At 68.9% G+C, this 113,241-nt stretch carries 105 protein-coding genes, 1 tRNA gene and 1 riboswitch (2 of these 107 cut by a window edge); of the genes, 43 read left to right on the top strand and 63 right to left on the bottom strand.

Translation table 11 applies throughout. From position 1 onward, the window contains the following. The 6 genes from WFH44_RS06565 to mtrA form a co-directional block, all read right to left on the bottom strand. A protein-coding gene (locus tag WFH44_RS06565; RefSeq protein WP_336712650.1) for a winged helix-turn-helix domain-containing protein crosses the window boundary here: on the bottom strand, window positions 1-394 show its 5' end (the start). 821 nt of this gene lie to the left of the window's left edge; 394 of the gene's 1,215 nt are visible here — the first part of the coding sequence; it begins with the start codon at window positions 392-394; the stop codon falls past the left edge of the window. A gap of 34 nt (window positions 395-428) precedes the next feature. After that, window positions 429-1,160, bottom strand: coding sequence for a ribosome hibernation-promoting factor, HPF/YfiA family (gene hpf / locus WFH44_RS06560; protein WP_336712648.1), 732 nt, complete (start codon window positions 1,158-1,160; stop codon window positions 429-431). A 199-nt stretch (window positions 1,161-1,359) separates the two neighbouring features. Further along, complete coding sequence (locus WFH44_RS06555; protein ID WP_336712646.1) at window positions 1,360-2,202, bottom strand: ComF family protein; 843 nt, start codon at window positions 2,200-2,202, stop codon at window positions 1,360-1,362. A 70-nt stretch (window positions 2,203-2,272) separates the two neighbouring features. After that, a complete protein-coding gene (locus tag WFH44_RS06550; protein ID WP_336712644.1) occupies window positions 2,273-4,003 on the bottom strand; it encodes an LpqB family beta-propeller domain-containing protein in 1,731 nt (576 codons plus the stop codon). Then, window positions 3,984-5,678 carry an MtrAB system histidine kinase MtrB gene (gene mtrB, locus WFH44_RS06545; RefSeq protein ID WP_336712642.1) on the bottom strand — a complete coding sequence of 565 codons (1,695 nt, stop codon included), beginning with the start codon at window positions 5,676-5,678 and terminating at the stop codon, window positions 3,984-3,986. The genes WFH44_RS06550 and mtrB overlap by 20 nt, the downstream gene beginning before the upstream one ends. Beyond that, window positions 5,679-6,356: an MtrAB system response regulator MtrA gene (mtrA, locus tag WFH44_RS06540; RefSeq protein ID WP_262105501.1), complete on the bottom strand. Its 678-nt coding sequence runs from the start codon at window positions 6,354-6,356 to the stop codon at window positions 5,679-5,681. Window positions 6,357-6,609: 253 nt separating this feature from the next. Between mtrA and WFH44_RS06535 the strand changes: the two genes are divergently transcribed. Genes WFH44_RS06535 through WFH44_RS06510 form a run of 6 tightly spaced genes read left to right on the top strand, consistent with a single transcriptional unit; the run spans window position 6,610 to window position 13,037 of the window. Next, entirely contained in the window at window positions 6,610-8,079 is a 1,470-nt protein-coding gene (locus tag WFH44_RS06535; protein ID WP_336712640.1) for a glycerophosphoryl diester phosphodiesterase membrane domain-containing protein, read from the top strand. Further along, complete coding sequence (locus tag WFH44_RS06530) at window positions 8,076-8,720, top strand: DUF4129 domain-containing protein (protein ID WP_336712639.1); 645 nt, start codon at window positions 8,076-8,078, stop codon at window positions 8,718-8,720. The genes WFH44_RS06535 and WFH44_RS06530 overlap by 4 nt, the downstream gene beginning before the upstream one ends. A gap of 5 nt (window positions 8,721-8,725) precedes the next feature. Further along, complete coding sequence (locus tag WFH44_RS06525; protein WP_336712933.1) at window positions 8,726-9,934, top strand: DUF4350 domain-containing protein; 1,209 nt, start codon at window positions 8,726-8,728, stop codon at window positions 9,932-9,934. Then, complete coding sequence (locus tag WFH44_RS06520; RefSeq protein ID WP_336712637.1) at window positions 9,931-11,007, top strand: AAA family ATPase; 1,077 nt, start codon at window positions 9,931-9,933, stop codon at window positions 11,005-11,007. Before WFH44_RS06525 ends, WFH44_RS06520 begins: the two co-directional genes overlap by 4 nt. A 13-nt stretch (window positions 11,008-11,020) precedes the next feature. Then, window positions 11,021-12,313 (top strand): DUF58 domain-containing protein, encoded by a 1,293-nt coding sequence (locus tag WFH44_RS06515; protein WP_336712635.1) that lies wholly within the window; start codon window positions 11,021-11,023, stop codon window positions 12,311-12,313. A gap of 16 nt (window positions 12,314-12,329) precedes the next feature. Further along, window positions 12,330-13,037, top strand: a complete 708-nt coding sequence (locus WFH44_RS06510; RefSeq protein WP_336712633.1) for a DUF4166 domain-containing protein — start codon at window positions 12,330-12,332, stop codon at window positions 13,035-13,037. Here WFH44_RS06510 and WFH44_RS06505 read toward each other — a convergent pair. Genes WFH44_RS06505 through WFH44_RS06485 form a run of 5 tightly spaced genes read right to left on the bottom strand, consistent with a single transcriptional unit; the run spans window position 13,012 to window position 17,903 of the window. After that, window positions 13,012-14,091, bottom strand: a complete 1,080-nt coding sequence (locus WFH44_RS06505) for a hypothetical protein (RefSeq protein ID WP_336712631.1) — start codon at window positions 14,089-14,091, stop codon at window positions 13,012-13,014. The two genes, WFH44_RS06510 and WFH44_RS06505, sit on opposite strands and share 26 nt — an antisense overlap. After that, window positions 14,088-14,489, bottom strand: a complete 402-nt coding sequence (locus WFH44_RS06500) for a chorismate mutase (RefSeq protein ID WP_336712629.1) — start codon at window positions 14,487-14,489, stop codon at window positions 14,088-14,090. Before WFH44_RS06500 ends, WFH44_RS06505 begins: the two co-directional genes overlap by 4 nt. A gap of 9 nt (window positions 14,490-14,498) precedes the next feature. Then, window positions 14,499-15,440, bottom strand: coding sequence for a CPBP family intramembrane glutamic endopeptidase (locus WFH44_RS06495; protein ID WP_336712627.1), 942 nt, complete (start codon window positions 15,438-15,440; stop codon window positions 14,499-14,501). A gap of 48 nt (window positions 15,441-15,488) precedes the next feature. Then, window positions 15,489-16,625 (bottom strand): tRNA 2-thiouridine(34) synthase MnmA, encoded by a 1,137-nt coding sequence (gene mnmA / locus WFH44_RS06490; RefSeq protein WP_336712625.1) that lies wholly within the window; start codon window positions 16,623-16,625, stop codon window positions 15,489-15,491. 54 nt (window positions 16,626-16,679) lie between these two features. Continuing rightward, a complete protein-coding gene (locus tag WFH44_RS06485) occupies window positions 16,680-17,903 on the bottom strand; it encodes a cysteine desulfurase family protein (RefSeq protein WP_336712623.1) in 1,224 nt (407 codons plus the stop codon). Window positions 17,904-18,083: 180 nt separating this feature from the next. Between WFH44_RS06485 and WFH44_RS06480 the strand changes: the two genes are divergently transcribed. The 6 genes from WFH44_RS06480 (at window position 18,084) to WFH44_RS06455 (ending at window position 23,242) form a co-directional block, all read left to right on the top strand. Next, window positions 18,084-19,310: an NAD(P)/FAD-dependent oxidoreductase gene (locus tag WFH44_RS06480; protein WP_336712621.1), complete on the top strand. Its 1,227-nt coding sequence runs from the start codon at window positions 18,084-18,086 to the stop codon at window positions 19,308-19,310. Continuing rightward, the gene (gene folP, locus WFH44_RS06475) at window positions 19,307-20,239 is read left to right on the top strand and encodes a dihydropteroate synthase (protein ID WP_336712619.1); all 933 of its coding nucleotides are present in this window, start codon (window positions 19,307-19,309) and stop codon (window positions 20,237-20,239) included. Before WFH44_RS06480 ends, folP begins: the two co-directional genes overlap by 4 nt. Before the next feature lie 15 nt (window positions 20,240-20,254). Beyond that, window positions 20,255-21,058 (top strand): pyrimidine reductase family protein, encoded by an 804-nt coding sequence (locus WFH44_RS06470; RefSeq protein ID WP_336712617.1) that lies wholly within the window; start codon window positions 20,255-20,257, stop codon window positions 21,056-21,058. A gap of 30 nt (window positions 21,059-21,088) precedes the next feature. Next, entirely contained in the window at window positions 21,089-22,024 is a 936-nt protein-coding gene (locus tag WFH44_RS06465) for a J domain-containing protein (protein ID WP_336712616.1), read from the top strand. Between the two features lie 87 nt (window positions 22,025-22,111). Beyond that, on the top strand, window positions 22,112-22,579 hold the full coding sequence (locus tag WFH44_RS06460; protein WP_336712614.1) for a tRNA (cytidine(34)-2'-O)-methyltransferase: 468 nt from the start codon (window positions 22,112-22,114) through the stop codon (window positions 22,577-22,579). Between the two features lie 57 nt (window positions 22,580-22,636). Next, window positions 22,637-23,242 carry an anti-sigma factor gene (locus WFH44_RS06455; RefSeq protein WP_336712612.1) on the top strand — a complete coding sequence of 202 codons (606 nt, stop codon included), beginning with the start codon at window positions 22,637-22,639 and terminating at the stop codon, window positions 23,240-23,242. 91 nt (window positions 23,243-23,333) lie between these two features. Here WFH44_RS06455 and WFH44_RS06450 read toward each other — a convergent pair whose 3' ends face one another. The 4 genes from WFH44_RS06450 to WFH44_RS06435 all read right to left on the bottom strand — a co-directional run bounded on the left by WFH44_RS06450 (window position 23,334) and on the right by WFH44_RS06435 (window position 27,598). Continuing rightward, window positions 23,334-24,095: a PIG-L deacetylase family protein gene (locus WFH44_RS06450; protein ID WP_336712610.1), complete on the bottom strand. Its 762-nt coding sequence runs from the start codon at window positions 24,093-24,095 to the stop codon at window positions 23,334-23,336. Window positions 24,096-24,103: 8 nt separating this feature from the next. Then, a complete protein-coding gene (locus WFH44_RS06445; RefSeq protein ID WP_336712609.1) occupies window positions 24,104-25,051 on the bottom strand; it encodes an electron transfer flavoprotein subunit alpha/FixB family protein in 948 nt (315 codons plus the stop codon). 31 nt (window positions 25,052-25,082) lie between these two features. After that, window positions 25,083-25,889, bottom strand: a complete 807-nt coding sequence (locus WFH44_RS06440; protein ID WP_336712608.1) for an electron transfer flavoprotein subunit beta/FixA family protein — start codon at window positions 25,887-25,889, stop codon at window positions 25,083-25,085. 155 nt (window positions 25,890-26,044) lie between these two features. Beyond that, window positions 26,045-27,598 carry a S1C family serine protease gene (locus WFH44_RS06435; protein ID WP_336712606.1) on the bottom strand — a complete coding sequence of 518 codons (1,554 nt, stop codon included), beginning with the start codon at window positions 27,596-27,598 and terminating at the stop codon, window positions 26,045-26,047. A gap of 273 nt (window positions 27,599-27,871) precedes the next feature. Here WFH44_RS06435 and WFH44_RS06430 point away from each other — a divergent pair, with 273 nt between their 5' ends. Further along, window positions 27,872-29,932, top strand: a complete 2,061-nt coding sequence (locus WFH44_RS06430; protein WP_336712604.1) for a TPM domain-containing protein — start codon at window positions 27,872-27,874, stop codon at window positions 29,930-29,932. A 68-nt stretch (window positions 29,933-30,000) separates the two neighbouring features. Then, a complete protein-coding gene (locus WFH44_RS06425) occupies window positions 30,001-30,741 on the top strand; it encodes a PspA/IM30 family protein (protein WP_336712602.1) in 741 nt (246 codons plus the stop codon). A 91-nt stretch (window positions 30,742-30,832) separates the two neighbouring features. Here the strand turns inward: WFH44_RS06425 and WFH44_RS06420 are convergent, their stop codons facing one another. The 4 genes from WFH44_RS06420 to WFH44_RS06405 all read right to left on the bottom strand — a co-directional run bounded on the left by WFH44_RS06420 (window position 30,833) and on the right by WFH44_RS06405 (window position 35,877). Beyond that, entirely contained in the window at window positions 30,833-31,387 is a 555-nt protein-coding gene (locus tag WFH44_RS06420) for a DUF6328 family protein (protein WP_336712600.1), read from the bottom strand. Window positions 31,388-31,473: 86 nt separating this feature from the next. After that, window positions 31,474-31,547 (bottom strand) — tRNA-Met (locus WFH44_RS06415). A 49-nt stretch (window positions 31,548-31,596) separates the two neighbouring features. Continuing rightward, complete coding sequence (locus tag WFH44_RS06410) at window positions 31,597-34,593, bottom strand: UPF0182 family membrane protein (RefSeq protein ID WP_442892877.1); 2,997 nt, start codon at window positions 34,591-34,593, stop codon at window positions 31,597-31,599. Between the two features lie 180 nt (window positions 34,594-34,773). Beyond that, window positions 34,774-35,877 (bottom strand): YlbL family protein, encoded by a 1,104-nt coding sequence (locus WFH44_RS06405; protein WP_336712598.1) that lies wholly within the window; start codon window positions 35,875-35,877, stop codon window positions 34,774-34,776. Between the two features lie 287 nt (window positions 35,878-36,164). On the opposite strand from WFH44_RS06405, the gene WFH44_RS06400 reads away from it, so the two are divergent. Continuing rightward, on the top strand, window positions 36,165-37,589 hold the full coding sequence (locus WFH44_RS06400) for a zinc-dependent metalloprotease (RefSeq protein WP_336712596.1): 1,425 nt from the start codon (window positions 36,165-36,167) through the stop codon (window positions 37,587-37,589). On the opposite strand, the gene WFH44_RS06395 is transcribed toward WFH44_RS06400, so the two are convergent. Then, entirely contained in the window at window positions 37,586-38,212 is a 627-nt protein-coding gene (locus WFH44_RS06395) for a M48 metallopeptidase family protein (protein WP_336712595.1), read from the bottom strand. The two genes, WFH44_RS06400 and WFH44_RS06395, sit on opposite strands and share 4 nt — an antisense overlap. A 103-nt stretch (window positions 38,213-38,315) precedes the next feature. Between WFH44_RS06395 and WFH44_RS06390 the strand changes: the two genes are divergently transcribed. Continuing rightward, window positions 38,316-39,425 carry a TOMM precursor leader peptide-binding protein gene (locus WFH44_RS06390; protein ID WP_336712593.1) on the top strand — a complete coding sequence of 370 codons (1,110 nt, stop codon included), beginning with the start codon at window positions 38,316-38,318 and terminating at the stop codon, window positions 39,423-39,425. Here WFH44_RS06390 and WFH44_RS06385 read toward each other — a convergent pair. Together WFH44_RS06385 and nudC are read right to left on the bottom strand one after the other, a co-directional pair. Further along, the gene (locus WFH44_RS06385; RefSeq protein WP_336712931.1) at window positions 39,422-41,530 is read right to left on the bottom strand and encodes an ATP-dependent DNA helicase UvrD2; all 2,109 of its coding nucleotides are present in this window, start codon (window positions 41,528-41,530) and stop codon (window positions 39,422-39,424) included. The two genes, WFH44_RS06390 and WFH44_RS06385, sit on opposite strands and share 4 nt — an antisense overlap. Before the next feature lie 17 nt (window positions 41,531-41,547). Further along, window positions 41,548-42,498: an NAD(+) diphosphatase gene (gene nudC, locus WFH44_RS06380; RefSeq protein ID WP_336712591.1), complete on the bottom strand. Its 951-nt coding sequence runs from the start codon at window positions 42,496-42,498 to the stop codon at window positions 41,548-41,550. Between the two features lie 168 nt (window positions 42,499-42,666). Between nudC and WFH44_RS06375 the strand changes: the two genes are divergently transcribed. Next, a complete protein-coding gene (locus WFH44_RS06375) occupies window positions 42,667-44,172 on the top strand; it encodes a phosphotransferase (protein WP_336712589.1) in 1,506 nt (501 codons plus the stop codon). Here the strand turns inward: WFH44_RS06375 and WFH44_RS06370 are convergent, their stop codons facing one another. From WFH44_RS06370 to WFH44_RS06360, 3 genes are read right to left on the bottom strand one after another with little or no spacing between them, the layout of a single operon-like run. Continuing rightward, window positions 44,173-47,544, bottom strand: a complete 3,372-nt coding sequence (locus WFH44_RS06370) for an ATP-dependent helicase (RefSeq protein WP_336712587.1) — start codon at window positions 47,542-47,544, stop codon at window positions 44,173-44,175. Then, window positions 47,541-50,777 carry an ATP-dependent helicase gene (locus tag WFH44_RS06365; protein WP_336712585.1) on the bottom strand — a complete coding sequence of 1,079 codons (3,237 nt, stop codon included), beginning with the start codon at window positions 50,775-50,777 and terminating at the stop codon, window positions 47,541-47,543. Before WFH44_RS06365 ends, WFH44_RS06370 begins: the two co-directional genes overlap by 4 nt. Further along, window positions 50,774-51,148, bottom strand: a complete 375-nt coding sequence (locus WFH44_RS06360; protein ID WP_336712583.1) for an MGMT family protein — start codon at window positions 51,146-51,148, stop codon at window positions 50,774-50,776. The genes WFH44_RS06365 and WFH44_RS06360 overlap by 4 nt, the downstream gene beginning before the upstream one ends. A 117-nt stretch (window positions 51,149-51,265) precedes the next feature. Here WFH44_RS06360 and WFH44_RS06355 point away from each other — a divergent pair, with 117 nt between their 5' ends. The 4 genes from WFH44_RS06355 (at window position 51,266) to WFH44_RS06340 (ending at window position 54,802) form a co-directional block, all read left to right on the top strand. Further along, entirely contained in the window at window positions 51,266-51,985 is a 720-nt protein-coding gene (locus tag WFH44_RS06355) for a 3'-5' exonuclease (RefSeq protein ID WP_336712581.1), read from the top strand. A 103-nt stretch (window positions 51,986-52,088) separates the two neighbouring features. Further along, complete coding sequence (locus WFH44_RS06350) at window positions 52,089-53,081, top strand: methionine ABC transporter ATP-binding protein (RefSeq protein ID WP_336712579.1); 993 nt, start codon at window positions 52,089-52,091, stop codon at window positions 53,079-53,081. Continuing rightward, window positions 53,078-53,818, top strand: coding sequence for a methionine ABC transporter permease (locus tag WFH44_RS06345; protein ID WP_336712577.1), 741 nt, complete (start codon window positions 53,078-53,080; stop codon window positions 53,816-53,818). Before WFH44_RS06350 ends, WFH44_RS06345 begins: the two co-directional genes overlap by 4 nt. Window positions 53,819-53,968: 150 nt before the next feature. After that, window positions 53,969-54,802: a MetQ/NlpA family ABC transporter substrate-binding protein gene (locus tag WFH44_RS06340; RefSeq protein ID WP_336712575.1), complete on the top strand. Its 834-nt coding sequence runs from the start codon at window positions 53,969-53,971 to the stop codon at window positions 54,800-54,802. A gap of 125 nt (window positions 54,803-54,927) precedes the next feature. Here WFH44_RS06340 and WFH44_RS06335 read toward each other — a convergent pair whose 3' ends face one another. The 9 genes from WFH44_RS06335 to hemE form a co-directional block, all read right to left on the bottom strand. Beyond that, window positions 54,928-56,076, bottom strand: a complete 1,149-nt coding sequence (locus WFH44_RS06335) for an AI-2E family transporter (RefSeq protein ID WP_336712573.1) — start codon at window positions 56,074-56,076, stop codon at window positions 54,928-54,930. A 23-nt stretch (window positions 56,077-56,099) separates the two neighbouring features. Then, window positions 56,100-57,425: a glutamate-1-semialdehyde 2,1-aminomutase gene (gene hemL / locus WFH44_RS06330; protein WP_336712571.1), complete on the bottom strand. Its 1,326-nt coding sequence runs from the start codon at window positions 57,423-57,425 to the stop codon at window positions 56,100-56,102. 3 nt (window positions 57,426-57,428) lie between these two features. Further along, window positions 57,429-58,412 carry a porphobilinogen synthase gene (hemB, locus tag WFH44_RS06325; RefSeq protein WP_336712569.1) on the bottom strand — a complete coding sequence of 328 codons (984 nt, stop codon included), beginning with the start codon at window positions 58,410-58,412 and terminating at the stop codon, window positions 57,429-57,431. Between the two features lie 9 nt (window positions 58,413-58,421). Then, window positions 58,422-59,333: a uroporphyrinogen-III synthase gene (locus WFH44_RS06320; RefSeq protein WP_336712568.1), complete on the bottom strand. Its 912-nt coding sequence runs from the start codon at window positions 59,331-59,333 to the stop codon at window positions 58,422-58,424. Window positions 59,334-59,335: 2 nt separating this feature from the next. Further along, on the bottom strand, window positions 59,336-60,301 hold the full coding sequence (gene hemC / locus WFH44_RS06315; protein WP_336712930.1) for a hydroxymethylbilane synthase: 966 nt from the start codon (window positions 60,299-60,301) through the stop codon (window positions 59,336-59,338). A 2-nt stretch (window positions 60,302-60,303) separates the two neighbouring features. Continuing rightward, the gene (locus tag WFH44_RS06310; RefSeq protein WP_336712929.1) at window positions 60,304-61,437 is read right to left on the bottom strand and encodes a ferrochelatase; all 1,134 of its coding nucleotides are present in this window, start codon (window positions 61,435-61,437) and stop codon (window positions 60,304-60,306) included. Window positions 61,438-61,490: 53 nt separating this feature from the next. Continuing rightward, entirely contained in the window at window positions 61,491-62,198 is a 708-nt protein-coding gene (gene hemQ, locus WFH44_RS06305; protein WP_336712566.1) for a hydrogen peroxide-dependent heme synthase, read from the bottom strand. Between the two features lie 69 nt (window positions 62,199-62,267). After that, window positions 62,268-63,719 (bottom strand): protoporphyrinogen oxidase, encoded by a 1,452-nt coding sequence (gene hemG / locus WFH44_RS06300; protein WP_336712564.1) that lies wholly within the window; start codon window positions 63,717-63,719, stop codon window positions 62,268-62,270. Window positions 63,720-63,721: 2 nt separating this feature from the next. Next, the gene (gene hemE / locus WFH44_RS06295) at window positions 63,722-64,783 is read right to left on the bottom strand and encodes a uroporphyrinogen decarboxylase (protein ID WP_336712563.1); all 1,062 of its coding nucleotides are present in this window, start codon (window positions 64,781-64,783) and stop codon (window positions 63,722-63,724) included. A gap of 183 nt (window positions 64,784-64,966) precedes the next feature. Between hemE and WFH44_RS06290 the strand changes: the two genes are divergently transcribed. Further along, on the top strand, window positions 64,967-66,295 hold the full coding sequence (locus WFH44_RS06290; RefSeq protein WP_336712561.1) for a glutamyl-tRNA reductase: 1,329 nt from the start codon (window positions 64,967-64,969) through the stop codon (window positions 66,293-66,295). A 77-nt stretch (window positions 66,296-66,372) separates the two neighbouring features. On the opposite strand, the gene moeB is transcribed toward WFH44_RS06290, so the two are convergent. Then, window positions 66,373-67,557, bottom strand: coding sequence for a molybdopterin-synthase adenylyltransferase MoeB (gene moeB / locus WFH44_RS06285; protein ID WP_336712559.1), 1,185 nt, complete (start codon window positions 67,555-67,557; stop codon window positions 66,373-66,375). A gap of 140 nt (window positions 67,558-67,697) precedes the next feature. On the opposite strand from moeB, the gene WFH44_RS06280 reads away from it, so the two are divergent. Genes WFH44_RS06280 through WFH44_RS06270 form a run of 3 tightly spaced genes read left to right on the top strand, consistent with a single transcriptional unit; the run spans window position 67,698 to window position 68,918 of the window. Beyond that, entirely contained in the window at window positions 67,698-68,318 is a 621-nt protein-coding gene (locus tag WFH44_RS06280; RefSeq protein WP_336712557.1) for a TetR/AcrR family transcriptional regulator, read from the top strand. A 54-nt stretch (window positions 68,319-68,372) separates the two neighbouring features. Further along, window positions 68,373-68,597: a DUF3107 domain-containing protein gene (locus WFH44_RS06275; protein WP_264795107.1), complete on the top strand. Its 225-nt coding sequence runs from the start codon at window positions 68,373-68,375 to the stop codon at window positions 68,595-68,597. A gap of 18 nt (window positions 68,598-68,615) precedes the next feature. Beyond that, complete coding sequence (locus WFH44_RS06270) at window positions 68,616-68,918, top strand: hypothetical protein (protein WP_336712556.1); 303 nt, start codon at window positions 68,616-68,618, stop codon at window positions 68,916-68,918. Window positions 68,919-68,999: 81 nt separating this feature from the next. On the opposite strand, the gene WFH44_RS06265 is transcribed toward WFH44_RS06270, so the two are convergent. From WFH44_RS06265 to thiO, 4 genes are all read right to left on the bottom strand, one after another. Then, window positions 69,000-69,674, bottom strand: coding sequence for a 4a-hydroxytetrahydrobiopterin dehydratase (locus WFH44_RS06265; RefSeq protein WP_336712554.1), 675 nt, complete (start codon window positions 69,672-69,674; stop codon window positions 69,000-69,002). Between the two features lie 28 nt (window positions 69,675-69,702). After that, the gene (locus WFH44_RS06260) at window positions 69,703-70,470 is read right to left on the bottom strand and encodes a thiazole synthase (RefSeq protein WP_336712553.1); all 768 of its coding nucleotides are present in this window, start codon (window positions 70,468-70,470) and stop codon (window positions 69,703-69,705) included. A 2-nt stretch (window positions 70,471-70,472) separates the two neighbouring features. Then, on the bottom strand, window positions 70,473-70,709 hold the full coding sequence (thiS, locus tag WFH44_RS06255) for a sulfur carrier protein ThiS (protein WP_336712551.1): 237 nt from the start codon (window positions 70,707-70,709) through the stop codon (window positions 70,473-70,475). Beyond that, the gene (thiO, locus tag WFH44_RS06250; RefSeq protein WP_336712549.1) at window positions 70,706-71,863 is read right to left on the bottom strand and encodes a glycine oxidase ThiO; all 1,158 of its coding nucleotides are present in this window, start codon (window positions 71,861-71,863) and stop codon (window positions 70,706-70,708) included. Before thiO ends, thiS begins: the two co-directional genes overlap by 4 nt. Then, a riboswitch (TPP riboswitch) is annotated at window positions 71,861-71,994 on the bottom strand. (Overlaps the previous gene by 3 nt.) Before the next feature lie 84 nt (window positions 71,995-72,078). On the opposite strand from thiO, the gene thiE reads away from it, so the two are divergent. Beyond that, window positions 72,079-72,732 carry a thiamine phosphate synthase gene (gene thiE / locus WFH44_RS06245; protein WP_336712548.1) on the top strand — a complete coding sequence of 218 codons (654 nt, stop codon included), beginning with the start codon at window positions 72,079-72,081 and terminating at the stop codon, window positions 72,730-72,732. On the opposite strand, the gene WFH44_RS06240 is transcribed toward thiE, so the two are convergent. Then, entirely contained in the window at window positions 72,733-73,431 is a 699-nt protein-coding gene (locus tag WFH44_RS06240; RefSeq protein ID WP_336712546.1) for a ferritin-like fold-containing protein, read from the bottom strand. Window positions 73,432-73,483: 52 nt separating this feature from the next. On the opposite strand from WFH44_RS06240, the gene WFH44_RS06235 reads away from it, so the two are divergent. The 3 genes from WFH44_RS06235 to WFH44_RS06225 all read left to right on the top strand — a co-directional run bounded on the left by WFH44_RS06235 (window position 73,484) and on the right by WFH44_RS06225 (window position 78,113). Further along, complete coding sequence (locus tag WFH44_RS06235; protein WP_336712544.1) at window positions 73,484-75,055, top strand: RNB domain-containing ribonuclease; 1,572 nt, start codon at window positions 73,484-73,486, stop codon at window positions 75,053-75,055. 359 nt (window positions 75,056-75,414) lie between these two features. Next, window positions 75,415-77,139 carry a DEAD/DEAH box helicase gene (locus WFH44_RS06230; RefSeq protein WP_336712542.1) on the top strand — a complete coding sequence of 575 codons (1,725 nt, stop codon included), beginning with the start codon at window positions 75,415-75,417 and terminating at the stop codon, window positions 77,137-77,139. A 23-nt stretch (window positions 77,140-77,162) separates the two neighbouring features. Beyond that, window positions 77,163-78,113: a DNA-methyltransferase gene (locus WFH44_RS06225; protein ID WP_336712541.1), complete on the top strand. Its 951-nt coding sequence runs from the start codon at window positions 77,163-77,165 to the stop codon at window positions 78,111-78,113. Between the two features lie 127 nt (window positions 78,114-78,240). Here the strand turns inward: WFH44_RS06225 and WFH44_RS06220 are convergent, their stop codons facing one another. From WFH44_RS06220 to WFH44_RS06210, 3 genes are all read right to left on the bottom strand, one after another. Then, window positions 78,241-78,372, bottom strand: coding sequence for a putative transporter small subunit (locus WFH44_RS06220; RefSeq protein WP_336712539.1), 132 nt, complete (start codon window positions 78,370-78,372; stop codon window positions 78,241-78,243). Window positions 78,373-78,381: 9 nt separating this feature from the next. Then, window positions 78,382-80,070: a sodium:solute symporter family protein gene (locus WFH44_RS06215; RefSeq protein ID WP_336712538.1), complete on the bottom strand. Its 1,689-nt coding sequence runs from the start codon at window positions 80,068-80,070 to the stop codon at window positions 78,382-78,384. Between the two features lie 385 nt (window positions 80,071-80,455). Further along, complete coding sequence (locus WFH44_RS06210) at window positions 80,456-81,313, bottom strand: PHP domain-containing protein (protein ID WP_336712536.1); 858 nt, start codon at window positions 81,311-81,313, stop codon at window positions 80,456-80,458. Between the two features lie 95 nt (window positions 81,314-81,408). Between WFH44_RS06210 and WFH44_RS06205 the strand changes: the two genes are divergently transcribed. After that, complete coding sequence (locus WFH44_RS06205) at window positions 81,409-82,980, top strand: aminopeptidase P family protein (RefSeq protein WP_336712534.1); 1,572 nt, start codon at window positions 81,409-81,411, stop codon at window positions 82,978-82,980. 199 nt (window positions 82,981-83,179) lie between these two features. Here the strand turns inward: WFH44_RS06205 and WFH44_RS06200 are convergent, their stop codons facing one another. Then, the gene (locus WFH44_RS06200; RefSeq protein WP_336712532.1) at window positions 83,180-83,971 is read right to left on the bottom strand and encodes a general stress protein; all 792 of its coding nucleotides are present in this window, start codon (window positions 83,969-83,971) and stop codon (window positions 83,180-83,182) included. Between the two features lie 118 nt (window positions 83,972-84,089). Here WFH44_RS06200 and WFH44_RS06195 point away from each other — a divergent pair, with 118 nt between their 5' ends. Genes WFH44_RS06195 through WFH44_RS06185 form a run of 3 tightly spaced genes read left to right on the top strand, consistent with a single transcriptional unit; the run spans window position 84,090 to window position 87,096 of the window. Then, window positions 84,090-85,370, top strand: a complete 1,281-nt coding sequence (locus tag WFH44_RS06195) for a magnesium transporter MgtE N-terminal domain-containing protein (protein WP_336712530.1) — start codon at window positions 84,090-84,092, stop codon at window positions 85,368-85,370. Then, window positions 85,363-85,956 (top strand): DUF1003 domain-containing protein, encoded by a 594-nt coding sequence (locus WFH44_RS06190; protein WP_336712528.1) that lies wholly within the window; start codon window positions 85,363-85,365, stop codon window positions 85,954-85,956. Before WFH44_RS06195 ends, WFH44_RS06190 begins: the two co-directional genes overlap by 8 nt. A gap of 3 nt (window positions 85,957-85,959) precedes the next feature. Next, complete coding sequence (locus WFH44_RS06185) at window positions 85,960-87,096, top strand: Mrp/NBP35 family ATP-binding protein (RefSeq protein WP_336712527.1); 1,137 nt, start codon at window positions 85,960-85,962, stop codon at window positions 87,094-87,096. A 45-nt stretch (window positions 87,097-87,141) separates the two neighbouring features. Here the strand turns inward: WFH44_RS06185 and WFH44_RS06180 are convergent, their stop codons facing one another. Genes WFH44_RS06180 through sigE form a run of 3 tightly spaced genes read right to left on the bottom strand, consistent with a single transcriptional unit; the run spans window position 87,142 to window position 89,206 of the window. Continuing rightward, window positions 87,142-87,546: a sec-independent translocase gene (locus WFH44_RS06180; RefSeq protein WP_336712526.1), complete on the bottom strand. Its 405-nt coding sequence runs from the start codon at window positions 87,544-87,546 to the stop codon at window positions 87,142-87,144. Window positions 87,547-87,579: 33 nt separating this feature from the next. Continuing rightward, window positions 87,580-88,590: an anti-sigma factor family protein gene (locus tag WFH44_RS06175; protein WP_336712524.1), complete on the bottom strand. Its 1,011-nt coding sequence runs from the start codon at window positions 88,588-88,590 to the stop codon at window positions 87,580-87,582. 7 nt (window positions 88,591-88,597) lie between these two features. Continuing rightward, window positions 88,598-89,206, bottom strand: coding sequence for an RNA polymerase sigma factor SigE (sigE, locus tag WFH44_RS06170; RefSeq protein WP_336712523.1), 609 nt, complete (start codon window positions 89,204-89,206; stop codon window positions 88,598-88,600). A gap of 224 nt (window positions 89,207-89,430) precedes the next feature. Here sigE and WFH44_RS06165 point away from each other — a divergent pair, with 224 nt between their 5' ends. Continuing rightward, on the top strand, window positions 89,431-90,063 hold the full coding sequence (locus WFH44_RS06165) for an O-methyltransferase (protein ID WP_336712521.1): 633 nt from the start codon (window positions 89,431-89,433) through the stop codon (window positions 90,061-90,063). Here WFH44_RS06165 and WFH44_RS06160 read toward each other — a convergent pair. The 5 genes from WFH44_RS06160 to WFH44_RS06140 form a co-directional block, all read right to left on the bottom strand. Beyond that, window positions 90,053-91,648 carry a leucyl aminopeptidase family protein gene (locus WFH44_RS06160; RefSeq protein WP_336712520.1) on the bottom strand — a complete coding sequence of 532 codons (1,596 nt, stop codon included), beginning with the start codon at window positions 91,646-91,648 and terminating at the stop codon, window positions 90,053-90,055. The genes WFH44_RS06165 and WFH44_RS06160 overlap by 11 nt on opposite strands. 13 nt (window positions 91,649-91,661) lie before the next feature. Continuing rightward, window positions 91,662-91,841 (bottom strand): DUF3117 domain-containing protein, encoded by a 180-nt coding sequence (locus WFH44_RS06155; protein ID WP_336712518.1) that lies wholly within the window; start codon window positions 91,839-91,841, stop codon window positions 91,662-91,664. A gap of 165 nt (window positions 91,842-92,006) precedes the next feature. After that, complete coding sequence (locus tag WFH44_RS06150) at window positions 92,007-93,233, bottom strand: hypothetical protein (RefSeq protein ID WP_336712516.1); 1,227 nt, start codon at window positions 93,231-93,233, stop codon at window positions 92,007-92,009. Between the two features lie 5 nt (window positions 93,234-93,238). After that, a complete protein-coding gene (locus WFH44_RS06145) occupies window positions 93,239-93,613 on the bottom strand; it encodes a DivIVA domain-containing protein (RefSeq protein WP_336712515.1) in 375 nt (124 codons plus the stop codon). 144 nt (window positions 93,614-93,757) lie between these two features. Next, window positions 93,758-94,564, bottom strand: a complete 807-nt coding sequence (locus WFH44_RS06140; protein ID WP_336712513.1) for a TIGR00730 family Rossman fold protein — start codon at window positions 94,562-94,564, stop codon at window positions 93,758-93,760. 155 nt (window positions 94,565-94,719) lie between these two features. On the opposite strand from WFH44_RS06140, the gene WFH44_RS06135 reads away from it, so the two are divergent. From WFH44_RS06135 to WFH44_RS06120, 4 genes are all read left to right on the top strand, one after another. Continuing rightward, a complete protein-coding gene (locus tag WFH44_RS06135) occupies window positions 94,720-95,535 on the top strand; it encodes an amino acid ABC transporter ATP-binding protein (RefSeq protein WP_442892876.1) in 816 nt (271 codons plus the stop codon). Window positions 95,536-95,590: 55 nt separating this feature from the next. Beyond that, window positions 95,591-96,445 carry a glutamate ABC transporter substrate-binding protein gene (locus tag WFH44_RS06130; protein ID WP_336712512.1) on the top strand — a complete coding sequence of 285 codons (855 nt, stop codon included), beginning with the start codon at window positions 95,591-95,593 and terminating at the stop codon, window positions 96,443-96,445. Between the two features lie 70 nt (window positions 96,446-96,515). Beyond that, entirely contained in the window at window positions 96,516-97,211 is a 696-nt protein-coding gene (locus WFH44_RS06125; RefSeq protein ID WP_336712511.1) for an amino acid ABC transporter permease, read from the top strand. Then, window positions 97,208-98,074, top strand: coding sequence for an amino acid ABC transporter permease (locus WFH44_RS06120; RefSeq protein ID WP_336712509.1), 867 nt, complete (start codon window positions 97,208-97,210; stop codon window positions 98,072-98,074). The genes WFH44_RS06125 and WFH44_RS06120 overlap by 4 nt, the downstream gene beginning before the upstream one ends. Before the next feature lie 78 nt (window positions 98,075-98,152). Here the strand turns inward: WFH44_RS06120 and dapE are convergent, their stop codons facing one another. Next, complete coding sequence (gene dapE, locus WFH44_RS06115; protein ID WP_336712507.1) at window positions 98,153-99,241, bottom strand: succinyl-diaminopimelate desuccinylase; 1,089 nt, start codon at window positions 99,239-99,241, stop codon at window positions 98,153-98,155. Between the two features lie 54 nt (window positions 99,242-99,295). On the opposite strand from dapE, the gene dapD reads away from it, so the two are divergent. Next, on the top strand, window positions 99,296-100,258 hold the full coding sequence (gene dapD, locus WFH44_RS06110) for a 2,3,4,5-tetrahydropyridine-2,6-dicarboxylate N-succinyltransferase (protein ID WP_336712505.1): 963 nt from the start codon (window positions 99,296-99,298) through the stop codon (window positions 100,256-100,258). An 18-nt stretch (window positions 100,259-100,276) separates the two neighbouring features. Beyond that, window positions 100,277-101,137 (top strand): hypothetical protein, encoded by an 861-nt coding sequence (locus tag WFH44_RS06105; protein ID WP_336712503.1) that lies wholly within the window; start codon window positions 100,277-100,279, stop codon window positions 101,135-101,137. A 13-nt stretch (window positions 101,138-101,150) separates the two neighbouring features. On the opposite strand, the gene WFH44_RS06100 is transcribed toward WFH44_RS06105, so the two are convergent. Continuing rightward, entirely contained in the window at window positions 101,151-101,762 is a 612-nt protein-coding gene (locus WFH44_RS06100) for a hypothetical protein (protein WP_336712502.1), read from the bottom strand. Window positions 101,763-101,868: 106 nt separating this feature from the next. Here WFH44_RS06100 and galE point away from each other — a divergent pair, with 106 nt between their 5' ends. Next, entirely contained in the window at window positions 101,869-102,885 is a 1,017-nt protein-coding gene (gene galE / locus WFH44_RS06095; RefSeq protein ID WP_336712500.1) for a UDP-glucose 4-epimerase GalE, read from the top strand. 87 nt (window positions 102,886-102,972) lie between these two features. Here galE and WFH44_RS06090 read toward each other — a convergent pair whose 3' ends face one another. The 3 genes from WFH44_RS06090 to fdxA form a co-directional block, all read right to left on the bottom strand. Next, the gene (locus tag WFH44_RS06090; RefSeq protein WP_336712499.1) at window positions 102,973-104,256 is read right to left on the bottom strand and encodes a citrate synthase; all 1,284 of its coding nucleotides are present in this window, start codon (window positions 104,254-104,256) and stop codon (window positions 102,973-102,975) included. A 141-nt stretch (window positions 104,257-104,397) separates the two neighbouring features. After that, window positions 104,398-105,522: a succinyldiaminopimelate transaminase gene (gene dapC, locus WFH44_RS06085; RefSeq protein WP_336712498.1), complete on the bottom strand. Its 1,125-nt coding sequence runs from the start codon at window positions 105,520-105,522 to the stop codon at window positions 104,398-104,400. A gap of 4 nt (window positions 105,523-105,526) precedes the next feature. Beyond that, on the bottom strand, window positions 105,527-105,850 hold the full coding sequence (fdxA, locus tag WFH44_RS06080; RefSeq protein ID WP_336712496.1) for a ferredoxin: 324 nt from the start codon (window positions 105,848-105,850) through the stop codon (window positions 105,527-105,529). Between the two features lie 88 nt (window positions 105,851-105,938). Between fdxA and WFH44_RS06075 the strand changes: the two genes are divergently transcribed. Together WFH44_RS06075 and WFH44_RS06070 are read left to right on the top strand one after the other, a co-directional pair. Then, window positions 105,939-106,172: a putative acetyltransferase gene (locus WFH44_RS06075; protein ID WP_336712495.1), complete on the top strand. Its 234-nt coding sequence runs from the start codon at window positions 105,939-105,941 to the stop codon at window positions 106,170-106,172. 42 nt (window positions 106,173-106,214) lie between these two features. Further along, entirely contained in the window at window positions 106,215-106,709 is a 495-nt protein-coding gene (locus WFH44_RS06070) for an ArsR/SmtB family transcription factor (RefSeq protein WP_336712493.1), read from the top strand. A gap of 12 nt (window positions 106,710-106,721) precedes the next feature. On the opposite strand, the gene WFH44_RS06065 is transcribed toward WFH44_RS06070, so the two are convergent. From WFH44_RS06065 to WFH44_RS06040, 6 genes are all read right to left on the bottom strand, one after another. Beyond that, window positions 106,722-107,258 carry a hypothetical protein gene (locus WFH44_RS06065; RefSeq protein WP_336712492.1) on the bottom strand — a complete coding sequence of 179 codons (537 nt, stop codon included), beginning with the start codon at window positions 107,256-107,258 and terminating at the stop codon, window positions 106,722-106,724. Window positions 107,259-107,267: 9 nt separating this feature from the next. Next, a complete protein-coding gene (gene typA, locus WFH44_RS06060) occupies window positions 107,268-109,190 on the bottom strand; it encodes a translational GTPase TypA (protein WP_336712490.1) in 1,923 nt (640 codons plus the stop codon). A 182-nt stretch (window positions 109,191-109,372) separates the two neighbouring features. Continuing rightward, window positions 109,373-111,064 carry an ABC transporter ATP-binding protein gene (locus tag WFH44_RS06055; protein WP_336712488.1) on the bottom strand — a complete coding sequence of 564 codons (1,692 nt, stop codon included), beginning with the start codon at window positions 111,062-111,064 and terminating at the stop codon, window positions 109,373-109,375. Next, window positions 111,061-112,017: an ABC transporter permease gene (locus WFH44_RS06050; protein ID WP_336712486.1), complete on the bottom strand. Its 957-nt coding sequence runs from the start codon at window positions 112,015-112,017 to the stop codon at window positions 111,061-111,063. Before WFH44_RS06050 ends, WFH44_RS06055 begins: the two co-directional genes overlap by 4 nt. After that, window positions 112,010-112,936 (bottom strand): ABC transporter permease, encoded by a 927-nt coding sequence (locus tag WFH44_RS06045; protein WP_336712485.1) that lies wholly within the window; start codon window positions 112,934-112,936, stop codon window positions 112,010-112,012. The genes WFH44_RS06050 and WFH44_RS06045 overlap by 8 nt, the downstream gene beginning before the upstream one ends. 135 nt (window positions 112,937-113,071) lie before the next feature. After that, a protein-coding gene (locus tag WFH44_RS06040) for a peptide ABC transporter substrate-binding protein (RefSeq protein ID WP_336712484.1) crosses the window boundary here: on the bottom strand, window positions 113,072-113,241 show its 3' end. The gene runs 1,459 nt beyond the window's last position; the window shows 170 of its 1,629 coding nt (coding positions 1,460-1,629); the start codon falls outside the window, past its right edge; the stop codon is at window positions 113,072-113,074.

Raw genomic sequence — 113,241 nt, 5'->3', positions numbered from 1 at the left:
GGACTCCAAGGATCCGCTCCTCCAGATCCCGGCGCACGTTTGCGTCCAGCCCGTGGCTGCCGATCCACCGGCGCTTCTGCCATACCTTCAAGTCCGCGAAGAGCGCGGGCCGGATGTAGCTGGCTTCGTGCGCCCAATACTCCACGATCCTGCGCGGAGCCCGGCCCGAAAAGCGCTGGAGGATTCCGACGTCGTAATTGCCTAACCGCGAAAAAATCGGCAGGTAATGAGCCCTGGCCAGGACGTTGACGGAATCAATCTGCAGCAGCTGCAGCCGGTCAAAGGTCCGGCCCACCTGCCTTGCCGTGGCAATGCCGGTGGGCCGTTCCTGATGAAGCAGTTGTGCGGCGAGGGCTATTCGCCGTGCCTGCGAAAGCGGTATGCGGGCGGCCATCTACCCATCGTAGGCAGTCGCGCCGCGTGTGGGGCTAGACGCCGGCTTCCTGCGCGGTGCGGTAGGCAAGGAGCTCTTCCTTGGCAGTGGCCGTTTCTTCGGTGCTATCGGCGTCGAGGGTGATCACGCCGTAGGTCCAGCCGCGCCGCCGGTAGACGACGCTGGGGGCATTCGTGGAAGAGTCGATGAAGACGTAGAAGTCGTGCCCGACGAGCTCCATGTTGTCGACGGCATCGTCGAGGGTCATCGGCTGGGCGGGAAAGACCTTGCGGCGGATCAGCACCGGGGAGTCCCCTGCGGGTACATCGTTTTCGATTTCGTAGCCTGTGGTCTCCTGGGCTGAAGCGGACGGGGTGGCTCCGCTCCGGGCTCCTTCGGTTTCCACATGCAGGGGAACGGAGGTGCTGGCCGGTTCCAGTGTTGCGGTGGCCTCATGGACGCCCTTGGGGTTGTGGCGGCCATGGTGGACCTTCCGGCGATCCCGGGCGCGGCGCAGACGTTCCATGAGTTTGCCGTAGGCGAGATCGAATGCCGCGAACTTGTCTGCGGCGGAGGCTTCGGCACGGACCACGGGGCCGCGCCCCATGACGGTGAGTTCAACGGTCATGGAACTGTCAGCCTGGCGGGCGTTGACTGCCTTGGTAATTTTCGCGTCGAGGCGCTGGACTTTGTCGCCGAGCTGCTCGATCTTGGATACCTTCTCCTCGGCGTATTCGCGGAACCTGTCTGAGACTGCCAGGTTGCGACCGTTGATGTTGAATTCCATGGTGCCCTCCATGTTGCTAGATGACACAACAGCGGCTGAAAGAGATTGATCCTCCCAGCCGCTGAAGACGGGTCTTGCTCGAGCCCATACTTCACGTTAGTCCACGGTCATGCTTTATTCACCCCCTCGCCGGAAAATTTGCCCCGTCCGTTTGCCTCCGGGGAAGCAGACCGCGGTATAGGGCATTCGTACAGCGGGATTACGCCCTCGGCTGAGGCTGAGGCGCGGCAGACGCGGCTCCGGCGGGCGCCGTAGTGGCAGCAAGAACGACGCCGGCCTCGACTCGTGCGCCCGCCGCCGCGAGGACCCGCGTCAGTTCCGCAAGCGTCGCCCCGGTGGTCAGGACATCGTCGACGACGATGCATGCGCTACCGGCTACGGTCCCCTCCGCGCCGCGCCTGAGCCGCATCGAGTGGGCGACGTTGCGGCGCCGGCCGCTGCGTCCCAGGGATTTCTGCGAGGAGGCGCCAAGCAAGCCGCGCAGCTGCCCCCGCCAGGGCGTCCGGACAGCGGCCAGCCGCCGCACCTCCATCCCCGGCGGCAATAATCGCTGGCGCTGCAGACGCCGCAACAGCAGGTCCAGCGGGTCGTAGCCCCTGCGGCGCCGCGAAGCCGCCCGGGTAGGCACCGGGACCAGGAGGATAGGCCGGCCCGCCGCGGGCGCCGCCGCGGTCCGGATCGCCGCGGCCAGCGCAGGTGCCAGCACCGCTGCCAGGTCCGTGCGGCCGTGGTTCTTGAAGGCCAGCACCGCCTGCGACAGCTCGCGCCTGTACCGGCCCGCCGCCACGACGGGCAGGACCTCCTCGAGGCTGCCCCCGATCAGCGGAAGCGATTCCGCGCCCGCCTCTGCACGGTAGGGCCGCACCGTTGCCGCACGGAGGGCCGTTCGGCAGCGCGGGCACAGGACGTGGTCCTCGGCTCCGCAGCCAACGCAGTCGCTGGGCAGGACCAGATGGCTGAACTCCGCGAACCAGCCGCGGAGGGTGCGGACCACCGGCCCGAAGTACAGTGCGTCGAGCCAAGCAACGGTCCGCGTCCACATGCAGCCACACTTGCAGCGCCTGCGGCCTCCCCGCAATCGGGGCGGGGCAGGATGTGGACAACTCCGGAGCCTAGCCGGGGAAGGTCGGGTCCTCCACCACCGGCTGCGACTGCGGGGCCCAGCTGTTGCCGACCCTGATGTAGAGCGTGCGCGGCGTCTGGGCGTACACGTCCTGGTCGCCGTTGCCCGCGCTGATGTGCAGCATGCCGTCCAGCGGTGCCATCCGGTGCGACGTTCCATTGAACTGGAGGATCTCGGCGGTCACCGGCTCCCTGTCGGAGGCCTCCATCACGATCACGGTGGATTCCCCGGCCCAGACGCCCGAGTCGACCGGAACCGAGGGGTGCAGCGCGACCGGGGTGTTGATACTGCGCGGCTGGCCGTTCTGGTCTCGGACGACGCCGGCGATATAGGCCCTGGAGGTATCCCCCGTCCGCGCAATGATGAGCGCGCGGGCGCCCTCCCGGGAGATCCTCAACTCGGTCACGGTGCGTTCGGACAGCCACTCCGCGCTGATGTTGATGCGGGACGCGTCCTCGTCCGCCGAGGCTGCGTAGACTGCCCCGCTGCCGTCGCCGGCCGCCGTCCACGCCCAGCCGAAGGGGTCCATGCTCGGGTGCGTCAACGCGGAGCCTGACGCGGCTTGCCGCACCTGCCGGTCGGCACCGATGACGTACATGCGGTTGCGGTCTCCGTTGAGGAAGGCGAACCGCTGCTGATCCAGCGACATTGCCGGGGCATGCGGAGAGAACTGGGCGACGGACGGCAGGCCCTTCGGCTCGACGGGGCGGGAGCCTTCGTAGAAGACCAGTTCATCATCCAGCACGGCCACCTGCGTGCTGCCCACGGCGGGGCCTGCAACCGCGGGCTTGAACGCCGGATCCGGCGCCGGACCCAGGTCCACTTCCCGCTGGTCGACGGTCATGTTGACCGTGCTGACGGTGTTGAGCTCCCCAAGGGTCAGCTCCAGCTGCTGCTGCATCTGCTGCCGCCGCAGGAACGTCGTCCCGGCCAGGACCTCCGAGGAAAGGTCCACCGTCGCGGCACCGCTCTCCACCGGTACTGCCCGCCTGACCAAGGTCGATCCCTCAGGGAACGCACTGATGACCGCGCCGTTCAGGAACGGCGCCGGGCCCTCCAGCAAGGCCGAGACGATCGCCGCGGAGACGCCCTGCCGGCTGGCGAACCAGCGGACATCGGGCACCGCATAGGTGTAGGTGGCGTCGTAGAAATAGAGATCGTGCGGGGAAAACAGGGTCTGGAAGTCCACCGCGGAAATCATCGTTCCGTCGGGGATCTCCGAAATCCGCCACTGGCCGTCCACCTCGGTGAGCACCACCGGAATGGATTCGGTGGCTCCGGCTTCTGCCTCCTGGCGCACGCCGAACTCGTCGATCACGGCGGCAACTTCCAGCTGCAGCACAAACTCCGTCTCCGACGGTGAGCCGACGACATTGACCTCGTTGCGGTAGACGACCGTGCGTTCCACCGGCTGCCACTCCCCCGCCAGCGACGGCGCCAGGAACTCCCGCGCGATCCGGTAGTCATCCTGCGTGGCAGGGCTCGCCAGGAGGAACCCGTTGACGACCTCCTTCGGGGAGGCACCCGGTGCCGGACCCGGCGGATTGAAGGTGTAGGCCGGCGCCTCCGTTTCCTCCTGCTCCGCCTGGCTGGTGCCGACGGGTCCTGAGAGCGGAATCGAGGAGCACCCGGTCAGCGCCACAATCGCCAGGACAAGTACGACGACGGCGCGCATCAACGTGCCCGGCCGCGGCTGGCCTTCAACTTTGGTCGGCGCCACTCGGTTCCTCCTTTTTCGTTCGCACGGGTTCCGGGGCCGCTTCCGGTTCATCCGCCGTGGCGGACATTCGCGGCGGCAGGGGCAGGGGCGAGTTGGTCAGGGCGGAATCCCGCCGTCGGGGCAACGTCAGGCGGAAACATGAACCCGCGCCCGGCTCCCCCCAGGCCTGGAGCCAGCCGTCGTGCAGCCGGGCGTCCTCGGTGGCGATGGACAGGCCGAGCCCGCTGCCGCCCGTGGTGCGGGCCCGCGCCGGATCGGCGCGCCAGAACCGGTCGAACACCCGGGAGGCTTCCATCGCCGTCATGCCGATCCCGTGGTCGCGGACCGCAACGGCCACTGCGTCGTCGTCGGCCGCCACCAGCACCTCCACCGGCCTGCCCTCGCCGTGCTCGAGGGCGTTGACGATCAGGTTCCGCAGGATCCGGTCGATCCGGCGGGGGTCCATGTCCACCACGCATTCGGATACCTCGGTGTGCAGTTCGAGGCTGGAACCGTAGGTCACGGCCAGCGGCGCAGCGCCGTCCATGGCGTGCCGGACCACGTCCAGGATCTCGGTCGGCTCCGCGTCGAGGACCGCGGCGCCGGCATCGAACCGCGAGATCTCCAGCAGGTCCGCCAGCAGCGCCTGGAAGCGCTCCACCTGGTTGTACAGCAGCTCCGCCGAGCGGGCGTTGATCGGGTCGAATTCGTCCCGGGCATCGTAGAGGACCTCCGCTGCCATCCGCACCGTCGTCAGCGGAGTCCGCAGCTCGTGCGAGACATCGGAGACGAAGCGCTGCTGCATCTCGGACAGCGTCGCCAGCTGAGTGATCTGTTCCTGCAGGCTGCCGGCCATCTTGTTGAATGACGAGCCCAGGCGGGCCAGTTCGTCCTCGCCCCTTACCTGCAGCCGCTCCTCCAGCTGCCCCGCCGCGAGTTTCTCCGCCGCGGTCGCCGCCTGGCTCACCGGATGGACCACCGCCCGGGTCAGCAGCCAGACGATGCCGCCGGTGAGTGCCAGCAGCAGCAGTCCGCCGATCCACAGGACGCGGTGGATGTAGTCGAGGGTGTCCTGGACGGACGAGAGATCGTAGATGAGGTACAGCGCGTAGGTATTGCCCGGAGGCAGGTTGACCTGGGTGCCGAAGGCGATCGCAGGTACATCCCTGTCTCCCACCGGCAGTGACATCGGCTGCCGGTACTGGCCCGTCCCCGAAATCACTGCCTGGCTCAACCCCTCGGGAATGACGTTGGCGGTGATGCTGGTGTTCGACTGGGTCGCCACGTAGAGGTTCTGCGCGTTCCGCATGGGCGTCAGCAGGTAGTAGCGCGGGGTGCCCGAGGCCGTCCCCTCCAGCAGCTTCAACGTGTCCGAGACCATGCTGGTCACGGTGGCGCGGTCGCTGGCCGAGGAGCTTTCGAAAATGCCCTGCACCTGGTTCAGCGACTGGCGGGACTCGGCCTCGGCCTGCTGCACGCGGTCCTGGTAGAGACCGGCAGCGATCTGGCTGGACAGGAAGGCGCCGACACCCATGAACGCGAAGGCGGTCAGCAGCACGGTGGCCGTCACGGTCCGGAACTGCAGCGAACGCCGCCAGCGGGCGACGACGTGGTGCCAGCCGCGCCCGAGAGCACGCCAGAAGCGGGCGGCTGCCGCCTTCAGCCCCTTAATCCACTTTGCGAAGGCCGATTTCAACTAGCTCTGGCCGGCTTTATAACCCACACCGCGGACGGTCAGCACGACCTCCGGCGCCTCGGGATCGCGTTCGATCTTCGAGCGCAGCCGCTGGACATGGACGTTGACCAGGCGCGTGTCTGCGGCGTGGCGGTAGCCCCAGACCTGCTCCAGGAGAAGTTCGCGGGTGAAAACCTGCCAGGGCTTGCGGGCCAGCGCAACCAGCAGGTCGAATTCGAGCGGGGTCAGCGAGATCCGCTCATCCCCGCGATGAACGACGTGGCCGGCGACGTCGATGACGACATCGGCGATCCGCAACGTCTCCGGAGCCCGCTGGTCGCCGGGACGAAGGCGGGCCCGGACCCGGGCAACCAGTTCGGCGGGCTTGAACGGCTTCGGCACGTAGTCGTCGGCACCGGACTCGAGGCCGCGGACGACGTCGGAAGTGTCCGACTTCGCGGTCAGCATCACGATCGGCACATCCGATTCGCCGCGGATCTGCCGGCATACCTCGATCCCGTCCATGCCGGGCAGCATGAGGTCGAGGAGCACTAGGTCAGGCTTGCTGTTGCGGAACACATCGAGTGCCTGGCCGCCGTCCGCGCAGAAGACGGGTTCGAATCCGTCATTGCGCAGCACGATGCCGATCATCTCGGCCAGTGCCTCATCATCGTCTACAACGAGTATGCGTGCCTTCATGACTCCATAATCCCCTATCACCCGGCACAGCGCCGCTTCCAGCGCACCGTCATCGCGTCTGCGGGCAACTAAAGACGCCGGTCGGCTGCGTGAAGTTGGCAGACTGAAACTATAGGCTGTTGTCAGGCCGGGAATTGCCGGCCACTCAGGATTCTGCCACAAGGACGACGGCGGTCCGCGGTTTACGCGCCAGCGGTCCCCCATGCGGCATGCAGTCATTGGGTTCAAACGCGGCCAGCAAGGGGAAACGGTCATGGGGCAGCCATCGGACGACGACGGCAGGACGCCGCAGCCACCAGTCGGCGGCTGGCAAGCGCCCGGGCAGCCGGGTCCCGGAACCCAGGCGACGCCCCAGTGGGGCCAGCCCGCCCCACAGCCGCCCGCACCCCAGCCCGGCCAACAGCCCCAGTGGGGCCAGCCCGCCCCACAGCCGCCCGCACCCCAGCCCGGCCAACAGCCCCAGTGGGGCCAGCCCGCCCAACAGCCGCCCGCACCCCAGCCCGGCCAACAGCCCCAGTGGGGCCAGCCCGCCCAACAGCCGCCCGCGCCCCAGCCCGGCCAACAGCCCCAGTGGGGCCAGCCCGCCGCACAGCCGCCCGCACCCCAATGGGGCCAGCAGCCGCAATGGGGCGGGCCTTACCAGCCCTGGGGCGCGCCGCAGAACCCGTACGGCGGCTACCCGGGCTACGTCGCTCCGCCGAAGCCGGGCGTCATCCCGCTCAGGCCGCTGGGCGTGGGCGAAATCCTCGACGGCGCCTTCCAGGCGGCGCGCAAGAACGCGGCCGCCGTCTTCGGCAGTGCCATCCTGCTGCAGATTGTCATCAGCGTCCTCGCGTGGGCCGCGGGCGGCCTCATCATCTCGCTGCTGGGCGGGCTGCAACTCGCCACCGCGGAAGAACTGTCGGACGAATCAGCGGCGGCCCTCGGGCTCTCGGTCATCCTCTCGTCGCTGGTGCTGGGCCTGCTCTCGAGCGTCGGTGTGCTGCTCCTCCAGGGCGTACTGGCCATTCCGACGGCGCGGGCGGCCGTGAACCAGAAGACCGGCTTCGCGCTCATGTGGTCGCTGGCCAAGGGACGCATCTGGACGCTCGTCGGCATGGGCCTGCTCTACCTGCTGGCCACCGTCGTCGCCCTTGTGGCCATTGTCGCCGGGTCCTTTTTCCTGGCGGACCAGCTCGGCATTACCTCTGTCTGGATCATCCTCCTGGTCATCCTCGGCCTGACCGCGCTGTCCGTCTGGATCGGCGTGAAGCTCATGCTCGCGCCCGCCGTGATCGTGATGGAGCGCGCGGGCCTGGTCCAGTCCCTGGTCCGGTCGTGGCAGCTGACCAACCGGAGCTGGTGGCGGACGTTCGGCATTATCCTGCTGTGCACCATCATCGTCGGCGTCATCACCTCCGTCATCAGCACGCCGATCTCGTTCTTCATCGGGCTCGCGGCGCCGGCCATGGGAGACCCGAGCGACCCCGAGGCGATGCTGGCCGCCATGGGCCCCCTGACCCTTGTATCGATGCTGGTCTCTTCGCTGTTCGCCGCCATCGGCTACGCCTTCCAGGCCGCCGTCATCGCCCTGGTCTACCTCGACCTGCGGATCCGCCGGGAGGGGTTCGACGTGGTGCTCATGCGGGAGCACGAAGAGGCGGCCGGCCGGCCGACGCGGACGATCCCGGGGCTCGCTGCCGCTCCGGGACCCGTGCCGCCCGGAGCGCCGGACTACCGATGACGGCTTTGGGCACGCTGGGCCAGGACGAAGCACGGGAACTGCTGATCCACGAACTAGCGAAGGACGAATACCAGCAGGCGAAGCCGGGGCTGCTGGACGAGATCCTCCGGCACATCACCGACTGGTTCACGGACCTGGTCAACTCGCTGCAGGGCGCCAGCCCCAACCTGGGGACGCTGTTCATCGTCGTCGCGGCGCTGCTCGTGATCGGAGCCGCCATCTGGCTGATCCGGCCGCGGCGCAACGCCCGGGCTGCGGAGGCGGGGCAGGTCTTTGATGCCGACCAGGTCCTTTCCGCCGAAGAACACCGGCGGCGGGCCGAGGCTGCCGCGGCCCGGGGCGACTGGGACGAGTCGTGCACGGAGCGGTTCCGCGCCGTGGTCCGGTCGATGGAGGAACGGGTCGTACTGGCGCGCCAGCCCGGCCAGACGGCGGACGAGGCCGCGCGGCGCATCGGCCCCGCCTTCCCAGCCCTCGCGGCTGACGTACAGCAGGCGGCGACGGTCTTCGACGCCGTGCGCTACGGCAAACTGCCCGCGTCCGAGGCCGATTCCCGTGCGGCTGCCCGGCTGGACGGGCAGCTGCAGGCCACGCGTCCCGTCCTGAACGCCGACGCCCCCGCCATGGCGGTCCCGCAGTGAGCGCCATGGCCCCGCCGGAGACCACCGAGCAGTCCGGAACGTACCCCGGCTCCGCGTGGGACACCACCCGGCGCCGCTTCCGCCGGTGGCGTTTCTGGATCATCGTCGTCCTGCTGCTGGCAGCCGCCGTCCTCATCCGACTGCTCGCTACGCCAGCCTCGGACCGGGACGACTTGTCCCCGGAGAATCCTGCGCCCAATGGAGCCAAAGCCGTGGCCGAGGTCCTGCGGCAGCAGGGCACCGAGGTGGTCGAGACGGGGACGCTGGACGCCACGCTTGGCGCATTGAACGACGGCGGCACGCTGCTGTTCCACGACGCGAACGGTTACCTGGACGAGGACCAGCTCGGTGAGCTGGCGGGCGCCGCCGGACGGCTGATCCTGGTCGAGCCGGACTTCCGCCAGCTCCGGGCGCTGGCCCCCGGCTTTTCCGCGGCCGGCGTCGTCCCCGAAGAAGGCGCTCCGCTGGCGGCCGAGTGCCGGACCGAGGACGGCGGGTCGCCGCCCGCCGCCGCCGTTCCGCAGGGCGCCGGCACCATTACCCGCGGTGGCCTCGCCTACCGCGGACCGGTCATGTGCTTCGGCTTCGAGACCGGCGACCGGCCGGCAGCCTCCTACGCGGCGGCCGCCGACGGCTCCACGGTCGTCCTTGGCGCGGGGCAGGTGCTCTCCAACGACGCGACCGTCCGGGAAGGCAACGCGGCGCTGGCGCTGAACACGTTGGGACGGGACGATCGGCTGGTCTGGTACCGCCCGTCGCTGGCGGATATCAGCATCTCGGACGAGCCGCAGAGCCCGATGGAACTGCTGCCGGCCTGGGTCACCCCCGTGATCCTGTGGCTGCTGGCCGTCGGCGTACTGGCCATGATCTGGAAGGGACGCCGCCTCGGCCCCCTCGTGGAGGAGCCGCTGCCCGTCGTCGTACGTTCGGCCGAAACCGCCGCCGGACGCGCCCGCCTGTACCAGGACTCGAAGTCGCTGGACCGGTCCGCGGCGAACCTCCGGGCAGCGACGCTCACCCGGCTGGCTGCGGAGCTGCGCCTCGGGACCGGGGCGGACGCCGCCGCTGTGGTCGAGGCCACCGCCCGCCATCTGGGACGCCCGGTACCGGACCTGGACGGCCTGCTCCGCACCTTCGTCCCCCGCACCGAGTCCCAACTGGTGGACTGGGCGCAGAACCTGCAACAGCTAGAGGAAGAGGTTACCGACCGATGAGTGAGCATCCGCAGCACGCGGCCGGGATGACGGCGCAGCCGCCGCTGGATGAACCGGCGGGCTCCGGCTGGAGCGAAACACGGGATCCCCGCGCGGGAACCGCCGCTGCCGGCGCGCCGTCCGACGACCGGCTCCGGCAGGCCCTGCTGGACGTCCGGGCGGAAGTGGCCAAGTCAGTCGTCGGCCAGGACGGCACCGTCACGGGCCTGCTGATCGCGCTGCTCTCGCACGGGCACGTGCTCCTCGAGGGCGTGCCCGGCGTCGCCAAGACGCTGCTGATCCGCACCCTGTCGGCCGCGCTCAGCCTGGACACCAAGCGCGTCCAGTTCACCCCGGACCTGATGCCCGGCGACGTCACGGGCTCGCTGATCTTCGACTCGCACACTGCAGAGTTCGTCTTCCGCGAGGGGCCGGTGTTCACCAACATCCTGCTGGCCGACGAGATCAACCGAACTCCCCCGAAGACGCAGGCCTCACTGCTGGAGGCGATGGAGGAGCGGCAGGTCTCGGTGGACGGCAAGCCGCGCAGGCTGCCGGAGCCGTTCATCGTGGCCGCGACCCAGAACCCGATCGAGTACGAGGGAACCTACCCGCTGCCGGAGGCGCAGCTGGACCGCTTCCTGCTGAAGCTGACGATGGACCTGCCCGACCGGGAGGCGGAGATCGAAATCATCCGGCGGCACAGCCTCGGCTTCGATCCCCGGAACCTGAAGGCGGCCGGGGTGCGCCCGGTGGCGTCAACGGAGGACCTGGCGCAGGCGCGCGCCGCCGTGTCCCGCGTCAGCATCGCCCCGGAGGTGCTCGGCTACATCGTGGACCTGGTCCGCGCCACCCGCTCCGCGCCGAGCTTCCAGCTGGGCGTCTCGCCGCGCGGGGCAACGGCCCTGCTGAACACCTCGAAGGCGTGGGCCTGGCTCAACGGCCGCAGCTTCGTGACCCCGGACGACGTGAAGGCGCTGACCCTGCCCGCCCTGCGCCACCGCGTGGGGCTGCGCCCGGAGGCGGAGATGGACGGCGTCCGCATCGACGACGTGCTGCACAGCATCCTGGCCACCGTGCCGGTCCCCCGCTGAGCGGCGTGCCCGCATGGCTCTGACCGGTCGATTCGTCCTCGTGGCCCTGACGGGGGCCGCGGCCCTGCTGCTGTTCCCGTCCGGGCTGACGGCGCTGTGGGCTGCCCTGCTGCTGGCCGCTGCCGCCGCGGCGGACCTTGCCCTGGCCGCCTCCATCAGGCAGCTGCGGCTCGAACGCCGTGTGCCCGGGAGTGTCCGGCTCACCGAAAGCTGCACGTCCGAGCTCCTGGTGGCCAACAACGGTCGGCGGCGGCTGTCCGCGCAGGTGCGGGACGGCTGGCAGCCATCCGCGGGCGCCGTGGACCCGACCCGGCGCCTCGACGTGCCGCCGGGCGAACGCCGGCTGGTTCCCGTCCGCCTGGTCCCCCGGCGCCGCGGCGACCTGCACACCGAACATGTCACCGTGCGGTCGGTCGGGCCGCTGGGGCTGGCGGCCCGCCAGCTGACCCTGCCGCTGCCGGGCCGGCTGCGGGTGCTGCCGCCTTTCCACTCCAGGCGGCATCTTCCGTCCAAGCTGCGCCGGCTGCGCGAACTGGACGGCAAGGCGGCGGTGCAGATCCGCGGGGCCGGCACCGAGTTCGATTCGCTGCGCGACTACGTGCACGGCGACGACGTCCGTTCCATTGACTGGCGCGCCACCGCAAGGCGGCAGGCCGTCGTCGTACGCACCTGGCGTCCGGAACGGGACCGCCGCGTCATCCTGGTGCTGGACACCTCCCGCACCGCGGCCGCGCGGATCGACGACGAGCCGCGCCTGGACACCGGCATCGAAGCGGCGCTGCTGCTGGCCGCCCTGGCCGAGCGCGGCGGGGACCGGGTGGACTTCCTCGCGTTCGACCGGCGGGCCCGGGCCACGGTCAAATCCGCGGGGAAGGGCAACATGCTGCACCAGCTGGTCAACGCCATGGCCCCGCTGGAACCGGAGCTGATCGAGGCGGACTGGTCGCAGATACCTGGCCAGCTGGACGCCATCTCCTCGCACCGCTCGCTGGTCGTGCTGCTCACCGCCCTGGATTCCGGCTCCGCCGAGGAGTCCCTGCTGCCCACGCTGGCCCGGCTCACCGCCGAGCACGTGGTCATCGTGGCCTCGGTCCGCGATCCGCTGCTGGACGAGCTGCGGGCCGCCCGCGGCACGGCCTCGGAAACGTTCCGCGCCGCCGCCGCCGAGCGGGCGCTGCTGGACCGCGCCGCGCTGACCGCGCAGATCAAGCAGCTCGGGGCCGAGGTGGTCGACGCGACGCCGCACGAACTGCCGCCGGCGCTGGCGGACCTGTACATCCGGCTGAAGGCGGCCGGCCGGTTATGACTGCAAGGAGCGAGGCATGAGGGATCCGAACCAGCCGGCAGGGCGGTCCGTGTACCAGCTGGCGATGGGACGTGAGTTCGGACTCCTGCAGCCGGAGCTGCAGGACTACTTCAGCCTGGCGGCGGGAAACAACGACGGCGGCGCGCGGGTAGGTATCGGCACCGGCGTCTTCGACGTGGCGGGGTGTCCGCGCCGCAGCCTGCGGCCGCTGCTGCGGCTCGCCAGCCTCGACCGCTCGCTCTTTCCGGAATACGGCCGCCACGTGCCGTTCCGGATCGAGAACCGCCCGGGAACGGATCCGCAGGGGCGGCCCTACTTGACCGCGGTCCGGACCCTGCAATTCGGCGGGGTCACCCGCATCATGGAGGACACTACGTGGCGGGAGCATGCGGGCGGCGCCGGGGCCCGCAGCGGCCGGCTGGTGGGTTCGCTCGGCCGCAGCGGCCTGATACGGACCGGGCTGGACTGCAGCGCCGGCCAGGACGGGCGGATGCGGCTCGTCTCCCGGGGAACGGCGCTGGCCGCGGGACGGCTGAGGGTGCCGCTCCCGCGGCTGCTGGACGCCGCGGCCTTCACGGAACAGTGGTGGGACACCGCGGCCGGGCTGTTCAGGATCCGCACCAAGGTGCTGCAGCGCCAGTTCGGCACCGTCCTCGAATACAAGGGTGCCTTCGAGTACCGCCTGGAGCCCGCGGCTCCTACGCCTCCGCCACCGTCTGGTTAAGCGCATCCGCGGCCTGGCTCAGCCGGGCCAGGACCCGCCGGGCACGTTCGGGTGATAGGCCGGCGAGTCCGCCCGCGGGAACCAGCCGGACCTGGTGCAGCCGGGCGAGCGGGAGGCCCAGCTGCTGCCACGGCCGGAGCACGGAATCGACGATGGCCTTCACCTGCGGAACGTCCGCCGAGTCCGTGCCGATGACGCCCAGCCACACGGTACGCTCTGCCTCGGCCGCGGCGGCGATGTCTTCCCACTGGCCGGTCGACAGCCCGGCGACCGGCACGGCGAAACCGTCGAGCCCGGCGCTGTCCGCCACGGAAAACGGAGCCGCCTCCGAGGAGGGCAGCGAAACAACGGTCTGGGCGGCTCCCCCGGCGGCAGCTGCTTCCGCCAGCTCCCGCCACAACTGGGCCGCCTCCTGCTCGGCCACGGCCCGCAGCGTGCGGTAGCCGCTCGCCGTCGGTATGGTCCCCGCCATGACCCGGGCCGCTTCGGGCTCGTCGAGCTGCAGGATCAGGCCCGCTCCGGGGGCGGCGGTGCGGACCTGGGCCAGGTGTTCCACGATCCCGGCGGCCAGCGACTGGGCAACGTCGCGGCGCGCTCCGGGATCGCGCAGTACGCGTTCGCCATTGTGCAGGTAGAGGCCGGCGGCGAGCGAGAGCGGACCGATGCACTGCACCTTCAGCCAGCGCCCGGGGCGTTCCTCGCCGCCGATGATGTCGGCGAGGACGTTGATGTCCGTGCTGAGCGCCGAGGCGGCGCGCCGGTGGTCCATCCCGGGCCGGTCCACGATCCGCCAGCCGTGCGGCTGCAGGTCGACCGGCAGCTCGACGAGCATGGCGGCGGTCCGGCCGACGGCATCCGAGCCGACGCCCCGGCCCGGCAGCTCGGCCAAATGGGGCAGGTTCGGCTCGCCCAGCTCGCCGCGGATGATCCGGGCAGCCTCCGCCGGATCGGTCCCCGGCCAGCTGCCCAGCGCCGTCGCCGTGACGGCTCCCGGGTCCGGGCGGGCTGCCGCCGGTTGGGGCGCCAGGGTGCCGTCGTTCCGTTCCGTGCTCATTCTCCCGACGGCTCGTCCGGCGTGGCCGGAGTCCTGACGCCGCCGTTGTGCTCGTCGGAAATCGCCTGGTGGTGCCTTATTACCTCGGAAATAATGAAATTCAGGAACTTCTCGGCGAAGGCCGGATCCAGGTGGGCGTCCTCGGCCAGCTGGCGCAGCCGGGCAATCTGCGCGGTCTCGCGGTCAGGGTCGGCGGGCGGCAGCTGGTGGCGCGCCTTGAGGTACCCCACCCGCTGGGTCGCCTTGAATCGTTCCGCCAGCAGATAGACCAGGGTCGCGTCGATGTTGTCGATGCTCCCGCGCACGGACAGCAGCTCCGTCATCACGTCCGGATCCACCCGCCCGGAGAGCGAGCTGGCGGCAGGGTCGAAGTCGTCGGCTGGGCGCGGTTCAGTCATGTCCCCAGTCTAAGGTTTGCCCGCGGGAGGGTACGCAGCGGCCACGGTGTGTGAAGCTGCGGGACGGAATTGTCCGGTGGCGATGAGCCCGGCAACCAGCAGCAGCGGCACGATCCAGCCGGACCAGCCCAGCACCGAGGCGTGGAAGGTGGAGAACTGCCCGCCCGCCGCGACGAACAGGAACATGAGTCCGGCCGAGGCGTTCAACGCTCCGTGTGCCAGCGCGGCCGGCCAGACGGAGCCCGAGCGGAGCCGCAGCCAGCCGAAGACGCCGCCGAAGACCGTGCACATCCCGCACATGGCCAGGACGCCAAGCCAGCCCGGCCCGTCCGGATAGTTGTAGCCGAGCAGGATCAGCGGCGCATGCCAGGCGCCCCACACGACTCCGGATACAACGACGGCGGCGGGTGCCCCGAGCGGCATCAGCCGGGGCAGCAGCCAGCCCCGCCAGCCGAGCTCCTCGCCCAGCGCCGGGATGGTATTGATGACGGCCGCGAGCGCGATATTGATGGACTGGGCGGCCACCAGGACGCCGATCGGCAGGTCCGGGACGGCCAGTCCGACCGCCTGCGATTGCTGGGCCAGCAGCAGCCGGTAGCCGGAGAAGTCCACGAAGTCCGCCGGGTAGACGCCCAGCAGCGCGCCGATCGCCAGCGCCGCCAACGCGAGCAGCACGGGCAGCACCAATCCCGCGGCGAGGAACAGCACGAACCTGCCCGCGGGACGGAACTGCACCAGCCCCAGTTCGCGCGGAATGGATGGAGGCCGGTCTACGAACCGGCTGGTGGCCAGGGCGGCGACCGCGGGGGTCGCCATCATCAGCACGGCGTAGAGCGGGAAGAGCGGCTCCCGCAGCCCGTCCCCGAGCCAGAGCGGCAGCGCCGCGAGCCAGGCCAGCGCGTAGGCCAGCAGGACGAAGACAATCACGGGCCGCCACTTCACCGCAGTCATGGGTTCACCCTAGCCGCGCCGGAAGCCGTGACTCGAGTGGCAGAAGGGTCAGGAGACCCCGGCCGGATCCCAGCTCAGCGAGCGTGCCGAGTCGATGGTCGCCTGTCCGAGGACGCGGCTGCCCTGGTAGAGCACCATCGTCTGTCCCGGCGCCACGCCGCGCATCGGGTCGACGAGGGTCACGAGCAGCTGCTGCCGCCCGTCCTCGTCCAGCTCGGTCCGGCCGCGGGCCGGCACCGGGTCACCGTGCGCCCGGACCTGGACCATGCAGTCGAACTCGGTCCGGGCCTCGACCTCGGCGATCGGCAGCCCGGCCCAGGAAACCTTGATGCCGCGCATCTGGTCCACCGCGAGCAGCGCCTCCGGGCCCACCACGACCTTGTTCTCCTTGGGACGGATCTCCAGCACGAAGCGAGGCTTGCCGTCCGAGGCGGGTCGGCCCAGCTTGAGCCCGCGCCGCTGCCCCACGGTAAACGCGTTGGCGCCCTCGTGCTCGCCGACCACGGAGCCGGTCTGGTCCACGATCTGGCCCGGTTCCATTTCGATCTTCTCGGCCAGCCAGCCGCGGGTGTCGCCGTCGGAAATGAAGCAGATGTCGTGGCTGTCCGGCTTGTTCGCCACGGACAGGCCGCGCCGCGCCGCTTCCGCCCGCACCTCCGCCTTGGACGGAGTGTCCGCCAGCGGGAACATCGAGTGCTTGAGCTGCTCGTGCGTGAGGACGCCCAGCACGTAGGACTGGTCCTTCGCCCAGTCCGCCGCGCGGTGCAGCTCCCGGTTGCCGTGTTCGTCCTCGATGACCTTGGCGTAGTGGCCGGTGCAGACGGCGTCGAAGCCCAGCGCGAGGGCCTTCTCCAGCAGGGCGGCGAACTTGATCCGCTCGTTGCAGCGCATGCACGGGTTCGGCGTGCGGCCGGCCGCGTACTCGGCGATGAAGTCGTCCACTACGTCTTCCTTGAACCGCTCCGAGAAGTCCCAGACGTAGTACGGAATGCCCAGGATGTCGCAGGCCCGCCAGGCATCGCGGGAGTCTTCGATGGTGCAGCAGCCGCGGCTGCCGGTGCGCAGGGTGCCCGGCATCCGGCTCAGCGCCAGGTGGACGCCGACGACGTCGTGCCCCGCATCCACGGCGCGTGCCGCCGCCACGGCCGAGTCCACGCCGCCGCTCATCGCTGCCAATACCTTCATGAAGTCATCCTCTTGTTGCTCAAATCGTTGGTCCTGCCGCGGCCGGTCCCGCCGCTACCAGGGCTGGGTGCCGGCCGTCCGGATGCTGGACACGTGCCCCGCCATGCCGGCCTTCCTGGCCCGCGCGTACGCCTCCGGCAGCGCGGCCACCAATGCGTCAACGTCCGCGTCCGTCGATGTATGCCCGAGCGTGAAGCGCTGCGCCCCGCGGGCCTCCTCCTCGGTCAGCCCCATGGCCAGCAGGACGTGCGACGGCCGTGGCACTCCTGCCGTGCAGGCCGAGCCGGTGGACGACTCCACGCCGGCCAGGTCCAGCAGGAAGAGCAGGGAGTCCCCCTCGCAGCCCGGGAACGTGAAGTGCGCGTTGCCGGGCAGGCGCAGGCCCTCCAGGTGCGGATCCGGCGCGCCCCGCAGCACCGCCTCCGGGACGGCGCCAACGACGCCGGCAATCAGCTTCTCCCGCAGGTGCGCCAGCCGCGGGGCTTCTTCTGCCAATTGGCCGGCGGCCTCCTCCGCCGCCGCGGCGAAGGCCGCGATCGCCGGGGTGTCCAGGGTGCCGGAGCGGATGTCGCGTTCCTGTCCGCCGCCATGCTGGACGGGCGTCAGCTTCACCGAGCGGCCGACCAGCAGCGCACCCACGCCCACCGGGCCGCCGATCTTGTGGCCGCTGATGGCCATCGTGTCCAGGCCGGAATCCGCGAAAGACACCGGCAGGTGCCCGAACGCCTGCACCGCGTCGGAATGCACGGGAATGCCGTGCGGCCGGGCCGCCGCCACGATGTCGGCGACCGGCTGCACGGTGCCCACCTCGTTGTTGGCCCACATCACCGTCACGAGTGCGACGGAACCAGGGTCGGCTTCGATTTCCCGGCGCAGCGCCTCGACGGAGACCACGCCGTCTCCGTCGACCGGCAGCCAGACGGCCTCCGCGCCCTCATGCCGTTCCAGCCATTCCACCGTGTCCAGCACGGCGTGGTGTTCCACCGGGGAACACAGGATCCGCCGCCGCTTCGGATCTTCGTCCCGGCGCGCCCAGTACAGGCCCTTGACCGCAAGGTTGTCGGCTTCGGTGCCGCCCGAGGTGAAGATGACTTCACTGGGGTGGGCCCCGGCCGCCGCGGCCAGCGTTTCCCGGGCGTCCTCAACCACCCGGCGGGCGCGCCGGCCGGAGCCGTGCAGCGAGGACGGATTGCCGCTGCGGCTAAGTTCATGGGTGAGTGCGGCCAAGGCCTGCGCCGAAATGGGCGTGGTCGCCGCGTGGTCAAGATACACGGGCACACCAGAATCTTACCGTCCGGTCCCCGGCTTTCACGAACCGGCCGGGCGTGCAAGCCATTGACTTGCCCGGCGGCGCTTTCTAAAGTCAGGAGCATCGGTTTTAGAAAGTTCCGCAGACCGTGCCGGATTTTCTTGCAGCGCAGCACCGGCAGGGGCCCAAGGAACCGAGCTCCAGGAGCCATGATGGAAAACCAGCCGTTCGTGATCGCCGGAGCAGGACTCGCCGGCGCAACCGCCGCCCGCACACTGCGCGAAGAAAGCTACGGCGGTCCCCTGGTCCTCCTCGGCGCGGAGAAGCACGAACCGTACATCCGGCCGCCGCTGTCGAAGGCCTACCTGGCCGGCAAGGAAGAAGCATCCGCGGCCCTGGTGCAGGAACCCGGCTGGTACGCGGACAACAACATCGATCTCCGGATCGGTGTCTCGGCCGCGTCGCTGCACCCCGGGGAGCATTCCCTTCGGCTCTCCGACGGCAGTTCCATGCAGTACGGCCGGCTCCTGCTGGCCACCGGCGCCGCCCCGCGGCGGCTGGACCTGCCCGGCTCCGACCTGGCCGGTGTCCACTACCTGCGCTCGCTCGAGGACAGCACAGGGCTGAAGTCCGCCCTCTCTGCCGGCGGCCGGCGCCTGGTCGTGATCGGGACGGGCTGGATCGGCATGGAGGTCGCGGCCACCGCGCGGACCCTGGGCAACGAGGTCACGATGGTCGGCCGGGACGACGTGCCGCTCCGTGCCGCCCTCGGCTCCGTAATCGGCAGCCGGTTCGCGGACAAGCACCGCTCCGAAGGCGTCATCATCCGCACCGGCACGCGCCCGATGGAGCTGGCCGGCGAGGACGGCCAGGTGTCCGAGGTCGTGCTGGACGGCGGCGAGCGCCTGCCTGCCGACCTGGTCCTGATCGCCGCCGGCGCGGTGCCCAACACGGCGCTGGCGGAGGCTGCCGGGCTCGCCGTTTCCAACGGGATCGACGCCGACGGCGGCCTGCGCACCTCCGCGCCCGATGTCTTTGCCGCCGGCGACGTCGCCAACGCCTACCACCCGGTCCTCGATGCGCCGCTGCGCAGCGAGCACTGGGCCAACGCGATCGAGCAGGGCATGACGGCGGCCAAGGCGATGCTCGGCCGGGATGCCGCCAATGACGCCATCCCGTATTTCTACACCGACCAGTTCGACATCGGCATGGAATACTCCGGCTATTTTCCGTGGGCCACCGCGGACCCGGTCATCCGCGGAAGCATGGACTCCCTCGAATTCATCGCCTTCTGGCTGCGTGAGGGACGCGTGGTTGCTGGTATGAATGTAAACATCTGGGATGTCCAGGAACCCATCCAGGACCTGATCCGCTCCCGCCGCCCCGTGGCCGCTGAGGATCTGGCCAATACCGACAAGGAGCTGACAAGCCTGTGAGCCAAGCGGCCCTGCACGGCACTTACCTGCCGGAGTTGGAACACCCGGTGCATACGTTCGGCTCCCGCCGGATCGACTTCAGCCGGCAGGTCGCACTGATGGCCATCATCAACCGGACGCCGGATTCCTTTTACGACGGCGGCAGGACCTTCGCGCTCGATGCCGCGGTCGACGCGGCGCTGGGTGCCGTGGACGACGGCGCGGACTGGGTGGACATCGGCGGCGTCCCGTTTGCCCCCGGACCTGCGTTGTCCGCCGCCGAGGAGGCGGACCGGATCGTACCGGTGATCGAAGCGGTACGGTCCCGGTCCGACGTCGTTATTTCCGCTGATACCTTCCTGCCCGAGGTGGCGCAGGCGAGCATCGCGGCCGGCGCGAACGTCATCAATGACACCACCGGGCTCCGTAACAAGGACCTTGCCGCCGTCGTCGCGGAAAGCGGAGCGCACATCGTCATCACCCACTCGCTCGCGGCGCCGCGGACCGTCTATCCCCGCCCGGAATACGCCGACGTGGTCGCCGAGGTCGGGGACTTCCTCCGCCGCAGGGTGGACGCGGCGCTGGAACTGGGCATCGCCGCGGACAAGATCATCATCGACCCGGGGCACGACCTGAACAAGAACACCCTGCATTCGCTGGAAATCACCAGGCGCTTCCGGGAGATTGCGGACATCGGGTTCCCCGCCCTGGCCGCGGTCTCGAACAAGGACTTCATCGGCGAGACCCTCGGACAGGAGAAGAAGGACCGTCTCGCCGGCTCGCTGGCGGCCGCAGTAATGTGCATCATGAACGGCGCCCGCGTTGTCCGCATGCACAACGTCGCCGAGGCCCGTTCCGCCGTGCGACTGGTCGAAGCCGCCTTCGGCTGGCGGGGTCCGGCGTACCTGAAGCACAACATGGGCGACGTCAACGAGCCGGCCCGCGGCTGATACGAAAGGCAGCGCATGGCATCGATGGCCCACGGCCTGGCCCCGATCAACCGGATCTTTCCCGAGCCCGTTACCGCAGCGACGGACGACCAACTGCTGCAGTGGTACGGCGATGTGCCGCAATCGGGGAACCGGGTCCGCTTCAATTTCGTCTCCAGCCTGGACGGTGCGGCCACGCTGGAGGGCCGGTCCGGCGGGCTGGGCAACGCCGAGGACCAGCACGTGTTCCAGCTGCTGCGGCGGCTGGCCGACGTCGTCCTCGTCGGGGCCGGGACCGTGCGCGCCGAAGGATACGGCGGTGACCTGCTGGGAGCCGAGGCCCGGCGGTGGCGTGCCGACCGCGGCATGCCCGAGCACCCCGCCGTCGCGGTTGTCTCCGGCTCGCTGGATCTTGACCCCTCCAGCGCGTTTTTCGGCGAGGCGCCGGTGCGCCCCCTGCTGTTCACCTCGGCCGAGGCCGACCCGGCCCGCCGGAAGGAGCTCGCGGCCGTTGCCGACGTGGTCGAGGCGGGGCAGGAACGGGTGGAACCGGCAGGAATCGTGCGGGCGCTGGCCGAGCGCGGCCTGCAGCAGATCCACTGCGAGGGCGGGCCGGCGCTGCTGGGCTCCTTCGAGGCGGCCGGCCTGGTGGACGAACTCTGCCTGACCGTCAGCCCGCTGCTCGTCGGCGGCACCGGGACGCGGATCGCCAGGTCCGGGGGCGGGCACCCGCCTCAGCCGCTCCGGCTGGTCCACGTCCTCGAATCGGATTCGATGCTGCTCCTGCGCTACGCCGCGCACCGTCCCGCGCCCGACGGCTCCCCGGCTGAATTAGGCTAGGATCCCGGGCACGAAGACGGAAAGGCGGCCGTGACTCCACCATCGCATTATGAGACCCTTGGGCTGCCCACCAGCGCCTCGGCCAAACAGATCAAGGCCGCCTACCGCAGGGCCGCGCGGGCAACCCATCCGGACCACGGCGGAGACCCCGCCGCGTTCCGGCAGGTGACGCTGGCCTACGAAGTGCTGAGCAACCCGGACACCCGCGCCACCTACGACCGGTCCTATGGGGCGGCCGGAGCTGCCGCCGCCCCGGCCGGCAACGCCGAGTCCTTCGCGGCCGGGCCGAACTTCACCACCGCCCCGCACCGGGCGCCGGACGGCCGCAACGCGGCGAAGGCCCCTGCGGTGTTCGTCCCGGCCTACGACTCACCCGCTGCATCGTCGGCCGTCCCCCTGGCGCTGGCTCGCCAGCAGATCCACGGCGTACCCCGCAAGCGCGGCATTTTCGGCGCGGCGTCGCGGCTGCAGCGCGAGGCGCGCACGGTGCGTCTGCTCTCCCAGCAGATCCTGCCCGACATGCCGTCCGCACGGCTGGTCAACGGCCTGCATTCACCGGACGGACGCGGCTATATCGACCATGCCCTCCTGGCCGGCTACCGCCTTGCCCTGATCGATTCCATGCTGCTGCCCCGCGGCATCTTCCAGTGGAACGGCACCACGCTGCGCAAGGACGGGCGCATCATCGAGCCGCCCAGCCTGGCTTCCGCGGTCCGGCGGATGCAGGACCTGTTCCCGGAGCTGAACGTCCAGGGCTGGACCGTCATCCACGCACCCGACGGCAACCTGCATGAGCCGGTGATCGACTATGCCCGCGGCTATGATCCGCACTCCCATTCCCCGGTGGACGTGGTCAACGCCGCGCGGCTGGTGCGCGAGCTGAAGTTCTTCCTGGCCTCCGGCCCCGCGCCGAATACCGTCCTGGTGCCGGCGCTCGGGAAGCTGCTCGCCGGCATGCACAAGTAGCCACCCTCCGCTGCTGCGACTGCGGCGGCTCGGGTCGTCGAGCAGTCCCCGCCGGCACGCTGATCCCGAACGTCTAGGATGAAACCTGTGTTCCGCATTCTCTTCTACACCCCCGAAATTCCCGGCAATACCGGCAACGCCATCCGGCTCGCGGCCATCACCGGCAGCGAACTGCACCTGGTGGAACCGCTCGGCTTCAGCTTCGAAGACTCCAAACTCCGCCGGGCCGGGCTGGACTACCATGACCTGGCCGTCGTCCACGTACACAAGTCGCTTGACGAGGCGTGGGAGGCCCTGCAGCCGGAGCGCGTCTATGCATTCACATCCGACGGCGAGCGGTCCTATGTCGACGTGGAGTACCGTCCCGGGGATGTGCTGATGTTCGGCCCCGAGTCTGTCGGCCTACCCGTTGAGGTCAAGCAGGACCCGCACATCACCGCACGGCTGCGGCTCCCGATGCTGCCCTCGCTGCGCTCCTTGAACCTGGCCAACTCGGCTTCCATCGCCGTCTACGAGGCGTGGCGCCAGCACGGATTCGCCGGAGCCAAGCTCTAAGCCGCCGCCGCGTGCCGCCCGGGATTCGCGCAGGTTCCGCGGCTATGCTGGAAACCTATGGACACGCCACTGCCCCGCGACAAAGCTTCCGCCAACGCCGATGACTTCGAGCCCGGTTCCTACCCCGAGCAGGAGCCCGCGGCAGAGCCGTCCGATGATTCCTCGGTGCTGCACGCGGACCAGCTGACGGTCGAGGACGAGATTCCGGAGCGGCGTCCAATGCCGCGGCGCACGAAGCTGGTGCTGCTGGTGGTCGCCGCCGTGGTGCTGATCGTCGGAGCGATTGCCGCGGTGCAGACCCTCGGCCGGTCCCCCGCCGATGCAGTCCTCGGCGCGGGAGACGTGGTGAAGACCAGCGTCGAGGGCGAGAATGGAGCCACCGCAGACGTGGCCGTGTCCGCGGACCGCAATGCCGCCGTCGTTACTTTCCGCGACCTTCCAGCGCCCGGCAACGGACAGGTCTACCAGCTGTGGAAGATTCCGGCCAGCGGTTCGGCGCCGGTCTCCGTCGGCTCGCTGAGCAGCGAAAACATCAGCGGCGAAGAGCCGGCCGTCGTGGAGAACATCTCGGGCTACAAGGCCGCCGCCCTGACCCTCGAGGCCCGCGGCGGAGCCCAGTCCCCCACCCCGCCGTTCACCCTCGAGCTTAAGCTCGCCGAGTAGGACGGGCGCGGGACCGACGGGGCTTGGAACCTGCCGGTCCCGCCCAACGCAATCGTCCCGCCAGGCCCCGGGCTTTGCGCGTCCCGCCAGGTCAGAAGCCGGCGATGGTGGACGCCGTGTTGATGCCGACCACGTGGAAGGCCTCGGCGCTGGAGCCCTCCGGCAGACAGCCGCGCCGCGCGTTCTCCTGCATCATGGCCCTGACCCGGCTTTCCATTTGCGCGACGTCCGGGTGCTGGCTGGCATGGACCCGGATGGCCGCGATCTTGACGTCGACCAGGTCCGTCACGTCCACGTAGTGGTTTTCCCGCTCCCGCGGAGCCCCGTAGAACCAAAGGTAGGGAAGCTTGTAGGCGGGCAACCCCGCGGCTGCCAGCTCCGGATAGGCGTAGGGGTTTTCGACCGCCGGGTAGACGGCGCGGGTGACGGCCTCGCCGCAGGCCAGGTGGTCCGGGTGGCTCTTCTGGATCCGGTCCCACGCGCGCTCCGGGTGCATGGCCAGTACGATCTCGGGCCGGATCCGGCGGATCAGCTCTACGGTCTTGCCGACCACCTCGTAGCTGGGTTCCAGGAAGCCGTCGCGCTCGTGGAAATAGTGGATGCCGCGGGCTCCGGTGATCCGCGCCGCCTCTTCCTGCTCCGCCGAGCGCCGGGCCACAATGTCCGGGCGGTGGGCCTCATCGAACCCTCCGGCGTCGCCGTCGGTCATGATGCAGTAGCTGACGTCGCTGCCGGCCGCAGCCCAGCGCGCGATCGTCCCCGCCGCCCCGAAATCGAGGTCGTCCGGGTGGGCGGCAAAGACCAGGACGCGCGCCGGCGCCAGCGCGGCGCCGGTTTCTTCCGGATCGGCCACGGCCGCCGCTAGCTCTTCCGCTTGCGGATCTCGGCCGCGGCCTGCGGCAGGACCTTGAAGAGGTCGCCCACGATGCCGAAGTCCGCGATCTCGAAGACCGGTGAGTCCGGATCCTTGTTGATCGCCACGATGACCTTGGAGGTCTGCATGCCGGCCTTCTGCTGGATAGCACCCGAGATGCCGGCCGAGATGTACAGCTGCGGCGAGACGGTCTGGCCGGTCTGGCCCACCTGAGCCGAGTGCTCGATCCAGCCTGCGTCCGTGGCCGCCCGGGAGGCACCGACCGCTCCGCCGAGGGCATCAGCCAGCTCCTCGACCGCCGAGAAGTCCCCGTTCACGCCGCGGCCGCCGGCGACCACGACGCGTGCTTCGGAGAGTTCCGGACGCCCGCTGGACGGCTTTTCCGTCCGGCCGGTGATCCGGGCCGCAGGCGCGCCGGCGGCCACCGAAACAGTCTCGGTCCGGGGCGCCGTGACCTGCGGGACGGTTTCGGCCTCGATGCTGTTGGCCTTGAACGTGATGATGGGCGTCCCCGTGCGGACCTGCGCCTCGACGGTGTAGGCGCCGGCCAGCACGCTCTTGGTGGCCGTGAAGTCATTTGCAACCGCAATGGCATCGGTGATGACGCCGCTGCGGCGCTTAATGGACAGCCGGCCGGCGATCTCCTTGCCGTCGAACGTGTTGGGCAGGAGGACCGCCTGCGGCTGCGTCCGGTCCATGGCCGCCGCGAGGAAGTCCGCCTTGCGGACGGCGAGGACGTCGTCCAGGTCCGCGGAATCCGCATGGACGACGGCGGCGGTGCCGTACTCGCCGAGGGCCGCCGACAGGCCGTCGCTGACCGGTCCCGGGACCGCAGCCACCGGCTCGCCGAGGCCGCGCGCGAGCGTCAGCAGTTCCCGGTGGCTCTTATGCAGTGCGCCGTCCGGAGTGTCGATGAAGACAAGAATGTTCGTCATGTTCGTAGAATCCTTTACGGGTCCGCCGCTGCTAAAGCAATTTCTGGCCGGCAAGGAAGTCTGCCAGGCGGATGCCGGCATCGCCCTCATCGGTGATGATGGTTCCCTGTGAACGCGCCGGGCGGGGCTTGGCCGCGACGACGCTGGCCCAGGCGCCCGCGGCGCCAACCTCCGCTGCGTCCACACCGATGTCCGCCAGGGAGAGCTGCGTGATGGACTTCTTCTTGGCCGCCAGGATGCCCTTGAAGTTCGGGTAGCGCGGCTCGTTGATCTGGTCGGTCACCGACACCAGCGCGGGCAGGGGCGCCTCGAGGGTGGCCGAGTGGCTGTCCGAGTCGCGCCGGGCCGTCACGGTGCTTCCCGCGACCTCCAGTTCGGAGGCGAAGGTGATTTGGGCCAGGCCGAGGCGCTCGGCCAGCTGGGCCGGGACCAGCGAGGTCTCGCCGTCAGTGGAGGCCATCCCGGTCAGGACCAGGTCCACGTTGCCCAGCGTGCGGATCGCAGCCGCCAGCGCCAGGGAGGTTCCGGCCGCGTCGGATCCGGCCAGGGCATCGTCACAGACGTGGAGGCCCTGCGTGGCCCCGATCTGCAGCGATTTCTTGACGGCGTTGACCGCCGCCGCAGGACCCATGGTCAGGGCGGTGACAACATTTCCGGCCTTGGGGCCGCCGCGGGCTTCGGAAAGCTGCAGCGCCGTTTCCAGGGCGTACTCGTCAAGCTCGGAGAGGATGCTCTCGTCCCGCTCCACGGTGTAATCGTCGTCGGACAAATGGCGGTCGAACTGGGCGTCCGGTACATGCTTAACCAGAACCACAATGTTCAGGGCAGGATCCTGCATCGTTGCTTCGTCTTCCTTCCGCGGTGCCCCGCAATGCTCTGCCGGTACAACTTACCTAACCATACCGGCAGCGCGGCGCACGAACGGGTCAGGTCCTGAACCGGAACGGCCGCGGCCCCCATACGGGAGCCGCGGCCGTGCCGCAGGCGGCGGGGTCACTTACCGGGATTTTCGCCGATCTTCACGTCCACAGTCTGCTCATTGCCTCCGCGCAGGACCTTCAGGGCTACGGTGCTGCCGACCGCGTGTTCGCGGATGGCAGCGGTCAGGGAGACGCTGTCCTCGATGACCCGGTCCTCTACAGCAGTGATGACATCGCCCTTGCGCAGCCCGGCTTCGTCGGCCGGAGAGCCATTGACCACGTCGGCGACCTCCGCGCCGACGGAGAACTGGGTTCCGCCGCTGGAGTTATCGGAGGCCTTGGCCGTGACGCTCACGCCCAGGTAGCCGTGCGTGGCCTTGCCGTCCTTGATCAGCTCGTCGGCGATCCGCTGGGCGTAGTTGCCCGGGATGGCGAAGCCGACGCCGATGCTGCCGCTGTCCTGGCTGGCCGAGGCGATCGCGACGTTGACGCCGATGACGTCGCCCTTGGTGTCCACGAGGGCGCCGCCGGAGTTGCCGTGGTTGATGGCGGCGTCCGTCTGGATGACGTTGAGGTAGATGCTGCCGCTTGACGAGGAAGAGGAACTGCCGTTGGAGTTCTCGTCCGGGAACTGGAAGTTCCACTGGTCATTCGGCGCGGGGCTCTGTTCTTCCTTCGGGGCTTCGGAGGACGAGACGCTGATGGTGCGGCTCAGCGTCGAAATGATGCCGTCCGTCACCGTTCCGCTGAGCCCCAGCGGGGCGCCGATGGCGATGGCCGTGTCTCCGACATTGAGCTTGTCCGAGTTGGCGAACGACGCCGGAGTCAGCCCGTCCGCCTCGATTTTGATCACGGCCAGGTCCGAGAGCGGGTCCGTCCCGACGACCTTGGCCTCGTGGACCTGGCCATCGCTCGTGCGCACCTCCAGGGTGGGATTCGAGGCCTGGCCGCCTAGGGTGACGACGTGGGTGTTCGTCAGGATGTGGCCCTCGCCGTCGAGGATGATGCCGGAGCCGGAGCCGCCGGAGTTTCCCGAGGCGACCGAGATCGTGACAACGCTCGGCGACGCCTTGGCTGCGGCTGCGGTGATTTCGTTGACGGAGTCGGTGTTGTTGACGATCAGCTGCTGGGCCGACGCGCCCGCCACGGACGCGACCGAACCGCCCGCCAGGGATTGGGCCCCGACGGCCACGCCGCCGCCGGCCAGGCCTGCCAGCAGCATGCCCGCCACCAGGGTCCCGCTGCCGAAACGTTTCTTCACCGACGGTTTAGTGGTCGGCGCCGGAGCGGCGCCGAATGCCTGCGGCTGCCCGAAGGACTGTCCCGAGTACTGGCCGTAGGACGGCGCAGACTGCGGATACTGCCCTTGGCTCCCGCCCTGTCCGTACGATGGCTGGCCGTACCCCTGTTGGCCCGAACCGCCCGGCCGCTGCCAGCCGGAGATCGGCTGGGTTGCCTGTGTCGACGTTGGGATGGACTGGGTATCGCCGGAGGCGGACGCCCCTGGTGCCTGGTCGGCAGAAGATGACCGGTCGGTATGGCCTTGGCCGGACGCAGGAGGAGTCTGCGGCTGCGGCGGTACTGCCGGGTTGTACCGGGGGTCGCCATCCCGATTGTGCTCAGACATGGTCTTCCTTTCTCGAAGCTGTCTCCACTATGCCTCGCTCCGCTGTGACTAGGACGCACGTTGGCTGGAAGTTATCTGGGAAGATGCCGAACGCCACATCGCCTCCCGCACCGGCGGAACCCTCATCTGACCTTGGGCGTTGGTTCGGTAGACGCTCCCCCGGGCGCACCATAGAATCGCAAGTGGGGGCGGGACGGAGGGTCTGCCTCTGGCAGCCGACACAATATCAGGCCGCCGTCCATGAGTGCACCACCAGGTGCTGAAGGGTTCTCGATGCGATCATTGCTCGCGCGGTTAGGGGCCGCTTTCGGCCTGTCCATAGTGCTCATGTCCCCCGCCGCAGCCATGGCCGAGCCCCCGGTCGACATTCCGCCCGGCGAGTTCGTGGTGGACCAGGCGAACGTCCTGGGGGCGGACAAGGCCGAGGTCGAAAACGCCGTCGAGGAATTGCGGCAGGAACACGGGCTCGGACTCTTCGTGGTCTACGTGGACACCTTCGAGGACCCCACGGATCCGCACGACTGGCTCGTAGCGACGGCGCAGAAGAAGGGCTTGGGCAGCTCGGACAGCATGCTCGCCGTGGCCGTCGAATCCCGCAAGGCATGGTTCCAGTCAGCCGAAGGCAGCGCGATCCGGCCGTACGACCAGCAGATCTTCCAGTCCATCAGCCCATCCCTGTCGCGGGGTGACTGGGCGGAGGCCGGCGTGCTTACCGCCCAGGCCATCTCGGATGTCGCTTCCGGCGGCAGCGGGGACGTCGGTTCCTCAGCTTCCGGAGGCTCGCTGGCCCCCGTGCTGCTTCTCGGTGGCGTTGTGGCTGCCGGAGGCGTGGGCACCTATCTCTACGTGAAGAACAAGCGCCGCCGGGGTCCCGGACAGCGGCAGCAGCACATCCAGGTCGGCCCTGACGGCCGTCCGCTGGACCCGCACCAAGCCATGAGCGTCGAGGACCTGAGGAAAAAGGCCGGCAGCCTGCTCATTGCCGCAGATGATGCCATCAAGTCGAGCGAGCAGGAGCTGGGCTTTGCCATGGCCCAGTACGGCGAGGACGCCGTCAAGCCGTTCTCCGATGACATCGCGGCGGCCAAAACCCACATGATGGAGTCTTTCAAGCTCCAGCAGCAGCTCGATGACCATATTCCGGACACCGAGGAGCAGCAGCGGGCCTGGCTCGGGGACATCATCCGGCGGTGCGAGGCCGTCAGCGCGTCCCTCCAGGAGCACAAAGAGGACTTCGACGCGCTGCGCGAGCTGGAGAAGAATGCGCCGGGTGCGCTGGCCGCAGCACGCAGCGCCGCGGAGGCAGCGCGGGGCCGGCTCCAGGCGGGCCGGGGCACCCTGGACCAGCTGCGGTCGCGCTACGCGGACTCGGCCCTGCAGCAGATCTCCGACAATATCGACCAGGCCCAGGAACGCCTCGACTTCGTTGCGAACGCCGGAGCCACCGCGGAGGAGAAGCTTGCCGCCGGGGACCGGAGCGCCGCCGTCGTTGCCGTCAGGGCCGCCGAGGAGAGCGTCCACCAGGCCAACGTGCTGCTGGATGCGATCGACAAGACCGCCAGGGACCTCGATGGAGCCAGGGACACGCTGGAACGCACCGTGGCGGACACGGCCCAGGACCTCGCCCAGGCCCGGGCGCTGATCGCCAACGGGCAGCATCCGGAACTGGCCGGGCCCGCCGCGCAGGTGGAGGCGGCGCTGGACACGGTGAAGCGCGAAATCGAAGGCGGCCGGACCGATCCGATTGCCCTGGTCCAGCGGCTCGAAGCGGCCAATTCGGAGCTGGACCAGGCACTCGCCGGCGTACGGGACGCGCAGGACCGGGCGCGCCGCGCCAGGGAGGTCCTCCAGCATGCCATCATGTCCGCCCGGGCCCAGATCTCCGGCACTTCGGACTACATTCGGGCCCGGCGCGGCGGCGTCGGCAGCGAAGCCAGGACCCGTCTCGCAGAGGCCGAACGGAATCTCGATTACGCCATCCAGATCGCGGACTCGGATCCTGAGCAGGCCCTCAACTACGCCCAGCAGGCCAGCGCCTTGGCTCAGCAGGCCGGCCAGATGGCGCAGCAGGATGTCGACGGCTTCGGCGGCATGGGCGGCTTCGGCGGCGGCGGTATGTTCGGCGGGCGCGGCGGCGGTTTGGGCGGCGCCATCCTCGGCGGCATCCTGATCGACTCCATCCTTCACGGCGGCCACCATGGCGGCGGAGGCTTCGGCGGCGACGGCGGCTTCGGTGGCGGCGACGTCTTCGGGGGCGGTGGATTCGGCGGCTTCGGCGGAGGATTCGGAGGTGGCGGATTCGGCGACGGCGGAGGTGCCGGCGGCAACTTCTAACTAGAGATGGACTCGACCAGCCTGACGGCTGTCATGGAAACCAGTTAGCAGATCGAAAGGTAATCCCTGTGGTAAAGCAATCAATTTTCGGCCGTATCTCCCAGCTGGCCAAAGCCAACATCAATGCCCTGCTCGACCAGGCCGAGGATCCGCAGAAAATGCTGGACCAGATGGTCCGGGACTACTCGAACAACATCGCAGAGGCCGAAAGCGCCGTCGCCCAGACCATCGGCAACCTGCGGATGCTCCAGGACGACCACAACGAGGACATGGAGAACGCCCGCAGCTGGGGCAACAAGGCGCTGGCCGCCAGCCGCAAGGCGGACGAGTACCGGGCCTCCGGCGACACGGTGGATGCCGAGAAGTTCGACAGCCTCGCCAAGGTCGCCATCCAGCGGCAGATTGCCTCCGAGAACGAGGCGCGGGGCGTCGAACCGACCATCGCGTCGCAGACCGAGGTCGTCGAGAAGCTCAAGACGGGCCTCAACCAGATGAAGGGCAAGCTGACCGAGCTGCAGAACAAGCGCAATGAGCTGGTTGCCCGCTCGCGCACCGCGGCCGCCCAGTCGCAGGTCCACGACGCGCTCAAGAGCATCGACATCATGGATCCGACGAGCGAGGTCAGCCGCTTCGAGGAGAAGGTCCGCCGGGAAGAGGCCCGCGTCCGCGGCGCGAACGAACTCGCGGCGTCCAGCCTCGACGCCCAGTTCGAAAGCCTGGAGGACCTGGGCGAACAGACCGAAATCGAAGCACGCCTGGCCGCGCTGAAGTCCGGCTCGGCGCCGGCTTCGCTCGAGTCGGGTCAGTAACCGCAGCCGGGAAAGGGCGGGGGGGGGGAGCAACCGATCCGCCGCCCCGCCCTTTCTGTATTCACCGCCGGCGTCCCCACCGCCGGCGTCCTCACCCCGCTGCCTCCACCCCGCTGTCGCCACCGCCGGGCCGGTCGCTGCCGGGGTGGTCCGCGTATTTGCGCCGGATGGCCAGCGGCAGCACCACCCACATCAGCACAAGCAGCAGAACCAGAACGGCGGCCGTGATGGTCGCAGCCGTCCGCCCCAGCACCATGTCAAAAATGAGCCACGTCGTACCGATCAGGATGAGTCCCGCGAACAGCATGGCTCCACGGATAATCCGATCGCTGTTGTCCACCAGCGCCAGTCGGATGTGCCGCCGGAAGAAGACCCGATGCATGTTCACGGCCGACAGCAGCAGCGCCGTGATGCTCGCCGAGACGAAGACCAGGACCAGGTAGACGGTGATCTGCAGGCCATCCAGCTCCGCAAATTTCTGCTGGAAGGGCAAGGTGAGCAGGAACCCCGCCAGGATTTGGATGCCTGTCTGCATCACCCGCACTTCCTGCAGGAGTTCGTACCAGTTCCGGTCCAGCTTCTCCGCCGGTGTCTCGTTGCGTCCGCGCGGAGGCTCTTCGAGCGCGTCGCGGGAATCAGTGCCCATGAGCCGACACTAGCGCGGGCCGGTGCACATTGTTCGCAAATGCAGGAAGGTCCCGGCCGGATTCCTCCGGTCGGGACCTTCATTCGTTGCGGGGAGAGGATTTGAACCTCTGACCTCTGGGTTATGAGCCCAGCGAGCTACCGAACTGCTCCACCCCGCGGCGCTCTAAATACCTTACAGGCCGCGGGGTGGCTGGGCAAATCGGACCGTTACGGCGCCGGCGTCTCGGTCGGAGCCGGGGTCGCCTGGCCTTCGGCCGGCGGGGTCTCGCCGGTGATCTTGCCTTCGGCTTCGATGGCCTGGCGAAGAGCAGCCTGCAGCTTCTCCTGCGCCTTGCCGTAGGCCGCGAAGTCGCCGTCGGCCAATGCCGCCTGGCCTTCCTGGATGGCGGCCGAAGCGGCCTGGAGCGCATCCTGCAGCGTCTTCTGGTTGTCCACCTCGGCGGGCGGGCCACCGGCGTCCTTCGGGGTCTCCCCCACGTTCCCCTGGTCCCCCGTGGTCGCGCCGGAATCGCCTTGGAAGACCTGGTCGAGGGCTTCGGACAGGGTCGGGGCGAATCCGACTTCCTCGCCGAAGCTGACCAGCACCCGGCGCAGGGTCGGGTAGGAAGAGGCTCCGGAGGACTGCACGTAAACCGGTTGCACGTACAGGATGCCGCCGCCGACGGGCAGCGTCAGCAGGTTGCCGTTGATGACCTCCGAGGCGCCCTGCCGCAGCAGGTTCAGTGCCTGCGAGACCGTTGTGTCCGAGTTGAACAGGTTCTGGGCCTGCCCCGGGCCCGGGACGGTGATCTCGCGCGGCAACTCAAGCAGCCTGAGCTTGCCGTAGTCTTCCGATTTCACGCCGTCCTTGCCGGTACCCGCGTCCGCCTCCGCGGACAGGAAGCCGTAGAGGACGTTGCGCGGCTCGCCGCCCGGCGCCACGAACGGAATGAACGGGGTCGTCAGGGAGAACGCCGCCGTGTCCTGTCCCGGCATCTTGAGCGACAGGTAGTAGGCGGGCTGTTTGACGTCAGTATTGGCGCCCAGCGTGGGATCGGTCGGAACGCTCCAGGCGTCACTGTTCTCGTAGAAGCGGCCGACGTCCGTCACGTGGTAGCGGGCGAGCAGTTCGCGCTGCACCTTGAACAAGTCCTCCGGATAGCGCACGTGCGCCATCAGCTCGGCGGACATGTCCTTGTACGGCTTCAGCGTGGTCGGGAAGACCTTCTGCCAGGCCTGCAGCAGCGGATCCTGGTCATCCCAGGCGTAGAGATCCACCGAACCGTCGTAGGCATCCACGGTGGCCTTGACTGCATTCCGGATGTAGTTAATGTCCTCCGGCGGCAGCGCGACGGCACGGCCCTCGGCGGTCTGGGTGTCCTGCGTGGCCCGCTCCAGCTGTTGCGGGGTCGAGTACGGGAAGTGTTCGCTGGTGGTGTAGGCATCCACGATCCACTTGACCCGGCCGTCCACGATCGCAGGGTAGGGGTTTCCGTCCACCGTCAGGTAAGGGGCGACCTTTTCCACGCGCTCGCGCGGATTGCGGTCGTAGAGGATCTGCGACTCGGAGTTGACCGTGTCCGAGAGCATCAGGTCGGTAGACTGGAACTTCAGCGCGTAGACGAGCCGGTTGAACCAGTTGCCGATGCTCGGGCCGCCCTCGCCCGTGAACGTGTTGCGCGATTCGGTGTCCGCCCCGGCGCTCTGCGGGCGGTCGATTTCGACGGGGGACGCACCCTCGGGGGCTCCGACAACCGAATAGTCCGGCGAGGACTCGCCGAAGTAGATGCGCGGCTCGTAGGTCGAGTCATCCCCGAGCTTGCCGGTCGAGGGAATCCCGCTGAGCAGGAACGACGGCTTGCCATCCGCCTGCACCTGGGAACCCGCGGCGGCGACGACACCGTAGCCGTGCGTGTAGAGGACGTGCTCGTTGACCCAGCCGGACGGGATGCCGCCGGTGTTCAGTTCGCGGACCGCGATGACGGTGTCCTGAACCTTGCCGTCGATGTTGTAGCGGTCCACGTTCAGGGTGTCGGAGAACTGGTAGTACTGGCGGAACTGCTCGAGCTGCGCGAACGCGTTGGACACCAGGTTCGGGTCCAGCAGGCGGATGTTCGCCGTCGTTTCGGCATCCTGGCGCAGGGCGCCGGCCTCCGCGTTCACGGTGGCGTCGTAGGAGGTGACCTCCGTGTCCTCGAGGCCATAGGCCAGTCGGGTCAGGCCTATGTTGCGCTCAATGTAGTCGGCTTCGAGGTTGCGCTCGTTCGGCGTGACCTGGAAGCGCTGGACCACCCACGGGTAGACGCCGCCCGCGAGGATGGCCGTCACGACCAGCATGGCCGTGCCGACCAGCGGGAGCCGCCAGCGGTTCATCACCGCAGCAACGACGAACAGGATGGCGACGATGATCGCGGCAACGGACAGGATCGCCTTGGTCGGAATGACGGCGTGCACGTCCGTGTAAAGGGCGCCGGTCCAGCTGCCCGAGTTGGACTGCACGGTGCTGTAGCGGTCCAGCCAGTAGTTGACGCCCTGGAGGACCAGGAAGAGCGCCGCAAAAACGGCGACGTGGATGCGCGCTGCGTTGGAGGCGAAGAAGCCCTTTTCCTCCAGCCGGATTCCGCCGTAGAGGTAGTGGGTAAGCAGCCCGGCGATGCCCGCGATCAGCACGACGCTGACGAGGAAACCCGTGATGAAGCCGAGGAACGGCAGGGTGTTGAGGTAGAAGCTGTAGTCCAGACCGAACTGGGGGTCCTGCTGGCCGAACGGAACCTGGTTGAAGAACAGCAGGACCGTCTGCCAGGCGGACGCCGCGGCGGTGCCGGCAAAGCCGCCGAGCACGATCGGAATGCCGACCATCAGCAGCTTGCGCACCGGTTCGAGCTGTTCCTGGTACCGGTTGAGGTTGTCCTGCATGGCGTTGTCCGGCGCGTACACCGGACGGGAACGGTAGGCCACGCGGAGGCTCAGGTAGACCGACGCCGCCATCACGAGGAACGCTACGACGAAGATCGCGATCCGGGTACCGTTCTCCTTGAGGAAGACTTCAAGATAACCCAGCTGGTCGTACCACAGGATGTCCGCGTAGACCTGTGAAAAGAACACGAAAGCGACCACGAGGACGGCCACCACAATCAGGGTGGGTACCAGGGGCGAACGCTTCTTCTTCAGCGGACTTGGTGCTGTTGGCCGGTCATCAAAGGGCCGGTCTGATCCGAAAGTCACTCTCTACCTCATTGTCTGCATGCATCGAGCATTACGGCGTGCCGGGGGCACAAAAACCCTCCGGTTGTTCCACGATTGCGCAGGCCTGGAGGTTCCGCTGCCTCCCATTCTGCCTTGCGGCACTGACTGGCGCGAAGCCAAGCGGAGGCAGTGCCGGATTCCGACACCCGATTGTGACTTTCAGCCGCAGGACGGTAACCCGGCCGTGTTGCCGCCCCCGATTTGTTCGACGGCCTTGACCGCCCCGTCCAGGTTGTCGACCTTGACCACCTGCATGCCGTCCGGGACATGTCCCGCGACTTCGCCGCAGTTGCCGGCCGGTGCCAGGAAGACGGTGGCGCCCTGGTCCCTCGCACCGTCCATCTTCTGGACGATGCCGCCGATCGGACCGACCTTCCCCTCGGCGTCGATGGTCCCGGTTCCGGCGAAGTGCTTGCCGCCCGTCATTTCCCCCGGCGTCAGCTTGTCGACGATGCCCAAAGCAAACATGAGGCCGGCACTCGGGCCGCCGACGTTGTCGAGCTGGATCTTGACGTCGTAGGGGAAATCGAAGTCCGTGCCCAGCAGGACACCGAGCTGGAATTCGCCGTCGTCGTTCGCTTTGGGACTGACGTCCACGTCCAGGTTCTTCCCGTCCCGGACCACACCGAGTTCAACCGGCTGGCCGTGCCCGGCGTTGAGCTCATCGCGCAGCACCTCGATCCCTGTGACCGGCTTGCCATTGACGGTAGCGACGACATCATCCATCTTCAGCAGGCCCTCGGCGGCCGCGTTGTCGGCAAAGCCGACGACGGTCATCCGCTGGTCGAACTTCACGCCCAAGTGCGCCAGCGCCGCGGCGACCGAGGTCTCCTGGGAGGATGTCATGGCTGCGGCGTTCTGGTTCTGGATTTCTTCCCCGGTCACTCCCGGAGGATAGACAAGTTCCTCCGGGGCGACGGTCTGCCGCGGATCGAGCCACGCCGCCGCGACCTCGAACAGGCGGACGGGATTCCGCGGCCCGCCGCTCATGTAGACGGTGGTCAGGTCCAGGTTGCCGGAGGTGGGGTAGGTCTTCTCCCCCGGTATTTCGATCAGCGTCCGGCTGTCCACGGCGCCGATGGTGTTGAACGACGGTCCCGGTGTCTCGATGACGTAGGGGGCGGGCAGCAATAGTGCGGCAAGCCCCAGGCCTGCCCCGACAATCCCCGCGGCCATCATGACCGGCCGGCGCCGGTTCTTCGGCGGGTTCGGCGCCGCCGGCGGCTGCTGGCCGCCGGTCGCCGTCTGCGTCGGGTCAGTCAATGGTTGTCCTTCCGGAAGCGGGCACGTCGGTGGAGAATGTCCTGCCCAAAGCCTACGCGCTCGGCGGGATCCGGCCGGTCATCCCGCCGGGCGCGACCGGTCGCCGCCAAGGATCACCGGACGGGCCGCCGCGCGGATTTGCCCTCAGCGAACCGTCGCGCTGCCGCGCGACAGGCCGGGAAAGCTACCGGTAACGTGGAACCAGCAGCAGTAAGGAGCGCCCGTGGCCCGCACTGCTGCCCAGGCCCTGTATCCGCGGCGACCCCCCACAAGGACCGGTGGTAGTGATGACGTCCAATCCAGCCAACAATGGCGATGATCCCCAGGATCCGCTCTCCGAGATGTTTGCCAAGTTCTTCGGCGGCGGAGAAGGCATGGATCCTGCGGAGATGGCCAAGGCGGCCGGCCTGCCCTCGGACCCGAACATGCTCGCGCAGATGTTCCAGCAGGTCCAGGCCATGATGAGCGCGGGCGGCGACGGGCCGGTCAACTGGAAACTGGCGCATGAGAGCGCCCGCCAGGTCGCCGCTTCCGACAACGATCCCTCTATCGGTACGAACCAGGCCCGTGAGGTGGACGAGGCGCTGCGGCTCGCCGAGCTGTGGCTGGACCCCGTGACCGATTTCGAGGGAACCGGCCTCATTGGCCAGGCCTGGTCCCGGGCCGAGTGGGTCGAAGCCACGCTTGACACCTGGAAGCGCCTGACCGAGCCGGTGGCCAACAGCATCGCGTTTGCGCTGACCTCCGCCATGACCGAGCAGGTTCCCGAAGAGATGAAGGAAATGCTGGGCGGTGCCCGGTCAATGCTGCAGAACATGGGCGGCGCGCTCTTCGGCATGCAGCTGGGCCAGGCTGTGGGGGCGCTGGCCAAGGACGTGGTCAGCTCCACCGATATCGGCCTGCCGCTGGCCGAGGGGAAGATGGCGCTGCTGCCGACCAATGTGAAGGCATTCGGCGAGGGGCTGGACATCCCCGAATCGGAAATCCGACTGTTCCTGGCCGTCCGCGAAGCCGCCCACGCCCGCCTCTTTATGCACGTGCCGTGGCTCGCCGGGCACCTGCTGGGCGCGATCGAGAGCTACGCCCGCGGCATCCACATCGATATGTCACGGATCGAAGAAGTGGCCCGGGAAATCGACCCCACGAACCCCGAAAGCATGCAGAACGCATTCTCGCAGGGCGTGTTCATGCCGCAGCGTACGCCCGAGCAGGAGGCGGCGCTGCTCAAGCTGGAAACCACGCTCGCCCTCGTGGAGGGGTGGGTGGACGAGCTCAGCGCCGCCGCCACGGCCAATCTGCCGTCCGCTGGCGCCCTGCGCGAAATGGTCCGCCGCCGCCGCGCCACCGGCGGCCCCTCGGAACATGCCTTCGCCGCGCTGGTCGGCCTGGAGCTCCGGCCCCGCCGGCTGCGCGATGCCGCCGCGCTGTGGGCCGCACTTAAGGAAGAGCGCGGCCTCGCCGGGAGGGACGCCATCTGGCACCACCCCGACCTGCTGCCGACGGCGGAGGACCTGGACGATCCCGCCGGCTTCAGCTCGCGGCGCCAGTTGCTCGATGCCTCGGACGCCGAAGTGGACGAGGCGCTCCAGAAGCTGCTCTCGGGCGGCTTCGATGAGCCGCAGGCCGGGAAAGATTCCGGTAGCGGCGGCGAATCCGACGACGACGGCGAAGCGGGGACCCCGGGCAAGGACCCCAAAGCACCCGACGCTTAGTCCGCGTCCGCCGTTCGCCCCTCGGCCCCGCCGTCGTTCTTGAGGCCCTTGGCCGTGGCGAAGTCGACGCCGTGCAGGAATCCCTTGGCCCGGTCCAGCTCGGGGTAGGACCGCAGCAGCCGCCAGAAGGCGGCGCTGTGGTCCGCCTCGATCAGGTGTGCCAGTTCGTGCAGGATGACGTAGTCCACCACCCAGACAGGCATGTCCGCGAGCTTGTCCGAGATGCGGATGGTCCTGCTCGCCGGCGTGGCCGAGCCCCACCGCCCGTTTTGGTTGGAGACCCAGCGGATGCTGCTCGGCTTGGGCGCACCGTCGATGTACCGCTCCGAGAGGGCCACAGCCCGCGCCATCAGCTCCCCGTCACCGGCCGCGAGCCGCTTCTGGCCGGCACTCTGGCGCGACTCCAGCTTCGAGATCATCCGCGGCACCCATTCGCGTTCCTCGCGGGCCGTGAAATGACCCGGCAGGGAGACGACCATGGTGTCGCCGCTCCAGGTTGCCGACACCGTCCGCCGGCGGCGGTGCGAGCGCTTGATCCGCACCGGCTTACCATCCGCGGTGGTCCACACCATCCCGGCCCTGGCGGCCGCCAGCAGGGACGGACCGCTGTCTGAATTCTGCATGCCATTGACGTTATCGTGCTCCGATCCCCCGCCGCACCATCCTGGTCCTCCCGGGCCGCCAGCTGTGGATAACTCCGGCGCGCCCGCGGCCGGGCGTGCCAGCATGGGAGTCCCAATCCGGCAGGAGGAACTGATGGCGGCCTACAGGATCAATCCGGGCCTGCGCCTGGTCGAACGCGCAGACACCGTCCAGATCGGCTACGGGTCCCGCGGCATGGTGCTCAGCGGAACCGACGCCGGGGACCGTCGGTTCCTGCAGCTGTTGCGCCGCGGCCTGCCGGAAGACGAGTTGGCGGCGGTAGCAGGCCGGTGCGGCATCAGTCCGGAACGCGGCCGCGGCCTGCTGGCCGCACTGGGACCGGTGCTGGTGGATTCCTCCGAGGCCGGCCCCACCGGCCTGCGCGCAGACCGGCTGGCGCCCGACGCGGCGCATTGGTCCGCCGTCTACGGGTGCGACTCTTCCGAACTGCTCGGGCGCCGGGCCAATGCGGCGGTCCACCTGATCGGCTTGGGGCGCACGGGAGGCGCGATCGCCTGCGCGCTGGCGGCAGCGGGAGTGGGCACGTTGCTGCTCGAGGACAGTGCCACCGTAAGCCCGGCCGACGTCGGGTCGGGCGCCTACCGCCTGGGGGACGTCGGACTGAACCGGGCCCAGGCGGCGCGGAAAATGATTGCGCACATCGATCCAACGGCGTCGACGCACATCATGATCAATACAACCGCCCCCGGGACGGCCGCGAGCAGGCCACGTTTCCTGGATCTGGTGGTTTATACCGACCGGGACGTGCCCTCAGCCGAAGCGGCGCGTGCCTTGGCGGAATGCGGCAATCCGCACCTGCCCGTCCTGCTCCGCGAATGCGATGCGCTGGTGGGGCCGCTGGTGGTCCCGGGCGAGACCGCCTGCCTCGACTGCGTGGACCGGCATCAGGCCGGGCAGGACCCCGACTGGAACGAGATCTCGGCGCTCCTGCGCCAGGATGCCGCCGCCGGACTGCCGTCCGTGGACGAGGCCGCGCAGTCAGTGGCGGCGGCAGGGCTGGCCGCACTCCAGGCCCTGCTCTTCCTCGACGGCAGGAACCGGCCCGCCGCCTGGTCCGCCGTCCTGCAGCTGCGCAGCGGGGACGGCACGGTCGGCAGGCACGAGTACAGCCCCCACGACGGCTGCGTCTGCCAGCTGCAGCCCGGCCTCCGCCCGGCGCGCCGGGTGTCCTAGTTCCCGGCCAGGATGCGCAGCACGTCTTCGCCGTAGCGTTCCAGCTTGGTTCGCCCCACGCCTGCCAGGCGGGAGAGCTCCTGCAAGGACTGTGGGCGGGCCTCCGCAATCGCGGTCAGGGTGGCGTCGGTGAAGATCACGAAGGCCGGCATGGCCGTTTCCTGGGCCACGTCCTTGCGCCACTCCCGCAGCGCCTCGAAGGTCGCTTCCTCGTACGTGGGCGGGCAGTTGTCGCAGCGTCCGACCTTGCGCTCGGCTCCGCTGGCCAGCAGGGTGCCGCACACCCGGCACTTCGCGGGCGCGGCCCGCTTCTTCCGGGTGGCGCCGGTGACCGGCCGTGCGGGTGCGGACGACGACGACCGCGGGCGGAGTCCGTCCAGGAAGCGCGAGGGCCGGCGGTGGGCCCGGCCTCCCGGCGTCCGGGCCAGCGACCAGGACAGGGCCAGATGCTGCCGTGCGCGGGTGATCCCGACGTAGAGCAGCCGGCGTTCCTCGTCCACGCCGTCCTCCGTGTCGGCAAAGGAGATCGGCATCAGCCCCTCGCTGAGGCCGACCAGGAAGACCGCCTCCCATTCCAGCCCCTTGGCCGAGTGCAGGGACGCCAGCGTGACGCCCTGGACCGTCGGCGCATGCTGGGATGCGGCGCGTTCTTCCAGCTCCAGGACCAGGTCGTGCAGCGTGAAGACCCCGCCCGCGGCCTCGCCTCGAGCGGTGTTGAGTTCGTCCGCGAGCGCGACCAGCGCGGCCAGGGATTCCCAGCGCTCACGCACCGCTCCCCCGGACTGGGGCGCCTCGTCCGTGTAGCCGAGGTTGCCGAGCACGTCACGAACCAGCTGGGGCACCGGGTCCGTTCCCGCGGCCCGGGCGCTCGCCCGCAGCTGGAGCATCGCGTCGCGGACCTCGCGGCGGGCGAAGAACCGCTCGGCTCCGCGCAGCTGGTAGCCGACGCCCGCGCCGGCCAGGGCCTGCTCGTAGGCTTCGGACTGGCCGTTGGTCCGGTACAGCACAGCGATTTCGCTGGCCGGGATGCCCTCGGCCAGCAGGCTCTTGATGCGCCCGGCGACCTGCGCCGCCTCGGCCTCGTCGTCGGGACACTCGGTGAATGACGGTTCCGGTCCGGCGGCACGCTGTGCAATGAGCTCCAGCGGCTCCGGCCAGGGATCGTTGCCGCCCCGGCGCGGATGCCGGGTGCGTTCGGTCAGCAGCGAGTTGGCAAGATGCACCACCTGCGGCGTCGACCGGTAGTCCCGCACCAGCTTGACCACCTGTGCGGACGGGAACTTCCGCGTGAACTCAAGCAGGTGGCGGGAGGTGGCGCCGGTGAACGAGTAGATGGTCTGGCTCGCGTCCCCAACGACGCACAGTTCCTGGCGATCTCCGAGCCAGAGGTCCAGCATCCGCTGCTGCAGCGGCGAAACGTCCTGATACTCGTCGACCACGAAATGGCGATACTGGTTGCGGACTTCCGCCGCTATCCGGGCATCCTCCTGCAGGATGCCGACGGTGATCAGCAGCACATCCTCGAAGTCGATGATGTTGCGGTCCGTCTTGACGTCCTCGTACGCCTGGAAGAGCCGGGCGACGGTCGTCAGGTCGAATCCGGCGGGTTCCGCCCGCCCCGCCGCCGCACGCACATAGTTGTCCGGCGTGAGCATGGAGACCTTGGCCCACTCGATTTCCGAGGCGAGGTCGCGGATGGCGGCCCGGTCGGCGGACAGCCGGAGCCGGCGCGTGGCCTCGGCAATGACCTGGGCCTTGTGGTCCAGCAGCGCCGGCTGCTGTCCTCCGACCGCCTGCGGCCAGAAGTACTGCAGCTGGCGCAGCGCCGCGGCGTGGAAAGTGCGGGCCTGGACACCACCCGCGCCGAGGTCCCGCAGGCGAGAGCGCATCTCCGCGGCGGCGCGGGCGGTGAACGTCACGGCCAGGATCTGCTGCGGCTTGTACACCCCCGAGTGCACGCCGTACGCAATGCGGTGGGTAATGGCCCTGGTCTTGCCCGTGCCTGCGCCCGCCAGCACGCACATGGGGCCGGTCAGCGTCGAGGCGACCGTGCGCTGTTCGTCGTCGAGTCCGCCCAGGATCCTGTCTTCCAGGCCGGCGGCCATGCCCGGCAGCGCCACGCTCAGCGTCCTTCCTTCGGCTCCGGCAGCGGACCGCCGTACCAGCGCTCAATCAACGCCCGCGCGATGGAGATGCCGCCGGCCACCTGGACCTGCCCGTTCTCGATTGCCGACGCCAGTTCCGCGCGCGTAAACCACTGGACGTCCAGGATCTCCACCCCGTCCGGCCGGGTCGCCGTGCCCGTAGCGGTTGCGGTGAACCCAAGCATGAGGGAGGACGGGAAGGGCCACGGCTGCGAACCAAGATACTGCGGGGAGCGCACGACGACGCCGGACTCCTCTTCGACCTCGCGGATCACGGCCGCCTCAAGCGATTCGCCCGGTTCCACGAAGCCGGCCAGTGTCGAGTACCGCCCGGCGGGCCACGCCGCGGAATGGCCCAGCAGCAGGCGGTCCTGTTCATCGACCACTGAGACGATGATCGCCGGGTCAGTGCGCGGGTAGTGTTCGCTGCCGTCCTCGGGGCAGCGCCGGACCCATCCGCCGGACTCGACTGCAGTGGGGGCGCCGCAGCGCGGGCAGTGCGTATGTGTGGCATGCCAATTGGAGACCGCCGCGGCCTCGACGAAGAGGCCGGCATCCTGCACCGAAAGCGTGGTGGCCACGTCACGGAGCCCCAGCCACTCGCCGTCGTACGTTCCCTGATCCTGTGGCGCCACGGTTTCCAGGACGATGTCCGTGCCGGCGGGCACCTCCGACCCCTCTTCGGCCCGGCCCAGGTAGATCGAAGCCGGGGGCAGCACGCGTCCAGCGGAGGGCAGCAGCACGATCTTTCCGTCACGGATCAGTGTCTTGCCGCCTGACATGAGCATCACCGCAGTGCTCTCCGCACCCCCGATCTTGTCCAGGAGGCCGGGGTCGCCACGCCGCTCGCAGCCGCGGTCCATGGTGCTCTGGGCGAGGGTCAGCCCGCCCAACGGTGGAAATCCGGCTTCATGCGTCGCGGTGCTCATACCCTCTACCGTACTAAGAGCGGAGCCGTGGCCGATATTCGTGCCGGTCGGCTGGGGAGAACCGGCACGGCCCTCCTCCCCGATTCGCGCGGTCTGCGACTCGCCGCCGGGACCGCCCCACTGCGGCTCGGTTCTGCCTTTACGGTGGAAGATGTGAGAAGGACACCTATGGAACTGGCCGCCTTGGCCAGCGCGGCCGTACCCGGGCTTTCCCCCGCCGGGGTAGTGAGTGCGCCCGACGACGCGGCAGATTTCACTTCGGCCGTGGTCATCGACGACGCCGGAAAGCAGTGGCGGGTCCGCTCACCGAAGCATGCAGAGGCGAGCATGCGGCTCGAGACCGAACTGCTGGTGCTGCGCTCTTTCTCGCCCGGCATTCGGGCCGAGCTCTCCTTCCAGGTTCCGTCCATCGCCGGCACGGTGCAGCGCGGCGAGCTGCGCACTTTTGTCTACAACCATGTTCCCGGGACCACCCTGGACCTTGAGGCCTTGGTGGCCGAGGGCGGCGGGCTCCCGATGGAGATCGGCCGGGCGATGGCGGGAATCCATGACCTGCCGCAGTCAATGGTGGACCGGGCCGACCTGCCCAGCTACACGGCGGACGAATTCCGTACCCGGCGGCTGAACGAACTGGACCAGGCGGCCACCACCGGCAAGATCCCCTCGGCACTGCTGCGCCGCTGGGAGCATGCGCTCGAAGACGTCACGCTGTGGAAGTTCAATCCGTGCGTAGTCCACGGTGACCTGCACGAAGACAACCTCCAGATTTCCGAAGGGCTGGTCACCTCCGTGACGGGCTGGACGGACCTGCGGATCGGCGACCCCGCGGACGACTTCGCCTGGCTGATCGCCGTCCACGAGCAGTCCTTCGCGGACGTGGTCCTGGAGACGTACAACAAGTACCGCACGGAAGCCGTGGATCCGCATCTGATGCGCCGCGCTGCGCTGGCCGCCGAATTCGCATTGGCCCAGTGGCTGGTGCGCGGCGTGGCTGCCGACGATCCGGACATGATCGCCGAGGCTGAAGAGATGCTGAAGGAACTCGAGGCCGACATCCGCGAGTACGGCGGCCAGCCGATCAGCGTGGAACTGCCCCCTGCACCGGTTGTCGTGTCACCGGTTCCGGCCGCTGACCGGCCTACCGCACCCGGGACAGGCGGGGTGCCCGCTCCCCCGGCAGCGCGGCCGGGCGGCGGACGGGCCGCGGACGGCCGTTCCGGCGAAAACGACTCTCCGGACGACGGGGACGACGCGCACGCGCACGATGTTGGCGGGGCCTCCGTTGTCCTGATCCGCGACGCCGCCGGCGACCGCGGATCCCGGCCGCCGGTGGTGGTCGGCGGCGCGGCCGGCAGCGGCCCGGACGGTTCCGTTGTTGTGGTCGAGGGGGCCGTCGCCGCGGGCTCCGCCCCGGCACAGGACGACGAGTCCGGCCGGGACGGTGCCGGGCGTCAAGGCCCCGATCGGTACGGTGCCGCCGACGGAGCCAGCAGCGCCGAACACCGGCGCGGGGCGGACGAGCCCGCGGCCGACGGCGATGTATCACGCCTACGGACCGCTGCCGGGGAAACCCCGAATCCCGAGGCGGCAGCAACGCGCGGCCTGCCCCCGGCAGGGGGCCCGGAGGCTCCGACCACCGCCATCCCCGTCATCGAGCCGCGTCCCCGCACCTGACTATCCTCCTGCGGGGGTGCAGGCCGCGCGGACAATCGCCTCCAGCGCCTCTTCTCCCGCCAGGTCATGCGGCCTCACGGTCCTGTCCGCCGAGACATAGTAGAACGCGGCCTTGACCTGCGACGGGTCGATCTCCTGCAGTCGGGCCCAGGCCAGCCGGTAGACAGCGAGCTGCACCGCCCGCACCGCGAGCTTGCCCGGCGCGGGCGGTGTGCCGGTCTTCCAGTCCACGAGGTCCCAGGTGCCGTCGGCATTTCGGAAGACGGCGTCGATCCTGCCCCGGACCACCACGTCGTCCACCTTTGTTTCGACCGGGACCTCGATGGCGGCCGGCGTTCGTTCGGCCCATTCGGAGCTCTTGAAGGTCTGCATCATGGCCGCCAGGTCGTAGGCCTCGTCGACGTGCCGGTCGGCGGGCAGCGCAACTTCGTCGAGGTCCAGCATGCCGGCGGTGCCGAAGAACTCTTCCACCCAACTATGGAATGCGGTTCCCTTGCGCGCTGCCATTCCCGGCTTCCGGGGAACAGGGCGGCGCAATGACCGGATAACGTCTTGCGGATTGTCCTTCAGCTCCACGAGCAGCGACGCGGAAATGTGCGCCGGCAGCTCCACAAGGTTCGCGGTCCGGGGCGCGTTGTGTTCCTGGAGCAGCAGCCGGGCCTCCCGCGTCCACGGGGTGTCCTCGGACAGCGTGCGGCCCTCGGCGAGGGCATCGAGCACGGCGGCCGCGGCGCGTTCCGCTGCTTCCCGTCGCCCGGGCCTGCCCGGTTCCTCCCGCCCGCCGCGGAAGCGGCGGGGCCCTTCGAGCGGGTCGTAGGGCCAGTACGCGGACTCGATTTCCAGCCGCGCAGGATTGGCGTCGCCAAGTTCCTCGTCGGTGATCCAGCGGGCCACCGCCGCAACGTCCGGCTCCTCCGCGGCAAGCTCCGCCAGCTCCGCCAGGAACACGGACGGCGCCGACGGCTTGGCCCTGCTCCCGCACCAGGCTGCCGAACTGCACACCAGCAGGTGTTTGGCCCGTGTGTAGGCGACATAGGCGAGCCGGCGTTCCTCTTCCTCATGGTGCTGCTCGGCGTCCGCTTTGTAGTCTGCTTCGGCATTGAGCCACGACAGCTGGTCGGGCTGGTCAGTGTCCCACTGGGGCAGGTCCGCGGCGTCCCCGCGCAGCGGCCAGGGCAGCGCCTCGTTGCCACTGGTCCAGCGGCTGTTCGAGGCGCTGGGGAAGTCCCCGGAGTTGAGTCCGGGCACAAACACGGCGTCCCACTCCAGCCCCTTGGAAGCGTGCACAGTCAGCAGCTGCACGGCATCGGGGCTCACTTCGACCTGGGCCACGTCGAGGCCGCCCTCCTGGTCCGCGGCTACCTCCAGCCAGGCCAGGAATGCGAGCAGATCCACCCGGGGCGCCGTCTGCATAAACGCCGCCGCGGCATCCTGGAAGCCGTCCAGGTTCCGCCGTGCATGGTGGATCGACACCCCGGGCTTGGAGGCTACCTCCAGATCGAGCAGCATGGACCGCTCGACTTCGCCCAGGAGGAGCAGCAGGTCATCGCCCACAAAGGTGCGTAGCTGCCGGATTTCCTCCCCGAGCCGGTGCAGCCGCGACAGCGCCGCATCCGAGAGGCTCCGTCCGTGCCGCGACGTCCAGCCAGGCTTCGGCAGCCGGTCCAGTGCTTCGACGAGGGAGGCCGCTTCCACGAGATCCTGCTGCACAACCTCGGTTGCCGCAGTCTGTTCGTCCTCGTCCAGATCAACCGGCGACCTGGCCTCCCCGGCACGGCGCCGCTGGCTCTCCAGGAACCTCGACCAGTCCGCGAAGGCCATCAGGTCTGCGGGACCAATGCGCCAGCGGGCCCCCGCCAGCAAGCGCATGAGCGCATCGGAGCGTCCTGGGTCGGCCAGCACCTGCAGGGTCGCGACCAGGTCTACGATCTCCGGCTGGCCCAACAGCCCGGATAGCCCCACGATCTCGAACGGAATCCCCCTGGCCTCTAGCGCCCGTGCAATCGCCGGAATCTGGGCGCGGCGGCGGCAGAGCACCGCAGTGGATACCGGTTCCGCGGCTCCCGATTCGGGATCCCGGGAATAGACGGTCCGTCGCGCCGAGGCGACACCGTCCGCCACGTGCTCGGCCTCCTCCGTGTCCGTCCGGAACCGGGCCAGGAGGACTTTGCCGTCGCCGGCACCGGGCCGCGGCCGAAGCGGCGGCACTTCGATCCTGCCGGGCTTCGGACGATTGGGATCCACCGAGTTCAGCGGTGCCGCCACGCGGTTGGCCATCCCGAGCACATTGACGCTGTTCCGCCACGCGATCGTCAGGAAGTTCGCGGGTGCAGGCAGCCGACCACCGTCCTCGAGGACTACCGGGAAGTGTTGCCGGAAGGCGAAGAGCTGCCCGGCCGAGGCGCCCCGGAATCCATAGATTGACTGGTTGGGGTCGCCCACCGCGGTCACGGCGTGGCCATCCCCGTACAGCTCGGAAAACAGCACCATTTGGGCATGCGAGGTGTCCTGGAACTCGTCCAGCAGCACGACCTTGTAGCGCGATCGTTCCAGGTCCCGCGCCTGCGGTACCTCGCGGGCGATGGCAGCGGCCAGGGAGACCAGGTCGCCGTAGTCCAGCACGCCGCGTTGCCGCTTCGCTGTGCTGTAGTCGCGGGCCAGCCCGGCCACCGTGATCCGTGTCTTGAGCCGATTGAGGAGCTTGCCGACATCTGCCTTCGGCCGCCGCGTGCTTCCCGCCACATATGGAAGGTCCTCGATGCGCTCGATCTCCCCGTGGAGGAAGCCGATCGCGTCTTCGGGGGCAGCCAGATGCTCCGAACACTCGCCGGCGAATTGCATCACGGCCTTAACCAGCGTTGCTTTCCCGCCGGTCAGGTGCCCGATATCCCCCTCATAGGCTTCGACAACCTGGCTGGCCAGCTGCCATGACTGCGCGCTGCCGAGCAGCACGACGTCCCGTTCGATGCCGAGCCTCAGGCCGTAGTCGGACACCAAACCATTGGCATAGGAATGGTAGGTGGAGACTTTAGGCTCGAGCAGGCCGGCGGCGTCCCCGCTGTCGCCCGGCAGCAGACCATGGCGGTCGAGCTTGGCCAGCTGCGCGCGGATCCTCGCCGCCAGCTCCCCCGCGGCCTTCCTGGTGAAGGTGACGCCGAGGATCTCGTCAGGCCTGACCAGCCCGTTGGCTACGAGCCACACGACGCGGTCAGCCATGGTGGCCGTCTTACCCGATCCTGCCCCGGCGATCACGAGCAGCGGCTGCAGCGGCGAGCTGATGATGCGGGACTGTTCCGGCGTCGGCTGGTGCTGGCCGAGCTTGGTTGCCAGCTCTTCCGGCGTGAACGTCGTTGTCGAATGCTCCACGCTCATTCGGTCACCTGCTTTCCTTCGGCGCACAGCGGACAGACTCCCGGAAGCCGGCAGCCGTGCGACCCGTTTCCGGCTTTGAGCGGATCGTGTCGTGCCTCGAACCGGTTGCCGGACATCAGCCGGGCCGCTTCGTGGATCGTCGGGGTGGCCCAGTCTTCGGCCTCGCCCAAGGGCTCCTGCTGCTGGATGCCGACACTCTTGACGTCCTTGCCCAGCTGCACCAGCGCCGCCCCGCCGGGCGGCGGCGAACCATCCGGAGCCTCGGCCAAGGCACCGCCGAAGGCGCCGGCGAGCACCGCAGCCTGATAGCTGCCCAGCTGGGGATGCCGTTCAACATCTGCCGCGGTGGGCGCAGACTTGCCCGTCTTGAGGTCGACGATGACGAGCCGTCCATCGGCATCGATCTCCAGCCTGTCCACCTGTCCGCGCAGCCGTGCGACCCGTTCTGGTCCCGGCAGGTCGACTGAGAAATCCTGCTCGACGGCAACCAGGCGGCGCCCGGACGAACGCATCAGGATGACGTATTCGGCGAGCTTGCGGACCATCTTCTGGGCGCGTTCGAAATCCAGCCGTCCTTCCCAGTTTTCCTTCATGCCCAGGCTCGGCCACCGGCGCGCCAGTTCCTCGACGTACTCCGTGCCGCTCGCCTCCGGCATGTCCTGGGCAATTCCGTGCACCAGGGTGCCCAGGCTGCGGGCGAAATCCGTAGCGGCCTCCCCTCCTGCGGCCTGGACGAACCAGTCCAGCGGCGACTTGTGGACGGCTTCGACGCGGGACGGCGAAACCGGCACGGGCTGGCCGTCCGGCACCACGGGTTCCTCAGTGCTGAGTGGAAGCAGGCCCCACCAATCCGACGGATGAGCTCCCGGCACCGGGACCGGGCTTGCCGACAGCATGGCGAGTCCGGCGGCTGCCTCCGCAGCCAGCTCCTGCGACGTGGGGTGCTGTGCCCACTGCCGAAGCTCCGCGGCCAACGCCCGGAGCGTCCGCGGCCGCATGACCTTGGTGAGCGGCCGAGGGTCGTCCGAATCCAGCCAAGGATCCACAAGATCGATGAACCCGGACGGCTGTGCTTCCTCCGACTGGACTGCCGTGCAGACCAGGATGCGTTCCGCCCGTGAAACCGCCGTGGAGAAGCTTCGGAGCTCGTCGTACCGGGTCTCCCGGAGCCGGGCGGCAGGATCCATCCGGCGGGCCTGTTCGATGCCGCCTTCCAGGGCGTCAACGAACTGTGAACTGCCCAGCAGCTCCCCGCGCAGCCGGGTATTGGGCCAGATGCCGTCCTGGATCCCGGCCACGATGACCATGGGCCAGCTCCTGCCGGCGGCGGAGGCCGGGGTCAGCAGTTCAACCGCGTCCTGGACCTGGGCCCGCGGAGCCAGGTTGTCCATGGGCAGTTCCTGGTTCAGCATGTGGTCCAGGAACTGTGCAGGGCTTGAGCCTGGCAGCTGGTCTACGTAGCGTTCGGCTGTGTGGAACAGCGCCATCATGGCGTCGAGGTCCCGATCGGCGCGGGTGCCGGCCGGACCGCCCTGGAGCGCTTGGGCACTCCACCTCTCCGCCAGCCCAGAGCCGGCCCAGAGCGCCCAGAGCACCGTTTCGGCATTGGCACCTGGCTCCTGGGCCGCCTCGCGGCCGGCCGCCAGCATCCGTCCGATGCGCCGCGCCGGGGCCGCCTCGCGTCCCAGCCCGGCCAGGGACTCAGGGTAACCGAGCGCCTCAACCAGCAGATCGTCGCTGCGGCGGCCTCCGCCACCCAGGAGTTCCTCCCGCCGCAAGGATTGGCGAAGCCTGCGCAGATCTATCGCCGTAGCGCCCCCGATCCGCGAGGTCAGCAGGCCCACGGCGCGGTCGGGCGTGAGCTCCTCGTCCTCCAACACGATGGCCATAGCTTCCAGCAGCGGGCGGACCGCGGGCTCATCCCGGACCGCCGTTTCCGCCACCGGTACCTTGACGGCGATGCCCTGCCCGGTGAGGTAGCGGGCCAGTTGTGACAGCTGGCCGCCGGTCCGGACGATGACCGCAATCTCGCCGAGCCCCAGTCCCTCGAAGAGTTTTGCCTCCATGATCCGCTGTGCAACGTACCGCTGCTCGTGGACTGGAGAGTCAACCAGATGGGCCCCGACTCGCGCTGCCGGCGCCTCGCCGGAGGCAGGGGGCACCAAAGCCCTCGCCCCCTGGGCTCCGGGGACAAGGGAAATGCGCGAGGCAACCCGCTGCCACGCTTCTGCCACAGGGACGGCCATGCGGTGGGCCCGGGTCAGTTCCATGACCCGCAGGCCGGCGCTGCCCGGAGAAAGCAGGTCGCGGAGCCGGACGAGCAGGTCGGGCCGGGCGCCGCGGAAGCCCTGGACGACGGTATCCGGGGACGCCGTGACGACGACGTCCTTGCCCTCCGCCAGCACGGAAAGGAATTCATAGACCGCCGGATTGGCTTCCTGCAGGTCATCGACCAGGATGAGGTCCAGCCGTTCGCGCTCCCGCTCGAGGAACTCCGGGTCATCGAGCAGCAGCTGGCGGGCCGCCGTGATGATGCCGGCCGGGTCGAAGGCCTCGGGCATGCGCAGGTCGATCAGGTCCCGGTACTCACGGAAGAGTGCCGCCGCCGCGCGCCAGTCTTCCCGGCCGAGGCTGGCGCCGAGTAAATCCAGCTGCTCGGAGGTGGCGCCGTATTCGATCACGCGGTCGAACAGCTGGCGTATTTCCTGCCGGAAGCCACGGGTCTTCAGCGCCTCTCCCAGGTCTGCGGGCCACAGCGTTCCTGCCCCCAAGCCCGCGCGGTGTCCTTGCAGCAGTTCGGCGATGATCTGGTCCTGCTCGGGGCCCGACAGCAGGCGCGGGGTTCGCCCGATCAGCGGGAGCCGGCCCTCCGCCCGGGCCCTGCGGATCAGGTCGAAGGCGTAGGCCGCCCACGTCCTAGACGGAGAAGTGCTGAGGCTGCGGTCCAGGCGGGCGGTCAGCGCGTCGCGCAGCCTTGCGGCGTGAAGTCGGGACGGTCCGAGCATCAGGATCCGTGCCGGGTCCAGCCCGGACCGGCCCACCCTCCGGACGGCAAGCTCCACCAGGACCGTGGACTTGCCCGTGCCCGGAGCACCGTAGACCAGTACCGGACCGCTGCCCGCGGGAAGCCCGATCACGGCCTCCTGCTGGAGATCCGGTATGGGTGCCGCGGAGAGCGTCCGGCTGGGGCGGACGAGCCGGAGCTGCTCCGGAAGATCAGTCGTTATGCTCACGGTTCCATTCCAGCAGCCGGCTCCGACAACTTCCGGCTCAACACTTCGATGCGGGCAAGATCACTGTCCGACGGGAACCACCTGGCCCGGCGCATGGCCACTCGGTGGCTGGAGCTGCCGAGGGCGGAAAGCGGGGTCCGTTCCTCCTCATAGTGCGGCAGGGCCCGCTCCACAAGCCCTGCCGGCAGCGTGCCGTCGGCCCGCACGATCCTCCACCAGGCCACCTCGGATCCGTAGTGCGACATGACCCGGCCCACCTGCCGCGGCCCGCCGGCGTCCAGCAGTTCGGCCACGTCGCCGTACGTGAGCACCTTGCCCGTCGGCACCATGGCCGCAATCCCAAGAACGGCATCTACGAACTCCGGGCGCATGGCTTCCACTCTAGAGGTCCGGACACACGGCTCCTCCACAGGACGCGCAGAGCCACTTCAATCCACACGCTCCTCCGCCTCCCCGAAAATGTCGCATCCGGCCGGTAGCGTGGCCGCATGATGAGCTGGCATGAACTTCCCCGGGCGGCCTTCGACGTCGAGACAACCGGGCGCGACCCCCTGGAGGCCCGCATCGTTACCGCCTCCATCGTGCTGGTGGACGGGACCGGCCGTCCGCTGGAACACCACGAGTGGCTGGTGGACCCCGGCGTGGACATCCCCCTGGAAGCCAGCGCCATCCACGGGGTGACCACGGCGCACGCCCGTTCGCAGGGGCAGAACGCCGCCGAGGCGGCCGCCGAAATCTCCTCGGTCCTCGGGAGCTTCTTCGCCGAAGAAATCCCGGTGATGGCATTCAATGCCTCCTACGACTTCACCGTGCTCGCTGCCGAGTGCAGCCGTCACGGGCTGCTTCCCTGCCGCCCCCGGCCCGTCATCGACCCGTTTGTGCTGGACAAGCAGATGGACCGCTACCGGCGCGGCAAGCGGACGCTGACTGCCATGAGCGAGCACTACGGCGTGCGCCTCGAAGCCGCGCACACCTCGGCAGCGGATGCACGGGCAACAATCGGCGTCGCCGACGCCCTCGCGCGAAAATACCCGCAACTTTCCATCGACCCCCTGCAGCTCCACGACGCCCAGATCACATGGTGCGAACGCCAGGCTGCAAACTTCCAGGAATGGCTTCGCCGAACCAACCCCGATGCGCTCGTGGACGGGCTCTGGCCGTTGCGGGAGGCCCGCGAGGCGGTACCGGCCGGCGCTGCCTCGGCCTAGCACCGGAAGGGAGCGGATAGGGCATCACCGGCAGGGCTGTCATAATTATGGTGTCCGTTCCTGTGCCCGAAGGCCAGGGCCGTCCCCTACTGCCAGAGGATCTATGATCACTGTTACCGACCTCCGCAAGGTCTACCGCCAAGGCGACCGGGAAGTTGTCGCCCTCGACGGTGTCAGCCTGCAGGTACCGAAGGGCTCGATCCACGGGATTGTCGGTCATTCCGGCGCCGGCAAGTCCACCTTGGTCCGATGCCTGACCCTGCTGGATGCACCGACCTCGGGATCGGTCAGCATCAACGGCGCGGAGCTGAGTTCGGCGCACGATGCCGATCTTCGGGCGGCGCGGCGCCGGATCGGCATGATTTTCCAACATGCCAACTTGATGGACTCACGGACCGCGCTGGCGAATGTGGCGCATCCGCTGGAGATCGTGCGCAGTCCGAAGCGGCAGACCCGCGCGAAGGCCGCGGAGCTGCTGAAGCTCGTGGGCCTGGAGGGGTTCGAGAATGCCTATCCGGCGCAGCTCTCCGGCGGACAGAAGCAGCGCGTGGGAATCGCACGGGCCCTCGCTTCCGATCCGGATGTCCTGCTCTGCGACGAGCCGACGTCCGCCTTGGATCCCAAGACGACGGATGAAATCCTGGCACTAATCAAGGACCTGACCCAGCGGCTGCAGCTGACGGTTCTCGTGATCACCCACGAAATGCACGTCATCAAGCGGATCTGCGACTCCGTTTCGCTGTTGGAAGGCGGCAAGATCGTCGAACACGGTCCGCTGCGCACGGTGGCGGCGGATCTCGGCAGCAAGCTCTCCCGCACGCTCCTGCCGCTGCCCGCCGCCGAGCCGCTGGGCGCCGGAGTCGTCCTGGAGGTGCTCTTTTCCGGCGATACGGCATCGGCACCCGTGCTCAGCGCTGCGGCGCGCAAGTTCGACCTCGACCTGAACGTCCTTGCCGGCAGTGTCGAGTCCCTGGACAACGCGCAGTTCGGCCATCTCCGCATTCAATTGCCCGAGGGTGCCGACGCCGGTCCGGTGGTCGGCTATCTGCGTGACCAAGGCGTCTCAGTAAGCTTTTCCGGATCGGAGGCAGCATGAACCTGATTGAAGAACTGACCACCAATCCCGGAATCACCGAAGCGCTGCCCGAGGCGATCGGTGAGACCTTGCTGATGGTCTCCGTTTCCGGGCTGTTCACGCTGTTGATCGGGCTCCCCCTGGGCATCTTCCTCTACACCAGCGCTCCCGGCGGGCTGCGTCCGATGCGGATCACCAACCACATTGTGTCCGACGTCATCGTGAACATCACGCGCTCGATCCCGTTTGCCATCCTGATGATCTCGCTGATCCCGCTGGCCCGTGTCATCACCGGTTCCTCGATCGGGCCTCTGGCCGCCTGCGTTTCACTGACCATCGGCACAGTGCCGTTCTTTGCGAGGCTGGTGGAGACCGCCCTGCGGGATGTCAGCTCCGGAAAGATCGATGCGGCCCTGGTGCTCGGTTCCACGCGGATGCAGATCGTTTCCAAGGTCCTCGTTCCCGAGGCCCTGCCGGGTCTCGTAGCGGCGCTGACCACGACGCTGGTCACCTTGGTCGGCTACTCCGCCATGGCAGGCCTCACCGGCGGCGGCGGGCTGGGACAGCTCGCTTACAACTACGGGTTCCAGCGGTTCGACACGACGGTCATGCTGGTGACCATTGTCCTGATGGTCATCCTGGTCCAGGCCATCCAGTGGATCGGAGACGGGATTTCGCGGCGGGTCGACCACCGCAGCGCGGGCGGCACGGGCAAGAAGGCCCGACGCCATGAACCCAAGGCCGCCGTCGGGCTCTGATCCCGAACGGCCGGGAGGCCCGCTATCAGCCAAGAACTTCCTGCACGGTCCCATGGCAAGTGCAGAAGACTGCAGCCAGTAGCCGCTAGCTGCACCACGTCCGGCCCGTATGCCTCATCGGACCGGGATATTCGAAAGGAACGCACTCAGATGCGTAGAACACTCACTCTTCTGGGCACCGGCATTGCCGCGGCCTTGGCGTTGACGGCTTGCGGCGGATCCCAGTCCGCTTCCGACGCCACCCCCGATCCGGCCAACCCGGTGACGATCACCGTCGGCGCCGGCCCGGTACCGCACGCCAAGATCCTCGAATTCGTCGACCAGAACCTGGCCGAGGAGGCCGGCATCGACCTCAAGATCGAGGAGATGACGGACTACCAGACGCCGAACATCGCCCTCAATGACGGGTCGATCGACGCCAACTACTTCCAGCATCTGGCGTTCCTTGAGCAGCAGATGAAGGACAAGGGCTACAAGTTCGAACACGGCGCCGGCGTCCACATCGAGCCCTACGCAGGCTTCTCCTCCAAGCACAAGGACATCAAGGAAATCCCCGACGGCGGCACCATCGCGATCACCAACGATCCGGCCAACCAGCCCCGGGCCCTCAAGATGCTCGAGGCGGCCGGACTGCTGAAGGACATCAAGGAGGACAGCGCCGCCCTGACGCTCACGGACGCGCAGAACCCGAAGGGCCTGAAGTTCGAGGAAAACCAGCCGGAGATCCTGCTGCCGCTCATCGACGATCCCAAGGTCGACCTCGCCATCATCAACGGCAACTTCATCCTCGAGGCGGGGATGAGCACCAAGGATGCCCTGGTCGTCGAGTCCACTAAGGACAATCCCTACGCCAACTTCCTGGTCTGGCGCGCCGGCGAGGAAACTCCGGCCATCGCCAAGCTGGATGAGCTGCTCCACACCCCCGAGGTGAAGAACTACATCGAGAAGACGTGGCCCAGCGGCGACGTCACCCCGGCGTTCTAGGACGGCCTGAACCTTCCGGATAATCCTGGATCAGCAAGGCCCCGGCAACCAGTTCAGCGCGCGGTTGCCGGGGCCTTGCCGCTTCACCGGGAAGCAGCCTGTTCCGGGAAAATGCAGTTGGAGGATCAGCCGGTAGCCGTCTGTTCTGCGGGTTCGGACGCCGGACGGTCTTCGCCGTACCCGGACATGACGCGGATGACGACCCAGCCGACGGCGGCGATCGGCACAGCCAGGATGCCGCCGATGATGCCGCCAAGGATTGTTCCGGCTGCCAGGGCCAGCAGGATGACCAGTGAGTGCAGGCTCACCGAGCGGCCCATCACGACCGGCTGGAGCAGGTTGCCCTCGAGCTGGTTCACCAGGATCACGACGCCGATCACGACCAGCGCGGCGACCGGCCCGTTGGCCACGAGGGCCACCAGCGCCGCAAGGACTCCCGCAACGGTGGCGCCCACAATCGGGATGAAGCCGCCGATGAAGATCAGCACGGCCAGGGGCAGCGCCAGCGGAACCTGCAGGATGAAGAGTGCCAGTCCGATGACGACCGCATCGACAGCCGCCACGATAGCCGTTCCGCGGACGTAGTTGCCCAGCACGTCGACGGCCTTGGCGCCGGCCAGCTCCATCTTGCCCCGCCGCCGGGCCGGGACCCAGCGCAGCAGGAAGGACCAGATCCGGTCGCCGTCCTTCAGGAAGTAGAACAGGACCACGGCCATGAGCACGGCCCCCGTGATCACTTCGGTCGCCGTCGACAAACCGCTCAGCGCGCTGCGGCGCGCCGCGGAACTGGTCAGGAACTCGCCGATCCCGGCGACCGCCTCGTCGATCTGGGCCTGGCTGACCGGCAGCGGGAAATCCGCCATGAAGGTCTGCAGCTGCTTGAAGCCTCCCGTCGCTTGCTGGACCAGTTCCTCCGACTCGCTGCGGACCGCGAAGACTATACCGGTAATGATGCCGCCGAGGACTACCAGCAGGCCGAAGAAGGTCGCCGACGTGGCAAGGGTGCTCGGCCAGCCCCAGTCCCGCAGCTTCCTGACCAGCGGTGACACGGCTGCGGCGAGGATGAGCGCGATGAGCAGCGGGATCACGACGAGCTGCAGCTGCAGCATGACGTACACCGAGACCGTCACCAACGCCAGGGTCAGCAGGATCTGGGCCGACCGGGTAGCCGTCCGGCCCAGTCCGTCGGACCAGAGGCCCGGATCGGAAGGCGTTGGCCGGCGCCGGCTTTGGTGCGCTTCCAGCAGCTGCCGCCGCCGCGTCGTCAGTGTCATGGATGCTCCTTAGCTGGGCGGCGTCAGTTCGGCGGTGTTGCCGCCGCCGCGGCCTCGGCGGCCGCGGGCAGTGCTGCGTAGACCTTGTCCATGGCCCGGGCGTCGTGGGCCGCGGAAAGGAACCAGGCCTCGAAGACCGACGGCGGCAAGTACACGCCGTCGTTCAGCATCGAGTGGAAGAACGGCGCGTAGCGGTACGCCTGCTGGCCCTGGGCGTCGTCGTAGTTGCGCACGCCGTGCTCCGACGTGCCGAAGGCGACGCTGAAGAGGTTGCCGGCCCGCTGGATGCTGTGGTCGACGCCGGCGGCGTCGAGCGCCGAGGACACGGCCGCGGAAAGTTCGAGCGAAGCCGCGTCGATCCGGCCGTAGACGTCCGGGGTCGCGGCGGTGAGCGTGGCGATGCCCGCCGCCATGGCGATCGGGTTTCCGGAGAGGGTGCCGGCCTGGTAGACCGGGCCAACCGGGGCCAGGTAGTCCATGACCTCTGCCCGACCGCCCAGCGCGGCCACCGGCAGCCCGCCGCCGATGACCTTGCCGAAGGTCATCAGGTCCGGCGTGAACGGCGCAGCGCTCTGTGCCGCTCCCCCGGTCAGGCCCCAGTAACCCGCGTAGCCGGTGCGGAAGCCTGTCAGTACTTCGTCGAAGATCAGCAGTGCGCCGTGCTCGGAGGTGATCCGGGACAGCCCCGCGTTGAAGCCGTCCTCGGGGGTCACCACGCCCATGTTGGCCGGCGCCGCCTCGGTGATCACGGCCGCGATGTCCTGGCCGTGCTTGGCGAAGGCTTCTTCCACGGCGGCCAGGTCGTTGTAGGGCAGCACAAGGGTTTCCGCAGCAGTGGCCTCGGTGACGCCCGCGGAGCCGGGCAGCGCCAAGGTAGCGAGGCCCGATCCGGCCGAGGCCAGCAGGCCGTCCAGGTGGCCGTGGTAGCAGCCGGCGAACTTGATGATCAGGTTGCGTCCGGTGAAGCCGCGCGCCAGCCGCACGGCGGTCATCGTGGCTTCGGTGCCCGTCGAGACCATGCGGAGGCGTTCGACGGCGGCGACGCGGCCCATGACCAGCTCGGCCAGTTCCGCTTCCGCCGGGGTCGAGGCCCCGAAGGAGAGGCCGCGGTCCACGGCGGCGTGGACCGCCTCGAGGACGGCGGGGTGCGCGTGGCCGACGATGGCCGGGCCCCAGGAGCAGACCAGGTCGACGTATTCCCGGCCGTCGGCGTCCGTGAGGTAGGGACCGGAAGCCGAGACCATCACCGGCGGGGTCCCGCCAACGGAACCGAACGCGCGCACCGGTGAATTCACGCCGCCGGGCATCAGTTTCAGGGCACGGTTGAACAGTTCTTCAGAACGCGTCATTGCTTACTTGCTTTCCTTCAGCCAGCGGGCCATCTCGGCGGCCCAGTACGTCAACACCATATCGGCTCCGGCGCGGCGGATGCCCAGCACGGACTCGAGGATGGCGGGTTTGCGGTCGATCCAGCCGTTGGCCGCGGCGGCCTCGATCATGGCGTACTCGCCGGAGATCTGGTAGGCGGCCACCGGAACCGGGGACATCTCGGCCACGTCGGCCAGGATGTCCAGGTAGCTCATGGCCGGCTTGACCATGACCATGTCGGCTCCCTCCTGCAGGTCAAGCTCGACCTCGAGGATCGCCTCGCGGCGGTTGGCGGGATCCATCTGGTACGTCCGCCGGTCGCCCTTCAACTGCGAATCGACGGCTTCCCGGAAGGGGCCGTAGAACGCGGACGAGTACTTCGCCGCATAGGCCAGCACGGCGGTGTTCTGCAGGCCGGCCTCGTCCAGGGCCTGCCGGATGACGGCGACCTGGCCGTCCATCATGCCGGAGGGACCCAGCACGTCGGCGCCGGCCTCGGCCTGCACGACGGCCATCCGGGCGTAGACCTCCAGGGTGGCGTCGTTATCGACGGAGCCGTCCGGGGCCAGCACGCCGCAGTGGCCGTGGTCGGTGAACTCGTCAAGGCACACGTCGCTCATGACCACCAGGTCATCGCCGACCTCGGCCTTGACGTCCGCGATCGCGCGGTTGAGCACCCCGTCCGGATCCACCCCGGCGCTGCCCGTGGCGTCCCGCACCTCGGGCACACCAAAGAGCATGATTCCGCCGAGCCCCAGTTCGGCGGCCTCGGCCGCCGCCTTCCGCAGGGTTTCGGGCGTGTGCTGCACGACGCCGGGCATGGACTGGAGCGGCACGGGCTCGCTGATTCCCTCGCGCACGAACGCGGGCAGGATCAGCTGCGACGGTTCGACCCGGACCTCGGCGGTCAGCCGTCGCATGGCGGGCGTGGTGCGCAGGCGGCGGGGACGGTGTTGGGGGAAACTCATGAGGCTCCTTCAGCGTCGGTTCGGTGATTGTTCGAGGGCGGCGGCCAGTGCGTCGGCGATGCCCTGCGGGGTCGGCTGGGCGGCGGTCGCGGCCAGCTGCAGGCCCAGCCGCCGGGATTCAGCGGCGGTGCTGTTGCCGATCGCCACCAGCAGCAGTTCTTCCGGCAGGTGCGGCGCCACGTGGTGCAGCCGCCGGGCGAGGCTCGGCGAGGTGAGGACAATGGCGTGGATCTCTCCGGCCGCCACCGCCTCATTGAAGTCCTCCGCGGTGATGGGCTCCAGCTCATCCCCCGCAGAGGGCGCGCCAGCCGAGGCGAGACGCTGGGTAATCCGGCGCTCGGGACGGGCCGGATAGTCCACCGTGTGGTACGCGACCACCGGCAGCACCTGCCAGCCCTTGCCCATCAGCCCTTCGAAAATGGTGTTTGCGGCGAGGTCCGCCTGCGGCAGGAACACCTTGGTGCGCAGCGACTGCTCGGGCCGAAGCTCGGTGCCCCGCGGCCAGTCCTCCACGAGGCCGACGGCGTCCATGGTCCCCTCCGGGACCAGGTCCACGTCGATGCCTTCGGCCTCGAGTGAGCTCGCCGTGGCCGTACCGACGGCGGCGACTTTCGTATCGCCGACCAGTTCCGGCAGGGAGGTGCCGAGCGCGGCGGCCCGCTGCTTCAGGGCCCGCACGGTAGTGATGCTGGTGAGCACCATCCATTCGAACCGGCCCTGGCCGAGCATCCGCAGCGCCTCGTCCAGCTCCTGCGTGGAGCCGGGCTGCTCGAAGTCGATCAGCGGCATCAGCCGCACCTCTGCCCCGCGCCGCCGCAGCTCGGTGACCATGCCGGCCGCGCGGTCCGCGCTGCGCGGGAGGACCACCGTCATCCCGGCGAGCGGCCTCTCCGGGGCCCGGCGCGGCCGACGCAGCTGCATCGTCAGTGTCCCGCGAGCGGGGTCAGTTCCGCCGCGCCCTCGGCCAGCAGGTCTTCGGCCAGGCGAACGCCAAGGTCCAGCGCGGCGCCGGTTCCGTCCGCCGGCGCTTCCAGCCGACGGCGCAGCAGGCGCCGGCCGTCCGGGCTGCAGACCACGGCCTCCAGCACCAGCTTCCCGTCCTGCCTGGCCGCCAGGGCACCGATGGGCGCGCTGCAGCCGGCCTCGAGCCGGGCCAGCAGGGAACGCTCCGCCGTCACCGCGAGCCGGGTGGATTCGTCGTCGTACTCCCGCAGAGCCGCCGAGAGCACGGTTTGGGCGGCCGCATCCGCCGCCCGGCATTCCACCGCCAGGGCGCCCTGGCCCGGGGCCGGCAGCATGAGGGAGGGGTCCAGCAGCTCGGTGATCGTCTCGGTGCGGCCCAGCCGCGTCAGTCCGGCGGCGGCAAGCACGACGGCGTCAAGGTCGCCCTTCTTGCCCTCGACCACTTCGGGACCGTGCATCCCGCGGACGCGGCCGAGCCGGGTGTCCACGTTGCCCCGGATGTCGATGACTTCCAGGTCCGGCCGGGCGGCCCGCAGCTGCGCCGCGCGCCGCGGCGAACCGGTCCCCACCTTGGCACCGGCGGGCAGGCCGGCCAGGTCCAGGCCGTCGCGGGCGCAGAGCGCGTCGCGGACGTCCACGCGCTGCGGATAGGCGGCGACCTCGAGTCCCTCGGCCGCGCCTGTAGGCAGGTCCTTCAGGGAGTGGACGGCTACGTCGCAGCGGTCGTCGAGCAGCGCCTCGCGCAGGGCGGCGACGAATACGCCGGTACCGCCGATCTGCGCCAGCGAGCCCTTCAGCACGTCGCCCTCGGTGCGGATGCGCACCAGCTCGTATCCCAAGGTCCCGGCGGAGGCCAATGCCTCGGCCACCGTCGTCGTCTGCGTCACGGCCAGGGCACTTCCGCGGGTGCCGACACGGACATTCATGCTCATTTGGCGCCCGCTCCCACCGTGGAGTCGAAGCCGGCCACGGTCGGCTTTTCGCCCCTGCGGTTGGCGCAGCAGTTGGGCATGCACACGTCCATCCACGGTCCCAGCTTGGTCAATGCCGGACGGTCGGCAATATTGTTCTCCGCCGTGCGTTCGCAGACGAGGTCCACCAGGCCCTCGACGAACTTCCGGTGCACGCCTGGGGTCGGTACGCGCGTGGCGGCGAGGCCCAGCTCGACGCAGGTCTCCAGGGCCTCGGTGTCCAGGTCCCAGACGACTTCCATGTGGTCGCTGACGAAACCGAGCGGCACGATCACGACCCCCTTGGCGCCCTTGGCGGGCAGCTCCTGGAGCGCGTCGTTGATGTCCGGCTCGAGCCACGGAATGTGCGGCGCACCGGAACGGGACTGGTAGACGAGCGACCAGTCGGCGCCGGCCGCCTCCGGCACGCGGTCCAGCACCGCCTGCGCCGTGGCCAGGTGCTGCGCGACGTAGGCGCTGCCGCCGTCGAACTCCACGTCCCGCGGACCCGCGGCCTCGGCGTCGCCGATCGGGATGGAGTGGGTGGCGAACATGATGTGGATCGGCGCGTCCGGCTCGCCCTTGGCCGCGAGCTCGGCCCGCACCGTGGCAAGTCCGGCGGCGACGCCCTCGACGAACGGCTCGACGAAGCCGGGGTGGTCGAAGTACTGGCGCACCTTGTCCACCTCGAGCTTGCCGTCCAGGCCGGTCTCGAGCAGGGCCATGCCGAAGTCCTCGCGGTACTGCCGGCAGCTCGAGTAGCAGGAGTAGGCGCTGGTGCTCACGGCGAGCACCCGGCGGTGCCCGGCGTCGTAGGCCTCCCGGAAGGTGTCGGCGATGAACGGTGCCCAGTTGCGGTTCCCCCAGAGCACGGGCAGCTCGATCCCGCGCCGCTGCAGCTCGGCCTCCAGGGCCTGCTTCAGCGCGCGGTTCTGCGCGTTGATCGGGCTGATGCCGCCGAATGCCCGGTAGTGGTGCGAGACTTCCTCGAGCCGCTCGTCCGGGATGCCGCGCCCGCGCGTGACGTTGCGCAGGAACGGGATGACGTCCTCCTGGCCCTCGGGGCCGCCGAAGGAGGCGAGGACGACGGCGTCGTACGGCTTCGGTTCCATCCGGCCGTTCGCGTCGACGCCGGCGAGCGGATCGAAACCGGAAGCGTCGGTGCTCACCGCAGCACCTCCGCGATCTCCGCCGTCGTGATCCGGCGGCCGGTATAGAACGGGATCTCCTCGCGGACGTGGTTGCGGGCCTCGGTGTAGCGCAGGTGCCGCATCAGGTCCACCAGGTCGATCAGTTCCGGGGCCTCGAGGGCCAGGATCCATTCCCAGTCGCCCAGGGCGAACGAGGCCACGGTGTTGGCGCGCACCTGCGGGAAGTCGCGGCCCAGCAGGCCGTGGTCGCGCAGCATCTTCCCGCGTTCCGCCGCCGGGAGCAGGTACCACTCGTACGACCGCACGAACGGGTACACGCACAGCCAGGACTCGGGCTCTTCGCCGCGCGAGAACGCCGGGCTGTGGTCCTTGGAGAACTCGGCGTCGCGGTGCACGCCCATGGCCGACCAGACGATGTCAGTCTCTTCGAACAGGCCGGTCCGGCGGATGGTGCGCACGGCGGCCTGCAGCTGCTCCGGCTCGGCGCCGTGCAGCCAGATCATCACGTCCGCGTCCTCGCGCATGGCGGAGACGTCGTAGGCCCCGCGCAGCGTTACTCCCTTGTCGCCGAGGGCGGCGACGGTCGAATCGAACTCGGCGAGGGCCGAGTCGGCGATCTGGGCGCCGGAGCGCTTGAAGACTGTCCAGAGGGTGTAGAAGAGGGCTTCATTTTCCGCGGTCTCGGCGGCGCTGGTTGACCCGGACGGGGACGTTTCACTCATGCTTAACAGTCTGCCTTCTGAGTAGGTGTTAGTCGAAAACGGCAACTTCTACACATTGTAGAAGAAATTTCAGGACGACGGCGGCTGCGTCGCCAATTCTGCGGCCAGCTGACACGAGCGGGCGCGGGCATCGGCGACGACGGCGACCAGCCCGGTCCCGGCCAGCCAGGCTCCGGCCACCTGGAGCCGGGCACTGCTGCCCGCGATCTCGCGCACGGCAGCGACGCGGTCGCGGTGCCCCACCGTGGCGGAGGGCAGCGCGCCGGTCCAGCGGACCACCTTCCAGCCGAGGATGTCGGCGTCGATGACGGGCACGCCCAGCAGGGCCGTGGCATCGGTCAGCGCCTGGCGGTAGAGCTCCTCGTCGGTCCAGCCCGTGTAGTCCTCGCCGCCCGCCTCCGGGTGCCCGGTGGCCCGGCCGTAGGACAGGCGCAGCACGTGCGTGCCCGGGCCGGTTTGCGCGGCGAGCCAGGGCCACTTGGCGGTGGCGTGCGTGAGCGCCTTGGCGCGGACGCCCTTGGTCCCGGCCGCCACCAGCAGGCCCGTCCCGCGCGGCTTCGCGTCCAGCTCCGGCTCGTCCAGCACCAGTGTCACGAGGGCGACGGCGGGTCCGGGTCCCGGCCGGAGGGCACCGAGGCCGGGAAGTTCCGGCGCCAGGAGGTCGACGGCGGTGCCGCCGTCTGCGGCCATGACCAGGCCCGCCCCCGTGAACGTGCCGGCCTCCGACTCGACCCGCCACACGCCGTCGTGCTGGGAGACCGCGGACACCCGGGCCCCGGTACGCACCGTCACGCCCTGCCGGGCCAGGTCCGCCAGCAGCGCCTCGGTCAGCCGGCCCATGCCGCCGTCGATCCCGGCCACTGCCGAACCGGCCGGGGCCGCGCTGCGCAGGGCTCCGACGGCCGCCTGCAGGGAACCGTGGCTGGCCACGGACGCGCGCAGGCCGGGGGCCACCGAGTCCACGTCCAGCACGTCCGGGTCCGCCGAGTAGACGCCGGCCGCCACCGGCGCGACCAGCCGGTCCAGGACCGCGCCGCCCATCCGGGCGCGGACCAGTTCGCCCAGGCTCAGGCCCTCCTTGGACAGCAGGTTGCCCAGCGGCAGCACCTTGTCCGCCGCGGCGCGCAGGGCCGCGGTCCGGCCGATCGCGGCGACGATGGCCGGGTCCAGCGGGTCGGCGGGGATGCCCAGGATGCCGCTCTTCGGCAGCGGCTGGACCGCGTCGGGCAGCTGCAGCCAGGCACCGGCAGGGTCCGGCTGGACCAGTTCCGCCCCCAGCCCCAGCTCGGTAGCCAGATCGGAGACCGTGCGGGTGCGGGTGGCAAAGGATTCGGCGCCGGCATCGAGCATGAAGCCGGCGACCTCGTGCCGGGTGACGCAGCCGCCGCAGCGCTCGGCGGCCTCGAGCACCGTCACCTTGACGCCGTGCAGGGCCAGTTCGCGGGCCGAGACGAGCCCGGCGATCCCGCCGCCGACCACAATCGCGGCCGGCAGCCGGGACTGCTGTGCGCGGTGCGGCATGGCTAGAGTTCCACCCCGTGGATCAGTTCGACGACCCGCGTCAGCACCTCCGGGTCGGTTTCCGGGGGGACGCCGTGGCCCAGGTTGAGGACGTGGCCGGGCGCGGCGGCTCCGGCGGCGATCACCTCGCGGACGTGGGCCTCAAGCACCTCCCACGGGGCAGCCAGCAGGGCCGGGTCGATGTTGCCCTGCAGCGGCGTGGTGCCGCCCAGGCGCCGGTTGGCCTCATCGAGGGGCAGCCGGTAGTCCACGCCGATAACGTCGACACCCACGTCGCGCATCGCCGCCAGCAGCTCCGAGGTGCCGGTGCCGAAGTGGACCAGCGGGGCGCCTAGGTCGCGGACATGGTCGAGGGCGCGGGCCGACGCCGGGGCGACGTGCCGGCGGTAATCCGCGAGCCCCAGCGATCCGGCCCAGGAGTCGAAGAGCTGGCCGGCGCTGGCACCGGCTTCCAGCTGGGCCCGGAGGAACTTCCCGGACGCGTCGGCCGCCCACTCCGTCAGCGCCCGCCAGGTTTCCGGCTCCGCGTGCATCATGGTCCGCGGACCCAGGTGGTCCCGGGAGGGCTTGCCTTCGACCATGTAGGCCGCGAGGGTGAAGGGCGCGCCGGCGAAACCGATCAAGGGCTTGCTGCCGAGCTCCGCCACGGTCAGCCGGACCGCTTCCCGGATCGGCTCGAGGGCCGCATCGTCCAGGACCGGCAGGTTGGCGACGTCGGCCGCGGTGCGCACGGGAGCGCCGAGCACCGGCCCGACTCCGGGAACGATGTCGACGTCGACCCCGGCCAACTTGAGCGGAATAACGATGTCCGAGAAGAAAATGCCGGCGTCCACGTCGTGCCGCCGGACCGGCTGCAGCGTGATTTCCGCCGCGAGCTCCGGCTTGAGGCACGAGTCGAGCATGCCGATGCCGCGGCGGACCTCCCGGTACTCGGGCAATGAACGCCCCGCCTGGCGCATGAACCAGACCGGCCGGCGTTCCGGCTTCCCTCCGCGGTAGGCAGTGATCAGGGCTGAGTCCGCAGTGCGGCCGTCCATCAGGGGGTGGGAAGCATTCAAGGTCATACCCCCGATTCTGCCCTGTGGTCAGGCGCCAAAGCCAACGGGGCGGAGCCGGCGGACAGGCGCGGACGAGCGCGTCACGGCCTTCAGTGGCTAAAATCACGGATGAATCCGACCCGAACGCGGGGTTAACAGGGCATCCTTACAAGATTCGCCGGGCCGCCGGCGGCTAAGATGGGAAACGCTGTGGTCTTACTATCTCTCGTTGCGACGCATTCCGATCTGGACCTCGAAACTGTTGCCCGCCTGAGCGCCGGCTCCTCCGAGGTCGCTGCCAACGTGCTCGCGGACGGAAGGCCTGTTTCCGGTGCCGTCGTCCTGGCCACGTGCAACCGCGTCGAGTTCTACTGCGAAACCGGTGCCGACTCGGACGTCGAGGCCGCCCGTTCGGCCGTGGTCGCCGAGATCGCCCGCCAGTCCGGGCTGGACGAACGGCTCGTCTCGCGCTCCTTCACCACCAACACCGGGCCCGACGTGGCGCGTCACCTCTTTTCCGTTGGCGCCGGCCTGGACTCCGCAGTCATCGGCGAACGTGAGATCGCCGGCCAGGTACGCCGCGCCCTCAACGTCGCCCAGCAGGCCGGCACCGCCAGCGGTTCGCTCGTCAGGCTCTTCCAGACCGCGTCCCGCACGGCCAAGGACGTCGGCGCCCAGACCGCACTCGGCGGGCGCGGCCTGTCCATCGTCTCGGTCGCGCTGGAACTGGCCACCGACCTTGCGGAAGACCGCGACTGGTCCGGCAAGAACGTCGTCGTCTTCGGTACCGGCGCCTACGCCGGCGCCACCATGGCGCTGCTGCGCGAGCGCTCCTGCGCGAACGTCGCCGTCTACTCGTCCTCGGGACGCGCCCGGACCTTCACGGCAACCCGTGGCGGCACTCCGCTGACGGAGGAGACGCTCCCGGCCGCGCTGGCGGCGGCGGACGTGGTCATCGGCTGCAGCGGCAGCGACCTGCAGGTCAGCGCGGAGCGCGTGGAAGAAGTCCGCCGCGGGACGGACAAGCCGCTGATCATCATCGACCTTGCCCTGACCCACGATTTCGAGCCCGCCGTCGGCGATCTGGACGGCGTGGACCTGATCACGCTCGAGTCCGTCCGGCTCGCCGCTCCCGAAGAGCAGGCCGAGTCGGTCCATCAGGCCGCCGAGATCGTCACCCACGCCGCCCGCGCCTTCGAGGAGGAGCAGCAGGCCCGCACCATCGACACCGCCATCGTCGCCCTGCGCCGCCACACCATGGCCGTGCTGGAGACGGAGCTGGAGAAGGTCCGCTCGCAGCACGGCTGCACCGGTCCGGCCCAGGAAGTCGAGTTCGCGATGCGGCGCATGGTCAAGCAGCTGCTGCACCTGCCCACGGTCCGGGCCCGCGAACTCGCCGCGGACGGCCGCCAGCACGAATACATCGCCGCCCTGGAGGCCCTCTACGGCATCAGCCTGGGAGAGGCCGCGCCGACCGCCGCCGAGGACAACTGCCCCGTGCCGCGCCAGTCGGAGCCGGGCGAGGCCGCGTCCGCCTGACGCGCCTGTGCCTGGCCCCGACCGCGGCCGTGCCCAACCGCGGCTGTTCCTAACCGGGCCTCCGGCAGAGGTCCGCCTCAGTAAACCGCCTTCTCCGGTTCCACGTCGCGCACCCAGGCGAGGACCCCGCCGTCGAGATGGCGCACCTTGGTATAGCCGTGGTCCAGCAAATCCCGCAGCACCTCGGCCGACCTCGCTCCGCTCTTGCAGTGCAGGACCAGCTCCTTGTCCCGCGGCAGCTCCCCCGCCGCCTCGCCGGAGAGGATCCGGCCCTTGGGCACCAGCCTCGCGCCGGGGATGCGCACGATTTCGTACTCCCCCGGCTCCCGCACGTCGATCAGCTCGAAGGACGCACCGCCGTCGTCCCTTGCCCGCAGCATCCCGGCCAGCTCGGTCGCGCTGACGGTGTGCCCGGCGTCCACGACCGGGGCCGCGCCCACTCCGCAGAAGGCTTCGTAGTCCGCCAACTCCGTGATCGGCTCGCCGTGCGGGTCCTTGCGGACCTTCAGCTCGCGCCAGCTCATCTGGAGGGCGTTGAATACGAGAACGCGGCCCAGCAGGGTGGTGCCGATCCCGGTGATGAGTTTGATTGCCTCGTTCACCATGACCGAGCCAATCTGGGCGCACAGCACGCCGAGCACTCCGCCCTCGGCGCAGGAAGGGACGGACCCGGCCGGCGGCGCCTCCGGGTAGAGGTCGCGGTAGTTCGGCCCGTACCGGTCCCAGAAGACGCTGACCTGGCCGTCGAAGCGCAGGATCGAACCCCAGACATAGGGCTTGCCCAGGATCGCCGCGGCGTCGTTGACCAGGTACCGCGTGGCGAAGTTGTCCGTGCCGTCGAGGATCACGTCATAGCCGGCAAAGATATCCAGCGCGTTGCCGGCGTCCAGCCTGGTTTCGTGAAGTACGACGGCGGTGCCCGGGTTCAGGTCCAGGATGCTGTCCCGCGCGGATTGGGCTTTGCTCCGCCCGAGGTCCCGCACGCTATGGATCACCTGCCGCTGGAGGTTGCTCGCCTCGACCACGTCGTCATCGACGATGCCGATGGTGCCAACGCCCGCGGCGGCCAGGTAGAGCATGGCCGGCGAGCCGAGGCCTCCTGCCCCGATGACCAGCACCTTCGCGTTCTTCAGCCGCAGCTGGCCCTGCAGCCCCACTTCCGGGATGATCAGGTGGCGCGAGTAGCGCTGCATCTCTTCCGGGGTCAAGGCTGCGGCGGGCTGCACGAGCGGCGGCAGCGCGACGGATTCCTGCGTGCTCATACTGCCAATCTACGCGCAGCGGGCATAAAGCGGACAAAAATGAACCCGCCCGCACCCGCCGGGTAAACTTGCCCTTTGAGAGCTGATTTACCTGCAAAATGGCGACGCGGCCAAACGCGCGCCGGATAGGTCCGACGACTGTGAGCACTGAATCCCGACCGGCTGCCCGGCCCGCCCGGCTGCCGCGCGAGGAACGGCGCCGCCAACTGCTGCAGGCGGCCCACGAGGTGTTCGTCGCCAACGGCTACCACGGCGCCGCAATGGACGAGATCGCGGAAACGGCCAAGGTCAGCAAACCTGTGCTGTACCAGCATTTCCCCGGCAAACGGGAGCTCTACCTCGCCCTGCTGGACCACCACCTCGCCTCCCTGAACGCGATGCTCATGGCCGCGCTGAACTCCACGTCGGACAACAAGCTCCGGGTGCATGCCACGATGGACGCCTACTTCCGGTTCATCGCGCAGGAGAGCCAGGCGCACCGGCTGGTCTTCGAATCCGACCTCAACAACGACCCGGACGTCAGCGGCCGCCTGGAGGATTTCAACGCCCGCCTGGCCTCGGCCATCGCCGCCGTGATTGCCGAGGAGACCAAGCTGTCCGACGCGGAGTCCACGCTGCTCGGCCGCTCCCTGGCCGGGATGGCACAGATCAGCGCCCGCTACTGGCTGCAGACCAGCGGGGAACTGGAGCGCGAGGACGCCGTGGACCTCATTTACCGTTTAGCTTGGCGCGGAATTTCACGCTTCCCGAAGGAAACCTAGGATAGATTTCGACTCGTACGGAACTTTCAGCACAGCGTAAGCAGGAGGCAAAGCGTGGAAATCAAGATCGGAATCCAGAACGTCGGCCGGGAACTTGTCATCGACTCTCCGGATACGGCGGATGCGGTCGCCGAGCTGGTTTCCCGCGCGATGAACGGCGGCGCGGAACTGCGCCTGAAGGATGCCAAGGGCAACCTGGTCATCGTGCCCGCCAATGTGCTGGGCTATGTCGAAATCGGCGCCGAGGAACCCCGCCGCGTCGGTTTCGGCGCGCTCTAGGCCTTTCGGGACGGCCCCGTGGTCGAACTGGTCCTGCTGATCCTGGGCGCCGGCGCCGCTGGCGCCGTCGTCTGGGCGGCCGATAAGAAGCGCCGGGCCTACGGGGCGCTGGTTCCCGCCGCGGCCGGCATCGTCGCGGCCGTCCTGCTGTGGCTGGTGCTGATGGCCTTCGGCCTCGGTTCCGAGCCCGGCGTCTACTTCCTCAGCTGGCTGCTGCCCCTCGCCCTCTCCCTGCCTGCGGCATGGCTGACGGCCTGGTTCCTGGGACGCCGGCGCAGCGCGGCGGACCTGTTGCGGCTGGAAGCGGCGCTGCGCGCCTAGCTGCAGGCTAAGCGCGACCGGCCTGCCCTCACGGGCGGCGCCAGGTCCGACGTCGCCGGATCCAGCTTACGGTCCGCCCCGTCAGGCACCCTCCTGGCCGTCCTCGCTGTCCGGATGCTCGGTGCACAGGCAGATGCGGTTGCCGTCCGCGTCGGTGGCGATCGTCCAGGACGGGGCGTGCGCGTCATCCAGGACCCCGCCCGCGTCGGCCGCCGCCGCCACCACCGGCGCGATGTCGCTGAGCGGGTAGTACACGTCCAGGTGCAGCCGGGACTCGGCGGGAGTGCCCGTCTGCTGGAACCACACGTTGGGGCCGCGCCCGAACGGGTCCACCAGCTCCCCCTGCCAGCCTTCCTTGTAGCCCAGCGCCGTCTTCCAGAGGCCGGAGATCTGTGCCGGGTCCGCGGTGTCCGCCGCGAGCGCGAAACTCCGGTACTCCTGCGGACGCGCGTCCGCGCCGAGCCGCTCGGCAAGTTCGCTGAGCGAGGCCGCCGCGGAGATATCCCGGGTGGTGACCTCTCCGCCGGCGTCGTGGGAGGACAGCCGCAGGAACACGCGGTTGTAGCGCCAGTCCAGATCCGGGTGGTGGTTCGATTCCTCCGCCAAGTCTCCCGCCGCCGCGATGAAGTCAAGCGCCGCCCGGCCGTTGTCCAGCTTGTACACCGTGACCAGCCCTCCCTGCCGGTAGCGCCAATGCGGCAGCGTCCGCAGCTGCTGGTCGATCTGTGTCCGGTCCAGAATGTCGTGCGCGCTCATTGTTCCTCCGGCCGCGAGGCTCTCCAGGCTACAGGTCAGGACGGCCGGCGAAGGCCGAAGAAGCCAGCGCATGCCGGCGCTTGGGGATCCGCCCGGCCGTTGCGGCCAGCCTACCGGCGATCACGGCATGTTTGAAGGCCTCCGCCATCCGCACCGGGTCCTGCGCCCGGGTGACCGCGGTCGCCAGCAGGACGGCGTCGCAGCCGAGTTCCATCGCGAGCGCGGCGTCCGAGGCGGTGCCGATCCCGGCGTCGAGCACCACCGGCACGCCGGCCCGGGAGACGATCAGCTCGATGTTGTGCGGGTTGAGGATGCCCAGCCCGGTGCCGATCGGGGCGCCGAGCGGCATCACGGCCACCGCGCCGAGGAGCTCAAGCCGCCGGGCCAGGACCGGGTCGTCGTTGGTGTAGGCGAAAACCTTGAACCCGCGGCCGGCCAGCTGTTCCGTCGCCTCCAGCAGCTCCGCCGCGTCGGGCAGCAGGGTTTCCTCGTCGGCGATGACCTCCAGCTTCACCCAGTCCGTCTCCAGCGCCTCGCGTGCCAGCTCGGCCGTCAGCACGGCCTCCCTGGCGGTGAAGCAGCCGGCGGTGTTCGGCAGGATGCGGATGCCCTGCCGTTCCAGCAGGGCGAACAGCGAGGCACCGGTGCCCGGGCTGTAGCGCCGCATCGCCACCGTGGTCAGCTCTGTCCCGGACGCCTGCAGGGCCGCGCCCAGTCCGTCCAGGCTGGGCGCTCCCCCGGTGCCCATGATCAGCCGCGATCCCAGCCGGGTTCCGTCAATGACCAGCTCGTCCATTCCTAGCCTCCCTGCACTGCGGTGATCAGTTCCACGCCGTCGCCCTCGGACAGCAGCGTGCCCGCCCAGCTTCCGCGCGGCGCCACTTCGGCGTTCAGCGCCACCGCGACGCCCAGCCGTCCGCCGTCGTCCGGTTTACCTTCCGCCGTCAGGCGCCGGCCCGTCGTGGCGGCGACCAGATCCAGCAGGGTCATTCCCTCGGCGACCGGCTGCCGGTCCCCGTTCAGGGTGATATTCATCGTTGGCTCCCTTCCATGCTTGTGCTGAAGCGGTCCGGCCGGAACGCCAGCAGTTCCCGGGGCACCGGCAGGCCTTCCGCCAGGTCGGCGCAGACCTTGGCCGCCGCCGGGGCGAGCAGGACCCCGTGCCGGAAGAAGCCGGTGGCGACCAGCAAGCCCGGCACTTCCCCTCCCGACTCCGCCACGCGCCCGAGCAGCGGCGCATTGTCCGGGGTGCCCGGCCGCGCCCGGCAGGTGGTCTCTTCGAGCTGAAGCTCGGCAACCGCCGGCACCAGCGCCTGGGCGTCGCGCAGCAGCTGGTACACGCCGCCTGCCGAGGGTGCATCCGAGCCGTCCTCGCGCGACGTGGCGCCAATGACCACGGTTCCGTCCTCGCGCGGCACCACGTAGACCGGCAGGCCGCGCACGAGCCCGCGCACCGTCAGGCGCACCAGCGGCCGCAGGGCCTGCGGGACCCGCAGGCGCAGGATGTCGCCGTAGACCGGCCGCAGCGGCAGCCGCAGGGATGCGGGCAGACCGTCCAGCGCCGCGGCGCCCAGCCCGTTGGCCACCACGGTCTCGTCCGCCGCAACCCGCGTCCCGTCATCGAGGACGACGCCGGTCACTTCCCCGCTGCCCGACCTCGCCAGCGCGGCGGCTCGCCGGCGCACCATGCCGGCCCCGGCCTCGGCGAGCGCGTCCAGCAGCGCCGCGGACAGGACACGCGGATCGATCTGGTGGTCGTCGGGGGCGAGGAAGGCTCCGGACAGGGCCGGAGACAGCGCCGGCTCCAGCCGGCGAGCCTCGCGGCTGGTCAGCTGTTCCACCCGCAGTCCCTGGGCCAGCTGGGCCTGGCGCAGGTCCTCAAGGGCCAGCCGGTCGGCCGCATCGAAGGCCGCCACCAGCGTTCCCGCTGCCTGGTGTCCCGTAGTGCCCAGCCCCTGCAGGAAGTCCGGGTACCGGCGGGCGGACGCCAGGGTCAGCGCGAGCAGCTGCTCCTCCTGGTAGTACAGCTCGCTGACCGGGGCCAGCATGCCGGCGGCAGCGAATGTCGCTCCGGACGCGGGAGCCGGGTCGATCACGGTCACGCGGTGCCCGCGGCGCGCTGCCTCCCAGGCGATGCCCAGTCCGACGATGCCGGCGCCGACCACGGCAAGATGTTTTTGACCAGCCAAAGTCCGTCATTCCTTCCCTACGCCGGTACGAACCGGATCAGGTTCAACGGTCGGTGCCACGCACCCTCTCAGCCTGTCGGCTCCGGCTCACGAGGCCGGCGCCGCGGTACCAGGCTCCCGCAGTGTCGCCACCAGTGTACTCATCGCGGGCCGGGCGCCGCGGATGTGACGCCCGGCGGATAGGGCACCGCCGCCGCAAGGTTATGGTTGCAGCTATGGATTTGAGCTCAGCCCGGCTGTACCTGTGCACGGATGCCCGTAAGGCGCAGGGCGATTTTGAACAGTTCCTTGACGCCGCCTACGCAGGCGGCGTCGACATCATCCAGCTGCGGGACAAGTCGCTCGACGCGGCCGAAGAGCTCGATCTGCTGCACGCCCTCGCCGAGGTCGCTGCGCGGCACACGGGGCTGTGGTCGGTCAACGACCGCGCCGACCTCGCCGCCGTCGCCGGGGCACCGGTCTTCCATGCCGGGCAGCGGGACCTGCCGCCGTCCGCGGCACGGAGCGTCCTGTCGAATGGCGCGGCCGGCGGGGCCGTCATCGGCCGCTCCACGCACACGCCGGCGCAGGTTGGCGCCGCACTGCAGGACGCCGAGGTTGACTACTTCTGCACGGGTCCGGTGTGGGCGACCCCCACGAAACCGGGCCGGGCCGCGGTCGGCCTGGAACTGGTGGCGGAAGCCGCGGCGCAGTCTGCGGCGGCGGGCTCCGCCAAACCCTGGTTCGCCATCGGCGGGATCGGGCTGGACAACATCGCGGAGGTGACCGGCGCGGGCGCCCGGAGGGTCGTCGTCGTACGCGCCATCACGGCGGCGGAGGATCCCGCGGCCGCGGCAGCCAAGCTGAAGGCGGCGCTGCCCCCGCTGTGATCAGGCGGTCAGGCCCAGCGCGTTCATGCGGCGGGAATGGTTCCGCGTCAGTTCCGCGAACAGCTCGGTAATGACGGTCTCCTGCGCCCCGGGTTCATCGAATCCCAGCAGGCCGCCCAGGAAGGACCGCTCGATCCCGATCCGCTGGGCCTGGGTCAGCGCCTCGCCGACCAGGCGCCGCCCCCACAGGGCCAGCCGCGAGGCCAGCCGTTCATTGCCCTGGAGGGCCTGCGCGAGCCGGGTGGTCAGCAGCTCCAGCTGCTCCTTGTTCTCCTTGATGCCGGCGACGACCTCGCGGGTCTGCGGGTCAAGCCGGCTGGCAATCGCGCGATAGAAGTCGCCGGAGACCGCATCGGCCACGTAGGCCTTCATCAGCGACTCGTACCAGTCCCCCGGCCGGGTCCGCTCATGGAACGCATCGATCGAGGCCTGGAACGGCAGCATCGCCGTCTGCACGTCGACGCCCATGCGCGCCAGCTCGGCGCTCACCATCTCGAAATGCTCGAATTCGATCACGGCCACCCGGCCGATCTCGGCCCGGTCCCGCAGCGTCGGCGAGAAGCGGGCATCGGAGGAAAAACGCTCGAAGGCCGAGAGCTCCCCGTAGGCCATGACGCCGTACAGATCGATGACGTACTGGCGGTGGGCCTCATCCGTGCCGGCCGCGGGCGCGCCGGCCGGCTGCTCTTCGGTGCTCATAGGTTCCAGCGTAGCCTGACCTGCGGCGCCGCCTGAGGATTAGGCTGGGGATGTGCCGTACCCACATCTGGATGCCAAGGTCAACGAATCGCAGCACCTGCTTGCCCGCGTCCTGAAGGAACTGCGGACCGAGCTGGAGCTGCCCGGCCCGTTCCCGCCGTCCGTGCTGGCTGAGGCGGAGCGTGCGGTGTCCGGCCAGCGCCTGCCCCGGCGCGACTTCACCGCGCTCGAATTCGTTACCGTCGACCCGCCCGGATCGACGGACCTGGACCAGGCGATGTACCTGGAGCGTGCCGGCGACGGCTACCGGGCCTGGTACGCCATCGCCGACGTTCCCTCGTTCATCGAGCCGGGCGGAGAACTGGACCGGGCCACCCGGCTTCGCGGCCAGACCATCTACGCGCCGGACGGACGGATCCCGCTGCACCCCGATGCCATCGGAGAGAACGCCGGCAGCCTGCTGCCCGACGTTGACCGCAGCGCCTACGTCTGGGAGTTCGTGCTCGACGGCGGTGCGAACGTTCTGCAGGTCTCCCTCACCCGGGCGATGGTGCGCAGCCGGGCCAAGCTAACCTACGCACAGGTCCAGGAGGACATCGATTCGGGAACCGCCCCGGACTACCTGGCGCTGCTGAAAGAGATCGGCATCAAACGCCAGGCGCTGGAACTCGCCCGCGGCGGCGCGAGCCTCGAACTGCCGGAGGAGGAGATCGCGCACGACGGGCGGCATTACTTCATCCTGGCCCGGCCCGCCCTCCCGGTGGAGGACTGGAACGCCCAGCTGTCCCTCATGACCGGCATGGCGGCGGCGCGGATCATGCTGGCGGGCAAGGTCGGCATCCTGCGTACCATGCCCGCACCGGACGCCGAGTCCGAGGAGCGGTTCCGCCGCCAGACCATGGCTTTGGGCCATCCGTGGCCGCGGAACATTGCCTACGGCGAATACCTGCGCGGGCTGGACACCTCGGAACCGAAGCAGCTGGCCATCATGAACGCGGCAGGATCGCTGTTCCGCGGCGCCGGCTACACCCCCTTCGACGGAGAGCCCCCGGCCGAGGACATCCAGGCCGCGATTGCGGCCCCCTACGCCCACACCACCGCACCGCTGCGCCGTTTGGTGGACCGCTTCGTCCTGCTGACCTGCGAGGCCCTGGTCTCGGGGCTGCAGGTCCCGGACTGGGTGCGGCAGGCCCTGCCGCAGCTGCCGGAGCTGATGGCGGCCTCCGACCAGCTTGCGTCACGGCTGGACCGGGCTTCCCTGGATGCCGTCGAAGCGGCGCTCCTCAGCCACCGCGTCGGCGAGGAGTTCGATGCCGTGGTCATCAGCGCGCGGCAAAACAACAACCGCCACGGCAACGGCTCCAACGGCTCCAACGGCTCCAACGGCAACGGGAACGGAACCGGCAGCGGCAACGGAAACCGAAACGGGAAAGGCAACGGCAACGGTTCCAACGGGAACGGCCGGCGCGACCCGGTCCCGCGCGGCACGGTCCAGCTCAGCGAACCGGCCGTGACGGCCCGCTGCGAGGGCGAACTGGAGCCGGGCACCTCGGTCCGGGTCCGGCTCATCGAGGCGGATATCGTCAAGCGCTCGGTGCTGTTCGAGCGCGTCGCCGGCTCCTGACCCGGCGCCCGGATTCTCCTCGGCTCCGTGGCCGGGCGCCCGGAACCGCGGCACGACCTGCCGGCGCCCCGGTGCCTTCGCCGGCGATTTGCGTGTGCCCGGTAGACTGGGAAGCGTAGAACTGGATGCCCGGTCGTTGAATGTTCGAAGACTTTGTAAGTTTCAACTCAACAGATCCCGCCCCTACGCGATTTTTGTTCGCCGGACCGGCCATGGATGGCCTCGGTCCGGCACGCAGTTGTTAGCCCGCGATCGGCTTCCGCTGGACGCGCCTGCAGCGTCCGACAGTTCCTGCATGGCTGCGCGCACGCGCGCCATGGAGTCGAGCACCGGCCGCGCAGGCGCCTTATCGAACGGTTATGTCATTGAACACTGAAAACCTGGCCGCGGACGAGGGGCAACTGCTCCACGCGGACAACAGCACCGAAGAGATCGCCGTCGAGGCGACCCTGGCTTCGGACGAACGGCCCCACGAGCTGCCGCAGCAGACCTTTGCGGACTTCAATGTCCGTGCCGACATCGTCCGCTCCCTCTTCGATGCCGGAATCACCCACCCCTTCCCGATCCAGGCCATGACCCTGCCGGTGGCCCTGGGCGGCCACGACATCATCGGCCAGGCCAAGACCGGAACCGGCAAGACGCTGGGCTTCGGCATCCCCGCGCTCCAGCGGGTCATCGGCCGCGATGACGACGGCTACGACAAACTGCCGGTGCCGGGCGCACCGCAGGCCCTCGTCGTGGTGCCGACCCGCGAGCTCGCCGTACAGGTGGCCCGCGACCTCGAAACCGCCTCCCGGCACCGCAACGCCCGCATCGCCGTCATCTACGGCGGCCGCGCCTACGAGCCGCAGATCGAAGCGCTGAGCCAGGGCGTCGAGGTCGTCGTCGGCACCCCCGGCCGCCTGATCGACCTGCACCGGCAGCGCCACCTGAGCCTGAAGAATGTCCGGATCGTGGTCCTGGACGAGGCCGACGAGATGCTGGACCTGGGCTTCCTGCCCGACGTGGAAACCCTGCTCGGCGCCACTCCCGCCGTCCGCCAGACCATGCTGTTCTCCGCGACGATGCCCGGCCCCGTGGTGGCCATGGCCCGGCGCTACATGACGCAGCCCACGCATATCCGCGCGGCGGACCCGGACGACGAGGGCATCACCAAGAAGGACATCCGCCAGGTCATCTACCGGGCCCACAGCCTGGACAAGACCGAGGTCGTGGCCCGCATCCTGCAGTCCAACGGGCGCGGCCGCACGATCATCTTCACCAAGACCAAGCGCACCGCCGCCAAGGTGTCAGAGGAACTGGTCGACCGCGGCTTCGCTGCTGCGGCCATCCACGGGGACCTGGGCCAGGGTGCCCGCGAACAGGCGCTGCGGGCCTTCCGCAGCGACAAGGTGGACGTCCTGGTGGCCACCGACGTCGCCGCGCGCGGCATCGACGTCGACGACGTCACCCACGTCATCAACTACCAGTGCCCCGAGGACGAGAAGACCTACCTGCACCGCGTGGGCCGCACCGGCCGTGCCGGGAACAAGGGCACCGCCATCACGTTTGTCGACTGGGACGATGTGCCCCGCTGGGGCCTGATCAACAAGGCCCTCGGCCTGGACGTCCCGGAGCCGGTAGAGACCTACTCCTCCTCCCCGCACCTCTACACGGACCTGGACATTCCCGAGGGCACCAAGGGCCGCCTGCCGCGCAACCAGCGCAAGCTGGCCGGCATCAACGCCGAGACGCTCGAAGACCTCGGCGAGACCGGCAAGAAGCACCCCCGCGGCGGCGGCCGCGAAGGCGACCGGCGGCGCGGGGGTGAACGCGGCGGTGAGCGCGGCGGAAGCCGGCGCGCCCAGGGCGGACGCAGCGAAGAGACCCGCACGGAAGGTGCAGGCTCGGGCTCGGGCCGCAGCCGCCGTCGTCGTTCCTCTTCCGCTTCCGGCGAGCAGCCCGCCGCGGCGGCCAGGGAATCCCGTGGCTCGGAGGCCGGCAAGCCCGCGGGCGAGGACGGCAGCCCGCGCCGCCGCCGGACCCGCACCCGCCGCCGCAACGGCGAAGTAGTGCAGTCCGGCAGCCAGCCCGCCGCCGAGTAGCGGTTCGGGACAGGATAAGCGCAGTGACAACGGCTTTTGCCGCGCCGGAGGACCCGGTGTGGACGTCGGGCGGCGGGAATCTGGTGGTCCAGGCGGACAACGCCGAGTTCCTGCCGTCCCTCCCGGATGCCGCCTTCACCATGATCTATGTGGACCCGCCCTTCAACACCGGTCGGGTCCAGCGGAGGCAGCAGACCTCGATGGTGCGCAGCGCCGACGGCGAGGGCGACCGCGTGGGGTTCAAGGGCCGCTCCTACCAGACCATCAAGGGCATGCTGACCAGCTATGACGACGCCTTCGAGGACTACTGGTCCTTCCTGGAGCCGAGGCTGGCCGAGGCATGGCGCCTGCTCGCCGACGACGGCACGCTTTACCTCCACCTGGATTACCGGGAGGTCCACTACGCCAAAGTGCTCCTCGACGCGCTGTTCGGCCGGGAGTGCTTCCTGAACGAGATCATCTGGGCCTACGACTACGGCGGACGCGCCAAGAACCGCTGGCCGGCCAAGCACGACAACATCCTGGTGTACGTCAAGAATCCGAAGCGCTACTACTTCGACAGCGCCGAAGTCGACCGCGAACCGTACATGGCGCCCGGCCTGGTCACCGCCGAAAAGGCCGCCCGCGGCAAGCTGCCGACCGACGTCTGGTGGCACACCATCGTGTCCCCCACCGGCAAGGAGAAGACCGGGTATCCGACGCAGAAGCCCGAGGGGCTGCTGCGCCGCATGGTCGCCGCGAGCAGCCGCCCGGGCGACTGGGTGCTCGACTTCTTCGCGGGTTCGGGAACCCTCGGGGCGGTCGCAGCCCCGGCCGGCCGGCGCTTCGTCTGCGTCGATGAGAACCCGCAGGCTATCGACGTCATGGCCCGGCGGCTGGGACAAGCGGGACAGGCAGTGCAGGTGGTGCGCCGGGGGCCGGCTGCGGAAGCCGAGCCGGACCCCACGGTCGCCGAAGCAGCAGCCGGCAGCTGACGCTCCGCGCAGTAAGCCAGGCGGCGCCCGACGGCGCCGGACCCCACCACACGGCAGGAGGGCCGGCAGGACACACCATGGTGTTGTCCCGCCGGCCCTCCTGGGTTAAGCGCTGGCTGTTGCGTGCCTAGATGAGGGTTCGGCCCTCCTGGCGCGCCTCCCGCCAGTCCTTGAAGAATCCATTGCAGATCACGAACAGGGTCGCCGCCACGATCAACGGCCAGATCAGTACGTACAGGGTCAGGAAGAACGTATCCATGTTTTCTCCTTACTTTCCGGCCTGGACCGTGGCGGCCTCGGCCGCTTCGGTCTCGGGCCGCTGGTCGAAGTCGCCGATGCGCTGCTTGATCAGGTCGAAGTCGAAACTGTTGCCGTTGCGGAAGCACATGAAGTAGCAGACCAGGGTGCTCACCGCGTAGGCCACGAGCGAGCCGGACAGGACCGCATAGTCATGCAGGAATCCGATGGCGAACGGCGCCGCGGCGAGCGCCGCCACCGCCCCGATGATCCTGGCGGCCTTGAGGCCGAAGAAACCGAAGCACATCAGGCCCAGCACAACGCCGATGCCGATCACGGCGACCACGTCGGTGATGATGCCGAGGGCGCCGTCCATGGGCAGCCACTCGAAGCGGACCGGAATGAAGACGGCCAGCGCGGCCAGGACCGAAATGGTGAAGGCCTTGTTGGTGACCTTCTCCCAGTAGAAGCTGGCGATCACCGGGAAGACGAGGGCGCCCCAGAGCGCTCCGACAAAGACCAGCAGGTCGAGGATGTTCATCTGCCCGCTGGCGAAGTACAGGGCGGCGGCCGTTGCCACGATCATGGTGACGCGGCCGACCAACAGCATCGTCTTCGGGTTCGCCTTCTTCTTTCCGGCGACGTTCTGCCCGTAGACGTCGGCCATCATGATGGAGGACAGCGCGGCCAGGTCCGAGTCAGCGGTGGAGGACAGCGCACCGATGATCATGATCAGGAAGACGCCGATCAGGATCGGATGCAGGTAGGTCGACGCCATCTGCGGGATCAGGTTGTTCACGTCGCCGCCGGAGGGAGCCAGGCCCAGGTACAGCGCCATCACGCCGAGCATGCCGATGCCGATGATGGTGGCGCCGTAGCCCACCGTCGCCGTCACAAAGGTCCGCTTGATCAGGTCCTCGCGGACCGCGAACAGCCGCTGCGCGATGGTCTGGTTGCCGATCGCGTAGGCCAGGACGGCGGCGATGTACGGAGCGCCCTGGTTCAGGAAGGCGTCGCTGGAGAAGAAGTTGGACTGCTGCGGGGTGAGGTTTTGGGCACCCTGCTCGAACATGTCGGGACCGCCCGCGGCGAAGAAGACCGCAGGGATGATAACGACGACGGCGCCGAGCATCGCCACGACCTGGGCGAAATCGGTGAGCACCGAGGCCCGGAACCCGGACCACAGGGTGTAGAGCAGCACGCCGGCGGCGATCACGATGATGCCCTGGCTGAAGCTGAAGGGCGAGAGCAGCGCGATCAGTGCGCCGCCCGCAATGAAGTTGGAGGTGAGGCTGATCAGGCTGCCGACGATGTTGGAACCGGCCAGCATCAGCTGGCTGGAGCGGCCGTGGCGCGCGTACATGACCTCGGCGAGGGTGTGCGCCTTCGGGGCGACTTTGCGGATGCGGCGGCCAAAGGGGTAGATGAACAGGATCATCAGGGCGCCCCAGAGGCCGTAGTGGATCGGCCCGGAAATCCCGTAGGTGTAGCCCGCGGTGGCCGACGCGTACATGGACGAAGCCCAGATCCAGGTCGCCGTCATGCTGGCGGCGGAGACCCCGAATCCGATCTTGTTGCCGGCGGTCATGTAGCCGTCGGCGTTTTCCTTCTTCTTCCCGATGAGAGCGGACATCAGGAGCGTGCCGCCGTAAAACAGCACTAGCAGCAGGATCACAGTCCAACCGCTGAGTTGGTAGAAATCTTCACCAGGCGGTGTCATTCTCTTCCTCTCGGTCATGGACGGCTCGCCGGTCACCGACCAAATTCAGTGCGCGCCGGCCAGAGGGGCCGATTTGCCATGCGTTGTCCCGGACGGTCCGTCATCGGGCCGTGGACAGTGTTCAAGAATCCGGCGATGGATTCCAGGCGCGCGATCCCGCCCGGCACTCAAGGCCGGGCCATGACAAGCCGCTTTTCAGGCGGCATAAAAAAGGCGGCCGGAACTGTCTCCGGCCCGCGTTGCAGGAAGCGGCTGGTCTTCAGCCTGCTTCAGGATCAGGATGCTTTCCGTGCCCGGAAACCCGCGGCGTAAGGCCGTCCAGGTTGCCCGGGGCAAGCATCGGTCGGGACCAACCCTATCATCAGCCGACGCTCAGGCTCCGGCCTCAGGCCGCGCTGGGCAGGTACGCGGGGGCTCCGCTGCCAATCTCAAGGATGCGCTCCAGGACCGCGGCGGCCGTCACGTTCTCGCCCAGCCGGTTCGGTTTGCCGGCCCCGTGGTAGTCGCTCGAGCCGGTCATCAGGAGCCCCTGTTCAGCCGCCAGCCTCCGCAGCCACGCCCTGCCTTCTTCCGGGTTGTCGCGGTGGTCCACTTCGACGCCATCCAGCCCCGCGTCGATCATTTGGCGGAAGACTTCCTCGCCGACAACCCGGCCCCGGTTGGAAGCCACCGGATGCGCGAACACGGCCGCTCCCCCGGCCTCTTTGACCAGCTCGACGGCGTGTGCGGGATCCGGGGCGTAGTGGGTGACGTAGTAGCGCGAATGCGAGGTCAGGATGTTGCTGAAGGCCTCGCTCCGATCCGAGACCACGCCCGCCGCCACCAGGGCATCGGCAATGTGCGGCCGGCCGACCGTCGCCTCGTGCGCCGTCTGGGCGGTGACGTCCGCCCACGTAATCGGAAAGTCCTCGGCGAGCAGCTCGACCATCCGTTCGGCCCGGGTCAGCCGCGCCCTGCGGGCCTTGCCGATTTCCTCCAGCAGGCCTGCGTGGGTCGGATCGTGCAGGTAGGCCAGGACATGGACGCTGATGCCTTCCCTGCTGCGGCAGGAGATCTCCATGCCCGGCACGAGCCCGATGCCCAGGTCCCGGGCCGCGGCCAGCGCCGGCGCCCAGCCGGCGGTGGTGTCATGGTCGGTCAGCGCCACGACGTCCAGGCCCGAGTCGAAGGCGGCGCGCACCAGGTCGGCCGGCGGCTCCGTGCCGTCCGACGCCGTGGAGTGGGCATGCAGGTCGATCCTCATTTAACCAATCTACCTGCGGCACCGCCGCGCCCGCAGGCCTCGCGGCCCTATCGAAGCTGTTTGGCAGGGCTTGGTGCCGGTGAGACCATGGGTTGGTGAGCACAGACGCCAACGACAGCACCGTACAGCCGGCCTCCGAGGGTCAGCCGCTAGAGGAACGCGGGAACAACCGCTCCCAGCGGCCGGAATCCCGGGCCTTCAAGGATTTCATGGCCGGGCAATGGGCCCCGGACACCTCCGCTCCCCCCGCAACGGCGGAGGTCGCGCCCTTTGCCGCGCGCCGCCGTCGTACGCTTTCCCTCAAGTTCCCGGGCGAACGCCTGGTCATTCCGGCCGGCCCGCTAAAGGTCCGGTCCAACGACACGGACTACCGGTTCCGCCCGCATTCGGGGTTCGCCCACCTGACCGGGCTCGGCCTGGACCACGAACCGGATGCCGTCCTGGTGATGGAGCCCCTCCCTGAAGGCCAGGGGGACGACGGCGGCAACCACCATGCCACCCTCTACTTCCGTCCGCTCGCGGGCCGGGATACACCCGATTTCTACGCCGACGCCCGCTATGGCGAGTTCTGGATCGGCCCGCGGCCGACGCTCGATCAGCTGCAGAAGCAGCTCGACATCGAGACGCGGGACCTCGGCGAGCTCGAGGTGGCGATCACCAAGGATGCCGGTGTAGTCAACATCGGCGGCATGCGCATCCGGCTGCTGCGCGAAGTGGACTTCAACGTCGACGCCCTCGTCGACACGTCCCGGATCAACACCGGCGTGGACCTCGAGGAGTCCGACAACCTGGACGCCCTGCTCGCCGAGGCCCTGTCCGAGCTTCGCCTGGTCAAGGACGAGTGGGAGGCCGGCGAGCTGAAGAAGTCCGTGGCGGCCACCGTCAACGGGTTCCACGAAGTCGTCAAGGTGCTGCCCCGGGCCATCACCCACGACCGCGGCGAACGCGTGGTCGAGGGCGCCTTCTTCGCCAGGGCGCGCGAAGAAGGCAACGACCTGGGCTATGACACCATCGCCGCCGCCGGCAACAACGCGACGATCCTGCACTGGATCCGCAACAACGGCCAGGTGAAGTCCGGCGACCTGCTGCTGCTGGATGCCGGCGTCGAGGCCGACTCGCTGTACACCGCCGACGTCACGCGCACCCTTCCGGTCAACGGCAAGTTCACCGACGTGCAGCGCCGGATCTACCAGGCGGTGCTGGACGCCGCGGACGCCGGCTTCGCCGCTGCCCAGCCCGGGGCCAAATTCCGCGATGTCCACAAGGCCGCCGTCACCGTGCTGGCCGAGCGCCTGGATGAGTGGGGCCTGCTTCCGGTTCCGCTGGCCGAAGCACTCGCCGAGGGCGGCCAGCACCACCGGCGGTGGATGCCGCACGGCACGAGCCACCACCTCGGCCTCGACGTCCACGACTGCGCCCAGGCGAAGCGCGAGCTCTACCTCGACGGTGTCCTGGCCGAGGGCATGGTGTTCACGATCGAACCCGGCCTCTACTTCAAGCAGGAGGACCTGGCCGTGCCGGAGGAATACCGCGGCATCGGCGTACGGATCGAGGATGACGTGCTCATGACGGCGGACGGTCCGGTCAACCTCAGTGCGGCGCTGCCGCGGGAGCCGGACGAGGTGGAGTCCTGGATGGCGGGTATCTACAGCCCATCGGGCGAGTAGCAGCCCGGTCAGCTAACGCAGAAGCCGCCGGAACCATCGGACGACGGTTCCCCGGCTTCTGCGTTGGCTGGCTTCTGCGTTGGCCGGCTTCTGCGTTGGACGGGCGGCGGCTTGCAGGCCAACCGGTTGCGCGCCGGTCGGGCGGGCACGGCCCCGGCGGCCGGGCTACCGGTCAGCGCCTGCTAGCGGCCAGGGCCGGCTAGCGCCGCTCGTCGCCTTCGCGGTGGCCATGCTCCGGATCGGCCACCGGCGTCCCCTGCTGCTCCTCCTCGGGCGGGAGCCGGACTCCATACTGCGGCCGCCCGTCCGGCAGGTCGGGGAACCGGCCACGGATGGGGGTCCCGGGTTCGTGCTCGGCGCCCGCAGGCGGCTGCGGCCGGCCCTGCTCCTGTTCGGTGGCGCCGGAGGCATACGGATCATGGCCCCACTGGACGGGCCGCTGCGGCTGCTGCTGCTCCGGGTGCACGTAACGGCCCTGCTCCGCGCCGGGGTGCAGGGCGTGGCCGGGCATCGGCAGCTGGCTGGCTACGCGGCGCGCCTCGAAGATCATGTCGCCGGCCACCACCACGTCGTAGCTGGTCGCGATGATCTGGTTGGTGGAGGTGAAGTCCCGCTTTCCCCGCTGGAAGGCATAGCTGATCACGCTGAACAGGATCCAGAACGCGGCGCCCATGGCCATCGAGGAGAGCACCAGCCCGAAACTCTGGCCTCCGCCGAAGAGCATCAGCAGCAGGCCCACGAAGAGGCCGAACCAGGCACCGGTCGCCGCGCCGGTCAGTGCCACGCGGGGGTAGCTCAGCCTGCCGGTCACCCGTTCGACGGACTTCAGGTCATTGCCGATGATGGAGACGTGCTGGACCGGGAACTCCTCATCCGCCAGGAAGTCCACCACCTTCTGGGCATCCAGGTACGTGCGGTAGTTGCCTAGCAGCTCGCCCTGGGGCAACGGCTGGCTGGGGTCACGGGATTCGCTTCGGCCAAGCATCGACATAAACCTATTCTCCCCTACCCGCGGGTACCGCGCCGGTGGTATCGCCCAAAGTGAACTTGCCGGCGGCTCCACCCGGCCCCGGCAGGCGCCGCCGGGCGCGACCACGTAGCCTAAGGGAGTGAGCACAAATCCCACCAGAGTCTTCATCGCCAGGCTGCTCGGCCTGGACGTCTTCGACCCGCTGGGCGACCGCTTGGGACGCCTGCGCGACGCCGTCGCGCTGGAACGCGGCGGCAAGGCGCCCCAGGTGGTCGGCATTGTCGTCGAGGTCCCCGGGAAGAAGCGCGTCTTCGTACCGATGACCCGGATCACGTCCATCGATGCCGGACAGATCATCTGCACCGGGCTGGTCAACCTGCGCCGCTTCGAACAACGCGGCGCCGAGATCCTCATGGTCGCCGAGATGTTCGACCGCCGTGTCACGCTCGCGGACGGCACGGGGGACGCCACCATCGAGGACATCGCGATGGAGAAATCCCGCATCGGCGACTGGTTCGTCTCCCAGCTGTTCGTCCGCCGCGGCTACTCGTCATCGCCGCTGCGCAGCCTGCGCCGGAACGAAACGCTCATCGTGGACTGGAAGGATGCCCGCCCGGGAGCCAAGAACGAGCCGCAGGCGGCCACCGCCTTCGTCGCCAGCCACGAGGACATGAAACCCGCGGACTTCGCCGACGCGCTGCACGAGATGAGCGACAAGCGCCGCATCGAAATCGCCACCGAACTGCAGGACAAACGCCTGGCCGACGTCCTGCAGGAGCTCCCGGACGACGACCAGGTCCAGATCCTCTCCGCCCTGGAGATCGAACGGGCCGCCGACGTCCTGGAGGAGATGGACCCGGATGACGCGGCCGACCTGCTGGCGGAACTGCCGGAAGAGCAGAAGGAAGACCTGCTGCAGCGGATGGAGCCGGAAGAAGCCGAGGACGTCCGCCGCCTGATGGAGTACGAGGAGGACACGGCCGGCTCGATGATGACGCCGGTCCCCGTCATCCTGCCGCCCGAAGCCACCGTCGCCGAAGCGCTGGCCCACGTGCGCCGGGAAGAGCTCAGCCCGGCCCTGGCCTCGGCCATTTTTGTCTGCCGTCCCCCGCTGGAGACGCCCACGGGACGCTATCTCGGCGTCGTCCATATCCAGCAGCTGCTGCGTTTCCCGCCGCCGGAGGCCCTCGGCAACATCGTGGACACGGACCTTGAACCCGTCTCCGACCAGGCGGACATCAGCGAGGTGGCCCGCATGCTGGCCACCTACAACCTCAACGCGCTCGGCGTCGTGAATGAAGACGGCAGGCTGGTAGGCGCCGTCACTGTCGACGACGTCCTGGACCACCTCCTCCCGGACGACTGGCGGGCCCAGGATGACACGGACGAGCTGATGCGGAAGGCAGGACGCAATGGCTGAAAAGCAGAACAGCACCAGTGGACTGGATGTCCCCCGCGAGGCGCGGCAGCGGCTGCTGCCGCGCCTGAAGCCAAACCCCGACGCCTTCGGCCATGCCACGGAGAGCTTCGCCCGCTTCATGGGCACCCCCCAGTTCCTGATGTGGATGACCGTTTTCTGCCTGCTCTGGCTGATGTGGAACACCTTCGGGCCGGAGTCGCTGCGCTTCGACAGCGCCGCGCTGGGCTTCACCGCCCTGACCCTGATGCTCTCGCTGCAGGCGTCCTATGCCGCTCCCCTGCTGCTGCTAGCCCAGAACCGCCAGGACGACCGGGACAAAGTCACCCTGCAGCAGGACCGCCAGCGGGCCGAGCGCAACCTTTCCGACACCGAGTACCTCACCCGGGAGCTGGCCTCGCTGCGCATCACGCTGCGCGAAGTGGCCACCCGCGACTTTGTCCGCAGCGAACTGCGCACGGTGCTGGAGGAACTGCTCGAGTCGGAGGAGAAGGATGACCGCCAGCGGAGGCGGAAGAAGAAGGTTTCCGACGCGACGTCCTCGCTGCCGCGGGTCTCGGCGGAGGCCGAAAGCGCATCGGAGAGCTAGGACATGACTGACCAGACCGCCAGCCTGGAGGCGGTGCGCCGTGCGCTGGACACCGTGATCGACCCGGAGCTGCGCCGCCCAATCACCGAACTCGGCATGCTCAAGGACGTGGCCATTGACGACGGCGGCAATGTCACCGTCGAGGTGCTGCTCACCATCGCGGGCTGTCCCCTGCGCGGAACCATCACCGAGGACGTCCGCCGCGCGCTGGGGCCGCTGGCCGGCGTCGCGGAGGTCACGGTGCTGATGGACGTCATGACGCCCGCCCAGCGCAACGAGCTCAAGGACCGGCTGAAGGCGGGCGGCCGGGGCAATCCGTTTGCGGACCCGGCCTCGCTGACCCGGATCTACGCCGTCGCCAGCGGCAAGGGCGGCGTCGGAAAGTCCAGCGTCACCGTCAACCTCGCGTGCGCCATGGCGGCTCGGGGACTGCGCGTCGGCATCGTCGACGCCGACGTCTATGGCTTCTCGGTCCCGGGGCTGATGGGCATCACCCAGGCCCCCACGCAGGTGGACGAGATGATCCTGCCGCCGGTGGCCCACGGCGTAAAGGTCATCTCCATCGGCATGTTCGTCACCGGCAACCAGCCCGTCGCCTGGCGCGGTCCGATGCTGCACCGGGCACTGGAGCAGTTCCTGACGGACGTGTACTTCGGCGACCTGGATGCGCTCTTCCTGGACCTGCCGCCGGGCACCGGGGACGTGGCCATCTCCGTCGCACAGCTGCTTCCGGCCTCGCGCCTGCTGGTCGTCACGACGCCGCAGAGCGCCGCGGCGGACGTGGCCGAACGGGCGGGCTCCATGGCCACGCAGACCGGCCAGCAGGTGGCAGGCGTGATCGAGAACATGTCCTGGCTGGAGCTGGCCGACGGAAGCCGGCTCGAGGTCTTCGGCTCCGGCGGAGGCCGGACGCTCGCCGACCGGCTCAGCGCCTCCCTCGGCACGGGGATTCCGTTGCTGGGACAGGTGCCGCTGGAGCAGCGGCTGCGCGAGGGCGGAGACAACGGGCTGCCGATCGTGCTTGACGACGGCGGGGCGGGACGTTCGCCGGCGGCCGTCGCCCTGAGGTCCATCGCCGAGGGCCTCGCCGCCACCCCCCGGGGCCTCGCAGGGAGGTCGCTGGGGATCGCTCCGGCGTAGCCCGCCAGGGAATGCTCGGGACCGGGTCGCTGGAGCCGCTCCGGCCTAGGTTGCCTCGATATCGAACGGCGCTGGCTGGCCCGGCTCCAGCCGCTCGCCGGCGGCCTGGGTCGGGCGGGAGACGGCCTTGACCGCGGTACCGGCTGCGCCTGCGGCACCCGCGGCAGTCGCCCCGGCAGACAGGGTCGGAAAATCATCATCATCGAGCAGTGCTTCCTTGATGATGCGCCGCGGGTCATACTGCCGTGGATCCAGCTTCCGCCAGTCCATGTCCACGATCTCGTCGCCGACTTCCTCGCGCAGCTGCTCCTTCGCGCCCGCCGCCATCCGGCGAACCTGCTTGACGAGCCGGGCAAGCTGCGCCGCATACTCAGGCAGACGCTCGGGACCGAGCACTATAACGGCGATCACCGCAAGGATGATCAGTTCCGTTCCGTTAATTCCGAGCACGATTGAAGATTACCTGTTCGAGCCGCACGGCACCTAGTTGGCTCCCTCTGTCGGCTCATCCGCTGGCAGGACCATCTTGCCCAGGCCGCGGATGATCCTGCTGACCGGGTCGTCCAGCACGGTGGGCCGCGGCGTCATCAGGCGGGACTTTTCCGCGATGATGACCTGGCCGACCATGTCCGGCAGGTCGGCCAATGGGGCATCCGACCACATTGTGTAGGTCACGTCGGCCGAGTTCAGCACCACCGTCCAGTTGGGCCCGGCGCGCAGCCACATGTCCCGGTCCATTCCGTTGATCGGGCGGAACCCGTCCGCCGCTACCGACCGTCCTGTTACTGCGTTGACCGGTGCCACCGCCCGGGCCGCTTCCGGCGCGGCAGGCTGGGGACGTTCCACGCCGCGGCGTTGTTCGGTCACCACAACGCTGCCGTCCTCTCCTTCGAGCTCCACCCGGACGGCAGGCTCTCCGGCGATCGTCATGGCGCGGGCCGATTCGAGTTCGTAGCCCAGCCCGGACAGCTGCGGACAGTTCCAGCCGCTGCGGCGCAGTTGGGCCAGCTCTTCCCTGCCCATTTTCTGTCCGGCCGCCAGGCCCCCAAGGTCCACCGTCGCAGTGCCGGCGACCTGGCCGTCCGCGTGTCCGGCCGCCTGCAGGGCCGGCTCTTCGCCGCCCAGGATGTACGCCGTACCGAAGGTCAGCATGGCAAAACCCGCCGCGGCGCCACAGAGCACCAGCAGGGTCTGCCGCCGGGAGGCACGCTTGACCGGCGTCTCATGCGCTCCGGCAGCAGCCTTGTCCGCCGAGGACAGGCGATCGCCGGGCTCCGCATCCGCGGTGGCCGGTGCGTTCAGCAGACGCCCCGTCAGGTCCGGACCGGGCGCGGGCACGTCAAGGGAGCGCAACCGCTCCTGCAGGACACGGTGTTCCGCAATCCAGCTCCGGCAGCGTTCGCAGCTGGCCAGGTGGCGTTCGAAACCGGGTCGGCGGTCGTCGGCAAGCTCACCGTCCAGGTAGTCCGCCAAGTCACGTTCGGGATGACGCATGGTGGATTCAGAGCACTCCTGCTACTCGCGGCAGCTTCAGGCGGGAGACCCGCTTGGCCGCCGGATCCCGGTGCGCCAGCTTCTCGCGCAGCATGGTGCGCCCGCGGTGGATGCGGGACCGGACCGTGCCGAGCTTGACGCCGAGCGCCTCGGATACTTCGTCGTAGGAAAGTCCCTCGAGGTCGCAAAGGACCACGGCGGCGCGGAAGTCCGGCGGCAGTTCCTCCAGGGCTGTCTGGACGTCGATGTCCAGGTTGTTGAACTCGAAGCTGCGCTCCGGGCCGGGGTCCTTCCCGGGGATCTTGGCCTCGGCGTCCTCGGACAAACCGTCGAAGCGGATCCGGCTCTTGCGGCGCGCCTGGTCGAGGAAGAGGTTCGTCGTGATGCGGTGCAGCCAGCCGTCCAGCGTGCCGGGCTTGAAGTTCTCCAGGGAACGGAACACCCGGACGAACACTTCCTGGGTGAGATCCTCGGCGTCGTGCTTGTTTCCGGTGAGGCGATAGGCGAGCCGGTAGACCTTGGCCGAGTGGTTGACCACGACTTCTTCCCACGTCGGCGCCGTCCAGTCCGCCGCCGGGGCAGGCGCGTCCTGAGGGACTGGTCGGTGCTTGGTCATGGTGTCTCCCCTCGGCGGCTGCCGTGACTCCCCTGCGGGTTCATCCTTTGATCAGCCGGTATGTGCTGGTTTAAGGCGCATGTCCATACTGCCTCGGAAAGCTGGGAGAATTCTGGTAGCTGGCTCCTAAAAGAACGATTAGGCCCCGGGCCGTGTACAGCCCGGGACAGCCGGACAGTAGGCTAGGCAGGGCCGCACCAAAACGATCGAGGAAGCGAAGGTACATGAGCGCAGACAAGCAGACCAGCTGGTCCTACACGGAGGGATTGCCCGCCGAGGATGAGGTGCTGCTCCGCGCCCGTGAACGCTCCCGGGAGCTTGGAGTGGCTTCGGTCAGCCCGGGCGTTGCCGCCGCCCTGACCGTCCTGGCCGCCGGGTCGAAGGCACACACCGTCGTAGAGGTCGGCTCCGGCGCCGGGGTTTCCGGCGTCTGCCTGCTGCGCGGTCTGCCCGCCAACGCCGTCCTGACGACGATCGATTCGGACGTGGACCACCTGCGTGCCGCCCGGGAGGCCTACCTGGAAGCCGGCATCCCCAGCAACCGCACGCGCACCATCTCGGGCCGCGCGGCGGACGTCCTCCCCCGGCTCACGGACGGCGCGTACGACCTGGTCTTCATCGACGCGGACAAGCGCTCGTACCCGCTCTACCTGGACCAGGCCACCCGGCTGCTCAAGAGCGGCGGCATGCTCATCATCAACGACGCCTTGGACCGCGACCGGGTCTCGGACCCGGCCATCCGGGACGACACGACCAACATCCTGCGGCAGGTAGGCAAGGCCGTCCGGGAGAACGAGTCCTTGCTCTCGACCATCCTCCCCACCGGCGACGGGCTCCTGCTGGCCGTCAAGCGGTGAGGTAGGACAGCAACAGCCGCGTGCCGAAGCCCGTGGCACCCTTGGTCACCTCGGCCTCGTCCGCGGTGGCGCGGGCCGGCCCGGCGATGTCCAGGTGGACCCAGGGGACGTCCCCGACGAACTCCCGCAGGAACAGTGCCGCCGTGATGGACCCGGCAGAGACCTTGGAACCCGGCGAGGAAATGTGCGACAGGTCCGCGACCTCCGAGTCCAGCGAGAACCGGTACTCCTCCGCCACCTCGGCCAGCGGCATGTGCCAGACCCGGTCCCCCGAGGCCTCTCCCGCTGCTTCGAACGCGGCAACCAAGTGCGGCGCCGTCGCGTAGAGGGCGGCGTGCCGGCGGCCCAGGCCCATGGAGGCGGCGCCGGTCAGGGTAGCGATGTCTATCAGTTCGTCGGGAGCCAGCTGTGCGACGGCATACGCCAGCGCGTCCGCGAGCACCATTCGGCCCTCCGCGTCCGTATTGCCGATTTCCACCGTCGTGCCGCCGTACACGGACACGACGTCCCCGGGCCGGTAGGAGGCAGCCCCGATGGCGTTCTCCGCCAGCGCCAGCAGCCCGGTAACGCGGTGCCTCACGCCCAGCTCCGCGGCCGCGCTGAGAACCGAGAGTACGACGCCGGCGCCCGCCATATCCGTCTTCATCGGCACCATCGACTCGCGCGGCTTGAGCGAAATGCCTCCGGTGTCGAAGGTGATGCCCTTCCCGACCAGCACTATGTGCCGGGCGTCCGGGGCCGGGTCCTGCGGCGTGTAGGTCAGCTGGACCAGCCGCGAGCCGTACTGCGAGGCGCTGCCGACGGCGAGAAGCCCGCCAAAGCCGGCGGCGGCCAGTTCCGCCTCGTCCCAGATCCGTGCCTCCAACCCGGCGGCATCGGCGAGCCGCCGGGCCTGGCCGGCCATCCAGGCAGGGCTCTTCACGTTCGACGGCATGTTGGCCAGGTTCCGGGACAGCCAGACGGCGCGCCCGGTCGCGGCCGCCGCCGAAGCCGCATCGGCGGACGCCCCGCTGAGTTCAAGTTCTGCGGGCAACGCCTTTGGTGCCGGCGATGTGCCGGCCCTCGGAGGACGGTAGCCGCCCAGCAGGAAGCCCTCGATGAACGCCTGCTGCGCAGCCCCAGGCAGTCCGTCCACCACGCTGGTGCGTACGGTGCCCGCACCCAGGGTCGCCTTCGCCAGGGCGGCACCGGCCTTGCGCAGGCTCGGCGGCGTCTCGTCCCCGACGCCCAGGAATACGAGCCGCTTGGGCAGCCCCTGCTCCTGCCGGGGCGCCGTCGCATTCAGGATTTCGCCCGCCTTGCCGGTTACCGAGTGCACCTCGGCCAGCAGGGTGACGTCCACGCCGTACCGCGCCGCCGCTTCCGCTGCCCCGCGCCGCGGCTGCGGAGTGGCCCGCTCGCCGTCGTTGGCGGACGTGCCGCCCTGCGCCACCGGCACGACAAGGATGTCCGCCGCCGACTCCAGGACCGGCGCATAGCTGTCCACCGCCGGCCGAGGCACGATCCGCGGCATACCGGCCGCGACCAGTGCTTCTTCCAGCGTGCGGGCGGTCTCTTCCTCCGGAGTCAGGGCTGATTGCACCACGGTGGCCGCTTCCCTAGCTGGCGACGGCGTCGGTCACACCCAGCAGGCAGTCCCTGAGGTTGCTGGCCTCTTCGGTGTTCAGCTCGAGCACCAGGCGGCCGCCACCGTCGATCGGTACCCGCAGGATGAGGCTGCGCCCCTCCTTGGTGACCTCCATCGGTCCTTCACCGGTACGCGGTTTCATCGCAGCCATCTGGATATCCCTTCCACCGAGGGGCATCGGTCTTTCGTCCGCGCCCGCTAACACAGCACGGCCGGACCGCTACGATCCGCCGTGCTACAACTAGACCCATTATCGCGTACATCACAAGCCGGTACGAAATCAATGCCGGTCATGGCGTGCCGCACTCTTCCCCGGTCAGGGCGGGTAATCGCCGCCTCCGGGCAGTTCCGCCCACGACCAGAGCCACGTCACCCAGACTATCTGTCCGGCCAGGAACGCCGCCGCGAGGCAGATCCGGTAGGCCCTGCTCCGCGAGGCCATCGACGCCACCAGCGCGAGCGGGAACAGCGGCAGCAGCAGCCGGAAGGTGCTGGTCTGGGGATGCAGGAACACAAACAGGTAGCCCATATAGGCCGCGCACCACAGCCGCAGTTCGATGCCCATGCGCCGCGCGGTGGCGCTGGTCAGCACCAGCACCGCGGCGGCGAGGAGCACCAGCGGCGCGAAGACCCCGCCGACCGGGCCGAACAGGTCCGCGCCCATGTCGTACCAGGGCTTGAACGGGATGAGCTCAGTACCGCGCCAGGCCGTTTCCGTGTCGGTGTACGCGCGCAGCTCTCCGGTGGCCATCCACGCCGCTACGGGCCAGATGATGGCGCCGGCGCAGCTGGCCAGCCCCAGCGTCGCGATCCGCACGAATTCCCCCGGATCGAGCGGGTCCTCGGTCCGCCGGCGCAGCCGCCAGAGCAGGTAGAGGCCCAGCATCGCGGCAAACGGGACGCCGGTGGGCCTGGACAGGCACATCATCAGGACGATCGGGATGGCCAGCAGGAACCGGCGCCTGATCACCAGGTACAGGCTTCCGGCCAGCAGCGCCAGGTTCAGCGACTCGGCGTACGGGACCTGCAGGATCGCGGAGACGGGGAAAACCGCCACGAAGACGGTGCCCCAGAGCGCGGTGGCATGCACGGCGAACAGCCGGAAGATCCGGTAGATCAGCAGGGCCGCGACGAACCCCGCCAGCGTCGCCACCGCCGGGGCGAGGCCCTGCCAAGGCATGCCCGTCAGCGCGTTCAGGCCGCGGATCAGCGCCGGAAACAGCGCATAGAACGCCCACTGGTTCTCCAGCGCCCGCCCGTCGAGGCCGCGGGGTATCTCCTCCGGGTACCCCTGCCGGTAGATCTGCTCGTACCACGCGCTGTCCCAGATGCCGATGAAGGACAGGTAGTCCGGGTGGGCGCTGCCCCAGGGGCTCGGGCCCTGCTGGCGCGCCACGGCCAGGAAGACACAGAACGAAAAGAGCCGGGCCAGCGCGTAGACGAGCACTACCTGGGCCCACCATGGCCATCCGGCCAGGCGCTTGCCCCAATGCTGCAGCTGGCCGCGCACGAGCGCACGCGGGCCCCGGCGCCCGTCTTCCACGCCGGTCACGATTGTGGTGCCGGCGGCGGGACGTCGTCGTTCTTCCAGTGTTCCTGCCTCCTGAGCTGGGCGATCGTCTTGTCCCGGTCCGCGAGCGCATCGCGAAGCGCATCCAGCACCTGGTCCACCTGGTCCATCCGGTAACCGCGCAGCCCCACCGAGAAGCGGAGCCGTTCGATGTCCTCGGCCACGGGCCGCTCGGGGAGCAGCACGGGAGGCAGCCGGGGGTCGGACTCGCTCAGGCCCTCGAGCCTGGCCACCTCCCCGTGCTGCCAGCCTGATCCTGCCGACGGCGGCGTGCCGGGGCTGAAACGTCCCGAAACCGCCATGGCCACCGCACCGGCGGCGGCGATGGCGAGGAAGACCAGGAACAGGCTCACAGCACCATCGTGCCAGATGCATGCCGAGCACGTCCGACTGCTACAGCGCGCCGGCGGCAGCGGACGGACGGCAGGGCGCGGGCCTCCCGCCGGTGTCACGGGGACCGGCCGACCGTACGGGCTTCGCGCGCTACATCGGCTCCGCTACATCGATTCCGTCGGCGGCCGGCGGCGGCCGTTGCGGGCGGACAGCCCCGCCATGATGTGGTCGACGGCTTCCGCGGCCGTGTCCACCACGCTGACCAGGTCCAGGTCGGCCTCGGCGATCATGCCTTCTCCCAGCAGCGTGCTCTTGACCCAGTCGATCAGCGGGCTCCAGAACGAGCTGCCGACCAGGACAATCGGGAAGGATGTTACTTTCTGCGTCTGCACAAGCACCATGGCCTCGAACAGTTCGTCCATGGTTCCGAGGCCACCCGGCAACACAATGAAGCCTTGGGCGTACTTCACGAACATCGTCTTGCGGGCGAAGAAATACCGGAAGTTGATGCCCAGGTCCACCCAGTCGTTCAGGCCCTGTTCGAACGGCAGCTCGATGCCCAGTCCCACGGAGAGGCCGCCGGCTTCGCTGGCCCCTTTGTTGGCGGCCTCCATCGACCCTGGGCCGCCGCCGGTGATGACCGCGAAGTTCTGTTCGACCAGCAGCCGCCCGATCTGCTCGGCGATGTCGTAGTGCACCGTCCCCGGCCGCGTGCGCGCCGAACCGAACACGCTGATGGCCGGCCCGAGTTCCGCCAGGGTCCCGAATCCTTCCACGAACTCGCTCTGGATGCGCAGGACCCGCCACGGGTCCGTGTGGGTGAAGTCCTCCCGGTCCCGGGTGTCGAGGAGATACTGGTCCGCCTGCGGAATATCGGCCTGCGAGCGGCGCAGCTCCACCGAACCTTTGTGCCGGGCGGGCAAGTGTGCCGCCAGATCCGACGGCAGCGGAAAGTCTTGCTGGTTACTCATTACCCAAGGCTACAGATCCGGGCGGCCCACGGCGCCTCCTTCCACGATATTTCCCCTGCTCGGCGGGGGCCGGCGGTAGGTTTCTCTTGAATCACGATTCAAGCAGGAAAGGCGAAATGCGTGGCTTGCGGGAAAACGTTCGCTAGATTCAAGTCATGACCAGTGACAACCCTTACAGCCAACCCGTGCCGGCGGCCTCCGGTGCGCCGGCGCCTGCCGCCCCTGAAGGCGCCGGGCAGCCGCTGGTGCAGCTCAAAGATGTCAACAAGCACTTCGGCGACCTGCATGTCCTGCGCAACATCAACCTGGAGGTCAGGAAGGGCGAGGTGGTCGTCGTCATCGGCCCCTCGGGCTCGGGCAAGTCCACCCTGTGCCGGGCGATCAATCGGCTGGAAACCATCGACGACGGCGAAATCCTGATCGACGGCACCAAGCTCCCCTCCGAAGGCAAGCAGCTAGCCCGGCTTCGCGCCGACGTCGGAATGGTCTTCCAGTCCTTCAATCTCTTCGCGCACAAGTCCATCCTCGAGAACGTCACCCTCGGCCCCGTCAAGGTCAAGGGCACGAAGCCGGCCGCCGCCAAGGAACTGGCCATGAGCCTGCTGAAACGGGTCGGCGTCGACAACCAGGCGGGCAAACTGCCGGCGCAGCTCTCCGGCGGCCAGCAGCAGCGCGTCGCGATTGCGCGGGCACTGGCCATGAAGCCCAAGGTCATGCTCTTCGACGAGCCCACGTCCGCGCTGGACCCGGAAATGATCAACGAGGTCCTGGACACCATGGTCGGCCTGGCGAAAGAAGGCATGACCATGATCGTGGTGACCCATGAGATGGGATTCGCCCGCAAGGCGGCCGACCGCGTGATCTTCATGGCGGACGGCCAGATCGTCGAACAGGCCACCCCCGAAGAGTTCTTCACCAACCCGAAGAGCGAACGCGCCAGGGACTTCCTCGGCAAGATCCTCAACCACTAAGTCAGCAACTGCGGTTCCTTTCCGGCGCGGAAGGACCATGACGCAAGGAGAAAACATGCGCAAGATGCGTATTGCAATGGCCGCCATGGGCGCTGTTGCCGCTCTCACCCTGTCGGCCTGTGGCGGCGACGGGGGCAGCAGCGGCGGGGAAACCCAGGGCGGCTCGGCGGGCGGCGACACCATCCGCATCGGCATCAAGTTCGACCAGCCGGGCCTGGGGTACAAGTCGGGCAACGATTTCACCGGGTTCGACGTCGACGTGGCCAAGTACGTCGCGAACGAACTGGGGTACTCCACGGACCAGATCGAATTCGTCGAATCCCCGTCCGCCAACCGCGAGAACATGCTCGCCAACGGCCAGGTGGACATGATCTTCGCGACCTATTCAATCACCGATGAGCGCAAGAAGACCGTGGACTTCGCGGGACCGTACTTCGTGGCAGGCCAGGACCTGCTGGTCAGCGCCGAGAACACGGACATCAAGGGCCCGGACGACCTCAACGGCAAGAACCTCTGCTCGGTCACCGGCTCGACGTCCGCACAGCGCATCAAGGACGAGCATGCCGAGAACGTCAACCTGCTGGAGCGCCCGGGCTACGCCGAGTGCGTCACCGCCATGCAGAGCGGCCAGATCGACGCCGTGACCACGGACGACATCATCCTGGCCGGCCTGGCCGCCCAGCCCAACTTCAAGGGCAAGTTCAAGGTCGTCGGCAACCCGTTCTCCGAAGAGCGCTACGGCGTCGGCCTGCCCAAGGGCACCGACCAGTGCGCCGACATCAACGCCGCCATCAACAAGATGGTCGAGTCGGGAGCCTGGGAAGAGGCCCTGACCGCCAACACCGAGGGCGTGGACTACAAGTTCAACGAGGAACTGAACCCGCCGAAGCCGGGCGACGCCTGCGCCTAAGCCGCTGACGCCGCGGGGCAGGCCAAGCTGCCTGCCCCGCGGCGTGCGCGTCTCTTCCCGATGAAAGGGGATGGACCTCTTGTCCGAATACTTCCAGAGCTACCTGACGGCGCTGGAGACCTATGATGTGGTGGCTGCCCTCTGGGTCAACATCCAGTTGACGTTCTGGGCCTTCCTCTGCGCCCTGGCGCTGGGTACCGTGCTTGCGCTGATGCGGATCTCGCCCGTGCCCAGCTTCCAGTGGGCGGGCGCCGCTTATGTCAACATCTTCCGGAACACACCGCTGACCATCATCATGACGTTCTGCATCCTGGTGCTCGTCTTCCAGCTGCAGCTGAACCTGTCCTCCGATTTCGACTTCAATTTCTTCCTGTGGGCGATCGTCGGCCTGTCGGTGTACCACGCAGCCTTCTTCTGCGAAGCCATCCGCAGCGGCGTCAACACGGTGCCCCTGGGCCAGGCCGAAGCGGCCCGCGCCATCGGGCTGAGCTTCCTGCCGGCGGCCCGCTATGTAGTCCTTCCGCAGGCTTTCCGCGGCGCCGTCGCTCCCATGGGCAACACGCTGATCGCCCTGGCCAAGAACACCACGGTCGCCACGGTCGCCTCGGTCCCCGAGGCCGCGGGCCTGATGAAGACCATGATCGAGTTCCGTCCGGATGTCATCATGGCGATCTTCGCGACGTTCGCCCTCGGGTTCGTGGTCATCGTCATCCCGATCGGCCTGTTGACGACCTGGCTTTCGAAGAAACTGGCGGTGGCACGATGACAATCCGGCAGAACGTACTTTTCGACGCGCCCGGACCGAAGGCCCGGCGGCGCATCGTCATCACGAACATCGTGGGCATACTGGTGTTCCTTGGCGCAGTGCTCTTCGTCCTCAAGGGCCTGTACGACCAGGGGCAGCTGGCCCCGGAGCTCTGGACGCCCTTCCTGACCCAGGAGGTCTGGGAGTTCACCATCATGCCCGGCCTCATCAACACGTTCAGGGCCGCTGCCGCCGCGATCGTGACCTCGGTGGTCTTCGGCCTGCTGTTCGGAGTCGGCAGGCTCTCGCACAATAGGTCCATCGCCTGGATCAGCGGCATCATCGTGGAGTTTTTCCGGGCCGTCCCGGTGCTGCTGATGATGATCTTCTTCTGGCTCCTGCTGGGCCAGCTGAAGGTCCTGGAGCCGGCGGACATTCCGTTCGTCGCGGTGGTCCTCGCGCTGACTTTCTACAACGGATCCGTCATTGCCGAGCTCGTGCGCTCCGGCGTCCACGGGCTGCCCAAGGGCCAGCGGGAAGCCGCGATGGCCATTGGCATGACGCGCGGCCAGTCCATGCGCAGCATCGAACTGCCGCAGGCGCTCGTCGCCATGCTGCCCTCGCTGGTCAGCCAGTTCGTCGTCATCCTCAAGGACTCGGCGCTCGGCTCGATCATCACCTACTCCGAGCTGCTGCGGTCCATGCAGATCTACGGGTCATCCGGTCCGATCCTGCAGGCACTCGCCGTTGCTGCCATCTTGTTCATCATCATCAATTTCACGCTGTCCGGTGTGGCCAACTGGCTCTCCCGGTTCCTGGGCAGCCGCACCGCCGGCAAGACGCGTCCCGTCAGCGCTCCCCCGGTGGCGGCCAAGGCCGGCTGACCCGGAGCACTGATCCGGCCGGCCGGGTGCGGGCGGCGTCCACAGCGACGCCGCCCGCACCCGTTTAAGCGGCCCTGCTCAGCGGAGCCAGCGGCGCAGCGCGTCCAGGCATGCTCGAACGGCTTCGGCGGTCACGTGTTCGTTGTCCGTGTGGGCCAGCAGCGCGTCCCCGGGACCGAAGTTCACCGCCGGAATGCCCAGCTCGCTGAACCGGGCCACGTCCGTCCAGCCGTACTTCGGCTTCGGCTCCGCCCCGACGGCTGCGACGAACTCGGCCGCGGCCGGATGCTGCAGACCCGGCCGCGCCCCCGCCGCCGCATCAGTCCGCACCACTTCGAATCCTTCGAGCAGGCCGCGGACGTAGGCTTCGGCGTCGTCCGGGGTCTTGTCCGGGGCAAAGCGGTAGTTGATTTCGACCACGGTCTTGTCCGGGATCACGTTGCCGGCGGTGCCCCCGTTGATCTTCACTGCGTTAAGGCTCTCCCGGTAGTCGAGTCCGTCCACCGTCACGGTCGCCGGTTCGTGGTCGCGGAGCCGCACCAGGATCTCGGCGGCGGCGTGGATGGCGTTCTGCCCCATCCACGCCCGGGCCGAGTGGGCCGCCTTGCCGATGGCCGTGGCCTCGAACCTGCTGGTGCCGTTGCAGCCGCCCTCCACGGTTCCGTCCGTCGGCTCCAGCAGGATGGCGAAGTCGCCGGCCAGCAGCTCGCGGTGGTTCCGCACGAGCCGGCCCAGGCCGCTGAGCGAGGCCTCGACTTCTTCATGGTCGTAGAACACGTAGGTCACGTCGCGGCGAGGCGCGGTCAGCTGCGCGGCGAGGGCCAGCTGCACGGCGACGCCGCCCTTCATGTCGGTGGCTCCGCGGCCGTACAGGACTCCGCCAACCCAGCTGGAGGGCACCGTCCCCCGCGACTGCGGCACCGTGGGCAGCGGGACGGTGTCCAGGTGGCCGGCCAGGATCACGCGCTCGTCCCGGCCCAATTCGGTCCGCGCTACGATGGCGTCCCCGTCCCGCAGGACGTGCAGGTGCGGCAGTCCGCGGAGCGCCGACTCGACGGCGTCCGCAAGGGCACCTTCGTTCCCGGAGACGCTGTTGATATCGATCAGGGCGGCGGTCAGCTCGGCGACGTCGGAAGTCAGGTCAAGGGCAATGGTCGAAGCAGTCACACCCCTAGCGTAATGGGGCACGCCGGCCAATCCGGCGTCGGTAGACTGGGAAACATGCCTGCGAACAACACTGATTCCGCTTTGCCCCGTACCGCCTACGGCACCGGCCTCGCCACCGTCGCCGCCAATGGAACCATCCTCGACGTCTGGTACCCCGCCCCGGGCCGCGGGGAGGCCCCCGCCGACGGCCCCGACCAAGACCTGAAGGCACTCGCCCAGCAGGAAGACGCGGAGCGGGGCGTGCGCTTCGAGCTAGTCAGCCGCGGCATCGAACTGGACGCCGCGCCCGCCGACACCGCCGACGCCTACCTGCGCCTGCACCTGCTCTCGCACCGCCTGGTCCAGCCCAATTCCCTGAATTTGGACGGCATCTTCGGCCTGCTCGCCAACGTCGTCTGGACGAACTTCGGCCCCTGCAGCACCGAAAACTTCGAGGCCACCCGCCTCCGGCTGCGCCGCCGCGGCAACGTGACCGTCTACGGCGTGGACAAGTTCCCCCGCATGGTCGACTACGTGCTGCCCTCCGGCGTGCGCATCGCGGATGCCGACCGGGTGCGCCTCGGCGCCCACCTGGCCGAGGGGACCACGGTCATGCATGAGGGCTTCGTGAACTTCAACGCCGGCACGCTCGGCACCTCCATGGTCGAGGGCCGCATCTCGGCCGGCGTCATTGTCGCCGACGGTTCCGACGTCGGCGGCGGGGCGTCGATCATGGGCACCCTCTCGGGCGGCGGCAAGGAGCGCATCAGCATCGGCGAGCGGGTGCTCCTCGGCGCCAACTCCGGCGTCGGCATCAGCATCGGGGACGACTGCGTCGTCGAGGCCGGGCTCTACGTCACGGCCGGCACCCGCGTGAGCCTGCTGGAAGCCAGCGGCGAGGCGCGCCAGGTCAAGGCCGTGGAACTCTCCGGCGTTTCGAACCTGCTGTTCCGCCGGAACTCCGTTTCCGGCGTCGTCGAGGTCCTGCCCCGCGCCGGGCAGACCGTCGAACTCAACGCCGCCCTCCACGCCAACTGATTCGGGGTTTTCCGCCTTATGGTTCGACGCCGACGCCGCCGCGGCCTTGTGGTGCTGCTGCTGCTGGTTGCCCTGGTGGCCGGTGGGGTATGGCTCGCCGTGTCGTCGATCCAGCGGTCGGAAATCCTGGTGCGGGAGCGCTGCATGGCCGTGGTCGGTCCGGAGACCTTTGAACTGGCTCCGGACCAGGCCGCGAATGCAGCCCTGATTTCAGGCATCGCGGTCCAGCGCGGCCTGCCGGCCAGGGCCGCCTCGATTGCACTGGCCACCTCGATCCAGGAGTCGAAACTGCGCAACATCGGACACGGCGACAACGCCGGACCCGATTCGCGCGGGCTGTTCCAGCAGCGCCCCTCGCAGGGCTGGGGCACGGAGGACCAGGTGATGGACCCGGTCTACGCCACCAATCGCTTCTACGAGGAACTCGAACAGGTCCCGGGCTACGAGACCATGTCCATCACCCAGGCGGCGCAGAAGGTCCAGCGCAGCGCCTATCCGGAGGCCTACGCCGACCACGAGGGGGAAGGCAAAGCCTTTGCCTCCGCCCTGACCGGGCACTCCCCCGCAGCGCTGAACTGTGTCCTGAAGACCCCCGAGGGGGTCGGCGACGCGGCATCTGTCCGGGACCAGCTGGACCTGGCCTACCCGGGACTGGAGCCCTCGGTCCAAGGCAACGAACTGCAGGTCAGCGCCGACGAGACGACCGGCTGGGCTATCGCCCAGTGGGCGGTGGCCTCGGCCAAGGAACTGCAGATCGAGTCGGTCGCGTTCGCCGGCCTCCGCTGGGAGCGCGCGGCCGGCGGCTGGTCCACCGCCGAAACGCAGTCCGGGACCGTGCTCATCACCCTGGCGGACGCCGCCTCAACCGCCCGGACCTGAGCCTAGGCGGGCCTTAGACGAGCAGCTCGACCACGGGCTGGACGAAGCTGCGGTAGGCCGCCTCGTCCTCGATCAGCTTCTGGCTCAGGATCATCCGGTTCGGCTCCACGTACCAGGCCCGGGCCTCGTGCAGCGGCAGTTCGATCAGCTTCAGTTCGAACTGCCGCGCGTCGCGGCCCAGTTCCATCTCCCGGTCCTGCACCAGCCGGCTGATGAGCTTGGACCGCCCGCTGGCTTCACGCTCCTGCGCCTCGCGCTGGTATTCCGCCTTGCGTTCGCGTGCCCAGGTCGTCGCGGCCCCGTAGTGGGCCTGCATCACCAGCTGCAGGGCGGGGCTGCCGTCGAACGCCTTGAAGGCCGGAGGATCCAAGGCTGTCGAGGCCCCGGTGTCTTCCTTGACCAGGTGGGACCACCAGTTTTCCCACTCGCGCCGCAGGGCCGTGGGGCCGCCGACGTGCGCCGTCAGCTGCCGCGGGTCTGCCCGGCGGATGGGGGGTTCGGCCGCCGAAACTGCGGGCAATCCGGCCCCTTCCAGTCCGGCTACATCATGAAAGTACAGGGCCATCAGCATCTGCGCCGAGGTATCGGCCGTGATGCGCCAGCCCGAGCTGCCGGTGTGCTCCATCGATGAGGGTTCCTTTCCCGACGTCCTAGGTCCACTGTAGACGCAGGCGTTGCCCTCGACCACCGTCAAATATCGAACCGGCGGCGCCAGGAACTACGCTGTAGCTATGAGGATTCTGGTTACCGGGGGAACCGGCTACATTGGCTCGCACACCACATTGGCGCTGCTCGAGGCGGGGCACGACGTCGTCGTGGTCGACAATCTCGCCAACTCCAGCGAGGAGTCGCTGCGGCGGGTGCAGGACCTGGCCAGTCGGACCGCCGCCTTCCGCAAGGCGGACCTGCTCGACGCCGCCACCCTGGGCGAGGTTTTCGATGCGGAGAAGATCGATGCCGTGATCCACTTCGCCGGGCTGAAGGCCGTCGGCGAATCGGTGGAACAGCCGCTGCGCTACTACCACAACAACGTCACCGGAACGCTGAACCTGCTGCGCTGCATGGAGGCCCATGATGTGCGGACCATCGTCTTCAGTTCGTCCGCGACGGTCTACGGCAATTCCGACCAGGTCCCGCTGACCGAGAAGATGCCACTGGACGCCACGAACCCCTATGGCCGGACCAAGGAACAGATCGAAGACATCCTGTCCGACCTCGGGGCGTCGGACGAACGCTGGCGCATCGCGCTGCTGCGCTACTTCAACCCGGTCGGCGCGCACGAATCCGGCCGGATCGGCGAAGACCCGACGGGCGTGCCCAACAACCTGCTGCCGTTCGTCGCACAGGTGGCGGTGGGACGCCGCGAGAAAGTCCGCGTCTTCGGCAGCGACTACCCGACGCCGGACGGCACCGGCGTGCGGGATTACATCCACGTCATGGACCTCGCGGCCGGGCATCTCGCGGCGCTGGACTACATCGCCGGCCGTTCCGGCGTGCGCCGCTGGAACCTCGGCACCGGCCGCGGTTCCTCCGTGCTCGAGGTGCTGGAGGCGTTCGGCAAGGCCGCGGGCTTCGAGATCCCCCGCGAGCTGACCGATCGCCGGCCGGGCGACGCGGCGGTCAGCTACGCCGATCCCACGGCTGCCCTGGCCGAGCTTGGCTGGTCGGCCGAGCGGTCGCTGGAGCAGATGTGCCAGGACCATTGGCGCTGGCAGAAGGAAAACCCGAACGGCTACGCCGGCTCCTAGCCCGGCCTTAAATGCGTGTGTCCCCCGGACTGCTCCGGGGGACACACGCATTTAAGGCATTTGCCGCCGTCGTCCGCCTATTCAGGCTCAGCGGGCCGGGTACTGGCGCTCCAGTTCACCCGTGTACAGCTGGCGCGGGCGGCCGATCTTGGTGTGCGGGTCCTTGATCATCTCGCGCCACTGGGCAATCCAGCCGGGCAGGCGGCCGATGGCGAAGAGCACCGTGAACATCTTCTCCGGGAAGCCCATGGCCTTGTAGATGAGGCCGGTGTAGAAGTCGACGTTCGGGTACAGCTTGCGCTCGATGAAGTAGTCGTCCGCCAGGGCCTTCTCTTCGAGGCGCATGGCGATGTCCAGCAGTTCGTCGTTGCCGCCGAGCTTGCTGAGGATCTCATGTGCCGTGGCCTTGACGATGCGGGCACGCGGGTCGTAGTTCTTGTACACGCGGTGGCCGAAGCCCATCAGGCGGACGCCGGCTTCCTTGTTCTTGACCTTCTCCATGAAGTCCTCCGGCTGCATGCCCGAGGACTGGATCTGGCGCAGCATGTTCAGCACCGCTTCGTTCGCGCCGCCGTGCAGCGGGCCGAACAGGGCGTTGATGCCGGCGGAAACGGAGGCGAACATGTTCGCATTCGAGCTGCCCACCAGGCGCACCGTGGAGGTGGAGCAGTTCTGCTCGTGGTCGGCGTGCAGGATCAGCAGCAGGTCCAGGGCCTTGACCATGACCGGATCCAGTTCGTACGGCTCGGCGGGCAGGCCGAACGAAAGCCGCATGAAGTTCTCCACGAGGTTCATGGAGTTGTCCGGGTACAGCAGCGCCTGCCCGATGGACTTCTTGTGCGCGTAAGCGGCGATGACCGGCAGCTTGGCCATCAGGCGGATGGTGGACAGTTCCACCTGCTCATCGTCGAACGGATCCAGCGAGTCCTGGTAGAACGTGGACAGCGCGCTGACCGCCGAGGACAGCACCGGCATCGGGTGCGCATCGCGCGGGAACCCGTTGAAGAAGCCCTTGAGCTCCTCGTGGAGCAGGGTGTGCCGGCGGATCTTCTGGTCGAAGGCCTCGAGCTCGGTGGGCGTGGGCAGGTTGCCGTAGATCAGCAGGTAGGAAACTTCGAGGAAGCTCGAGTGCTCCGCCAGCTGGTCGATCGGATACCCGCGGTAGCGCAGGACGCCTGCGTCGCCGTCGATGTAGGTGATCGCGGAGGTGGTGGCCGCGGTGTTCATGAAGCCGGGGTCGAAGGTGACCGCGCCGGTCTGCTTCAGCAGCTTCGAAACGTCGTAGCCGTCATTGCCTTCTGCCGCTTTGAGCCTCGGCAGGTCAAGCTGGCCGCCGTCATACTGCAGGGTGGCACCGGTCTGCTCTGTCATTGAGTCCCCTTCAGGAGTCGTGGAAACTATCTGCACGGACGCCGTCGAAGTGGCGGCGCTAATATGCACACTCGGATCAAACGCTACCGGCACGGGGGCCGCGATATCTAATCCGGAGGTCACTTTTAGGTTTACAGCGCGTCAACGCAACCGTTCGACTGCCGCGTCGATCCGCTCATCGGCCTCGGTCAGGGCGACGCGGATGAAACCGTTTCCGCGTTCGCCGTAGAAGACGCCGGGTCCGACGACGATGCCGAGCTGGGCGAGCCGGTCCACGGCCGTCCAGGTGTCCTCGCCCGTGGTGCCCCACAGGTAGAGTCCCGCTTCCGAGTGCTGGACCTGCAGCCCGAAGTCCCGCAGGGCCGGCAGCAGCCGCTCCCGCCGGCTCCGGTACAGGTCCTTCTGCGCCTGCACGTGGGCCGTGTCGCCGAGGGCGGCACGCATACCCTCCTGGACGGGCCGTGGCACGATCATCCCGGCGTGCTTGCGGCTGTTGACCAGGTTCGCCATCAGGACCGGATCCCCGGCGATGAAGGCCGCCCGGTAGCCGGCCAGGTTGGACTGTTTGCTCAGCGAGTACACGCTGAGCAGCCCCTCGTGGCTGCCCTGCGCCACCTCGGGATCCAGCACGCTGGGCACGGCCTTGCCGCCCCGGTCCTGGTCCCATTCGCCCCAGCCCAGCTCGGCGTAGCATTCGTCCGAAGCGACGACGGCGCCGGCCTCCCGGGCCTGCTCCACCAGCCCGCGCATCGACGCGGCGTCCCGCACGATGCCCGTGGGGTTTCCGGGCGAATTGATCCAGACCAGCTTGACCCGCCCGCGCGTGGCGGAGTCCAGCTCGTCGAGCGAATCGGCGGCAACCGGCGTGGCGCCGGCGAGGATGGCCCCGATGTCATAGGTGGGATAGGCGACGGTTGGCCGCACCACGACGTCGTCCTTGCCCAGGCCCAGCAGCAGCGGCAGCCAGGCCACCAGCTCCTTCGACCCGACCGTCGGCATGACGGCCTCCGGATCCAGGCCCGGCACGTTCCGCCGCCGGGCGTACCAGTCAGCGATCGCTTCACGCAGTTTCCGCGTGCCGTGCGTGGTCGGATACCCCGGCGAGTCCGCCGCGGCCCTCAGCGCCTCCTGGATGACGAGCGGCGTGGGGTCAACCGGCGTGCCGATGGAGAGGTTGACCATGCCGTCCGGATGGCGCGAGGCCTTGTCCCGATACGGGTCCATGGCGTTCCACGGGTATTCGGGAAGCTGCAGTCCGAAGCCCATGCGCTCAGTCTTGGTTCTGCGGCGGCAGCACGGCGATCAGCGGGTGGTCCTTGTGCGTGTTGCCGATCTTGGCGGCGCCGCCGGGCGAGCCAAGGTCGTCGAAGAACTCGACGTTGGCCTTGTAGTACTCGGCCCATTCCTCGGGGGTGTCATCCTCGTAGTAGATAGCCTCGACGGGACACACGGGCTCGCAGGCGCCGCAGTCCACGCACTCATCGGGGTGGATGTAGAGCGAACGCTCGCCTTCGTAGATGCAGTCCACGGGGCATTCTTCAATGCATGCCTTGTCTTTGACATCCACGCACGGCTGCGCGATTACATACGTCACGTCCTTGAGCACCTTTCTTGTCTGCTACCCCAAGGGTAGCCCTTCGTCCATTATCTCCCCGCGCCCGGTCCTCGCCTAAACTTGTGGCGTGCCCTCCCCCACCCCGGCCGACTTCCTCCGGACAGCGGCCCCCGGAACCAGAGTCGTGGTCCGCTACCGGATTCCCGGCGGCCACACGGATGCCCTCGGCGAACTGGTTTCCGCTAACGACGGCGAGTGCACCGTCCGCACGAAGCGCGGCGATGTGGTGGTTGACCTGGGCACCGTGACGGCGGCCAAAGAAGTGCCTCCCCCGCCGCGCCGCCGCGCCCGCAGCGATTGAGGAACATCAATCAGCCGGGCGTTTCTGACGTATGCTTGGCATATGCCAACCGACCAGGATCTGCAGGCCACCGGACGGGCGCTCAGCTCGCCCGTGCGGCTGCGCATCCTCCGGCTCTGCCTCCACCGGTCGCGCACCAATAAGGAGATCGCCGGCCTGCTGCACCTGAATCCCGCGACGAGCCTGCACCACGTCAGGACGCTGCTGAATACGGGGTTCCTGGAGGCCGAGGAGCCGCGCAAGGGCAACCGCGGCGCGCGGGAGGTGCCGTACCGGGCCACCCGCCGCTCCTGGGGCGCCGCGATGCCCGATGCCGCCCCGGTGCTGGTGGAGACCTTCCTGCAGGAGATCGACGGGCTGGGCCCGGACGAGATCGAGACGGCCCGCATGGGCATCAAGCTCAACGACGCAAACCGGAAAGAACTGATGGACAAGCTCCACGCCGTGCTGGAGGAATATGCGCGGCGGCCGCCCGACGAGGACGGCACCGCGACGTCAATCTTCCTGGCCCACCACGTGGACCGCACCGCGAACTAGCGGCACCGCGGATCAGCGGCGGGGCTTGAGTGCCCACGCGGTCACGGCCACCGACAGGATCACCATGGCGGCCAGCCCGATGGTCCAGATCCGGCCCGCGATGGCGACGGCCAGTTCCTTTTCCGCCGACGTGGCGGTGACGATCAGCGGTTCGCCGAACAGCCCGCTGGCCATCAGCCCCACCAGGACGTAGGCGATGATCCCGGTCAGCCCGGCGGCCAGGACGTTCATGGTCCGCAGCCCGACCCAGACCATCACGGCGGCCGCGAACAGCAGGGCCGCCGCGGCACCCCAGGGGTAGGCCTGGCCGGCCGTGAACCAGACCTGGCTGTGCAGGTTCGTCCCCAGCAGGGCCACCACCAGCCCGCCGGCGACCGCGGTGCCCCAGCCCCGCAACGTAAGCCGCCGCCGTCGTCCGTACTCCTGTCCCGGCGAGCGGACGGGCACCTGGCCCGCCGGCGTCGCGCCCGAGGGATTGAGTCCGGGCGGGTTAAAGGCGGGAGGCAGCCCGCTCTCGTGTGGATCTGCGGGCTGCCTCTGCGCTGTCATGGAGCCAGCCTATGCCTTGGCGCGGGCGCGGTTGGCCTTGGCCCGTTCGTTGGAGTCCAGGATCACCTTGCGGATCCGGATGGCTTCCGGGGTGACCTCTACACACTCGTCCTCGCGGGCGAACTCGAGCGACTCTTCGAGGGTCAGCGTCCGCGGCGGAGTCAGGTTCTCGAAGCTGTCCGAGGAAGCCGCACGCATGTTGGTGAGCTTCTTTTCCTTCGTGATGTTCACGTCCATATCGTCCGCGCGGGAGTTCTCCCCGACGATCATGCCCTCGTACACCTCGGAGGTCGGCTGGACGAAGAAGGAGCCGCGCTCCTGCAGGTTGATCATCGCGAACGGGGTCACTACGCCGGCACGGTCCGCCACCATGGAACCGTTGGTGCGGTACTCGATGGGGCCGGCCCAGGGCTCGTAGCCCTCGGAGTAGGAGGATGCAATGCCCGCGCCGCGCGTTTCAGTCATGAAGCGCGTGCGGAAGCCGATCAGGCCGCGGGCGGGAACGATGAATTCCATCCGGACCCAGCCGGTGCCGTGGTTGGACATGTTGACCATGCGACCCTTGCGGGCGGCCATCAGCTGCGTCACGGCGCCCAGGTACTCTTCGGGGACGTCGATGGTCATGTGCTCCATCGGCTCGTGGACCTTGCCGTCCACGGTCCGGGTGACCACCTGCGGCTTGCCGACGGTCAGCTCGAAGCCCTCGCGGCGCATCTGCTCAACGAGGATGGCCAGCGCGAGCTCGCCGCGGCCCTGGACTTCCCAGGCATCCGGACGCTCGGTCGGCAGCACCTTCAGCGAGACGTTGCCGATCAGTTCCTTGTCCAGCCGGTCCTTGACCTGGCGGGCCGTGACCTTGGCGCCCTTGACCTTGCCGGCCAGCGGGGAGGTGTTGATACCGATCGTCATGGAGATCGCCGGATCGTCAACGGTGATCAGCGGCAGCGGCTGCGGGTTCTCCGAGTCGGTCAGGGTCTCGCCGATGGTGATGTCCTCGATACCGGCGACGGCGACGATCTCGCCGGGGCCGGCGGAGTCGGCGGGAACACGCTCCAGGCCCTTGGTGGCCAGCAGTTCGGAGATGCGCACGCTCTTGAGTTCGCCGTTGGCGCGGGCCCAGGCCACGGTCTGGCCCTTCCTGAGGGTGCCGTTGAAGATGCGCAGCAGGGCGAGGCGGCCCAGGAACGGCGAGGCGTCCAGGTTCGTCACATGGGCCTGCAGCACGCCCTCGGGATCGTAGGTGGGAGCCGGGATATGCTCCATGATGGTGGCGAACAGCGGCTCGAGGTCCTCGCTGTCCGGGGCGGTGCCGTCCGCGGGCTGCTCCAGGGAGGCGCGGCCGAGCTTGCCGGAGGCGTAGACGACCGGAACGTTCAGGACGGCGTCGAGGTCCAGGTCGGGAACCTCGTCGGCCAGGTCCGAGGCCAGGCCGAGCAGCAGGTCCATCGATTCCGCGACGACGCCGTCGATCCGCGCGTCGGGGCGGTCCGTCTTGTTGACCAGCAGGACGACGGGCAGCTTGGCAGCCAGCGCCTTGCGCAGGACGAACCGGGTCTGCGGCAGCGGGCCCTCGGAGGCGTCGACCAGGAGCACCACGCCGTCCACCATGGACAGGCCGCGCTCCACCTCGCCGCCGAAGTCCGCGTGGCCCGGGGTGTCGATCACGTTGATCGTGACGTTCTCGCCGTTGGCCGAGGGGCCCGAGTAGAACACGGTGGTGTTCTTGGCCAGAATGGTGATGCCCTTTTCGCGTTCCAGGTCGCCGGAGTCCATCACGCGCTCTTCGACTTCGCCGTGCGTGGAGAAGGCGCCGGTCTGGCGGAGCATCGCGTCCACCAGGGTGGTCTTACCGTGGTCGACGTGGGCTACGATGGCGACATTCCGAAGGTCGCTGCGGACCGCGCTCTGTGTCGACGTGGTGGTTTCAGACATACGTGATGGCTCAATTCAGGTTGAGAACTGGAGAATCCGGCCCGGACGTGGCCGCGCCCTCAAAAAGGGGCATGTACATACTAGCGTCTGAAGGCAAAACGAACCTAATGCGCGCATGCCGGGGGACGTACGACGGCGGGTGCGCCCCGCCGTCGTACGCTGTGCCTCCCGCACCGGCCGGGTCAGGCCACCTCGGGCGGAAGCTCCAGCCGGGCGCCCGGGATCGCGGCCAGCAGGGCCTGCGTGTAGTCCTGGCGGGGCGAATCAAACACGCTGTCGGTGCTCCCGGCCTCCACCAGGCGGCCCTTTTCCATGACGCAGACGTGGTCGGCGATCTGCCGCACCACCGCCAGGTCGTGGGTGATGAACAGGTAGCTCAGCCCGAGTTCCTGCTGAAGCTCCGCCAGCAGATTGAGGATCTGGTCCTGCACCAGGACGTCGAGCGCGGACACGGCTTCGTCACAGATCACCACCTCGGGATCGAGCGCGAGGGCCCGGGCGATCGCGATGCGCTGGCGCTGGCCGCCGGAGAGCTCGTTGGGGAACCGGCGCATCACCGAGGCCGGCAGCGCCACCTGGTCCAGCAGCTTCCGGACCTTCGCCTCGCGGCTCCGGCTGTTGCCGATCTTGTGCACCCGCAGCGGCTCCTCGATGGTCCGGAAGATGTTGTACATCGGATCCAGCGAGCCGTACGGGTCCTGGAAGATCGGCTGCACCCGGCGGCGGAACTTCAGCAGTTCACCGCGCGACAGCCCGGCCATTTCCACCCCGTCGAAGAGGATCCTGCCCGACGTCGGCGTCTCCAGGTTCAGCACCATGCGCGCCACCGTGGACTTGCCGGACCCCGACTCCCCCACCACCGCCGTCGTTGTTCCCCGCTTAATGGCGAAGGAAACGCCGTCGACCGCGGTGAAGTCCGTGGACTTGCCGAACCCGGCCCGGAGCTTGAAGACCTTGGTCAGGTCCTGCACTTCGATCACGTTGTCCGCCGCGGCCGCGGCTTCCTCGACCGGCGCCAGCAGTTCGGCGGAGTCCACCCCCGCCGCGCGCGCGGACTGGATGCGGCGGGAGGACAATGACGGCGCCGCCTCCACCAGGCGCTTGGTGTACGGGTGCCGCGGATTCGTCAGGATTTCCTGCGCGGCGCCCGATTCCACGACGCGGCCCTTGTACATGACCACGACCTTCCGGGCGCGCTCGGCCGCGAGGCCGAGGTCATGCGTAATCAGCAGCACCGCCGTGCCGAGGTCCGCCGTCATCGTCTCGAGGTGGTCCAGGATCTGCCGCTGCACGGTGACGTCCAAAGCGGAGGTCGGCTCGTCCGCGATCAGCAGCCGGGGCCGGCAGGAGAGGCCGATCGCGATCAGCGCACGCTGCCGCATGCCGCCGGAAAATTCATGCGGGAACTGCCGGGCCCGCCGCTCGGCGTCCGGCAGGCCTGCCTCGGACAGGACCTTGGCCACGTCGTCAGGGCCGTAGGGTAGCCCGTTGGCCCGCAGGGTCTCCTTGATCTGGGGGCCGATCTTCCACACCGGGTTCAGGTTCGACATCGGGTCCTGGGGAACCATACCGATGGAATTGCCTCGCAGTTCCATGATCCGCTTGGGACCGGCTTGGGTGAGGTCCTCGCCGGCGAACAGGATCTGGCCGCCCGCGACGCGCCCGTTGTCGGGCAGCAGGCCGATGGCCGCCAATGCCGTGGTGGACTTGCCGGACCCGGACTCCCCCACGATGGCCACCGTCTCGCCCGGCATTACCGTGAGGCGCGCATCACGGACAGCCGGTACGTCGCCGGTTGAGCTGCTGAAGGTGATGGCCAGATCGCGGATTTCCAGCAGAGGCTCGGTGCTGTTCACTTCGTGGATCGTCGTCATCGTTTCCTGGCTTTCGGGTCGAGGGCATCACGCAGGGCGTCCCCGAGCATGATGAAGCTCAGCACGGTCACGGACAGCGCGGCGGCCGGCCAGAGCAGGGTCGATGGGTTCGACCGCAGCGAAACCTGTGCCGCGGAAATGTCATTGCCCCAGCTCATCACGTCCGGCGGCAGACCGATCCCCAGGAAGGACAGGGTGGCTTCGGCCACGATGAAGATGCCCAGGTTGACGGTGACCACCACGATGACGGGTGCCAATGCATTCGGAATGACGTGCCGCACCAGGGCCGCCGGCCGGGACACGCCCAGCGACCGCGCCGCCGTGACGAAGTCCGCGTTGCGCACGGAGATGACGGCGCCGCGGGTAATACGAGCCACCTGCGGCCAGCCGAACACCACGAGCGTGATCACCACGGTCCAGACATTGCGATTTTCCCGGAAGAATGGCAGCTGCATGATGATGATCGCACCGAGGATCAGCGGCAGCGCGAAGAAAACGTCCCCGATCCGGGCGATGACCGAATCCAGCCACCCGCCGTGGAAGCCGGCGATGGCGCCCAGCGTGCCGCCGATCAGCAAGGTGCCGAGGGTCGCGAAAATACCGACCGTCAGCGAGGCCTGCGTGCCGTAGATCAGCCGCGCGTAGACGTCGCAGCCCTGGATGGTGAAGCCGAGCGGATGTCCCGGCGCGGGACCGCCGTCGGAATTGGCCAGCTGGCAGTTCGCGTTCGGCTCGGTCTGGGTGAAGAGTGATGGAAAAAGCGCCACCACGAGGATCAGCAGGATCAGGACCGAGGCGATGATGAACAGCGGCTGGCGGCGCAGGTTGCGCCACGCCTCGGCCCACAGGCTGAGGGGCTGGACATCCTCGGCGACCTTGTCGGTCGTCTGCAGCGGCGTCTCCTCGATCGGCGCGACATAGTGTTCGATGTAGTCTCTGCGGTGCTCAGGCATAACGGATCCTCGGGTCGAGCCAGGCGTACAGCACATCCACGACCAGGTTGGCCAGAATGTAGACAAGGATCAGGACGCTGACGATCGACACAATCGTCGGCCCCTCTCCGCGCAGGACCGACTGGTACAGCCGCTGCCCCACGCCGGGCACATTGAAAATGCCTTCGGTGACGATCGCCCCGCCCATGAGCGCGCCCAGGTCCGCCCCGAGGAAGGTGATCACGGGGATCATGGAGTTCCGCAGGATATGGACGACGACGACGCGCGGACGTGACAGTCCCTTTGCCGTGGCGGTGCGCACGTAGTCCGCGTTCAGGTTCTCGATGATCGACGTCCGGGTCAGGCGTATGACGTAGGCCAGGGACACCAGGCCCAGCACGATGGCCGGCAGGATCAGGTCGGACCACCCGGCCTCCGCGCCGACCGTCGGTTTCGCCCAGCCGAGCTTGACGCCGACGACGTACTGCAGGACGAAGCCGAGCACGAAGATCGGGATGGCGATGACGATCAGGGACGCGATCAGGATGGTTCCGTCGAAGAAGCGGCCCTTCCTCAAGCCCGCGATCACGCCGAAAATGATGCCGAAGACGGCCTCGAACAAGAGTGCAAGGATCGCCAGCCTGATCGTCACCGGAAAGACCTGGGCCAGGACCTCGGCCACCGGGCGGCCGGAAAAATCGTTGCCGAGGTTAACCGTTATCAGATTCTTGAGGTACAGGAAGTACTGGACCAGGAAGGGCTGGTCCAGGTTGTACTGCGCCCGCAGCTGTTCGGCGACGGCCGGATTGACCGCACGGTCGCCGAACAGCGCCTGGATCGGGTCGCCGGGAAGCGAAAAGACCAGGAAGTAGACCAGGAAGGTCGCCCCGAAGAATACCGGGATCATTTGCAGGAACCGCCGAACGATGTACCAGGCCATCAGCCTGCCCCGCCGTCGGAGGGATGATACGCGTGAGTCTGCATGAGTCCTTTGCCTGTTCGCTCTCGATTAGCCGCCGTCGTGGAAAAGCCCGCGGGGCCCGGCCAAAGGGCCGGACCCCACGGGCCGCTCAGGCTACTTGCGGGTGATCTGGTAGTAGATGGGGACACCGTTCCAGGCGGTGTCCACCTGGTCCACGTTCTCGCTCCAGCCGACCTGGCGGACCTGGTACCACAGCGGCACGGCAGGCAGGTCCTGCAGCAGGATTTCCTGGGCCTCGTTGAAGGCCGTGGTTCCGGCCTCCG

The sequence above is a fragment of the Arthrobacter sp. USHLN218 genome (assembly GCF_037144715.1).
GTDB lineage: Bacteria > Actinomycetota > Actinomycetes > Actinomycetales > Micrococcaceae > Crystallibacter.
Note: the sequence above shows the minus strand (reverse complement) of the source record. Positions and strands in the feature narration are given on the sequence as shown.

Coding starts and splice junctions, on each gene's coding strand:
- hpf (WP_336712648.1), bottom strand. CDS start 1,160: ATGGAATTCAACATCAACGGTCGCAACCTGGCAGTCTCAGACAGGTTC.
- WFH44_RS06555 (WP_336712646.1), bottom strand. CDS start 2,202: ATGTGGACGCGGACCGTTGCTTGGCTCGACGCACTGTACTTCGGGCCG.
- mtrA (WP_262105501.1), bottom strand. CDS start 6,356: ATGAAGGCACGCATACTCGTTGTAGACGATGATGAGGCACTGGCCGAG.
- WFH44_RS06535 (WP_336712640.1), top strand. CDS start 6,610: ATGGGGCAGCCATCGGACGACGACGGCAGGACGCCGCAGCCACCAGTC.
- WFH44_RS06530 (WP_336712639.1), top strand. CDS start 8,076: ATGACGGCTTTGGGCACGCTGGGCCAGGACGAAGCACGGGAACTGCTG.
- WFH44_RS06525 (WP_336712933.1), top strand. CDS start 8,726: ATGGCCCCGCCGGAGACCACCGAGCAGTCCGGAACGTACCCCGGCTCC.
- WFH44_RS06520 (WP_336712637.1), top strand. CDS start 9,931: ATGAGTGAGCATCCGCAGCACGCGGCCGGGATGACGGCGCAGCCGCCG.
- WFH44_RS06515 (WP_336712635.1), top strand. CDS start 11,021: ATGGCTCTGACCGGTCGATTCGTCCTCGTGGCCCTGACGGGGGCCGCG.
- WFH44_RS06510 (WP_336712633.1), top strand. CDS start 12,330: ATGAGGGATCCGAACCAGCCGGCAGGGCGGTCCGTGTACCAGCTGGCG.
- WFH44_RS06505 (WP_336712631.1), bottom strand. CDS start 14,091: ATGAGCACGGAACGGAACGACGGCACCCTGGCGCCCCAACCGGCGGCA.
- WFH44_RS06500 (WP_336712629.1), bottom strand. CDS start 14,489: ATGACTGAACCGCGCCCAGCCGACGACTTCGACCCTGCCGCCAGCTCG.
- WFH44_RS06495 (WP_336712627.1), bottom strand. CDS start 15,440: ATGACTGCGGTGAAGTGGCGGCCCGTGATTGTCTTCGTCCTGCTGGCC.
- mnmA (WP_336712625.1), bottom strand. CDS start 16,625: ATGAAGGTATTGGCAGCGATGAGCGGCGGCGTGGACTCGGCCGTGGCG.
- WFH44_RS06480 (WP_336712621.1), top strand. CDS start 18,084: ATGATGGAAAACCAGCCGTTCGTGATCGCCGGAGCAGGACTCGCCGGC.
- WFH44_RS06470 (WP_336712617.1), top strand. CDS start 20,255: ATGGCATCGATGGCCCACGGCCTGGCCCCGATCAACCGGATCTTTCCC.
- WFH44_RS06455 (WP_336712612.1), top strand. CDS start 22,637: ATGGACACGCCACTGCCCCGCGACAAAGCTTCCGCCAACGCCGATGAC.
- WFH44_RS06445 (WP_336712609.1), bottom strand. CDS start 25,051: ATGACGAACATTCTTGTCTTCATCGACACTCCGGACGGCGCACTGCAT.
- WFH44_RS06440 (WP_336712608.1), bottom strand. CDS start 25,889: ATGCAGGATCCTGCCCTGAACATTGTGGTTCTGGTTAAGCATGTACCG.
- WFH44_RS06435 (WP_336712606.1), bottom strand. CDS start 27,598: ATGTCTGAGCACAATCGGGATGGCGACCCCCGGTACAACCCGGCAGTA.
- WFH44_RS06430 (WP_336712604.1), top strand. CDS start 27,872: ATGCGATCATTGCTCGCGCGGTTAGGGGCCGCTTTCGGCCTGTCCATA.
- WFH44_RS06420 (WP_336712600.1), bottom strand. CDS start 31,387: ATGGGCACTGATTCCCGCGACGCGCTCGAAGAGCCTCCGCGCGGACGC.
- WFH44_RS06400 (WP_336712596.1), top strand. CDS start 36,165: ATGACGTCCAATCCAGCCAACAATGGCGATGATCCCCAGGATCCGCTC.
- WFH44_RS06395 (WP_336712595.1), bottom strand. CDS start 38,212: ATGCAGAATTCAGACAGCGGTCCGTCCCTGCTGGCGGCCGCCAGGGCC.
- WFH44_RS06390 (WP_336712593.1), top strand. CDS start 38,316: ATGGGAGTCCCAATCCGGCAGGAGGAACTGATGGCGGCCTACAGGATC.
- WFH44_RS06385 (WP_336712931.1), bottom strand. CDS start 41,530: ATGGCCGCCGGCCTGGAAGACAGGATCCTGGGCGGACTCGACGACGAA.
- nudC (WP_336712591.1), bottom strand. CDS start 42,498: ATGAGCACCGCGACGCATGAAGCCGGATTTCCACCGTTGGGCGGGCTG.
- WFH44_RS06375 (WP_336712589.1), top strand. CDS start 42,667: ATGGAACTGGCCGCCTTGGCCAGCGCGGCCGTACCCGGGCTTTCCCCC.
- WFH44_RS06370 (WP_336712587.1), bottom strand. CDS start 47,544: ATGAGCGTGGAGCATTCGACAACGACGTTCACGCCGGAAGAGCTGGCA.
- WFH44_RS06360 (WP_336712583.1), bottom strand. CDS start 51,148: ATGCGCCCGGAGTTCGTAGATGCCGTTCTTGGGATTGCGGCCATGGTG.
- WFH44_RS06355 (WP_336712581.1), top strand. CDS start 51,266: ATGATGAGCTGGCATGAACTTCCCCGGGCGGCCTTCGACGTCGAGACA.
- WFH44_RS06350 (WP_336712579.1), top strand. CDS start 52,089: ATGATCACTGTTACCGACCTCCGCAAGGTCTACCGCCAAGGCGACCGG.
- WFH44_RS06345 (WP_336712577.1), top strand. CDS start 53,078: ATGAACCTGATTGAAGAACTGACCACCAATCCCGGAATCACCGAAGCG.
- WFH44_RS06340 (WP_336712575.1), top strand. CDS start 53,969: ATGCGTAGAACACTCACTCTTCTGGGCACCGGCATTGCCGCGGCCTTG.
- WFH44_RS06335 (WP_336712573.1), bottom strand. CDS start 56,076: ATGACACTGACGACGCGGCGGCGGCAGCTGCTGGAAGCGCACCAAAGC.
- hemL (WP_336712571.1), bottom strand. CDS start 57,425: ATGACGCGTTCTGAAGAACTGTTCAACCGTGCCCTGAAACTGATGCCC.
- hemB (WP_336712569.1), bottom strand. CDS start 58,412: ATGAGTTTCCCCCAACACCGTCCCCGCCGCCTGCGCACCACGCCCGCC.
- WFH44_RS06320 (WP_336712568.1), bottom strand. CDS start 59,333: ATGCAGCTGCGTCGGCCGCGCCGGGCCCCGGAGAGGCCGCTCGCCGGG.
- hemC (WP_336712930.1), bottom strand. CDS start 60,301: ATGAATGTCCGTGTCGGCACCCGCGGAAGTGCCCTGGCCGTGACGCAG.
- WFH44_RS06310 (WP_336712929.1), bottom strand. CDS start 61,437: ATGGAACCGAAGCCGTACGACGCCGTCGTCCTCGCCTCCTTCGGCGGC.
- hemQ (WP_336712566.1), bottom strand. CDS start 62,198: ATGAGTGAAACGTCCCCGTCCGGGTCAACCAGCGCCGCCGAGACCGCG.
- hemG (WP_336712564.1), bottom strand. CDS start 63,719: ATGCCGCACCGCGCACAGCAGTCCCGGCTGCCGGCCGCGATTGTGGTC.
- hemE (WP_336712563.1), bottom strand. CDS start 64,783: ATGACCTTGAATGCTTCCCACCCCCTGATGGACGGCCGCACTGCGGAC.
- moeB (WP_336712559.1), bottom strand. CDS start 67,557: ATGAGCACGCAGGAATCCGTCGCGCTGCCGCCGCTCGTGCAGCCCGCC.
- WFH44_RS06265 (WP_336712554.1), bottom strand. CDS start 69,674: ATGAGCGCGCACGACATTCTGGACCGGACACAGATCGACCAGCAGCTG.
- WFH44_RS06260 (WP_336712553.1), bottom strand. CDS start 70,470: ATGGACGAGCTGGTCATTGACGGAACCCGGCTGGGATCGCGGCTGATC.
- thiS (WP_336712551.1), bottom strand. CDS start 70,709: ATGAATATCACCCTGAACGGGGACCGGCAGCCGGTCGCCGAGGGAATG.
- thiE (WP_336712548.1), top strand. CDS start 72,079: ATGGATTTGAGCTCAGCCCGGCTGTACCTGTGCACGGATGCCCGTAAG.
- WFH44_RS06240 (WP_336712546.1), bottom strand. CDS start 73,431: ATGAGCACCGAAGAGCAGCCGGCCGGCGCGCCCGCGGCCGGCACGGAT.
- WFH44_RS06230 (WP_336712542.1), top strand. CDS start 75,415: ATGTCATTGAACACTGAAAACCTGGCCGCGGACGAGGGGCAACTGCTC.
- WFH44_RS06220 (WP_336712539.1), bottom strand. CDS start 78,372: ATGGATACGTTCTTCCTGACCCTGTACGTACTGATCTGGCCGTTGATC.
- WFH44_RS06215 (WP_336712538.1), bottom strand. CDS start 80,070: ATGACACCGCCTGGTGAAGATTTCTACCAACTCAGCGGTTGGACTGTG.
- WFH44_RS06210 (WP_336712536.1), bottom strand. CDS start 81,313: ATGAGGATCGACCTGCATGCCCACTCCACGGCGTCGGACGGCACGGAG.
- WFH44_RS06200 (WP_336712532.1), bottom strand. CDS start 83,971: ATGTCGATGCTTGGCCGAAGCGAATCCCGTGACCCCAGCCAGCCGTTG.
- WFH44_RS06190 (WP_336712528.1), top strand. CDS start 85,363: ATGGCTGAAAAGCAGAACAGCACCAGTGGACTGGATGTCCCCCGCGAG.
- WFH44_RS06185 (WP_336712527.1), top strand. CDS start 85,960: ATGACTGACCAGACCGCCAGCCTGGAGGCGGTGCGCCGTGCGCTGGAC.
- WFH44_RS06175 (WP_336712524.1), bottom strand. CDS start 88,590: ATGCGTCATCCCGAACGTGACTTGGCGGACTACCTGGACGGTGAGCTT.
- sigE (WP_336712523.1), bottom strand. CDS start 89,206: ATGACCAAGCACCGACCAGTCCCTCAGGACGCGCCTGCCCCGGCGGCG.
- WFH44_RS06165 (WP_336712521.1), top strand. CDS start 89,431: ATGAGCGCAGACAAGCAGACCAGCTGGTCCTACACGGAGGGATTGCCC.
- WFH44_RS06155 (WP_336712518.1), bottom strand. CDS start 91,841: ATGGCTGCGATGAAACCGCGTACCGGTGAAGGACCGATGGAGGTCACC.
- WFH44_RS06140 (WP_336712513.1), bottom strand. CDS start 94,564: ATGAGTAACCAGCAAGACTTTCCGCTGCCGTCGGATCTGGCGGCACAC.
- WFH44_RS06135 (WP_442892876.1), top strand. CDS start 94,720: ATGACCAGTGACAACCCTTACAGCCAACCCGTGCCGGCGGCCTCCGGT.
- WFH44_RS06130 (WP_336712512.1), top strand. CDS start 95,591: ATGCGCAAGATGCGTATTGCAATGGCCGCCATGGGCGCTGTTGCCGCT.
- WFH44_RS06125 (WP_336712511.1), top strand. CDS start 96,516: ATGGACCTCTTGTCCGAATACTTCCAGAGCTACCTGACGGCGCTGGAG.
- WFH44_RS06120 (WP_336712509.1), top strand. CDS start 97,208: ATGACAATCCGGCAGAACGTACTTTTCGACGCGCCCGGACCGAAGGCC.
- dapD (WP_336712505.1), top strand. CDS start 99,296: ATGCCTGCGAACAACACTGATTCCGCTTTGCCCCGTACCGCCTACGGC.
- WFH44_RS06105 (WP_336712503.1), top strand. CDS start 100,277: ATGGTTCGACGCCGACGCCGCCGCGGCCTTGTGGTGCTGCTGCTGCTG.
- WFH44_RS06100 (WP_336712502.1), bottom strand. CDS start 101,762: ATGGAGCACACCGGCAGCTCGGGCTGGCGCATCACGGCCGATACCTCG.
- galE (WP_336712500.1), top strand. CDS start 101,869: ATGAGGATTCTGGTTACCGGGGGAACCGGCTACATTGGCTCGCACACC.
- WFH44_RS06090 (WP_336712499.1), bottom strand. CDS start 104,256: ATGACAGAGCAGACCGGTGCCACCCTGCAGTATGACGGCGGCCAGCTT.
- dapC (WP_336712498.1), bottom strand. CDS start 105,522: ATGGGCTTCGGACTGCAGCTTCCCGAATACCCGTGGAACGCCATGGAC.
- WFH44_RS06070 (WP_336712493.1), top strand. CDS start 106,215: ATGCCAACCGACCAGGATCTGCAGGCCACCGGACGGGCGCTCAGCTCG.
- WFH44_RS06065 (WP_336712492.1), bottom strand. CDS start 107,258: ATGACAGCGCAGAGGCAGCCCGCAGATCCACACGAGAGCGGGCTGCCT.
- typA (WP_336712490.1), bottom strand. CDS start 109,190: ATGTCTGAAACCACCACGTCGACACAGAGCGCGGTCCGCAGCGACCTT.
- WFH44_RS06055 (WP_336712488.1), bottom strand. CDS start 111,064: ATGACGACGATCCACGAAGTGAACAGCACCGAGCCTCTGCTGGAAATC.
- WFH44_RS06050 (WP_336712486.1), bottom strand. CDS start 112,017: ATGCCTGAGCACCGCAGAGACTACATCGAACACTATGTCGCGCCGATC.
- WFH44_RS06045 (WP_336712485.1), bottom strand. CDS start 112,936: ATGGCCTGGTACATCGTTCGGCGGTTCCTGCAAATGATCCCGGTATTC.